Annotated in this window: 94 protein-coding genes, 1 pseudogene and 1 riboswitch (1 of these 96 running past the window's edge); of the genes and pseudogenes, 44 read left to right on the top strand and 51 right to left on the bottom strand. The window is 66.1% G+C overall.

All coding sequences use genetic code 11. The features are described 5' to 3' along the window. The 3 genes in view from VGN82_RS01735 to VGN82_RS01725 are tightly spaced (at most 4 nt apart) and all read right to left on the bottom strand, a layout consistent with a single transcriptional unit that may run on beyond the window. A protein-coding gene (locus tag VGN82_RS01735; RefSeq protein ID WP_327525254.1) for a CHASE2 domain-containing protein crosses the window boundary here: on the bottom strand, positions 1-631 show its 5' end (the start). Its footprint begins 1,304 nt before the window's first position; the window shows 631 of its 1,935 coding nt (coding positions 1-631); it begins with the start codon at positions 629-631; the stop codon falls past the left edge of the window. Then, positions 624-1,322 carry a Crp/Fnr family transcriptional regulator gene (locus tag VGN82_RS01730; protein WP_327525253.1) on the bottom strand — a complete coding sequence of 233 codons (699 nt, stop codon included), beginning with the start codon at positions 1,320-1,322 and terminating at the stop codon, positions 624-626. Before VGN82_RS01730 ends, VGN82_RS01735 begins: the two co-directional genes overlap by 8 nt. Positions 1,323-1,326: 4 nt before the next feature. Continuing rightward, the gene (locus VGN82_RS01725; RefSeq protein ID WP_327525252.1) at positions 1,327-1,968 is read right to left on the bottom strand and encodes a FecR family protein; all 642 of its coding nucleotides are present in this window, start codon (positions 1,966-1,968) and stop codon (positions 1,327-1,329) included. A 288-nt stretch (positions 1,969-2,256) separates the two neighbouring features. Here VGN82_RS01725 and VGN82_RS01720 point away from each other — a divergent pair, with 288 nt between their 5' ends. The 8 genes from VGN82_RS01720 to VGN82_RS01685 all read left to right on the top strand — a co-directional run bounded on the left by VGN82_RS01720 (position 2,257) and on the right by VGN82_RS01685 (position 11,266). Then, entirely contained in the window at positions 2,257-3,087 is an 831-nt protein-coding gene (locus VGN82_RS01720; protein WP_327525251.1) for an alpha/beta fold hydrolase, read from the top strand. Between the two features lie 121 nt (positions 3,088-3,208). After that, the gene (locus tag VGN82_RS01715) at positions 3,209-3,622 is read left to right on the top strand and encodes a c-type cytochrome (RefSeq protein ID WP_327525250.1); all 414 of its coding nucleotides are present in this window, start codon (positions 3,209-3,211) and stop codon (positions 3,620-3,622) included. Between the two features lie 378 nt (positions 3,623-4,000). Continuing rightward, positions 4,001-5,590 carry an ABC transporter substrate-binding protein gene (locus VGN82_RS01710; protein ID WP_327525249.1) on the top strand — a complete coding sequence of 530 codons (1,590 nt, stop codon included), beginning with the start codon at positions 4,001-4,003 and terminating at the stop codon, positions 5,588-5,590. Between the two features lie 172 nt (positions 5,591-5,762). Then, a complete protein-coding gene (locus VGN82_RS01705) occupies positions 5,763-6,734 on the top strand; it encodes an ABC transporter permease (RefSeq protein ID WP_327525305.1) in 972 nt (323 codons plus the stop codon). A 10-nt stretch (positions 6,735-6,744) separates the two neighbouring features. Next, entirely contained in the window at positions 6,745-7,581 is an 837-nt protein-coding gene (locus VGN82_RS01700; RefSeq protein ID WP_327525248.1) for an ABC transporter permease, read from the top strand. Next, positions 7,578-9,218, top strand: coding sequence for an ABC transporter ATP-binding protein (locus tag VGN82_RS01695; protein WP_327525247.1), 1,641 nt, complete (start codon positions 7,578-7,580; stop codon positions 9,216-9,218). The genes VGN82_RS01700 and VGN82_RS01695 overlap by 4 nt, the downstream gene beginning before the upstream one ends. Positions 9,219-9,324: 106 nt before the next feature. Further along, positions 9,325-10,614 (top strand): ArgE/DapE family deacylase, encoded by a 1,290-nt coding sequence (locus tag VGN82_RS01690; protein WP_327525246.1) that lies wholly within the window; start codon positions 9,325-9,327, stop codon positions 10,612-10,614. 190 nt (positions 10,615-10,804) lie between these two features. Further along, entirely contained in the window at positions 10,805-11,266 is a 462-nt protein-coding gene (locus VGN82_RS01685) for an NUDIX hydrolase (protein ID WP_327525245.1), read from the top strand. 24 nt (positions 11,267-11,290) lie between these two features. On the opposite strand, the gene VGN82_RS01680 is transcribed toward VGN82_RS01685, so the two are convergent. From VGN82_RS01680 to VGN82_RS01645, 8 genes are all read right to left on the bottom strand, one after another. Continuing rightward, positions 11,291-13,015 carry a Na/Pi cotransporter family protein gene (locus VGN82_RS01680; RefSeq protein WP_327525244.1) on the bottom strand — a complete coding sequence of 575 codons (1,725 nt, stop codon included), beginning with the start codon at positions 13,013-13,015 and terminating at the stop codon, positions 11,291-11,293. 148 nt (positions 13,016-13,163) lie between these two features. Then, positions 13,164-14,231, bottom strand: a complete 1,068-nt coding sequence (locus VGN82_RS01675) for an ABC transporter ATP-binding protein (protein WP_327525243.1) — start codon at positions 14,229-14,231, stop codon at positions 13,164-13,166. After that, on the bottom strand, positions 14,228-16,444 hold the full coding sequence (locus tag VGN82_RS01670; RefSeq protein ID WP_327525242.1) for an ABC transporter permease: 2,217 nt from the start codon (positions 16,442-16,444) through the stop codon (positions 14,228-14,230). Before VGN82_RS01670 ends, VGN82_RS01675 begins: the two co-directional genes overlap by 4 nt. Positions 16,445-16,661: 217 nt before the next feature. Continuing rightward, positions 16,662-17,699, bottom strand: coding sequence for an ABC transporter substrate-binding protein (locus tag VGN82_RS01665; protein ID WP_414644174.1), 1,038 nt, complete (start codon positions 17,697-17,699; stop codon positions 16,662-16,664). A 103-nt stretch (positions 17,700-17,802) separates the two neighbouring features. Further along, on the bottom strand, positions 17,803-18,603 hold the full coding sequence (locus VGN82_RS01660) for an inositol monophosphatase family protein (RefSeq protein ID WP_327525241.1): 801 nt from the start codon (positions 18,601-18,603) through the stop codon (positions 17,803-17,805). Next, positions 18,603-19,625 (bottom strand): inositol 2-dehydrogenase, encoded by a 1,023-nt coding sequence (gene iolG / locus VGN82_RS01655; RefSeq protein ID WP_327525240.1) that lies wholly within the window; start codon positions 19,623-19,625, stop codon positions 18,603-18,605. The genes VGN82_RS01660 and iolG overlap by 1 nt, the downstream gene beginning before the upstream one ends. A gap of 42 nt (positions 19,626-19,667) precedes the next feature. Next, on the bottom strand, positions 19,668-20,468 hold the full coding sequence (locus tag VGN82_RS01650; RefSeq protein WP_327525239.1) for an SDR family oxidoreductase: 801 nt from the start codon (positions 20,466-20,468) through the stop codon (positions 19,668-19,670). 106 nt (positions 20,469-20,574) lie between these two features. Continuing rightward, complete coding sequence (locus VGN82_RS01645; RefSeq protein WP_327525238.1) at positions 20,575-21,585, bottom strand: GlxA family transcriptional regulator; 1,011 nt, start codon at positions 21,583-21,585, stop codon at positions 20,575-20,577. Between the two features lie 76 nt (positions 21,586-21,661). On the opposite strand from VGN82_RS01645, the gene VGN82_RS01640 reads away from it, so the two are divergent. The 9 genes from VGN82_RS01640 (at position 21,662) to VGN82_RS01600 (ending at position 33,670) form a co-directional block, all read left to right on the top strand. Further along, positions 21,662-22,912, top strand: a complete 1,251-nt coding sequence (locus tag VGN82_RS01640; protein WP_327525237.1) for a sarcosine oxidase subunit beta family protein — start codon at positions 21,662-21,664, stop codon at positions 22,910-22,912. 20 nt (positions 22,913-22,932) lie between these two features. Beyond that, entirely contained in the window at positions 22,933-23,208 is a 276-nt protein-coding gene (locus VGN82_RS01635) for a sarcosine oxidase subunit delta (protein ID WP_327525236.1), read from the top strand. After that, a complete protein-coding gene (locus tag VGN82_RS01630) occupies positions 23,205-26,186 on the top strand; it encodes a sarcosine oxidase subunit alpha family protein (protein WP_327525235.1) in 2,982 nt (993 codons plus the stop codon). The genes VGN82_RS01635 and VGN82_RS01630 overlap by 4 nt, the downstream gene beginning before the upstream one ends. Next, positions 26,179-26,820 (top strand): sarcosine oxidase subunit gamma, encoded by a 642-nt coding sequence (locus VGN82_RS01625; protein ID WP_327525234.1) that lies wholly within the window; start codon positions 26,179-26,181, stop codon positions 26,818-26,820. The genes VGN82_RS01630 and VGN82_RS01625 overlap by 8 nt, the downstream gene beginning before the upstream one ends. Positions 26,821-26,906: 86 nt before the next feature. Continuing rightward, positions 26,907-27,770: a formyltetrahydrofolate deformylase gene (gene purU / locus VGN82_RS01620; RefSeq protein WP_327525233.1), complete on the top strand. Its 864-nt coding sequence runs from the start codon at positions 26,907-26,909 to the stop codon at positions 27,768-27,770. Positions 27,771-27,975: 205 nt separating this feature from the next. Further along, positions 27,976-29,763, top strand: coding sequence for a peptide ABC transporter substrate-binding protein (locus tag VGN82_RS01615; RefSeq protein WP_327525232.1), 1,788 nt, complete (start codon positions 27,976-27,978; stop codon positions 29,761-29,763). Positions 29,764-29,928: 165 nt separating this feature from the next. After that, positions 29,929-30,888, top strand: a complete 960-nt coding sequence (locus VGN82_RS01610; RefSeq protein ID WP_327525231.1) for an ABC transporter permease — start codon at positions 29,929-29,931, stop codon at positions 30,886-30,888. Beyond that, positions 30,854-31,795 (top strand): ABC transporter permease, encoded by a 942-nt coding sequence (locus tag VGN82_RS01605; protein WP_327525230.1) that lies wholly within the window; start codon positions 30,854-30,856, stop codon positions 31,793-31,795. The genes VGN82_RS01610 and VGN82_RS01605 overlap by 35 nt, the downstream gene beginning before the upstream one ends. 24 nt (positions 31,796-31,819) lie before the next feature. Beyond that, the gene (locus VGN82_RS01600) at positions 31,820-33,670 is read left to right on the top strand and encodes an ABC transporter ATP-binding protein (RefSeq protein WP_327525229.1); all 1,851 of its coding nucleotides are present in this window, start codon (positions 31,820-31,822) and stop codon (positions 33,668-33,670) included. A 260-nt stretch (positions 33,671-33,930) separates the two neighbouring features. Here the strand turns inward: VGN82_RS01600 and VGN82_RS01595 are convergent, their stop codons facing one another. Then, positions 33,931-34,398 carry an Lrp/AsnC family transcriptional regulator gene (locus tag VGN82_RS01595; RefSeq protein ID WP_327525228.1) on the bottom strand — a complete coding sequence of 156 codons (468 nt, stop codon included), beginning with the start codon at positions 34,396-34,398 and terminating at the stop codon, positions 33,931-33,933. 160 nt (positions 34,399-34,558) lie between these two features. Between VGN82_RS01595 and VGN82_RS01590 the strand changes: the two genes are divergently transcribed. The 3 genes from VGN82_RS01590 to VGN82_RS01580 all read left to right on the top strand — a co-directional run bounded on the left by VGN82_RS01590 (position 34,559) and on the right by VGN82_RS01580 (position 37,241). Beyond that, entirely contained in the window at positions 34,559-35,587 is a 1,029-nt protein-coding gene (locus tag VGN82_RS01590) for an ABC transporter substrate-binding protein (RefSeq protein ID WP_327525227.1), read from the top strand. Between the two features lie 134 nt (positions 35,588-35,721). Then, positions 35,722-36,474 (top strand): ABC transporter permease, encoded by a 753-nt coding sequence (locus VGN82_RS01585; protein ID WP_327525226.1) that lies wholly within the window; start codon positions 35,722-35,724, stop codon positions 36,472-36,474. After that, positions 36,450-37,241 carry an ABC transporter ATP-binding protein gene (locus VGN82_RS01580; RefSeq protein WP_414644173.1) on the top strand — a complete coding sequence of 264 codons (792 nt, stop codon included), beginning with the start codon at positions 36,450-36,452 and terminating at the stop codon, positions 37,239-37,241. The genes VGN82_RS01585 and VGN82_RS01580 overlap by 25 nt, the downstream gene beginning before the upstream one ends. A gap of 177 nt (positions 37,242-37,418) precedes the next feature. Here VGN82_RS01580 and VGN82_RS01575 read toward each other — a convergent pair whose 3' ends face one another. The 3 genes from VGN82_RS01575 to VGN82_RS01565 all read right to left on the bottom strand — a co-directional run bounded on the left by VGN82_RS01575 (position 37,419) and on the right by VGN82_RS01565 (position 41,137). Further along, positions 37,419-38,426 carry an Lnb N-terminal periplasmic domain-containing protein gene (locus VGN82_RS01575; protein WP_327525225.1) on the bottom strand — a complete coding sequence of 336 codons (1,008 nt, stop codon included), beginning with the start codon at positions 38,424-38,426 and terminating at the stop codon, positions 37,419-37,421. Between the two features lie 93 nt (positions 38,427-38,519). Beyond that, the gene (locus tag VGN82_RS01570; RefSeq protein ID WP_327525224.1) at positions 38,520-40,130 is read right to left on the bottom strand and encodes a phosphoenolpyruvate carboxykinase; all 1,611 of its coding nucleotides are present in this window, start codon (positions 40,128-40,130) and stop codon (positions 38,520-38,522) included. A gap of 203 nt (positions 40,131-40,333) precedes the next feature. After that, positions 40,334-41,137 carry a HugZ family pyridoxamine 5'-phosphate oxidase gene (locus VGN82_RS01565; protein WP_327525223.1) on the bottom strand — a complete coding sequence of 268 codons (804 nt, stop codon included), beginning with the start codon at positions 41,135-41,137 and terminating at the stop codon, positions 40,334-40,336. Positions 41,138-41,278: 141 nt separating this feature from the next. On the opposite strand from VGN82_RS01565, the gene VGN82_RS01560 reads away from it, so the two are divergent. The 5 genes from VGN82_RS01560 (at position 41,279) to VGN82_RS01540 (ending at position 45,201) form a co-directional block, all read left to right on the top strand. After that, positions 41,279-41,980 (top strand): response regulator transcription factor, encoded by a 702-nt coding sequence (locus VGN82_RS01560; RefSeq protein WP_327525222.1) that lies wholly within the window; start codon positions 41,279-41,281, stop codon positions 41,978-41,980. Positions 41,981-42,091: 111 nt separating this feature from the next. Then, positions 42,092-43,891: a sensor histidine kinase gene (locus VGN82_RS01555; protein ID WP_327525221.1), complete on the top strand. Its 1,800-nt coding sequence runs from the start codon at positions 42,092-42,094 to the stop codon at positions 43,889-43,891. A 9-nt stretch (positions 43,892-43,900) separates the two neighbouring features. Further along, entirely contained in the window at positions 43,901-44,347 is a 447-nt protein-coding gene (locus VGN82_RS01550) for an HPr kinase/phosphorylase (protein WP_327525220.1), read from the top strand. A 113-nt stretch (positions 44,348-44,460) separates the two neighbouring features. Beyond that, complete coding sequence (locus VGN82_RS01545; RefSeq protein ID WP_327525219.1) at positions 44,461-44,862, top strand: PTS sugar transporter subunit IIA; 402 nt, start codon at positions 44,461-44,463, stop codon at positions 44,860-44,862. Positions 44,863-44,871: 9 nt separating this feature from the next. Further along, positions 44,872-45,201 (top strand): HPr family phosphocarrier protein, encoded by a 330-nt coding sequence (locus tag VGN82_RS01540; RefSeq protein ID WP_414644172.1) that lies wholly within the window; start codon positions 44,872-44,874, stop codon positions 45,199-45,201. Between the two features lie 21 nt (positions 45,202-45,222). On the opposite strand, the gene VGN82_RS01535 is transcribed toward VGN82_RS01540, so the two are convergent. Then, a complete protein-coding gene (locus tag VGN82_RS01535; protein WP_327525218.1) occupies positions 45,223-46,542 on the bottom strand; it encodes a hydantoinase/carbamoylase family amidase in 1,320 nt (439 codons plus the stop codon). Between the two features lie 224 nt (positions 46,543-46,766). On the opposite strand from VGN82_RS01535, the gene ahcY reads away from it, so the two are divergent. From ahcY to trxA, 8 genes are all read left to right on the top strand, one after another. Continuing rightward, entirely contained in the window at positions 46,767-48,167 is a 1,401-nt protein-coding gene (gene ahcY / locus VGN82_RS01530) for an adenosylhomocysteinase (RefSeq protein ID WP_327525217.1), read from the top strand. 399 nt (positions 48,168-48,566) lie between these two features. Then, entirely contained in the window at positions 48,567-51,047 is a 2,481-nt protein-coding gene (locus VGN82_RS01525) for a sensor histidine kinase (RefSeq protein WP_327525216.1), read from the top strand. Next, the gene (gene tsaE / locus VGN82_RS01520) at positions 51,044-52,588 is read left to right on the top strand and encodes a tRNA (adenosine(37)-N6)-threonylcarbamoyltransferase complex ATPase subunit type 1 TsaE (protein ID WP_327525215.1); all 1,545 of its coding nucleotides are present in this window, start codon (positions 51,044-51,046) and stop codon (positions 52,586-52,588) included. The genes VGN82_RS01525 and tsaE overlap by 4 nt, the downstream gene beginning before the upstream one ends. A 178-nt stretch (positions 52,589-52,766) precedes the next feature. Then, complete coding sequence (locus VGN82_RS01515; RefSeq protein WP_327525301.1) at positions 52,767-53,474, top strand: nucleotidyltransferase family protein; 708 nt, start codon at positions 52,767-52,769, stop codon at positions 53,472-53,474. Then, complete coding sequence (gene addB / locus VGN82_RS01510) at positions 53,467-56,574, top strand: double-strand break repair protein AddB (RefSeq protein ID WP_327525214.1); 3,108 nt, start codon at positions 53,467-53,469, stop codon at positions 56,572-56,574. The genes VGN82_RS01515 and addB overlap by 8 nt, the downstream gene beginning before the upstream one ends. Further along, the gene (gene addA / locus VGN82_RS01505; protein ID WP_327525213.1) at positions 56,571-60,083 is read left to right on the top strand and encodes a double-strand break repair helicase AddA; all 3,513 of its coding nucleotides are present in this window, start codon (positions 56,571-56,573) and stop codon (positions 60,081-60,083) included. The genes addB and addA overlap by 4 nt, the downstream gene beginning before the upstream one ends. Continuing rightward, positions 60,080-60,739: a DUF1345 domain-containing protein gene (locus tag VGN82_RS01500; RefSeq protein WP_327525212.1), complete on the top strand. Its 660-nt coding sequence runs from the start codon at positions 60,080-60,082 to the stop codon at positions 60,737-60,739. The genes addA and VGN82_RS01500 overlap by 4 nt, the downstream gene beginning before the upstream one ends. A 130-nt stretch (positions 60,740-60,869) precedes the next feature. After that, positions 60,870-61,190, top strand: coding sequence for a thioredoxin (gene trxA / locus VGN82_RS01495; protein ID WP_327525211.1), 321 nt, complete (start codon positions 60,870-60,872; stop codon positions 61,188-61,190). A gap of 83 nt (positions 61,191-61,273) precedes the next feature. On the opposite strand, the gene VGN82_RS01490 is transcribed toward trxA, so the two are convergent. After that, positions 61,274-61,675 (bottom strand): DoxX family protein, encoded by a 402-nt coding sequence (locus VGN82_RS01490; protein WP_327525210.1) that lies wholly within the window; start codon positions 61,673-61,675, stop codon positions 61,274-61,276. A gap of 301 nt (positions 61,676-61,976) precedes the next feature. On the opposite strand from VGN82_RS01490, the gene VGN82_RS01485 reads away from it, so the two are divergent. Continuing rightward, positions 61,977-64,118 carry a transglycosylase domain-containing protein gene (locus VGN82_RS01485; RefSeq protein WP_414644171.1) on the top strand — a complete coding sequence of 714 codons (2,142 nt, stop codon included), beginning with the start codon at positions 61,977-61,979 and terminating at the stop codon, positions 64,116-64,118. Positions 64,119-64,271: 153 nt separating this feature from the next. Here the strand turns inward: VGN82_RS01485 and VGN82_RS01480 are convergent, their stop codons facing one another. From VGN82_RS01480 to VGN82_RS01450, 7 genes are all read right to left on the bottom strand, one after another. Continuing rightward, a complete protein-coding gene (locus tag VGN82_RS01480) occupies positions 64,272-65,468 on the bottom strand; it encodes a multidrug effflux MFS transporter (RefSeq protein ID WP_327525209.1) in 1,197 nt (398 codons plus the stop codon). 62 nt (positions 65,469-65,530) lie between these two features. Beyond that, entirely contained in the window at positions 65,531-66,271 is a 741-nt protein-coding gene (locus tag VGN82_RS01475; RefSeq protein ID WP_327525208.1) for a M48 family metallopeptidase, read from the bottom strand. Between the two features lie 65 nt (positions 66,272-66,336). Continuing rightward, positions 66,337-67,077 (bottom strand): hydroxyethylthiazole kinase, encoded by a 741-nt coding sequence (locus tag VGN82_RS01470; protein ID WP_327525207.1) that lies wholly within the window; start codon positions 67,075-67,077, stop codon positions 66,337-66,339. After that, positions 67,074-68,966, bottom strand: coding sequence for a phosphomethylpyrimidine synthase ThiC (gene thiC / locus VGN82_RS01465; protein ID WP_327525206.1), 1,893 nt, complete (start codon positions 68,964-68,966; stop codon positions 67,074-67,076). Before thiC ends, VGN82_RS01470 begins: the two co-directional genes overlap by 4 nt. A gap of 77 nt (positions 68,967-69,043) precedes the next feature. Continuing rightward, a riboswitch (TPP riboswitch) is annotated at positions 69,044-69,147 on the bottom strand. Between the two features lie 37 nt (positions 69,148-69,184). Then, on the bottom strand, positions 69,185-69,382 hold the full coding sequence (locus VGN82_RS01460; protein WP_327525205.1) for a hypothetical protein: 198 nt from the start codon (positions 69,380-69,382) through the stop codon (positions 69,185-69,187). A 75-nt stretch (positions 69,383-69,457) separates the two neighbouring features. Beyond that, positions 69,458-69,844: a hypothetical protein gene (locus VGN82_RS01455; RefSeq protein WP_327525204.1), complete on the bottom strand. Its 387-nt coding sequence runs from the start codon at positions 69,842-69,844 to the stop codon at positions 69,458-69,460. A 52-nt stretch (positions 69,845-69,896) separates the two neighbouring features. Continuing rightward, positions 69,897-70,940, bottom strand: coding sequence for an OmpA family protein (locus VGN82_RS01450; protein ID WP_327525203.1), 1,044 nt, complete (start codon positions 70,938-70,940; stop codon positions 69,897-69,899). A 1,224-nt stretch (positions 70,941-72,164) separates the two neighbouring features. On the opposite strand from VGN82_RS01450, the gene VGN82_RS01445 reads away from it, so the two are divergent. Then, positions 72,165-72,539: a DUF1127 domain-containing protein gene (locus VGN82_RS01445; protein ID WP_327525202.1), complete on the top strand. Its 375-nt coding sequence runs from the start codon at positions 72,165-72,167 to the stop codon at positions 72,537-72,539. 62 nt (positions 72,540-72,601) lie between these two features. Here VGN82_RS01445 and VGN82_RS01440 read toward each other — a convergent pair whose 3' ends face one another. From VGN82_RS01440 to VGN82_RS01420, 5 genes are all read right to left on the bottom strand, one after another. Then, a complete protein-coding gene (locus VGN82_RS01440) occupies positions 72,602-73,528 on the bottom strand; it encodes a polysaccharide deacetylase family protein (RefSeq protein WP_327525201.1) in 927 nt (308 codons plus the stop codon). Positions 73,529-73,604: 76 nt separating this feature from the next. Next, entirely contained in the window at positions 73,605-75,314 is a 1,710-nt protein-coding gene (locus VGN82_RS01435; protein ID WP_327525200.1) for an ABC transporter ATP-binding protein, read from the bottom strand. Continuing rightward, complete coding sequence (locus VGN82_RS01430; RefSeq protein ID WP_327525199.1) at positions 75,311-76,237, bottom strand: ABC transporter permease; 927 nt, start codon at positions 76,235-76,237, stop codon at positions 75,311-75,313. Before VGN82_RS01430 ends, VGN82_RS01435 begins: the two co-directional genes overlap by 4 nt. Next, positions 76,234-77,208, bottom strand: a complete 975-nt coding sequence (locus VGN82_RS01425) for an ABC transporter permease (RefSeq protein ID WP_327525198.1) — start codon at positions 77,206-77,208, stop codon at positions 76,234-76,236. The genes VGN82_RS01430 and VGN82_RS01425 overlap by 4 nt, the downstream gene beginning before the upstream one ends. 28 nt (positions 77,209-77,236) lie before the next feature. Beyond that, entirely contained in the window at positions 77,237-77,938 is a 702-nt protein-coding gene (locus VGN82_RS01420) for a creatininase family protein (protein ID WP_327525197.1), read from the bottom strand. 183 nt (positions 77,939-78,121) lie between these two features. On the opposite strand from VGN82_RS01420, the gene VGN82_RS01415 reads away from it, so the two are divergent. The 5 genes from VGN82_RS01415 to VGN82_RS01395 all read left to right on the top strand — a co-directional run bounded on the left by VGN82_RS01415 (position 78,122) and on the right by VGN82_RS01395 (position 83,113). Then, on the top strand, positions 78,122-78,673 hold the full coding sequence (locus tag VGN82_RS01415; protein ID WP_327525196.1) for a MarR family winged helix-turn-helix transcriptional regulator: 552 nt from the start codon (positions 78,122-78,124) through the stop codon (positions 78,671-78,673). Then, positions 78,670-80,262, top strand: a complete 1,593-nt coding sequence (locus VGN82_RS01410) for an ABC transporter substrate-binding protein (RefSeq protein ID WP_327525195.1) — start codon at positions 78,670-78,672, stop codon at positions 80,260-80,262. Before VGN82_RS01415 ends, VGN82_RS01410 begins: the two co-directional genes overlap by 4 nt. 132 nt (positions 80,263-80,394) lie before the next feature. Then, positions 80,395-81,345 (top strand): isoaspartyl peptidase/L-asparaginase family protein, encoded by a 951-nt coding sequence (locus VGN82_RS01405; RefSeq protein ID WP_327525299.1) that lies wholly within the window; start codon positions 80,395-80,397, stop codon positions 81,343-81,345. After that, positions 81,342-82,385 carry a ketopantoate reductase family protein gene (locus VGN82_RS01400; protein WP_327525194.1) on the top strand — a complete coding sequence of 348 codons (1,044 nt, stop codon included), beginning with the start codon at positions 81,342-81,344 and terminating at the stop codon, positions 82,383-82,385. Before VGN82_RS01405 ends, VGN82_RS01400 begins: the two co-directional genes overlap by 4 nt. Next, a complete protein-coding gene (locus tag VGN82_RS01395) occupies positions 82,358-83,113 on the top strand; it encodes an SDR family NAD(P)-dependent oxidoreductase (RefSeq protein WP_327525193.1) in 756 nt (251 codons plus the stop codon). The genes VGN82_RS01400 and VGN82_RS01395 overlap by 28 nt, the downstream gene beginning before the upstream one ends. Before the next feature lie 14 nt (positions 83,114-83,127). Here the strand turns inward: VGN82_RS01395 and VGN82_RS01390 are convergent, their stop codons facing one another. The 12 genes from VGN82_RS01390 to VGN82_RS01335 form a co-directional block, all read right to left on the bottom strand. Next, entirely contained in the window at positions 83,128-83,502 is a 375-nt protein-coding gene (locus tag VGN82_RS01390; protein WP_327525192.1) for a hypothetical protein, read from the bottom strand. A 1,128-nt stretch (positions 83,503-84,630) separates the two neighbouring features. Then, positions 84,631-86,670: an NAD(+) synthase gene (locus VGN82_RS01385; protein WP_327525191.1), complete on the bottom strand. Its 2,040-nt coding sequence runs from the start codon at positions 86,668-86,670 to the stop codon at positions 84,631-84,633. Between the two features lie 98 nt (positions 86,671-86,768). After that, positions 86,769-87,416, bottom strand: coding sequence for a class I SAM-dependent methyltransferase (locus VGN82_RS01380; protein WP_327525190.1), 648 nt, complete (start codon positions 87,414-87,416; stop codon positions 86,769-86,771). Positions 87,417-87,481: 65 nt separating this feature from the next. Then, complete coding sequence (rfbF, locus tag VGN82_RS01375; protein WP_327525189.1) at positions 87,482-88,252, bottom strand: glucose-1-phosphate cytidylyltransferase; 771 nt, start codon at positions 88,250-88,252, stop codon at positions 87,482-87,484. Then, positions 88,249-89,217 carry an NAD-dependent epimerase/dehydratase family protein gene (locus VGN82_RS01370; RefSeq protein WP_327525188.1) on the bottom strand — a complete coding sequence of 323 codons (969 nt, stop codon included), beginning with the start codon at positions 89,215-89,217 and terminating at the stop codon, positions 88,249-88,251. Before VGN82_RS01370 ends, rfbF begins: the two co-directional genes overlap by 4 nt. 5 nt (positions 89,218-89,222) lie before the next feature. Beyond that, positions 89,223-90,308 (bottom strand): CDP-glucose 4,6-dehydratase, encoded by a 1,086-nt coding sequence (gene rfbG, locus VGN82_RS01365; RefSeq protein WP_327525187.1) that lies wholly within the window; start codon positions 90,306-90,308, stop codon positions 89,223-89,225. A 55-nt stretch (positions 90,309-90,363) separates the two neighbouring features. After that, complete coding sequence (locus tag VGN82_RS01360; protein ID WP_327525186.1) at positions 90,364-91,401, bottom strand: DUF268 domain-containing protein; 1,038 nt, start codon at positions 91,399-91,401, stop codon at positions 90,364-90,366. Beyond that, on the bottom strand, positions 91,398-92,927 hold the full coding sequence (locus VGN82_RS01355) for a glycosyltransferase family 4 protein (RefSeq protein ID WP_327525185.1): 1,530 nt from the start codon (positions 92,925-92,927) through the stop codon (positions 91,398-91,400). The genes VGN82_RS01360 and VGN82_RS01355 overlap by 4 nt, the downstream gene beginning before the upstream one ends. A gap of 20 nt (positions 92,928-92,947) precedes the next feature. Then, positions 92,948-93,979 carry a glycosyltransferase family 2 protein gene (locus VGN82_RS01350; protein ID WP_327525184.1) on the bottom strand — a complete coding sequence of 344 codons (1,032 nt, stop codon included), beginning with the start codon at positions 93,977-93,979 and terminating at the stop codon, positions 92,948-92,950. Further along, entirely contained in the window at positions 93,976-94,851 is an 876-nt protein-coding gene (locus VGN82_RS01345) for an alpha-1,2-fucosyltransferase (RefSeq protein ID WP_327525183.1), read from the bottom strand. Before VGN82_RS01345 ends, VGN82_RS01350 begins: the two co-directional genes overlap by 4 nt. 9 nt (positions 94,852-94,860) lie before the next feature. Beyond that, positions 94,861-95,805 (bottom strand): class I SAM-dependent methyltransferase, encoded by a 945-nt coding sequence (locus VGN82_RS01340; protein ID WP_327525182.1) that lies wholly within the window; start codon positions 95,803-95,805, stop codon positions 94,861-94,863. A gap of 78 nt (positions 95,806-95,883) precedes the next feature. After that, complete coding sequence (locus tag VGN82_RS01335; RefSeq protein ID WP_327525181.1) at positions 95,884-96,771, bottom strand: hypothetical protein; 888 nt, start codon at positions 96,769-96,771, stop codon at positions 95,884-95,886. Between the two features lie 177 nt (positions 96,772-96,948). Here VGN82_RS01335 and VGN82_RS01330 point away from each other — a divergent pair, with 177 nt between their 5' ends. Then, the gene (locus VGN82_RS01330; protein ID WP_327525180.1) at positions 96,949-97,821 is read left to right on the top strand and encodes a hypothetical protein; all 873 of its coding nucleotides are present in this window, start codon (positions 96,949-96,951) and stop codon (positions 97,819-97,821) included. Positions 97,822-97,852: 31 nt separating this feature from the next. Here the strand turns inward: VGN82_RS01330 and VGN82_RS01325 are convergent, their stop codons facing one another. The 4 genes from VGN82_RS01325 to VGN82_RS01310 all read right to left on the bottom strand — a co-directional run bounded on the left by VGN82_RS01325 (position 97,853) and on the right by VGN82_RS01310 (position 103,518). Further along, positions 97,853-99,265, bottom strand: coding sequence for an ABC transporter ATP-binding protein (locus VGN82_RS01325; RefSeq protein ID WP_327525179.1), 1,413 nt, complete (start codon positions 99,263-99,265; stop codon positions 97,853-97,855). A 3-nt stretch (positions 99,266-99,268) separates the two neighbouring features. Beyond that, positions 99,269-100,093, bottom strand: a complete 825-nt coding sequence (locus tag VGN82_RS01320; protein WP_327525178.1) for an ABC transporter permease — start codon at positions 100,091-100,093, stop codon at positions 99,269-99,271. Positions 100,094-100,238: 145 nt separating this feature from the next. Beyond that, on the bottom strand, positions 100,239-101,216 hold the full coding sequence (gene galE, locus VGN82_RS01315; RefSeq protein WP_327525177.1) for a UDP-glucose 4-epimerase GalE: 978 nt from the start codon (positions 101,214-101,216) through the stop codon (positions 100,239-100,241). A gap of 91 nt (positions 101,217-101,307) precedes the next feature. Beyond that, positions 101,308-103,518, bottom strand: a complete 2,211-nt coding sequence (locus VGN82_RS01310; protein WP_327525176.1) for a glycosyltransferase — start codon at positions 103,516-103,518, stop codon at positions 101,308-101,310. Positions 103,519-103,751: 233 nt separating this feature from the next. Here VGN82_RS01310 and VGN82_RS01305 point away from each other — a divergent pair, with 233 nt between their 5' ends. From VGN82_RS01305 to VGN82_RS01295, 3 genes are all read left to right on the top strand, one after another. Beyond that, positions 103,752-104,930, top strand: a complete 1,179-nt coding sequence (locus tag VGN82_RS01305; RefSeq protein ID WP_327525175.1) for a glycosyltransferase family 4 protein — start codon at positions 103,752-103,754, stop codon at positions 104,928-104,930. 388 nt (positions 104,931-105,318) lie between these two features. Further along, positions 105,319-106,281, top strand: a complete 963-nt coding sequence (locus tag VGN82_RS01300; protein WP_327525174.1) for a class I SAM-dependent methyltransferase — start codon at positions 105,319-105,321, stop codon at positions 106,279-106,281. A gap of 422 nt (positions 106,282-106,703) precedes the next feature. Further along, on the top strand, positions 106,704-107,732 hold the full coding sequence (locus tag VGN82_RS01295; protein WP_327525173.1) for an acyltransferase: 1,029 nt from the start codon (positions 106,704-106,706) through the stop codon (positions 107,730-107,732). Positions 107,733-107,970: 238 nt separating this feature from the next. Here the strand turns inward: VGN82_RS01295 and fcl are convergent, their stop codons facing one another. The 6 genes and pseudogenes from fcl to VGN82_RS01265 all read right to left on the bottom strand — a co-directional run. Continuing rightward, positions 107,971-108,918 (bottom strand): GDP-L-fucose synthase, encoded by a 948-nt coding sequence (gene fcl, locus VGN82_RS01290; RefSeq protein ID WP_327525172.1) that lies wholly within the window; start codon positions 108,916-108,918, stop codon positions 107,971-107,973. After that, positions 108,908-109,984: a GDP-mannose 4,6-dehydratase gene (gmd, locus tag VGN82_RS01285; protein WP_327525171.1), complete on the bottom strand. Its 1,077-nt coding sequence runs from the start codon at positions 109,982-109,984 to the stop codon at positions 108,908-108,910. The genes fcl and gmd overlap by 11 nt, the downstream gene beginning before the upstream one ends. A gap of 312 nt (positions 109,985-110,296) precedes the next feature. Further along, complete coding sequence (locus VGN82_RS01280; RefSeq protein WP_327525170.1) at positions 110,297-111,646, bottom strand: nucleotide sugar dehydrogenase; 1,350 nt, start codon at positions 111,644-111,646, stop codon at positions 110,297-110,299. A 105-nt stretch (positions 111,647-111,751) separates the two neighbouring features. Next, positions 111,752-113,194 (bottom strand): phosphomannomutase, encoded by a 1,443-nt coding sequence (locus VGN82_RS01275; protein ID WP_327525169.1) that lies wholly within the window; start codon positions 113,192-113,194, stop codon positions 111,752-111,754. Position 113,195: 1 nt separating this feature from the next. After that, entirely contained in the window at positions 113,196-114,608 is a 1,413-nt protein-coding gene (locus tag VGN82_RS01270) for a mannose-1-phosphate guanylyltransferase/mannose-6-phosphate isomerase (protein ID WP_327525168.1), read from the bottom strand. 353 nt (positions 114,609-114,961) lie between these two features. Continuing rightward, a pseudogene (locus tag VGN82_RS01265) lies at positions 114,962-115,343 on the bottom strand (HlyD family type I secretion periplasmic adaptor subunit); the annotation flags it as partial.

Genomic DNA, 115,343 nt, shown 5'->3' with positions numbered 1-115,343 from the left:
CGTCGCCCGGCAGCGACAAGGCGCCCGCCCCCGCGGCTTCGGAGGCCAGCGCCGGCGGCGGACCTGTCGCGCCGTTCTCGCCCCAAAGCGGGCCGAGCTTCGCGCCGTCGCGCGTCAGCACCGGCACATCGGCGATCGCGTCGCGCCCGCGCGGATCAAGGACCCAGCCGAGTGCGACGGGGCCGGCTGCGACGGCCTCCGCCAGCGCCTTGTCGCCGTCGACGAGCGTCTGCGCCAGCGCTCCGAGATCGGCACGCCCAGTCTCCGTGGCGAGTTGACGGGCGAGCGCCGCCGGCGAGCGCGTATCCTCGCCGGCCAGCAGGATGTCGAGCGCGATGGCCGCCGGCTTGGCGCCGTTCACCGCGGTGATCAGCCGCGCGAGCGTCTCGCGCGGCCAGGGCCAGGGGCCGACCGCCTCGAGGCTGGCGGTGTCGATCGCAACGATCGCGAGCTTCGTCTCAGGCGCCGTTGCCCGCCAACCGGCGACACTGCGGAGCAGCAGATCGAAGACGCGCTCCCGCTGGGTTTCTCGCCAGGCCGAGGGCGCGGCGAGCCCCAGCATCAGCACGCCAAGCCCGGCCAGCAGACCGGCCAGGACGGGCGGGGAAAGCCGGCGCCGCCGTTCAGCCATCGCCGATCCCGGCGCATGTCGCCAACAGATCGGGATCGCAGAAGATGCGGTCCGCAGTACGGCGGATGGCGCCGGCCTGTTCGAGCGAGCCCAGCGCGGCATTGACCTTCGGCCGGCTGGCCCCGAGCAGTTGCGCCAGTTCACCCTGCGAGAACGCCATGTCGAGCGGCACGCGCTTGCCCGGCTGCGCCCTGCGCCCGCCCAGCCCGACCAGCAGGAAGCGCGCCAGCCTGACCTCGATCGAATAGAGCGCGATGCCTTCGAGCTGGTCGGTGGTCTGGCGCAGGCGCCGGCACAGGAAGGCGATGATCCCGGTCGACAATTCGGGATAGCGCGAGATGAGCTGCTCGAGCGCCGCCCGCCGGAGGCCATAGGCGACGACCGGCGTCAGCGCGACCGCGTCGGCGCTGCGCTCGCCGCCGTCGAGCACCGCGATCTCGCCGAGAAGTTCGCCGCGCACGGCATGGCGAACGCTGAGCTCACGCCCGTCCTCGGTGGTCACGGCCAGCCGGATGCGCCCGTCGCCGACGAGGATGAGCTGATCGCCATGGTCTCCGCGCGAGAACAGCATCTGGCCCTGCTCGAAGCGCTGCTCGCGGAACTCGCCGGCGCAGGCCAGCAAGGCCTCAGGCGAGAGCCCTGCGAACAACGGCGCTTCGCCCAGCATGGCGGCGACGGCGGCATGGCCCATCGGCTTATGACACCAGCGCCATGGCCGCGCGGATACGGGCGTCGCCCCAGCCGCGAGCCGGCGTCGGCGGGGCACCGGGGCGCGCGATGTCGGTGCCTTCGCCGGCCGCAAGCGACACCTCCTGGCCCGCGGCCGAGACTGAAACCTCGCCGCGCAGGACGAAAACGCCGAAGACGCCGTTGCTCGGCCCGGCGAAGAAGCGCGTGCCGCGCACCGCGATCAGCCCGTAGGAGGAGCGCACGCGAAGCCCGCCAGCTTCGCTGCCCGGTGCCTTGTCGAACAGCAGCGCACCGGCGCCCAGCGTGATGGTGCCGCCGGCATCGACGATGAATCGGTCAATGGTGATGCGGGATTTCTCGCCGAGACGAAGCTCGGTCGCGCGTCCGAGCCGAAAACCGGCCCGCGCGCCATCGCCAGTCTCGACACGGTCTCCGACAAAGACCGGCCCGTTGGTCGAAAGCGCACGTCTGGCTTCCCTGAGTTCGGCAACGGCATCGCCGCGCAGATCCGTCACAAGGCCCGCCGGAGCGGGTCCAGCTGCCGGGGCCTGTGCATGGCCAGCGGCGGGCAAAGCCGCCACACCGAACAGCGACATAGCCCCCAACAGGTCGCGCCGATCGATCATCCAGCCATCATCGTCAATCATCGAGGCCTCCGCCCTCTTGCCTCCGCTTCGAAGCGCATCTTCCCCATGATCGGTACCGTAAGGTCAAGGCATGCTAACGTAGCCGGGCCATGCGATTTGTACCCGCGGGAACAGGCCGAGACGGGCTCCGCTCGGCCGCTGCATGACGCTCCGGCAGCGGCGCAACCGCCCTGCACCGACTGCGTCTCGCCCCCGCCATTGCGGGCATGGCGGGCGCTCACGGCCTGCGCCATCCTCCCCTCGTCAGCGGTCGAATGTGTCGTCTGCGCTGCAACGGGAGGATAGCCCATGAACGAAACCCAGAGCGACCTCCCCGGTCCGGCCAGTTTCGAGATCACCACCGCCGACGGCGCGACCCTGCAGGCCTTCATCGAAGGGCGGGGGCGGACCCTGCTGCTGGTCAGCGGGCTCAGCGGCACCGCCGGCTTCTGGAAAAACATCGCCACGACTCTGGCGCGTTCCTTTCGCGTGATCCGCTTCGACCAGCGCGGCATCGAAGCCAGCACGCGCGGCAAGGCCGCCTGCAGCATCGACGAACTCGCTCGCGACTGCCTCGGCGTGCTCGACGGGGCAGGCGCCGACAGCGCCGTGGTGCTCGGCCATTCGACCGGCGGCTGCATCGCGCAGTCGCTGGCGCGGCAGGCCCCACAACGCGTCGAGGGGCTGATCCTGAGCGGGAGCTGGCTGAAACCAAGCCGCTACATGGCCGGATATTTCGGTGCGCGCCGCGATATCCTCGACAGTCATCCTCAGGCCTTTGCGGCCAGTACCGTGCTGGGGGCCTATCCGCCAGCCTGGATCGAGGCGAACTGGCATGTTTTCGAAGGGGCCCTGGCGGCGGCGCCGACCACCGCATCGGCGAAGGCGGTGATGCGCGAGCGCATCGACGCGCTGCTCTCCTTCGACGGTTCGGCGCAGGCGGCGGCGCTCGCCATGCCGATCCTGGTGCTGGGCGCGCGCGACGACATGGTGGTGCCGGCCTTCCTGCAGGAAGAGCTGGCCGCGGCCCTGCCCGGCTGCAGCAAGACGCTGCTCGACACGGGCGGCCATCTCATTCCGGTGTCGCGGCCGGACGCCTTCACCTCCACGGTGGCTGACTGGATCGGCCGGCTCGACTGATCGTGAACGCCGCGGAGGCTGCCGCGTCGAATTGGCTCATGGGCATAGCCTCAAGTTGCATTATTCCAGTTCGAGGCCTTGACGCTGCGGCGCCAAGGCCCAGCCGCAGCAAGGACATCCCATGCCCGCCAAGACACCGCACGCCATTGCCCGTATCGTGCTCCTGACCGCCCTGGTCGCCCCCGTGTTCGTTCCGCTGCCCGCGCTGGCCCAGGACATCGCCGCCGGCGAGCGCTCCTGGAACAAGTGCCGCGCCTGCCACCAGATCGGCGAAGGCGCCAGGAACCTCGTCGGCCCGCAGCTGAACGGTTTGTTCGGGCGTCATTCCGGCGCGGTCGAGGGCTACAGCTTCTCGGCCGCCAACAAGAATTCCGGCATCACCTGGGACGAGGCCGTCTTCGCCGAGTACATCAAGGATCCGAAGGCCAAGATCCCAGGCACCAAGATGATCTTCGCCGGCATCAAGAACGACAAGGAAATCCAGGACCTCACCGCCTTCCTCAAGCAGTACGACAAGGACGGCAAGAAGCTCTGAAGTCCGGCAAGAATCCGCAACTCTCATCCCGACGAGCCGCCGGACGGCGCCTTGAGGGGTGAGAGCACGGGACGCCTCGAGCTCCCCTGAGGTTCGCCGCCGCGGCCGATGCCGCGGCGTCATCTATCTCTCGCATAGCCACAGCCTATTGGACCGGCGACGCGCTTCCTTCCTATCCTTCGGTCAGGCAGGCTCGCCGGCCGGCTCGGCGCCACCGCCCTGACGACAACGCGGCCGAATGGCCCGAAACTTGCCGGCAAGTGCCCGCGCCGCGTGGCAGCCTAGGCCTGTGCGCCGGCGCAAGGCTGTGATCTATTCGCAGGGCGGCCGTGCCTGAGGGGGCACGCCGGCCCAGACGACTACCGAGGGAGAATGACGATGACTACAGCGATCCGCCGCCGCCTCGCCCAGACGACAGCCCTTTGCGCGCTCGGCCTGGCCGCTCTCGGCCTTTCGGCGCTGCCCGCATCGGCACAGGCCCCCAAGAGCGGGGGCACGGTCCATGTCGTCGTCCAGCCCGAGCCGCCCATGCTGATGCAGGGCCTCAACCAGAACGGCCCGACCAACATGGTCGCCGGCAACATCTATGAATCGCTGCTGCGCTACGACGAGAAGCTCAACCCGCAGCCTTCGCTCGCCAAGAGCTGGGAGGTCTCGCCCGACGCCAAGGTCTACACCTTCAAGCTCCAGGAGGGCGTGAAGTGGCATGACGGCAAGCCCTTCACCGCCGACGACGTCGTCTTCAGCCTCGACAAGTTCCATCGCGAGGTCCATCCGCGCTGGCGGCCGATCGTCAACGCCCAGGTCGAGAAGATCGAGAAGGTCGACGACCTGACGGTCAAGATCACGCTGAAGCAGCCCTTCGGCCCGATGATCACGACGCAGGAGGTCGCCTCCGCGCCAATGATTCCGAAGCACATCTATGACGGCACGGATTATCGCGCCAACCCGGCCAACAACACGCCGATCGGCACCGGCCCCTTCAAGCTCAAGGAGTGGAAGAAGGGCTCCTATATCCATCTCGTGAAGAACGCGGACTACTGGGCCAAGGGCAAGCCCGCGCTGGACGAGATCTACTGGCAGATCATTCCCGATGCCGCCGCGCGTGCCGTCGCCTACGAGACCGGCAAGGTCGATGTCCTGACCGGCGGTTCGGTCGACGTCTATGACGTGCAGCGCCTGTCCAAGCTGCCGAACAGCTGCATGACGACAAAAGGCTGGGAGATGTTCGCCCCCCATGCCTGGCTGACCGTCAACATCGCCAAGGGCGGCCCGATGGCGAACAAGCAGTTCCGCCAGGGCATGATGTACGCGATCGACCGCGACTTCGGGAAAGACGTGGTCTGGGACGGGCTCGGCAAGCTGCCGACGGGCCCGATCTCGTCGAAGACGAAGTTCTATTCGGCCGATGTGCCGAAATACAGCTATGACGTCGCCAAGGCGAAGGAGCTGATCAAGGCCTCCGGCTACAAGGGCGAACCGCTCAAGATCCTCGCCCTGCCCTATGGCGAGGTCTGGAGCCGCTGGGCCGAGGCGATCAAGCAGAACTTCGCTGATGCCGGCATCAACGTCTCGATCGAGACCACGGACGTGCCGGGCTGGACGCAGAAGGCCTCGAACGGCGATTTCGACCTGACCTTCAACTTCCTCTACCAGCTCGGCGACCCCGCGATCGGCGTGGCGCGCAACTACATCTCGACCAACATCGTCAAGGGCAACCCCTTCGGCAACCAGGGCGCCTATGTGAACCCAGAGGTCGACAAGCTCTTCGCCGATGCGGCGATCGCGCCGACCGACGCCGCCCGGCAGGAGCTCTACACCAAGGTCCAGAAGGTCCTGGTCGAGGATCTGCCGGTGCTCTGGCTGCTGGAGATGGAGTTCCCGACCATCTACCGCTGCAACGTCAAGAACCTCGTCACGACGGCGATCGGCGTGAATGACGGTTTCCGGGACGCCTGGAAGGATTGATAGCGCGGCCCCGGCCGGACAGAGGCGCGGGCGAGCTTTCGCCGTCATGGTCGGGCCTGTCCCGACCATCCGCGCCTTCTGCCGGCGAGCGCAAGCTGAAGACGTGGGTGCTCGCCACAAGGGCGAGCATGACGGCGGGAATCCCGTCCTTTCGGATCATGGTTGAATGAACCTGCTGCAATTTCTCTCCGGCCGGCTGGCGAAGGGCGTGCTCACGCTCATCGCCATCGCCGTGCTCAACTTCTTTCTGATCCGGGCCGCGCCAGGCGATCCGGCGCAGGTGCTCGCCGGCGAGGCAGGGGCTGCGGACGCGCAGCTCCTCGAGCAGCTGCGCGAGCGCTTCGGCCTGAACGAGCCGCTGCTGACGCAGCTCTGGATCTATCTGAAGGGCTACCTGACCTTCGATCTCGGCTTCAGCTATCGCCAGCAGCAGCCGGTGCTGACGCTGGTGCTGGACCGGCTGCCCGCGACCCTGCTGCTGACCGGCGCCGCCTTCGTGATCTCGCTGGTGCTGGGCACGGCGATGGGCGCGCTCGCCGCGCGTCGGGCCGGCAAATGGTCCGACAGCCTGATCACCGCGCTGGCTCTCGTCTTCTACGCGACGCCGCTGTTCTGGGTGGCGCTGATGAGCCAGATCGTCTTCGCGCTGAAGCTCGGGATCGTGCCGAATGTCGGCTACGAGACCATCGGCGCCGGCTATACCGGGTTTGCCCGTGCGCTCGACATCGGCCGGCATCTCGTGCTGCCGGCGCTGACGCTCGGCCTGTTCTTCACCGCGCTCTATGCCCGGATGATGCGGGCCTCGATGCTGGAGGTCGCGGGCGCCGATTTCGTCAAGACCGCGCGCGCCAAGGGGGTTTCCCCGCCCCGCGTCTGGCGCCGCCACGTCGCGCGCAACGCCATCCTGCCGGTGGTGACGCTGGCCGGCCTGCAGGCAGGCCAGCTCGTCGGCGGCGCCGTGTTGACCGAGACCGTCTTCGCCTGGCCCGGCATCGGCCGCCTGATGTTCGATGCCCTGGTGCAGCGCGACTATTCCGTGCTGCTCGGCGTCTTCTTCATCTCCTCCGCCATGGTGGTGGGCTTCAACATCCTGACCGACCTCGTCTACCGGATCGCCGATCCGCGCATCGAGGCCGGGGCATGAGTGTCCGGGCATGAACTTCCTCAAACGCTTCTGCCGCAACCGCGGCGCCGTGCTCGGCCTCGTGATCCTGCTCGCGGTCGTCGTCTTCGCGCTGCTGGCGCCGACGCTCTACCCGCAGTCGCCCTGGCGGCCGGTCGGGCGGCCCTTCATCGCGCCCTTCGTGATGGAGCGCTTCCCGCTCGGCACCGACACGCTCGGCCGCAACCTGGCGGCGGGCCTCGTCCATGGCGCACGCGTCTCGCTGATGATCGGCGTGGTCTCGACGCTGGTCGCGCTCCTGATCGGCGTGCCGCTCGGAGCCATCGCCGGCTACGCCGGCGGCTTCGTCGACGATGCGCTGATGCGCTTCACCGAGTTCTTCCAGACCATCCCCTCCTTCGCGCTGGCGATCGTGCTGGTCGCGATCCTGCAGCCCCAGCTCGGCTCGATCGTGCTCGCGATCGGCGTCGTGTCCTGGCCGCCGGTCGCAAGGCTGGTGCGCGGCGAGGTGCTCTCGCTGCGAACGCGCGAGTATGTCCAGGCGGCGGTAACGATCGGCCAGTCGACGCCGCGCATCATCTTCAGCCAGGTCCTGCCGAACACCATCGCGCCGATCATCGTGATGGGTTCGCTGATGATCGGCTCGGCGATCCTGCTCGAATCCTCGTTGTCCTTCCTCGGGCTCGGTGACCCGAACCTGATGAGCTGGGGCTACATGGTCGGCGCCGGGCGCACGCGCCTGCTCGACGCCTGGTGGATCTCGTTCTTTCCGGGGCTCGCCATCTTCCTGACCGTGCTCGCCCTCAACCTGGCTGGCGAAGGCCTGAACGACGCGCTGAACCCGCGCCTGGCAAGGGGGCGCGAATGAGCGAAGCACCTTCCCGCAGCGTGCCGGCCCTCTCCATCGAGGGCCTGACGCTCGCCCTGCCGGCGATGGCCGACCGCGCCCATGCGGTCGAGCAGATCACGCTGGCCATTGCGCCGGGCGAAACGCTCTGCGTCGTCGGGGAATCCGGCTCGGGCAAGTCGATGATCGCGCATTCCGTGATGGGCCTGCTGCCCAAGGCGGTGAAGCCTGTCGCGGGAGCGATCCGTCTCGCCGGCCGCGACCTGCTCGCCCTCGACGAGGCTGCCTGGCAGGATGTGCGCGGTCGCGAAGTCGGCATGATCTTCCAGGAGCCGATGACCTCGCTCAACCCGGTCATGCGCGTCGCCGACCAGATCGTCGAGACCTTCGAGGCGCATGGGCTCTTCGGCAAATCCGAGCGCTACAAGCGCGCCGTCGATCTCCTGACCGAGGTCGGCCTGCCCGATCCGCCGCGGCTCGCCAAGGCCTACCCGCACGAACTCTCCGGCGGCCAGCGCCAGCGCGTGATGATCGCGATGGCGCTCGCGCTCGAGCCGAAGCTCCTGATCGCCGACGAGCCGACGACGGCACTCGACGTGACGACGCAGGCGCAGATTCTCAAGCTGATCGACAATCTGCGCCACAAGCACGGCACGGCGGTGCTGTTCATCACCCATGACATGGGCGTCGTCGCCGAGATCGCCGACCGGATCGCCGTTCTCGAAAAGGGCGTGCTGGTCGAGGAAGGCACCGCCGACCAGGTGCTCGGCGCGCCCCGCCATCCCTATACGCAGAAACTGCTCGCGGCCGTCCCCTCGCTGACGCCGCCGGACCGGCCTGCCCTTCCGGCCTCCGCGCCCGTGCTCAGGGTCGAGCAGCTCGGCAAGGTCTATCGCAAGCGGACGCTCTTCGGCACGGCGCGCGAGGTCAAGGCAGCGGACGACGTCTCGTTCTCGCTGGTCCGGGGCGAAACGCTCGGCCTCGTCGGCGAAAGCGGCTCTGGCAAGTCGACCGTCGGGCGCTGCTGCCTGCGCCTGATCGAGCCCGACAGCGGGCAGGTCATCCTGAACAGCCCGCACGCAGGGGAACTCTTCCTCTGCGACCTCAAGCCGACCGCGCTGCGCGAGCAGCGCAAGCGGATCCAGATGGTCTTCCAGGACCCTTTCGCGTCGCTCAACCCACGCCAGACCGTCGGCCGGATCATTTCGGACGGGCCGGTGGCGCACGGCACGCCGCGCAAGGAGGCGTTGGCCAGGGCGCGCGAACTGCTCGAACTGGTCGGCCTCTCCGGCAATGCGATCGACCGGTACCCGCATGAATTTTCGGGCGGCCAGCGCCAGCGTGTCGGCATCGCGAGGGCGCTCGCGCTCGAGCCCGACGTGCTGGTCGCGGACGAGGCGGTCTCGGCCCTCGACGTCTCGGTCCAGGCTCAGATCCTGAAGCTGATCAAGGACATCCAGCAGCGGCTCGGCCTCGCCATCCTGTTCGTCACGCATGACCTGCGCGTCGCCGCGCAGATCTGCGACCGGATCGCGGTGATGCAGCGCGGCAGGATCGTCGAGACGGGGCCGACGGCGGCGCTCTTCGCCAATCCCCAGCACGCCTACACGCAGCAGCTGCTTGCGGCGGTTCCGGGTGGCGGGCGGTTCGGACATTGATGCCGCCACGGTTTCACAACCGTACGTCACCTCGGACGCTGCGGATTTGATGGACGTTTCGCGAAACCACGAAGCCAACTGACGCCATTCTGACGGAGCCTCGCCCATGCCTCTCGATCCCGCTCTCCGCGACAAGATCCTCGCCTCCGTCGAGGCAGGCTTCGCCGAACAGGTCGCGTTCACGCAGGAACTGATCCGCTTTCCCTCGCTGCGTGGCGACGAGCATGCCTGCCAGGACTTCATCTTCCGCGCCATGAAGGAGCGCGGCTTCACGGTCGATCGCTTCAAGATGGACGAGGCCGCGATCAAGGCCCATCCCGGCGGCGCACCCTTCTCCGAATTCCATAGCGACGCGCCGATCGTGGTCGGCATCCATCATCCGCGCGAGGAGAAAGGCCGGTCGCTCATCCTGCAGGCGCATGTCGACGTGGTACCGGAGGGGCCGGCAGACCAGTGGACGCATGCGCCCTTCGACCCGGTGATCGAAGGCGACTGGCTGTATGGTCGCGGCAGCGCCGACATGAAGGCAGGCGCCGCGGCCAACTTCTATTGCATCGACGCATTGAGGCGCATCGGGTTACAGCCCGCTGCCACGGTCTATCATGAATCCGTGGTTGAGGAGGAATCGACCGGAAATGGCGCGCTGATGACGCATCTGCGCGGCTATCGCGCCGAGGCCGCGCTGATTCCCGAGCCCGAATACGAGATGCTGGCGCGGGCCAATGCCGGCGTGATCTGGTTCCAGTTCGAGGTGCGCGGCGTGCCCGCTCATGTCCGCGAGATGGGGACCGGCGCCAATGCGATCGACGCCGCCTATCGCGTGATCTCGGCCTTGCGCAAGCTCGAGGAGGAGTTCAACGCCGAGAAGGTCGGCCGCGAGCATTTCGAGAACGACCCGCATCCCATCAACCTGAACATCGGCAAGATCGAGGGCGGCGACTGGGCCTCCTCGGTGCCGTGCTGGTGCAAGGTCGATTGCCGCGTCGGTCTGTATCCGGGCGTCACCGCAGAGGAGATCGCCAAGCGCATCGAGGATTGCATCCGAACGGCGTCGCGCAACGACTCATTCCTCGCCAACAACCCGCCGAAAGTGACGTTCAACGGCTTCTGGGCCGAGGGCTACGTCCTTGAGCCCGGCAGCGAGGCGGAAGCCGTGCTCGCCCGCGCGCATGAGGCTGCGCTCGGCAAGCCGCTGAAATCCTTCATGACGGCGGCCTATCTCGATACCCGCGTCCACGCCCTCTACGACAAGATTCCGGCGCTCTGCTACGGGCCGATGGGTGAGCGCATCCATGCCTTCGACGAACGCGTCAGCCTTGCCTCGGTCAAGCGGATCACCGGCGCGATGGCGGTGTTCGTCGCGGAGTGGTGCGGCGTGGAGCCCTTGAAGGCGTAACGCCAAAGCCGGCGCGGCCTGCGCATGTCGCAGCCGTGCCGCCCACAATTGCGCCACCTCCAGACGACGGAACATCAGATTCCAGGCAGCGCCATCTGGAATTTTCTGGCCGCCACCCCCATTTTCTGCAATATTTGTTCCGTTCGCGTGATCCGAATCATGCGACGAGAGGGGGTGGGTTCGAGCGGAGATGAAAAAGGCCGGGAAGAAGGGGGGACGGACGCGGGCGCAGATCGCTGCGATGCCCGTTCGCCTTGGTCTGGACGGCTCTCCCGAGATCCTGCTCATCACCTCGCGCACGACTCGGCGCTGGATCGTCCCCAAGGGCTGGCGGATGAAGGACCGCAACGACGCCGAAGCCGCCGCCATCGAAGCCTATGAAGAGGCCGGTGTGATCGGCCGGGTCAGCGAGACGCCAGCCGGACGCTATAGCTACTGGAAGCGCATGGCCGACCACTTCGCCCTGTGCGAGGTCACGCTCTACCTGCTCGAGGTCGAGCGCCAGCTCGACAGCTGGGCGGAGAAGGACGAGCGCCACAGCCAGTGGTTCAAGCTCGAGGATGCGGCCGATCTCGTCGACGAGCCCGAACTCGCGACCGCCATCCGCAATCTGCCGCCCATTCACTTGGCGACGGCCGCCTGCGCCGTCTGATTCCGGCTGTCGGCTGAGGCCGGCTCAGCGTCCGGGCTGCGGCGTCGGCACGAGCATCTCGCGCTCCTGGCGGGCCCGCGCCTCCTTGGTCTCCATCAGCCGGCTCTCGCGCAGCGCATTGGCGCTTTCCAGGATCGGATAGCCGATCGAGGCGATGTGGCCGTGGATGCGCTTGAGATCGCGGATGATGTCGAGATGGATGGCGCTGGTTTCGATCGATTCCGGCCGGCCGCTGCGCAAGCGCTGAAAATGGCTCTCGGTGGCGCGCCGCTCGGCATCGCGCATGGCCGACTTTTCGGCGAAGAGCTGTCGTGCCAGGGCAAGGTCGCGCGTCGCGAAGACGTTGAGCGCCAAAGCGAGCGCAGACGCGACCTTGTGGTGGAAGTCGCGGATCTCTGCCAGCCCTTCCGGCGAGAAGCTGTAGCGCTTGCGGATCTTCTTCTCGGCCAGCTCGCGCAGATTCTTGTCGATGATATCGCCGATATGCTCGAGATTGGTGATCAGGGTGATGATCTCGAACAGCCTGCGGCTCTCCTCCTCGGTCAGCTCGTTGCGCGAGACCTTGACCAGATAGAGCTTGATCGACTCGTGGATGGTGTCGACGCCGTCATCCGCCTCGGCAATCGCACGGGAGAGCTTGAGTTCGTCCTTCTCCAGCAATGTCATGGTGTCGCGCAGCATCACCTCGACGCGGTCGCCGAGGCGCAGCGCCTCGCGCATGGCGCCGGCCAGCGCCTCGGTCGGGCTGTCCAAGGCGTTGGGGTCGAGATAGCGCGGCGCGACCGCCTCCGCGGCGGCATCCTTGCCAGGCATGAAGCGCCCGACGAGCTTCGACACGGGGCCGACAAAGGGAAGGAAGACCAGCGCGCCGACGAGGTTCAAGACGACGTGGAACTCGATGGCGAGGCGGCTGTCGGCCGAGGGCAGCGAGATCAGCCAGGCGGAGAGCGGGCCGACGAAGGGCAGGACCGCCAGGGCGAGCAGCAGCCGCGTCAGCAGGTTGCCGACGGCGGCGCGGCGCTGCCCGGCCGGCGCCCCGAGCTGGTCCAAAACCGGGATCAGGGCATTGCCCAGATTCGCACCAATCACCAGCGTGAGCGCCGTGGCGGGCGGGAACAGGCCGGACGCAGCGAAGGTCGTGATCAGCAGGATCACGGCGATGCTGGAATGGGTCAGCCAGGTCGCGGCGACCGCGACCAGTACGGCGAGCAGAGGTTCGCTGCCAATGGCGCCGAGCAGGACCCGGAAGGTCTGCGACTGGGCCAACGGAGCCGCGGCCGTGTTGAGCTCGATCAGCGACAGCAGGATGAGTCCAATGCCGACCAGTACGCGGCCAATATTGCGGGCCCGGTCCATCGCCTCGTTCGAGAGATAGAGCCCGACACCGACGGCCAGGCACAGCCCCCAGAGCCAGCCCAGATCCATCGAGATGACAAAGGCCGCGAGCGACGTGCCGAAATTGGCGCCGAGCAGCACAGCCAGCGCCATGGCGGGAACGATCAGGTTCTGCCCGGCGAAGGAGGAGACCAGCAGCGTCGTCGCGGTCGAACTCTGCAGCACCATGGTCACGGCCGCTCCACTGCCAAAGGCGGCGAAGCGATTCTTTGTGAAGGTCTGCAGGGCCTGGCGCAGCGACGAGCCGAAGGCGCGCATGGCGCCGGTGCGGACCAACCTGACCGACCAGATCAGCAGCGCGACGCCGCCGGCAAGGTGGATCAGGATCGTGGTCGCGCTCTCGCTCGTGGTCATCGCCGCCGAATCTTTCTCCGCTCAAGGGTGCCAGGTTACTGGAAAAACGTCGCTTTTTCGTTAGCCAACTTATCGTTTATGCGAGCAAAACGTGCTGATTTTGCGGCAGGATCGTTGGCTTTTTAGGCAAAAGGCGCCGAGCGCGGGTTCAGGCCGGTGGAATCAGCGTCACGCCCGAGCCGGCGAAGGCCAGCCGGACCGGCGTGCCCGGCTCCAGCATGGCGTGATGGCCGTACTGGACGACGAAAAGCTCACCGACCGGCGTCTCGACCATGATGTCGAGATGATTGCCGAGATAGGCGCATTTGGCGACCTTGCCGGGAAGCGATGCCGGCCCGTTCTCCTCCGAGAGCAGCAGGCTTTCCGGCCGGATGGCGACCTTTGCGGGGCCGGCATCGAGACCACGCGCCGGCAGGGTGATCGTCGCCGGCCCGAGCGCGACCTGGGCCCGGCCATCGGCCACTGACTTGACGGTCACCTCGATCAGGTTCGCGTCGCCGATGAAGTCGGCGACGAAGGCGTTGGCGGGCTCCTCATAGAGCGCGCGCGGGGCGCCCTGCTGGGCGATCTTCGCATTGGACATCACGATGATCTTGTCGGAGACGGCGAGCGCCTCCTCCTGGTCATGCGTGACATAGGCGACGGTCAGATTCAGCTCCTGCTGCAGCTCACGGATTTCCTCGCGGACGCGGCGGCGCAGCTTGGCGTCGAGGTTCGAGAGGGGTTCGTCGAAAAGCAGCACCTGCGGCTCCAGCACGAGCGCACGGGCCACGGCGACGCGTTGCTGCTGCCCCCCGGACAGTTCCGAAGGATAGCGGTTCTCGAAGCCCTTCAGGCCTACGAGGGCGAGCTTGGCCAGCGCCATCTCACGGGACTTCTCCTTGCCCAGGCCCTTGACCGTCGGGCCATAGGCGGCGTTCTCCAATACGCTCATATGCGGAAACAGCGCGTATGACTGGAACACCATGCTGACGTCGCGATCGGCGGCCGAGAGCTTCGTCACATCCTCGCCGCCGATCAGGATCTGGCCCTCGCTGGCGATTTCGAGACCCGCGATCATGCGCAGGGTCGTGGTCTTGCCGCAGCCGGAAGGACCGAGCAGCGTCACCAGCTTGCCCGCCTCGACGGTGAAGCTGACATTGTCGACGGCCGTCACCGCGCCGTAGCGCATGGAAACATTGCGGAATTCGACGGATGCAGGCCCGGCCTTGGTCAACTTGCTGCTCCCTGGCTGATAGGGTCGGACACCGAGCTGGAAAGCGCGACGACCTTGCGCCGGCCGAGCTTGCGCTCGCCGACACCGAGCTGGATCAAACCGATGCCCATCGCCATGAAGACGATCAGCACCGAGGAATAGGCGATGGCGAGGCCGAATTCGCCGGCCTCGACACGCCCGACGATGTAGGCAGTGGCGAGGTTGTACTCGGCTGAGACCAGGAAGATCACCGCGCTGACCGCCGTCATCGAGCGGACGAAGGAATAGACCAGCGCCGAGACCAGCGCGGGCCGCAGCAGCGGCAGCACGACACGCCAGAGCGTGGTGAAGCTGCGGGCGCGCAGCGTCGTCGAGGCCTCGTCCAGGCTCTTGTCGATCTGCGACAGGCCGGCGATGCCGGAGCGGACGCCGACCGGCATGTTGCGGAAGACGAAGGCGATGATGAGGATCAGCCCGGTGCCGGTGATCTCGATCGGCGGCACGTTGAAGGCGAGGATATAGGCGACGCCGAGCACCGTGCCGGGGATGGCGAAGGAGAGCATCGTCGCGAATTCGAGCGTGGCGCGTCCGGCGAATTTCTGTCGGGTCAGCAGATAGGCCGTCAGCAGGCCGATCACCGCCGTCAACGGCGCCGAGATCGCCGCAACCTTGATCGTCGTGAAGAACGAGTTCCAGGCCGAGCCCTGGAAATAGATGCCGTTGCTGAAGTCGATCGCGAAACCGGTGAGGTAGTGCTCCAGCGTCGGAGTGTGGTTGCGGCCCATATTCTTGACGAAGCCGCCGACCAGGATGACGAGGTAGATCACGAAGGTCAGCGCGACCCAGGGAACGATCGCGGCGGCGGCGAGCCAGGTAATGCGGCGCGGCAGCGGCGTCGGCAGGCCGGCGTCGCCCTTGCCGGTGACGGTGGTGTAGGACTTGCCGCCGAGCCAGCGCTGCTGCACCCAGAAGGCGCCGAGCGTGAAGGCGAGCAGGATGATGGCGAGCACCGCCGCCTGACCCTGATTGTAGGCGGCGCCGACCACGGCGAAGAAGATCTTCGTTGAGAGCACCTCGAAATTGCCGCCGAGCACCAGCGGATTGCCGAAATCGGCCATGCTTTCGACGAAGCCGAGCAGGAAGGCGTTGGCGATGCCGGGCTTGAGCAGCGGCCAGGTCACGGTGCGGAAGGTCTGCCAGCGCTTGGCGCCGAGCGTCTGCGAGGCTTCCTCCAGGCTCGGGCTGATGCCCTGCACCACGCCGATCAGGACGAGGAAGGCGATCGGCGCGAAGGCGAGAACCTGCGCCAGCAACACGCCGGGCAGGCCGTAAAGCCAGCGCGAGCGCGGCACGTCGAACCATTCGTAGAGGAAGGTCGAGACCACGCCGGCGCGGCCGAAGAGCAGGATCAGGGCAAGGCCGATGACGAAGGGCGGGGTGATGATCGGCAGCACCGTCAGCGCCCGCATGACGCGCTTGCCGGGCATGCCCGTGCGCAGGATCAGAAGCGCGCAGGCGAGACCGAGGAGCGTCGTGATCACGCCGCAGAGCACGGCGAGGACGAGGGTGTTCCAGGCCACGCCGCAATTGACGTTGGCAGTGAGGCAGCCGAGCCCCCAGATCGAGGAATCGAAGAAGCGGGCGACGAAGGCGGAGGGCGCGAAGGCGCCGCTCTGGTCGACCAGCGCGCTCTTCAGGATCATCCACACCGGATAGAAGATGAACAGCCCGATCAGCAGGATGACGATGCCGATCGAGGACGTCGTGAACAGGTCGCCCCGGCAGATGCCGCGATAGGCGAGGCCGTGGCAGAGCAGCAGCAGCAGCGCGACGATGACGAGGAAGGCCCCGCCGCCCATGCCGCGCTGGACGCCGCCGCCGCCGCCCAGCAGCGCCGCCAGCCAGGGAATGCCCTGGCCCTCCAGCGCGATGGCGAATCCCTGCGCAAAGAGCAGGACGAGGCCGAGCGCCCCCGCCGCGACCAGCGCTGTCGCGGTCCGGGCGGCATCGCGGCTGCCGATGAACGCCGTCGCCGCAGCCAGCGCCGCGCCGATCGGGAGCAGCCAGGGTGCCTGGCCGGAGAGGCCGAGCGCCAGCGCGCTGCCGGCCTTGCCGAAGGGATAGCCGGCGAGCCAGCCGAACCGCGTCAGGCTCATCCCCTCGACGAAGTACCAGGGCAGCACGGCATAGCCGAGCCAGCCGAGCAGCAGCACGAGCTTCGTGGCGGAGCGCATCCTTGCCTGTCCCCTCACCTCATTTGCGGCCTGGCCGGTTGAACCGGCTCTTGCGGCATTGTCGAACGTCCTGCGCGGAAACTCGCCGTCATCCCGGGCTTGCCCCGGGATCCATCGGAGGGCGGTTCCTTGTCCAGAACTTGGCTCTACGATGGCTCCCGGAGCTCGGCTTCGCTGCGTCCGGGATGACGGCGGTGGTTCGGCAGGCTGATTGCCCCTACTTCGGCAGCGCCTTCACTTCCTTGTCCCATTTGGCGAGCAGGCGAGTGCGCTCGGCCGAGGAGCCGTACTTCACGAAGTCGTAGTTGATCAGCTTCATCTGATCCATCTTCGGCGACTGCGCCGGCACCGGCGAGGCCTTGTTCGAGGGCACCTGATAGGACTTCGCCGGGGCGGCCAGCGCCTGTGCCGCGGGGGTCAGGGCCCAATCGTAGAACTTCTTGGCGTTCTCCAGATTGCGCGCGCCCTTGACGATCGACATCGAGCCGATCTCGTAGCCCGTGCCCTCGCAGGGCGCGACCGGCTTGATCGGATCGCCCTGCACGGCGAAGACGACGGCGTCGTGAATGAAGACGATGCCGACGGCGGTCTCACCCAGGCTCGCAGCCTTGGCCGGGGCCGCGCCCGACTTGGTGTACTGGCTGACGTTCTTGTGGAGCTGCTTCAGATAGTCGAAGCCCTTCTCCTCGCCCATCAGCTGCACGACGGTGGCGAGCAGGTTGTAGGCGGTGCCCGACGAGTTCGGGTCGGCGACCTGGACGTCGTCCTTGAGCTTGGCGTTGAGCAGGTCGGCCCAGCATTTCGGCTCGGGAATGCCCTTCGACTTGATCTGCTCGGTGTTGAAGCCGAAGCCGAGCGCACCGGCATAGATGCCGACGGAGCGCTGCTTGGCGGCCTTCCATTGGTCGATGGCCCAGCTATGCAGCTCGGCGTTCTTCGGCGATTCATATTCCTGGGTCAGACCCTCTTCGGCCGCCTGGAGATGAGGATCGCCGGTCCCACCCCACCAGATGTCGCCGCGCGGATTGGAGGATTCCGCCTTGAGCTGGGCATAGATCTCGCCGGCCGACTTGCGGGTCATCGCGACCTTGATGCCGGTGTCCTTCTCGAAGGCGGTGGACATGGCGCGGCACCATTCCTCCTGGACGCCGCAATACATGACGAGCGACCCCTGAGCACGGGCCGGAGTGGCAGCAAGGGCCGCAGTGGCGAGACCGGCGAAGAGACCGGCTTTGAGCCAGGATTTCGATGACATGGTAACCTCCCTGATCGAAGAGACCGGCTTCTATGTCCGGTTCTTGTGACTGCCGTGAAACTGAGACGAAACAACGTGAAAGATCAATGGAATACGGCGCCGGCTAAGCGATTCCCGTGATTTCCTTGAGGACCGGGGCCAAATCCGGACTGCTGCACAGGATGGGGTTTCCTTTGGCGATCCCTTCGCCGGCGAAAAAATCATTGATCGAAGCGCCTGCCTCGCTTGCGATGACGATGCCGGCGGCAACGTCCCAGGCGTTGATGTGGAGTTCGGCATAGGCATCCGAGCTGCCGTTGGCGACGTGACACAGCCCCAGCGTGCCCGAGCCGCCGCGTTTCATCTCTGCTCCGGCTGCATAGCCGCGCTCGATGACCTTGAGATAGTTCGCAGCAGGCACGCGCGTCGACCAGCCGAGCTCGACCGAGGCGCGGCCGATGTCAGCTGCGCCGGAAACCTTGATCGGTTCACCATTCAGGGTCGCGCCGGCACCGCGCCGGGCGGCATAGACCTCGCCCAGGGCCGGCGCCGCCACGACGCCGATCTCCGGCCTGCGGTTCGCCAGGAAGCCGATGGAGATGCACCAGTTGCGGTCGCCATGGGCGAAGTTGGCGGTGCCGTCGATCGGATCGAGGATCCAGACGGCATCCGAGGCTTGGCCGCCGCCCTCCTCACCGATGACGGAATCATTCGGGAAGAGCTGTGACAGGCGCTGGCGCAGGAAATCCTCGACCTTGCCGTCGGCGACCGTCAGCCAGTCCTGCGCGCCCTTCATCGTGACGCCGAGCGACTCGCGCCGATTGAAGTAGCCCAGCGCCAGATGGCTCGCCTCGGCCGCCAGCCCGAGCGCTGCATAATAGCGCAGGTCGCGTTCCGCCGGCGTCATAGCTTTGCCACCAGCCATTACTTGGCTCCCAGGTCGACGCTGACCGGCTTGCCGGACTTCGCCGATTCCGTCGCGGCATCGGCCAGGATTTGCGCCTTGAGCCCGTCGAGGCCCGATGGCGTCGGCGCCTTGCCGCCCTTGCAGGCAACGAAGAAAGCGTCGAGCTCGGCGCGATAGGCAGCCGCATAGCGCTCCAGGAAGAAGTTCTGGACCGGATCAGCCCGGAAACCCGCGCCGGTGGCGCTCTCGACCGTGGTCTCGTGGATGTTGCCGGCGCGCAGCATGCCCTTCGAGCCATGGACCTCGATGCGCTGGTCGTAACCATAGGTGGCGCGGCGGGAGTTCGATATCTGCGCGATCTTGCCCGAGGCCGTCTTCATCAGCACCGCGGCGGTGTCGACATCGCCGGCCTGCCCGATCGCCGGATCGACCAGCGCCGAGCCGAGCGCGAAGACCTCGACCGGCTCCTCCGCCAGGAGGAAACGCGCCATGTCGAAGTCATGGATCATCATGTCGCGGAAGAGCCCACCGGAGCGCTTCACATAGTCGACCGGCGGCGGCGAGGGATCGCGCGAGATCACGCTGACGATCTCGATCGCGCCGGCCTCGCCTGCGCGCAGGCGGCTTTCGAGCGCCGCGAAGTTCGGATCGAAGCGACGGTTGAAGCCGATCATCAGCGGCTTGCCGGACTTTTCGACCGTCGCGAGGCAGCGGCGGATGCGGGCGGCGTCGAGGTCGACCGGCTTCTCGCAGAAGACGGCCTTTCCGGCCGAGACGGCCGCCTCGATCAGGTCGGCATGGGTATCGGTCGGCGTGCAGATCAGCACGGCGTCGATGCCGGCATCCGACAGGATCGCGTCGGCCGTCGTCGCCTTGGCGCCGCTGGCGGCGGCAAGCGAGGCGGCAGCCTCCGGCATGGCGTCGGTGAGCGCGACGAGTTCGGCATCGGGACGCGCCACGACATTCAATCCATGGATTCGGCCGATCCGGCCCGCGCCCAGCAATCCCACCCGCATCTTCGCCTGTCCCGTCGTCATCATCGTCATCGTCCTTTGGGCCGCGGCGTCGCAGCCCTCCTCGTGTCAATCGTGCGCGCCCAGAATCGTCTGGTCGAAATCGATGTTCGATCCCGTCATTAGCCCGGAATCGGCCGAGGCCAGATAGGCCACGGCGCGGGCGACTTCGCGCGGGTCGAGCAGGCGCCCGAAGGGCTGGCCGGCGGCGGCCTCGTCGAGCCAGCCATCCTGCGCGCCATGGCGCTTGCGCATGATCGCGTCCTCGCCCGGCGTCGCCATCCAGCCGATGTTCAGGCCATTGACCCGGATCTTGTGGGCGAGCAGGCCGAAGGCTGCGTTCTTCGTCAGCGTCGCCAGGGCGCCCTTCGAGACGCTGTAGGCGGAGAGGAAGGGCTGGCCGCCATGGGCCGACATCGACTGGATGTTGACGATGGCGCCGGCGATCGCCTTGCGGCGCATCAGCTCGGCCGCGTCCTGGATCAGGAAGAAGGGCGCACGCAGATTGACCGCCATGATCCGCTCATAGAGATCCGGCGTGGTGTCGAAGACCGTGCCGCGATCCGTGTCGCCGGCCGCGTTGACGAGGATGTCGACCCGGCCGAAGGCGCGCTCCGCAGCCGGCACGATCGTGCGGACGGCAGCAAGATCGGACAGGTCGACCGCATTGAAGCGGGCGTCGCAGCCGACCTCCTTGAGGCTCGCGGCCACGGCTTCGCCGCGCTCGCGGCTGCGCCCGGTCAGCAGCAGCCCCTTCGCCCCGCGCGCAGCGAGCTCGCGCGCCACGGCCTCTCCCAGCCCCTGGCTGGCGCCCGTGACGATGGCAACCTGGCCGGCGAGATTCCGGCTGACCGAAGCAACTTCTGACACTTGAGATACGTCTCCCTGACGGACGGCACATTTTTTTGATTTTTGTACCTTATGGAATAATTATTCCATTCTTCGAGTCCGCAAGTCAAGGCTGCCCCGGGCCGTTTCAGCGTCCGGGACGACCGGTCGGCGGCTCCCGTTCCGCCCGCGGCGGATGGCCGAAGCGCTGGCGATAGCCACGCGAGAAATGGCTGGCGCTGACGAAGCCGCAGGCGAGCGCGATTTCCAGCACCGAGAGCGAGGTCTGGCGCAGCAGGTCGCGGGCGCGGTCGAGGCGCAGGGCCAGATAGTGCTCGCCGAGCGAGCGGCCGAGATGGTGGCGAAACAGGCGCTCCAGCTGGCGCAAAGAGACATTCGCCGTGCGCGCCAGCTCCTCGCGCGAGAGCGGGTTTTCGAGGCTCTGCTCCATGCGGCCGACGACGCGCAGCAGCGGGGCATGGCTGATGCCGAGCCGCTCTCGCAGCGGCATGCGCTGCGGCCCGGCGCCCTCGCGGACATGGGTCTGGAGGAACCACTCGCTGACGGCGAGCGCGAGCTCGCTGCCATGCTCGCGGGCGATGACGGCATGCATCATGTCGAGCGGGGCGGTGCCGCCGCTGGAGGTGAGCCGGTCGCGGTCGATCTCGTAAAGCGACCGGCGCAAGTCGAGATCGGGATAATCCTCGATGAAGGCCGGGGCATGCTCCCAATGGATGGTGAAGCGATAGCCGTCGAGGACATTGGCGTGGGCGAGGATGTAGGGACCACCCGAGACCCCGCCGAGCCTGACCCTGTGGCGCGCCAACTGCCGGAGCCAGGCGAAAGTCGGCGGATGATGGAAGACGGCCGGATTGCCGCCGGCACAGACCACGACATAGTCGAAGCGCATCTCGGCACCGACCGAATGGTCGGCGTGGATGCTGACCCCGTTCGAGGCGGTTGCCGGGTTCCCGTCGATCGAGACATGGCTCCAGCGATAGAGATCGCGGCCGGACAGGCGGTTGGCGGCGCGCAGGGGCTCGACGGCGGAGGCATAGGCGAGCAGCGCGAAGTCGGGAATCAGCAGGAAGCCGACATGGGTCGGCCTGCGCTCACCGTCCTTGTCGCCATGAGATAAGTTCGTGTCGCCCAGAGTCATGTCCGGCAGCCTATGTCGGCCAATCTCCGGGTGACAAGACCGTTGCTGCTTTCTCTCACCCCGAACCGGACCGCCGATGCGCTATTCCGTCTTCTCGCTGCTCGCCCAGACGCTCAAGGGCCATAAGGGCTGGCAGCCGACCTGGCGCGACGCCGCGCCCAAGCCCGAATACGACGTGCTGGTGATCGGCGGCGGCGGGCATGGTCTGGCGACCGCCTATTACCTCGCCAGCCGGCACGGCATCCGCAATGTCGCGGTGATCGAGAAGGGCTATATCGGCTCCGGTAACGTCGGACGGAACACCACGATCATCCGCTCGAACTACCTGCTGCCGGGCAATACGCCGTTCTACGAGCTGTCGATGAAGCTCTGGGAAGGGCTGGAGCAGGACCTCAACTACAATGCGATGGTCAGCCAGCGCGGCGTGCTGAACCTCTACCACTCCGATGCGCAGCGCGATGCCTATGCGCGGCGCGGCAACGCGATGCGGCTGGCCGGCGTCGACGCCGAACTGCTCGACCGCGAGCAGGTCCGCGCAATGGTGCCGTTCCTTGACTATGAGAACGGCCGCTTCCCGATCCAGGGCGGGCTGCTGCAGAAGCGCGGCGGCACGGCGCGGCACGATGCCGTCGCCTGGGGCTATGCCCATGCCGGAGACCGCAACGGCGTCGACATCGTCCAGAACTGCGAGGTCACCGGGCTCAAGCTGGAGAACGGCCGCGTCACCGGCGTCGAGACGACTCGCGGGCCGATCCGGGCGAAGAAGGTTGCGGTCGCGGTCGCCGGCAACTCCTCGCGGGTCGCGGCGATGGCGGGCCTCAGGCTTCCGATCGAGAGCCATGTGCTGCAGGCCTTCGTCTCGGAAGGCATCAAGCCGCTGATCGACAATGTCGTCACCTACGGCGCCGGCCACTTCTACGTCAGCCAGTCGGACAAGGGCGGGCTCGTCTTCGGCGGCGACATCGACGGCTACAACTCCTACGCCCAGCGCGGCAACCTGCCGGTGATCGAGGACGTGATGGAATCGGCGATGGCGCTGTGGCCGGGCGTCGGCCGCATCCGGATGCTCAGGCACTGGGGCGGCATCATGGACATGTCGATGGACGGTTCGCCGATCATCGACCACACGCCGGTACAGGGCCTCTATCTCAATGCGGGCTGGTGCTATGGCGGCTTCAAGGCGACGCCGGCCTCGGGCTTCTGCTTCGCGCATCTGATCGCGAAGGACGAGCCGCATCCGGTGGCCGCCGCCTATAGGCTCGACCGCTTCGCGACTGGCCGCGTGATCGACGAAAAGGGCGTCGGCGCCCAGCCGAACCTGCACTGACGGGGCCTGAGGATTCTGCCATGCGCATCACCTGCCCCCATTGCGGCGCCCGCGACGCCCAGGAATTCACCTATCTCGGCGACGCCAATCCGAAGCGTCCGGACGGGATGGAAGCGACGGAAGCCGCCATGTTCGAATACGTCCATCAGCGCGACAATCCGGCCGGCCGGCATCGCGAGCTCTGGTATCACGGCGCCGGCTGCCATGCCTGGCTCGTCGTGACGCGCGACACCCGCACCCATGCGATCGAGGCGGTCGAGACCGCGAAGCCGGCCAAGGCGGGAGCAACGGCATGAGCGCTCAACCCTTCCGCATGGCTTCCGGCGGCCTGATCGACCGGACGCAGGCGCAATCCTTCCGCTTCGACGGCAAGCGCTACGAGGGCTTCGCCGGCGACACGCTCGCCTCGGCACTCCTCGCCAATGGCGTTCGCCTCGTCGGACGCTCGTTCAAATACCACCGCCCGCGCGGCATCCTTTCGGCCGGGCCGGAGGAGCCCAATGCGCTGGTCGAGCTCAGGGCCGGCGCCCGGCGCGAGCCCAACACCCGCGCGACCGTCACCGAACTCTATCACGGGCTCGAAGCCTCCAGTCAGAACCGCTGGCCCTCGCTCGCCTTCGACCTGCTCTCCGTCAATGGCCTGGTCTCTCCTGCGCTGGTGGCGGGCTTCTACTACAAGACCTTCATGTGGCCGGCGGCGTTCTGGGAGAAGCTCTACGAGCCGCTGATCCGCCGCGCCGCGGGCCTCGGCCGCGGGGCCGGGCATGAGGACCCCGATCATTACGAGAAGGCCTTCGCCTTCTGCGACCTGCTGGTGATCGGCGGTGGGCCGGCCGGCATCTCGGCGGCACTTGCGGCCGGGCGCGCAGGCGCCCGCGTCATCCTCTGCGACGAGGATTTCCGGCTCGGCGGCAAGCTCCTGACAGAGAAGCGCGAGATCGATGCGCGCGCGGCCAGCGAATGGATCGCCGACGCGCTGGCCGAGCTTGCGAGCCTGCCGGACGTGACGATCATGCCGCGCAGCACCGTCTTCGGCGTCTACGACCATGGCATCTATGGCGTGGTCGAGCGCGTCGCCGATCATCTGCCGGTGCCGCCCGCGCATCAGCCGCGCCAGCGTGCCTGGCGGATCAACGCCAAGCGCGCGATCCTTGCCGCCGGCGCGATCGAGCGGCCGGTCGTCTTCGCCGGCAACGATATGCCGGGCGTGATGCTGGCCGGCGCGGTGCGCGCCTATCTCAACCGCTATGGGGTGACGCCGGGGCGCGAGGCCGTCGTGTTCACGACCGGCGACGATGGCTGGACGACGGCGCGCGACCTCGCCGATGCCGGCGTGAGCGTCGCCGCGATCGTCGACCCGCGCCCGACCGTCGACAGCGCCCTGAGCCTGCTCGCAAGCAAGATCGGTGCGAAGCACATCACCGGCGTCGTCGCCAGCGCCTCGGGCGGCCGCGCGCTGCGCTCGGTCACGTTGCGCGAGGCCTCGGGCCGCGAGCAGGTGATCGCCTGCGACCTGCTCGCCGTCTCGAACGGCTGGAACCCGACGCTGCACCTGACTTCGCATCACAATACGCGGCCGGTCTGGGATGCGGGGATCCACGCCTTCGTGCCGGGCGCCATGCCGGCGGGGCTTTCCGTCGCCGGCAGCGCCGCGGGGCGCGTCTCGCTCGCGCAGGCACTGGAGGACGGTGCGCGGCTGGGTGCGGAGGCGGCGGCCGATTGCGGCTTTGCGCCGAAGGCTGCGATGCAGCCGCCCAAGACCGACCCGGAGGGCGTTGCGCTCAAGCCCGTCTGGCGCGTGTCCGGCGGCAAGGGCAAGGCCTTCGTCGACTTCCAGAACGACGTCACCGACACCGATGTCGAGCTGGCGGCGCGCGAGGGTTTCAAGCCGGTCGAGCATCTCAAGCGCTACACCACGCTCGGCATGGCGACCGACCAGGGCAAAACCTCCAACATCGCCGGCCTCGCGATCATGGCCGAGCAGACCGGCAAGACCATCCCCGAGACCGGCACGACGATCTTCCGGCCGCCTTACACGCCGGTCGCCATCGGTGCGCTGGCGGGCCACCATCGCGGCAAGGACTTCCGGCCGACGCGGCTCAGCCCCACGCATGAATGGTCGAAGCAGCAGGGCGCCGTCTTCGTCGAGGCCGGGCCATGGCTCAGGGCGCAATACTATCCGAAGCCCGGCGAGCCCGATTGGCTGACGACGGTCAACCGCGAGGTCAAGGCCGTGCGCAGCGGCGTCGGCATCTGCGACGTCTCGACGCTCGGCAAGATCGACATCCAGGGCAAGGACGCGGCCGAATTCCTCGAGCGCGTCTACATCAATGGCTGGAAGGCACTCCCCGTCGGCAAGGCCCGTTATGGGCTGATGCTGCGCGAGGACGGTTTCGTCATGGATGACGGGACGACCTCGCGGCTCTCCGAGACGCATTTCCTGATGACCACCACCACGGCCAATGCCGGCAAGGTGATGCAGCATCTCGAATTCTGCCATCAGGTGCTCTGGCCCGATCTCGACGTCGCGATGGTCTCGGTCTCCGAGCAATGGGCGCAGGCCTCGATCGCCGGGCCCAAGGCGCGTGCCGTGCTGCAGGGTGTGGTCGATCCGCAGCACGATCTCTCGAACGAAGCCTTTCCCTATCTCGCGGCACGCGCCGTCACCGTCGGCGGCGGCTTTCCGGCCCGGCTGTTCCGGATCTCGTTCTCGGGCGAGCTCGCCTATGAACTCGCCGTCCCGGCCGACCATGGCGATGCGATGATGCGAGCCCTGATGGCGGCGGGCGCGGAGCACGGCATCACGCCCTATGGCACAGAGGCGCTCGGCGTCATGCGCATCGAGAAGGGCCATGTCGCCGGCAACGAGCTCAGCGGCCAGACCACGGCGCGCGATCTCGGCCTCGGCAAGATGGCCTCGTCGAAGAAGGACTATGTCGGGCGGCTGATGGCGAAGCGCGCGGCGCTGGTCGAGGCCGAGCGGCCGATCTTCGTCGGCTTCCGCCCGGTCAACCGCAGCGAGAGGCTGCGCGCCGGCGCGCATTTCATCGGGATCGGCAAGGCGGCCACGATGGAGAACGACGAGGGCTACATGACCTCGGTCGCCTATTCGCCCCATCTCGAGCACTGGATGGGGCTTGGGCTCCTCAAGAACGGGCAGGCCCGCATCGGCGAGCGCGTCCGCGCCGTCGATCCGGTCCGCAATGGCGATATCGAGGTCGAGATCTGCCATCCGGTCTTCCTCGATCCGGAAGGAGCGCGCCTCCATGGCTGATGTGATGACGACCACGACCTGGGCGCCGCGCGGGGCCTGGGCCGGCATCCTCCAGAGCGGCCATCGCGGGACGGCGGGCAAGAGCGGCGTGCGCGTCGAGGCCCGCGACGGGCTCGGCATCGCCAGCCTGATTGCCCCGGCCTCCGGCGACGCGCCCCTGGCCGCGGCCATGAAGGCCCGGCTCGGACTCGACCTGCCCTCGACGCCCGCCGTCGCCAGTTCGAGGACGCATGCAGCCGTCTGGGCCGGACCCGGCCAATGGCTTCTGGTCGCCAACGACAGAACAGGCTTCGCGGATGCGTTGCAGGCTCTGTCGGACGTCGCCGCGGTCGCCGATCAGAGTTCGGGCCGCGCCGCGCTGCGGGTTTCAGGAGCCGCCGTCCGCAATGCACTGGCCAAGGGCTGCATGCTCGACCTGCACCCGGCCGCCTTCCCCATCGGCATGGCCGCCTTGACAAGCATCGCCCATATCGGCGTGCATCTCTGGCGGGCCGAGGACGGTCCGGAAGGAGCGGTCTTCGAGATCATGGTGGCGCGCAGCTTTGCCGGCAGTTTCTGGTCCTGGCTCTCCGCTTCGGTGGCGGAATTCGGTTGCGACATCATTGCGAATGAGGCGTCGACCGGACGAGGTTGAAGGCAGCGCGTCGCGCGCACGCCTCCACCCCATCCCCCGTTCAGCCTCATTCCAGCGAAGGGCCGCCCCCAGCGGCGGCGCAAGCCATGTCCGACCGCATTGCCATCCTGACCCTGTCCTGCCCCGACCGTCCGGGCATCGTCTCCGCCGTCTCGACGCTGCTGTTCGAGGCCGGCTGCAACATCCTCGACGCCCAGCAGTTCGACGACATCGAAACCGGCCGCTTCTTCATGCGCGTCGTGTTCCAGCGCCTCGACGAGAGCACGACGCAGGAGGCCATCGCGGCCTCGGTCGGCGACCTCGCCCAGCGCTTCGGCATGAGCTTCACCCTGCGCGCACGCACTGCGAAGAAGCGCGTCATGCTGCTCGTCTCAAAGTTCGACCATTGCCTGGCCGACCTGCTCTATCGCTGGCGTATCGGCGAGCTGCCGATGGAAGTGACCGGAATCGTCTCCAACCATGGCCGCGAGCATCTGTCCTCGACCGATCTGGGCGACCTGCCCTTCCATCACATGCCGGTGACGCGGCAGACCAAGATGGAACAGGAGGCGGAGCTCTGGCGGCTGGTGCAGGAGACCAGGACCGATCTGGTCGTGCTGGCGCGCTACATGCAGATCCTGTCGGACGGTTTTTCGGCCAAGCTACTCGGGCGCTGCATCAATATTCATCACTCCTTCCTGCCGGGCTTCAAGGGCGCCAAGCCCTACCACCAGGCCCATGAGCGCGGCGTGAAGCTGATCGGCGCGACGGCGCACTACGTCACGCCCGACCTCGACGAAGGTCCGATCATCGAGCAGGACGTCGAGCGCATCTCGCATCGCGACACGCCCGACGATCTCGTGCGCAAGGGCCGCGACATCGAGCGACGGGTCCTGGCGCGCGCCGTGCTGCACCATCTCGAAGATCGCGTTATTCTCAACGGAAAGAAAACAGTCGTCTTCCTCGACTAGTCGGCATAAAATTGCGACCGATCAACGATGGGAGACACAATCATTCATTTTCATGAACATCGACTCTCCCGCCCTGCAATCTGCGCGCATTTGCTCTGCGCTGCACAGTTGACGCTTTCGTTGGCACATGCCTTGCTGGGCCCCTCAAGAAACACGGCGCGCAAGCGCCGAGGGGCGACGTTTGGTTGAAGGTGGAGGCAATTCGATGAAAGAGCAGGAAATCCGCGGACTGGTCGCGGATGTGAAGGAAGGCACGCTGTCGCGACGCTCCTTCATGCAGAAGATGGCAGCGGTGGGTATCGCCGCGCCGATCGCCAGCCAGATCCTGGCCTGGAACGATGTCGCGATGGCAAACGCCACGCTGCAGTACAAGCCGACCAAGGCCGGCGGCGGCGGCCCGCTGAAGATGCTGCTCTGGCAGGCCCCGACGCTGCTGAACCCGCATTTCGCCTCGGGCACCAAGGACCAGATCGCCTCGCGCATCTTCTACGAGCCGCTCGCCGGCTGGGACAAGGAAGGCAACCTGATCCCCTGCCTCGCGGCCGAAGTTCCCACCAAGGCCAATGGCGGCCTCTCGGCCGACGGCCTGAGCGTCACCTGGAAGCTGAAGCAGGACGTCAAGTGGCATGACGGCAAGCCGTTCACGGCCGACGACGTCGTCTTCACCTGGGAATACGCCAAGGAGCCGGCGACCGCCGCCTACACCACGGGCTCCTACACCAACATCAAGGTCGAGAAGGTCGACACCCACACCGTCAAGGTGATCTTCCAGCAGCCGACGCCGTTCTGGGCCGACCCCTTCGTCGGCACCGTCGGCCAGATCCTGCCGAAGCACCGGTTCGGCGAGTATGTCGGCGCCAAGTCCCGCGAGGCCCCGGACAACCTCAAGCCGATCGGCACCGGCCCCTACAAGTTCGTCGACTTCAAGCCGGGTGACGTCCTCACCGGCGAGCGCTTCGCCGACTACCACATCAAGAACCAGCCGCATTTCGACACGATCGAGGTCAAGGGCGGCGGCGACGCGGTCTCGGCGGCCCGCGCTGTGCTGCAGACCGGCGAATACGACTATGCCTGGAACCTCCAGGTCGAGGACGAGGTCCTCAAGCGCATGGAGACCGGCGGGCGCGGCAAGATCAGCGCCGTGGCTTCGGGCGACATCGAGTTCATCATCCTGAACACGACCGATCCGTGGACCGAGGTCGATGGCGAGCGCTCCAGCGTCAAGACCAAGCATCCGTCCCTGTCGGACCCCAAGGTCCGCGAGGCGATCAACCTGCTGATCGACCGCGATTCGGTCCAGAAGTTCATCTATGGCCGCGGCGGCACCGCGACCGCGAGCTTCGTCAACGAGCCGAAGCAGTTCAAGTCGACCAAGCTCAAATACGAGTTCAACATCGACAAGGCCAACAAGATCCTCGACGACGCCGGCTGGAAGAAGGGCGCCGACGGCATCCGCGAGAAGGACGGCAAGAAGCTCAAATACGTCTATCAGACCTCGATCAACGCACCGCGCCAGAAGACACAGGCCATCATCAAGCAGGCCTGCCAGCGCGCCGGCATCGATCTTGAGCTGAAGTCGGTCACCGCTTCGGTGTTCTTCTCGTCGGACGTCGCCAACCCCGACACCTACACCAAGCTGTACGTGGACATGGAAATGTACACGACGACGCAGCCTCAGCCCGATCCGGAGCGCTTCCTCAACCAGTTCGTCTCCTGGGAGATCGCGAACAAGGAGAACAAGTGGCTGGGCCGCAACGTCTCGCGCTACTCGGACCCGGCTGCCGACGAGGCCTACAAGGCCGCCCAGAAGGAACTCGACCCGGCCAAGCGCGCTGCGCTGCTGATCAAGGTCAACGAGATCTTCTGCGAGGCCAACGTCATCCTGCCGCTGCTGTCGCGTACTCGCGTCGCCGCCTCGATGAACAACCTGTCGCACGATCACAGCGGCTGGGACGTCGACAGCTGGAACATCGCGGCCTGGTATCGCAGCTAAGCTAGCCTCAGCGGCTCCGCGCGGCCTGCCGGCCGTGCGGAGCCGTTTCCCCATTTAAGTCGGGACCGCAAGCGAAGCGCCGTTGCCACTGCGGCCATTCTCTGCCAACCCGACGCGATCCCGTACCCCACGGCCTGTGGCCGTGCGCTCAAAGAGATATTGTTCATGGCCAGCTACCTGCTGCGGCGACTGTTGATCGCTATCCCGAGCCTGCTCGGCATCAGCCTGATCCTGTTCACCGTGCTCGCGATGGCGCCTGGCGATCCGTTCTCGGAAATGGCGACCAATCCCAACGTTCCCCCAGAGGTGCGCGAGGCGCTGCGCGCCAGCTTCGGCCTCAACGACCCGATCATGGTGCGCTATCTGCGCTGGCTTGCCGCCATGGTGCAGGGTGACTGGGGCTTCTCCTTCGCCAGCCGCATCGATGTCGACAAGCTGATCCTGCAGCGCGTGCCGACCACGCTGTTCGTCGTCGGCTCATCGCAGATCCTGGCGCTGTGCATCGCCCTGCCCGTCGGCATCTATGCCGCGACGCGGCCCTATTCGATCTTCGACCAGATCGCCAACACGCTCGCCTTCGTCGGCTTCTCGCTGCCGACCTTCTTCACCGGCCTGCTGCTGATCCTGATCTTCTCGGTCACGCTGGGCTGGTTCCCCTTCGTCTACCGCTCCGACATCGCGGCGACGGGCTGGCGCTGGTACTGGGAGATGTTCCGCCAGGCGATCATGCCGATCACCGTGCTCGGGCTGTTTCAGGCGGCGTCCTACACGCGCTATGTGCGCTCGGCGGTGCTCGACGTGATCCGGCTCGACTACGTCACCACGGCCCGCGCCAAGGGTCTCAACGAGAAGACCGTGACGTTGCGCCACATCACCCGCAACGCGCTGATCCCTGTGGTCACGCTCGTGGCGCTGCAGATGCCCGCCGTGTTCGGAGGCGCCATCGTCACCGAGCAGATCTTCCGGATCCCCGGGATCGGCTCCCTCCTCATCGACGCGATCCTCGCCAACGATACCCCGGTCATCATGGCCGTGACCTTCGTCTTCGCGTGCCTCGTCGTCCTGTTCAACCTCATCGCGGATCTGCTTTATGGCTGGCTCGACCCTCGCATCTCCTTCGGCTGAGCCGGTGTCCGGCCCCGCCCAGACAGGCGCTGCGGTCTCGCCCGGACGCGAGACCTGGAAGCGCTTCCGCCGCCACAAGCTCGCGATGGCGAGCACCGTGGTTCTCGCCATGCTGATCCTCGGCGTGATCGTCGGCCCATGGCTCTGGCCGGTCGCGATCAACGACATCGACTTTTCGGCGACGCTGCAGGGGCCCTCGCTCGCCCATCCCTTCGGGACCGACGATCTCGGCCAGGATATCCTGGCGCGGATGATGTATGGCGGGCGGATCTCGCTCGCCGTCGGGCTCGCGGCGATGGTGGTGGCGACGATCGTCGGCGTCCTCATCGGCGCGGTCGCCGGCATGTCGCGCAAATATGCCGACCCCGCCCTGATGTGGGTGACGGATCTGTTCCTGTCGCTGCCGCAGCTGCCGCTGCTGCTGCTGGTGATCTACTTCTTCCGTGAACAGCTCAAAGCCCTGTTCGGCGTCGAGGGCGGCGTCTTCGTGCTGATCGTCGTGGTCATCGGCGGCCTGCGCTGGATGCCGGTGGCGCGGCTCGTCCGTGCGCAGTTCTTCTCGTTGCGCGAGAAGGAGTTCGTCGAGGCGGCCCGAGCCTCAGGCGCGACGAAGTTCCGGCAGATGGTGCATCACATCCTGCCGAACGCGCTCGGCCCGGTCATCGTCGCGTCGACGATCGAGGTCTCCTCGGCGATCATCGCCGAGTCGACGTTGTCCTTCCTCGGCCTCGGCTTCCCGCCGGACATCCCGACCTGGGGGCGCCTGCTGTTCGACGCCAAGGATCATCTCGACTCGGCCCCGCATTGGGCGCTCTTCCCGGGTACGGCGATCTTCCTCACCGTGCTCTCGATCAACTTCATCGGCGACGGCCTGCGCGACGCGCTCGACCCGCGCCGCGTCATCTGACCCAGAACCTCGGAAGGCATCGGCATGACTTCTCCCATTCTCACCGTCAGCAACCTGACCACTTCGTTCCGCGTGGAAGGGGCCTGGCGGTCCGTGGTCCGCAACGTCTCGTTCGACATCAAGCCGAAGGAGACGGTGGCGGTCGTGGGCGAGTCCGGCTCGGGCAAGAGCGTGACCGCGCTCTCGATCATGCGCCTGACGCCTCCGGGCTCGAGCAAGATCGAGGGCTCGATCAAGCTCAACGGCAAGGAACTCCTGACCCTGCCGGAGCCGCAGATGCGGCACATCCGCGGCAACGAGGTCGCGATGATCTTCCAGGAGCCGATGACCTCGCTGAACCCGGTGCTGACGATCGGCTTCCAGATCGCCGAGGCGTTGATCCTGCACCGCGGCATGTCGCGCTCGGAGGCTGAAGCCGAGACGGTCCGCCTGCTGGAGAAGGTCCGTATCCCCGCGGCCAAGTCGCGCTTCCATGAATATCCGCACCGCTTTTCGGGCGGAATGCGTCAGCGCGTGATGATCGCGATGGCGCTGGCCTGCAAGCCCAAGCTCCTGATCGCCGACGAGCCGACGACCGCGCTCGACGTGACGATCCAGGCGCAGATCCTGCAGCTGATCAAGCTGCTGCAGGAGGAAGAAGGCATGTCGGTGCTGTTCATCACGCACGACATGGGCGTCGTCGCCGAGATCGCCGACCGCACGGTCGTCATGTACAATGGCGAGCAGGTCGAGACCGGCGGCACCGAGGACATCTTCGCCAATCCGCAGAAGCCCTACACCAAGGCGCTGCTCTCGGCGGTGCCGAAGCTGGGCTCGATGGAGGGCAAGACCCGGCCGATGCGCTTCCCGGTCGTCGACCGCACGACGGGCACCTCCGACGTGCCGACCGAGGTGCCGGACACCGTCAAGGTGGCCGAGCGGCCGGTGCTCGAGGTCGCGAACCTGACCACCCGCTTCGAGATCCGCTCCGGCCTGCTCGGCTCGGTCCAGGGCCGTGTCCATGCGGTCGAGAACGTCTCCTTCAGCCTCCAGGCCGGCGAGACGCTGGCGCTGGTCGGCGAGTCCGGCTGCGGCAAGTCGACCACCGGCCGCTCGGTCATGCGCCTGATCGAGCCGCTCTCCGGCTCGGTGCTGCTCGACGGCACCGACGTGCTGAAGCTCAGCCAGCATGACCTGCGCGAGCAGCGCAAGCGCATGCAGATGATCTTCCAGGACCCCTTCGCGTCCCTCAACCCGCGCATGAATGTCGGCGCAGCCATCGCCGAGCCGCTGCTGATCAACAAGCTTGCCACCCGCTCGGAGGCACGCGACAAGATCGCCGAGCTGCTGCGCAGGGTCGGCCTGCAGCCGGACATGGCCAGCCGCTTCCCGCACGAGTTCTCGGGCGGCCAGCGCCAGCGCATCTGCATCGCGCGCGCGCTCGCGGTCGAGCCCCGGTTGATCGTGGCGGACGAGGCGGTCTCGGCGCTCGACGTTTCGGTGAAGGCGCAGGTCGTCAACCTGATGCTCGAGCTGCAGGCCCGCATGGGGCTGGGTTATCTCTTCATCTCGCACGACATGGCGGTGGTGGAGCGCGTCAGCCATCGCGTCGCGGTGATGTATCTCGGCGAGATTGTCGAAATCGGCCCGCGCGAGGCGATCTTCGGCAATCCTCAGCACCCCTACACCAAGCGCCTGCTGGCGGCGGTTCCGATCGCCGACCCGACGCGCCGCCACGAGCGTACTCCGCCCTCCAACGACGAGATCAAGAGCCCGGTGCGCGCGCCGGACTATGTCCCGCCGATCCGCCAGTACCGCGAAGTCTCGCCCGGCCACGCCGTGATGATCTGGGGCGAGGAGTGGGAGAAGAAGGTGATCGAGGCCGTCGCGGCCTGAAGCGTTACCGATACGATCTGACGGAAGGGGCGGGCGCCAGGGCACCCGCCCCTTTTTCGTGCATCGGGCCGCCGAACCGGCCTTGAACCGCGCCGTCATGCCGAAGCTGGCCGCAGGCCTGAGCCGGGATCCCATGACCACAGCAAGCTCAGCGCAAGGCGTGACGCCGAGCGGCCTCTTCGCCCAGAGCAGCGGCTATGGATCCCGGCCTCTTCGCTGCGCGAAGCCCCGGAAGGTCGAAGGCGTTTCGTCCCGAAGCCTCAGGGCTTCGGCAGATCCGGGACGCGATACGCTGTCGTCGACTTGATCCGCTCCATGGCGAAGCGCGAGGTCACGTTCTTGAGCGGGATCGTCTCGATCAGCTTCTTGTAGAAGCCGTCATAGGCCGCCATGTCGGCGACGACCACGCGCAGCATGTAGTCCACATCGCCGGCCATCCGGTAGAATTCCATCACCTCCGGCATCGCCGAAACCATCTGCGCGAATTTCTCGAGCCAGGGTCCGGAATGGTCCGCCGTCTCGATCTGGACGAAGACCGTCAGCCCCAGCCCGATCTTCTCAGGCGCCACCAGCGCGACGCGCTTCAGGATGACGCCGGACTGCTCCAGCTTCTGGATGCGCTTCCAGCACGGCGTCTGGGAGAGCCCGACCCGATCGGCCAGCTCGGCAATCGAGATGTTGGCGTCCCCCTGCAGCACCGTCAGGATTTTCCGGTCGATCGCATCCATTCCATGGCACCCATTCAAAAGAGAACATTCATATCGCCAAATCAGCCATAGAAAGATTTTTGATCTTTTTGACCGTCACGACTTGTATTCAGATAGAAAATCCTTTTCTCAATCTGTCAATAGGCGCCTCCCGGCGCCCTTGCCACGGAGGATTTGCCCTATGGATCGCCGCCAGTTCCTGATCGCGGGCTCCGCGCTCGCCGCGACGACGTCACTCACCGGCGTCGCCCGGGCGCAGCAGGCGGTGGCCGCCCGCATCGGCTTCATCCCCGTGGTCGGGACGGCCCCCTTCTTCGTCGCCAATGGCGAGGGCTGGCTGAAGCAGGGCGGCGTCGACGTGGCGGTGACCGTGTTCGAGTCCGGCCCGAACATGATCCAGGCTCTCGCCTCGGGCACGATCGACGTCTATGTCGCCGGGGTGGCGCCGCTCGCCGTGGCGCGCTCGCGCGGTGTCGATGTCCGCGTCGTCGCCTCGACCGCGATCGGCGAGAACGTCGTCGTCGCGGCCCCGCAGCTCGCCAAGTACTTCACGCCGGGGACGAGCCCGGCCGCCGCCTTCAAGGCCTTCCGCGCCGCTTCCGGCAAGCCCGCACGCCTCGCCACCCAGCCGGCCGGCTCGGTGCCCAACACCACGTTGCAGCACTGGCTCTGGGAGGTCGCCAAGGCCGACAAGGCCGATATCGAGATCGTGCCGATGGGTATCGACGCGACGCAGCAGGCGATCCTTGCCGGCGCGGTCGAAGGCGGCAGCGTGCGCGAGCCGGCGCTGACGATCATTCAGGACCGCAATCCACAGATCAAGCTGATCGCCGAGGGCGAGGAGGTCTTCCCAGGCCAGCCCGGCACTGTGGTTGCCGTGTCCGGCGCCTTCGCCACCAAGAACCCGGCCGCGGTACAGACCATCGTCGCGGGCCTGATCAAGGCGTCCGACCTTTTGACCAAGACGCCGGAGAAGGCCGTCCCCCATGTCGGCGCGGCGCTGGGCAAGGGCATCGTCGACCCCGCCCTGATCAAGAAGGCGCTGACCTCGCCGGCCAGCAAGTTCCAGATCGACCCGGCCAAGATCATCGAGCCGTCGCGCGCCATGCAGGCCTATCAGGTCAAGCTCGGCTCGCTGGAAAAGGAACTGCCTTTCGACGGGCTGTTCGAGACGAGCTTCTACGAGAAGGCCGTGAAGGCGGCGGGCTAAGCTCCGCACGCTAAACCATCAAGCCTTCCGGGCCTGGCCCGGGACTGGCTTGACCGGTTCCCTCCGGTTGCAGAGATGGTCGGGCCGAACCCGACCACGCCGCCGCCTTCGCGACCACCGACGAGTATCGCCCCTTGCGCTCCCTCCGGGCCCCCGCCCTCGCCTTTCTCGGCCTCGCCGCGTTCCTGCTGCTGTGGGAGGCGGTTCCGTTCTTCGGGCTGGTCAACCCGGCCTTCCTGCCGCCGCCGAGCGCGTTGCCCAAGGCATTCTGGCGGGAGGTTGTGACCGGCTCCTGGCTCGCGGCAATCCTGGGCTCGCTCGGGCACTACTTCACCGGGCTGATCGTTGGCTCGCTGCTAGGCGTGGCGCTCGGGGTGCTGGTGGGCATGTCGCGCATCGCCGAGGAGACGACGGCCTGGATCGTGCGCGTGCTGCGGCCGATCCCCGGCCTCGCCTGGGTCCCCTTCGCGATCATCTGGTTCGGCGTGAACCCATCGGCCGCCGTCTTCATCATCGCCATCGGCGTGTTCTGGATCGTGTTCTTTGCGGCGCAGGGCGCGATCCGCGGCGTCGACCGCGATCTCGTCGAGGTCGCGGATGCCTTCGGCTTTCGCTCGCCCTGGCAGCGCCTGAGCAAGATCCTGCTGCCGGCGGCGATGCCCGGCATCCTCGTCGGCGTGCGCACGGCGCTCGGCCAGGCTTGGATGGCAGTGGTGGCGGCCGAAATCTTCGGCGTCGCCGGCGTCGGCCAGCGCATGATGCAGGCGTCGAGCCTGCTCGCGACCGACATCGTGGTGATCTACATGCTCACCATGGCCGGGCTCTACGGGTTCCTCGATACCCTGTTCGTCGCCTTCCAGAGATGGGTGCTGCGTTGGAAAGCGTGATCGACAAGACAGTGATCGAGATCCGGGGCCTGTCGCTGACCTTCACTCGCGACGGCGAGGCCACCGAGGTGCTGCACAAGCTCGATCTCTCGGTCGCGCGCGGCGAGTTCCTCGCCATCGTCGGCCCGTCTGGCGTCGGCAAATCGACGCTGCTGCGCGTCATCGCCGGGCTCGCCAGCCCGAGTGCCGGCGAGGTCACGATCCATGCCGCCGATGCGACGCGACGGCCGGTCGCGCTGGTCTTCCAGGATTCGCGGCTGCTGCCCTGGCGCAAGGTCGTCTCGAATGTCGGCTTCGGGCTCGAGGGCCAGACGCCGCGCGCCACCCGGCAGGCGAAGGCGCAGGAGATGCTCGATCTCGTCGGGCTGGGCTCGCTGGCGCAGCGCTGGCCGCATCAGCTTTCCGGCGGGCAGCGGCAGCGCGTCTCGCTGGCGCGGGCTCTCGCGGTCGAGCCGGAGATCCTGCTGATGGACGAGCCGTTCTCGGCACTGGACGCGCTGACGCGCGAGAACCTGCAGGACGAGCTGATCCGGGTCTGGCAGCGCACGGGCAAGACCGTGCTCTTCGTCACCCACGACATCGACGAGGCGGCCTATCTCGCCGACCGGGTGGTGATCCTGTCCGGCGCACCCGGCCAGATCATCGCGGAGCACCGCATTTCAGCAGCGCATCCGCGCAAGCGCGGCGGGGCGGCGGAGACGGACATCGTGCGCGCGATCCGGCTGGGTCTCGGCGCGGAGACGGTCAGCGACGGCGCCGCGATCTGAGCCTGCTCTAGCGCGTGTTTTGAACTGGCGTTGAAACGCGCCGTCATCCTGGGCGACCGAAGGTCGTCCCGGGATCCATCGCAAAGCGCCGGCATTGCCCCACGATAAATCCCGGAGCTGCGCCGCTTCGCGGCTTGTCCAGGATGACGCCGCGGCGCCAACCCCACTCACACGGCTCTATGGCCGCGCCGTCGGCACGCCTTCGCGGATCTTCTTCGAGAAGTCGGGATCGTCGAGCGAGACGGCCCGCGCCTTCTCGCCGATGCGGCCCTGCCGGACGAGTTCCTCCAGCGGCATGTCGGTCCTGACCGCGCCGATGCGCTGGAGGTAGCCGGGCAGGAAGCCCGAAAGCAGGACGCGCGGATCGAGCGGCAGTGAGAGCTTCCAGCCCGGCGCGACGGAATCGACCAGCCTGAACACGACCGTGGTGCAGTTCGTCGTCAGGGTGTTGTACCAGCGCGGCTCGGCCGCCAGCCGGTTGACGTCGGCGACATAGGCCAGCAGCACGTCGCGCGCCCGCTCCGGCGTCGCCCCGAGGCGGAAGAGCCGGACATCCTCCTTGCGCGCATGGCTGCGCAGGCCGATCAGGTCGCGCTCGGGGGCGGCGACATAGGCCATCTCGTAGCTGCGGAAGAAGCCGGCGAGAGCCGACCACTCCTCGCCCTTTTCGCGCCTCACCTCGATCGAGAAGGTCAGCGGCGGCTGGTCCGCAAAGGGAAAGCTGACGAGGAGATGGGCGATCGCCTCGCCCGACCAATAGGACAGAAACAGGTCGATGCCCTCGACCTTGCTCAGGTCGTAGCGGCGGGTCTCCCAATGCTGGTCGTAGTCGGCCTCGGTGCGCCAGTTGAAATTGCGCAGGTTCGAGACGGTCAGCGTATCGCCCTCGCGTGCGATCGACGGCAGGCGGGCGAGCTCGGGAATCCAGTCGCGATCATGCGACGGCGTGAAGCTGCTCCACCAGCCGAGCAGGCCGACGAACAGTACAGCGAAGGACAGCGGCAGCCGCACCGCGCCGGTCCAAAGGCCGATGGCACCGGCGAGCCCCGCGATGCCGAAGCCGATCGCGGCGACCTGCGCTGTCATGCCGGTCAGGCGGAACAGCAGGAGGCCCGAGCCCCAGGCGGTCGCGCCGAGAACGACGAGCGTCACGAGCAGGCGAAAGAGGATGATCAGGGCTGCCACGCTGTCATCCGCCTGCCGCTAGCAAGGTTGGGTGCGGGAACCGCACTCCCAAGGGAGAGGATTCCCGCGCGTTCATGGGACGGGGGAAGCTACCTAAGCCGCCAGCGAGTTGACCGGCGCCGCCGCCTTCACCGCGTCGTCGACATGGTCCTCGAACTTCTTGAAGTTCTTGGCGAACATGCCGACCAGGTTCTTGGCGGTCTCGGCGAACGCCGCCTTATCCTGCCAGGTCTTGACCGGGTAGAGGATGTGCGGCTCGACGCCTGGCACCGAGGTGGGAACGGCGAAACCGAAATAGGGGTCGCGGCGGAAATCGGCGCGGTTGAGCGACCCGTCGAGGGCGGCCGTCAGCAGGCGCCGGGTGACGCGGATCGGCATGCGCCGGCCGGTGCCGTACTGCCCGCCGGTCCAGCCGGTGTTCACCAGCCAGCAATCGACATGGTGCTTGGCGATGAAATCGCGCAGCAGATTGGCGTATTCCGACGGGTGGCGCGGCAGGAAGGGCGAACCGAAGCAGGTCGAGAATTCGGGCTCGACTCCGGTGAGGCCGCGCTCGGTGCCGGCGACCTTGGCGGTGTAGCCGGAGAGGAAGTGATACATCGCCTCGGCCGGGGTGAGCTTGGCGATCGGCGGCATCACGCCGAAGGCGTCGGCCGTGAGCATGACGATGTTCTTCGGCGTGCCCGCCCGGCCGGTGCGCGAGGCGTTCGGGATGAAGTCGAGCGGATAGGCCGAGCGCGTGTTCTCGGTCTTGCTGCCGTCGTCGAAATCGACCTCGCGCGTGACCTCATCCATCACGACGTTCTCGAGCACCGTGCCGAAGCGCAGCGAGGCGGCATGGATCTGCGGCTCGGCCTCGGCCGAGAGCTTGATCGTCTTGGCGTAGCAGCCGCCCTCGAAGTTGAAGATGCCGTCCTTCGACCAGCCATGCTCGTCGTCGCCGATCAGGGTGCGATCGGGATCAGCCGAGAGCGTCGTCTTGCCGGTGCCGGAGAGGCCGAAGAAGATCGCGGAATCGTCCTTCGAGCCGACATTGGCCGAGCAGTGCATCGGCACGACGCCCTTCGTCGGCAGGACGAAGTTGAGATAGGTGAAGACCGACTTCTTCATCTCGCCGGCATAGGCCGAGCCGCCGATCAGCACGATCTTGCGGGTGAAATCGATCGCGATCACGGTCTCGCTGCGGCAGCCATGGCGCGCCGGATCGGCCTTGAAGCTCGGCAGGTCGACGATCGTCATCTCGGGCGTGTAACCCGCGATCTCCTCGCGGGCCGGACGGATCAGCAGGTTGCGGATGAAGAGCGAATGCCAGGCCAGCTCGGTGAAGACGCGCGCCTTGACGCGGTGAGCCGGATCGGCGCCGCCATAGAGGTCCTGCGCGAAGAGCTCCTTGCCCTCGGCATGGCTGATGAAATCGGCCAGCAGCGTCTCGAACTGCGCGGGCGTGATCGCGTTGTTGTTGTCCCACCAGACCGTGTTCTCGGTCAGCGCATCGCGGACGGTGAACTTGTCCTTGGGCGAACGGCCCGTGTGGGTGCCGGTGTCGGCCGTGATCGCACCGCCGCGCGAGATCTGCGACTCGCCGCGTCCCAGCGATTCCTCGTAGAGCCGCGCGGCCTCGAGGTTCCAGTAGACGGTCTTCAGGTTGCGAAAGCCGAAAGTCTCCGCCCCGTGGGCGGCGTTGAACTGACCGATGGTTTTCACAGGAACCTCCCGAGGCGGGGCCGTGGGACGGCCCGCCTGATCTGCTAGATATGCGCTCAGCCGAAGCTGAGCCGATGAACCAGGTAGCGTTAAAGAACGTCCCTTAAGGCCATGATGCCCCCGGCTCAAGGCGTCAGAAAGACGCCGACCCGAACAATCTAGCCTAAATCGATTGAAACGAATCAACTTGGTAAATCATGGCGCTAGCTGACCTTGCGTGCGGCGATCGCCAGTTCGACCAGTACCTTCTGAACCTCGGACGAGGTTGTCGCAGGCCTGGGAAACGCCAGCCGCAGCACCTTGTCGCCGAGCATCAGATCCGCCCCGTCGGGATCGATCCCGGTCATCCGCCAGGCACCCGGCTCGGCCTTGAGAAGGACGGTTGCATAATCAAGGATCGCATCGGCGTGGTCCTCGTTCATATGCTCGACACCGCCCTCCTCCATCGCCGCCACCGCAGCCGCAGCGCCGGCATCGCTGAGCAGATCGGAGCGGGTCAGTTCATAGGCCTTGCCGAAGCCGCCGTTCAGGCTCGCGCTCTCCAGTTCGAGCACGAAGAACGAGAAGTCTCCGAAATCGGCATAGAGCGCGGCCTTGGGCTGCCGCGCCAGGAAACGCCGGCGGATGCGCGCCGCCTCCTCCCCTTCGCGGCCGATCTTGCGGGCGCGCAGCTTCAGGGTGATGCGCGCATGGGCGAGCGGATCGCCCTTGCCGCCCGGCGAAAGCAGCAGCGAACAGCGCGGATCGGCCTCCAGATTGCCGGTATGGGAGGAGAGCGCCGAGACGAGGATCAGCGGGCTGCCGTCGACGTCGGTGGCGAGGCTGACAAGGCTGGCCGAGGGATGCCCATCCGGCCCCAGCGTCGCGAGCGAGCCGGAGCGGGCGCTGCGCAGAAGCCGCCGGCCCAGTTCGCGCGCCTGATCGTCGGTCGGACGGATCGGGTCCTGACGTTTCGTGTCCTCGCGCGGCTCGGCGGGCGTCGATGTCTCGATTTGCGACTCAGTCATGGAACCTGCCGGCCTTTCGGGTCTTTCTGTGACGGGGACATAGGCAAACCGCCATGGCGCCGTTAGATTGCGGCCACGGTTTAGCCGCTCTCTCGCGAGAGTGACCCAGCTACTGCAACGCGGCCAAGAGACAAAGAGCTGATGCCAACCATTGCGCTGGTCGACGACGACCGCAACATCCTGACTTCGGTTTCCATTGCACTCGAAGCCGAGGGCTACCGCATCATGACCTATACCGACGGCGCCTCGGCGCTGGACGGGCTGAAGCAGAATCCGCCGGACCTGGCGATCTTCGACATCAAGATGCCGCGCATGGACGGCATGGAGCTGCTGCGGCGGCTGCGCCAGAAGTCCGACCTGCCGGTGATCTTCCTGACCTCGAAGGACGAGGAGATCGACGAACTCTTCGGCCTGAAGATGGGTGCCGACGACTTCATCCGGAAGCCGTTCTCGCAGCGCCTACTGGTCGAGCGCGTCAAGGCGATCCTGCGCCGCGCCGGCGCCAAGGACCCGGCCGCCGCCCCGCGAGCCGAGGACGCCAAGGCGCTGGAGCGCGGGCTGCTGCGCATGGATCCGGAGCGCCACACCTGCACCTGGAAGGGCGAGCCGGTGACGCTGACCGTCACCGAATTCCTGATCCTGCAATCGCTGGCGCAGCGGCCGGGCGTGGTAAAGAGCCGCAACGCCCTGATGGATGCGGCCTATGACGACGAGGTCTATGTCGACGACCGGACCATCGACAGCCACATCAAGCGGCTGCGCAAGAAGTTCAACCAGGTCGATGTCGATTTCGACATGATCGAAACCCTGTACGGCGTCGGCTACCGCTTCAAGGAAAGCTGACGAGCTGCCGTCATCGCGAGCGAGGGAGACGATCCAGCGGAGCAGAACCGCTTCGGGATGGCGTCGCCGTTGCACTGTTCGCGATGACGGGCTCAGAACACGACGGACCCGATGGCGACGATCGACGAGGAACGCGGGAAGGAGATCCGCAGGAGCGCGCGCTGGCCGGCGCTGCGGCAGCGCGTCCGCGCCCTCGGCCGCCGCAGCTGGCGCGCGATCTCGTCCGGCGCAGCCTCCAGCCTGACGCGGCGCATCGTCGTCCTCAATCTGGGCGGGCTCGTCGCGCTGCTGGTCGGCTTCCTCTACCTCAACCAGTTCCGCGAGGGGCTGATCGAATCCCGAGTCCAGAGCCTATTGACGCAGGGCGAGATCATCGCCGGCGCGATCGCGGCCTCGGCGACCGTCGAGACCGATGCGATCACCATCGATCCCGACAAGCTGCTCCAGCTCCAGGCCGGCGAAAGCGCCGGCTTCGTCGATGACCCGCTCGACTTCTCGATCAATCCGGAAAAGGTCGCGCCGCTGCTCCGCCGGCTGGTGACACCGACCAAGACACGGGCGCGCATCTATGATCGCGACGGGCTGCTGACGCTGGATTCCCGCAGCCTCTATTCTCGCGGCGACGTGCTGCGGCTCGACCTGCCGCGTGTCGGCGAGCCGGACGAGGCGCCGCTGCTGGAGCGGACCTGGAACCTGCTGCGCAACCGGCTCGGCCGGGCCGACATGCCGGTCTACGACGATTTCGAGAACGCCAACGGCAAGTCCTATCTCGAGGTCGCACGCGCACTGAACGGCCTGCCCGCCAGCGTCGTGCGGGTGAATGCGCGCGGCCAGACCATCGTTTCGGTTGCCGTCCCGGTGCAGCGTTTCCGCGCCGTGAAAGGAGCGCTGCTGCTCTCGACGCAGGGCGGCGACATCGACGCGGTCATTGCCTCCGAGCGCTATGCGATCTTCCAGGTCTTCGCGGTCGCGGCCGCCGTGATGATCGTGCTCTCGGTCCTCCTCGCCGGCACCATCGCGGAACCGATCCGCAAGCTCGCCGACGCCGCCCAGCGCGTGCGCAGGGGCGTGAAGTCGCGCGAGCAGATCCCCGACTTCGCCAGCCGCCATGACGAGATCGGCCACCTCTCCGGCTCGCTGCGCGACATGACCAAGGCCCTCTACAGCCGCATCGAGGCGATCGAGAGCTTCGCCGCCGATGTCGCCCACGAACTGAAGAACCCCTTGACCTCGCTGCGCAGCGCGGTCGAGACGCTGCCGCGGGCCAAGTCCGACGAGTCGCGCGGGCGGCTGCTCGCCGTGATCCAGCACGATGTGCGACGCCTCGATCGGCTGATCTCCGACATCTCCGACGCCTCGCGGCTGGACGCCGAGCTCGCTCGCAACGATGCCGGGCCGGTCGACCTGGCACAGGTGCTCGAGGCCGTGGTCTCCGTGCAGAACGAGACCCGCCGCGAAGGCCGCCCCAAGATCGAGCTCGACATCGAGCGACGCGGCCAGCGGCCCGGCGGGCGCGACGGCTTCCTGGTGATCGGCCATGATTCCAGGCTCGGGCAGGTCCTCGTCAACCTGATCGACAATGCCCGCTCCTTCTCCCCGGCCGACAAGCCGGTCCGCGTCAAGCTGTCGCGTGTGGCCAACGACGTGCTGATCACCGTCGAGGATGACGGGCCGGGGATCGAGCCGCACGCGCTGGAGCGGATCTTCGAACGCTTCTACACGGACCGCCCGGACGAAGGCTTCGGCCAGAACTCCGGACTCGGGCTATCGATTTCGCGCCAGATCATCGAGGCGCATCGCGGTACGATTCGCGCTGAGAACCGGCTCGGCCCGGCTGGCCCCGACGGCGAGCAGCCGCGCCTGGGCGCGCGCTTCATCGTCTGCCTGCCCGCCGTGCCACGGATGGCCTGAGCGGACAGCATGAGCGACAGCACCATTCATGCGACGACCGTCGCGATCGGCGAGGCCGGCGTGCTCATTCGCGGGCCGTCCGGGGCGGGCAAGTCGGTTCTGGCGCTCGCCCTGATTGCCCAGACGCAAGTCGCCGGCCAGTTCGCGCGGCTCGTCGCCGATGACAGGACCGCGCTCAGCGCGCGCGGAGGGCGCTTGCTGGCGCGGCCTGTACCGCCGCTGGAGGGCCTGATCGAACGGCGCGGGCTCGGGCTGACGCCGGAGGCGCATCTGCCCGCCGTAGTGGTTCGCATGGTCGTCGATCTCAGCGGAAGCGAGCCGACGCGCATGCCCGAGCCCGAGGATCTGGTCGAGAACCTCGTGGGGATCGACCTGCCGCGCCTGACCGTGATGGGCCGGGTCGGCGACGAACGGCTGATCTCGGCGGCCCTGCGATTGTTCATAGATCGCATTTGATGTCGATAATTCTACAACTTTCGGCCAGCCCCGCTTGCCTATCCTTCGCAGCTGCCGCATAAACCGCGACCTTGTCCGGGCGCTTTCACGCGCTCGCCGGTGCCAGAGTTGGAATGATCGGACTGGTCCTCGTGACGCATGGGCATCTGGCCACGGAATTCCGTGCCGCGCTCGAACACGTCGTCGGCCCTCAGCAGAGCCTCGCCACCATCGCCATCGCCCCCGATGACGATATGGAAAGCCGTCGCCGCGATATCATCGCCGCCGTCGAGCAGGTCGAGAACGGCAGCGGCGTCATCGTCCTGACCGACATGTTCGGCGGCACGCCCTCGAATCTCGCCATTTCGGTGATGGAGCCTGGCCGCATCGACGTCGTCGCGGGTATCAACCTGCCGATGCTGATCAAGCTCGCCAGCGTGCGCGAGGAGAAGACCCTCGACGAGGCCGTCACCAGCGCGCAGGATGCCGGCCGCAAGTACATCACCGTCGCCAGCCGGGTGCTGGCCGGCAAATAGGGGTTCTCCGTGGACGTCAGGCCCGAAGCCGAGGATTGCGACTGCCCGGAGGTCGAGATTCCGGCCGGCGCGCTCTATGGCCAGTTCCAGATCATCAACAAGAAGGGCCTGCACGCCCGCGCCACGGCGAAATTCGTGCAGTGTGCCTCCAACTTCGACGCCGACGTGACGGTCACCCGTTGCGGCGAGACGGTCGGCGCGACCTCGATCATGGGCATCCTGACGCTGGGCGCCGGTATCGGCTCGACCATCACGGTCGTGGCCAAGGGGCGCGAAGCCGAGGATGCGCTCAAGGCGCTGGAGGCGCTGGTCGCCGATCGGTTCGGCGAAGGCGAGTAAAGCGAACTCGGTCCAGAGGCCCTACGCCTTCCCCGCCTGCGCCCACAGCACGTTCGCCAGAACCCGTGTCGCCTGCATAAAGTCAGCGATCTCCATCGCCTCATCCGGGTTGTGGCTGCCCTTGTCGTTGCGCACGAAGATCATCGCCGCGGGAATGCCGGCATCAGCGAAATCCTGGGCGTCGTGACCACCGCCGCTCGCCATCGTCAGCCGAGCAATACCCAAGCCGTCCGCGCCCGCTTCCAGTGCCGCGACCAGCGCGGGCGCCATCGGCGAGGGCGATGAACGGTCGAAGGGCTCGAGCGTGAAGGCGACGCCGCGCTCGGCCTCGATGCGCGCGGCCTGCCCGCGCAGGAAGGCTTCCATGCCGTCGAGGGTGTCGCGGCTCTGGCTGCGGATGTCGATGGTGAAATCGACCTGCCCGGGCACCTTGGTCAGCGCGGCACGATCGGCCTCGGTCGCGAAGCGACCGACGGTGACGACGAGGTCCTCGCCGGCGGCGCGACGGCGGGCCCATTCGCCATCCAGGGCCATGACGAGATCGGACATGGCGAAGACGGCATCCTGCCGATATTCGTGCGGCACCGCACCCGAATGCGAATAGGCGCCGCGCACCCTGCCATTGCGTACGCGATAGGCGCCGCGGATTCCGGTGACGATGCCGACCGGGACGTCTCGGTTCTCCAGGATCGGCCCCTGCTCGATATGAAGCTCGACATAGCCGGCATAGTCGACCGGCCGGAGGATCGGCGGTCCGGCCTCGATGCGGGCGGGATCGAAGCCGGCCTCGGTCATCATGGCGCGCAGCGAACGGCCGGTCGCGACATGAATGGCGCTGTCGAGTTCTCCCTCCCAGAGCAGGCCGAGCGCGGCGCGGCTGCCGAGATGGCCGCCATGACGGCCGACGAACCAGCTGCTGCTCTCTTCGGCGCGAAAGGCCATCAGGACGATGTCGCGCTCCGGCTGCAGGCCGGCGTCGATCATCGCTGCGATCGCCGTGAGACCTGCGATGACGCCGGCGGCCCCATCGAAATTGCCGCCGATATGGACGGAATCGAGATGCGAGCCGGTGATCCAGGCCGGGAGATCGCGGCGGCGGCCGGAGAAGCGTGCCGCGAGGTTGCCGGCCGCATCGACCGAAACGGCGAGACCGAGACCGCGCGCGAGTTCAGCGATCCTGTCGTGGGCGCGCTGCTCGCCGGCCATGTAGGAGGTGCGTGTGACGCCGGGCCCGTCGGCGCTCTCGGCTCGCAGGGCCTCGAAGACCGAAGCGACGAAAGCTTCCCGGGCGATGACGGCCGCGTCGAGCGCCGGCGAGGGGCGGAATGCGAGGTCTGGCAAGAGAGGTCTCCAAGGCAGGCTTGCCACAGCGGCGGCTTCCTCCTCTGCCACCGGGCGGGATTGCGGCCAAGCGGCGGCCGGGAGCAAGACGCGCGCCGCAAAGGATATAAAGACATCTTTATATCTTTGATTGCGCTTCGCCGCCGGCGCTGCTAAAGACCCGCCCGTCATTCAAGCACCCTCTGCAAGAGCCCCTTGCAGGAACGAGCAGTGGAGCACGCCCCGTGTCGAAGACCGATTACATCGTCAAGGACATCAGCCTCGCGGATTACGGCCGCAAGGAAATCAACATGGCCCAGGACGAGATGCCGGGCCTGATGGCGATCCGCGCCGAGCATGCGGGCAAGGCCCCGCTCAAGGGCGCGCGCATCGCCGGCTGCCTGCACATGACCATCCAGACCGCCGTGCTGATCGAGACGCTGAAAGAACTCGGCGCCGATGTGCGCTGGTCGTCCTGCAACATCTTCTCGACCCAGGACCACGCTGCCGCCGCGATCGCCGCGACCGGCACCCCGGTCTTCGCGATCAAGGGCGAGACGCTGGAGGAGTACTGGGAGTACGTCCTCAAGACCGCGACCTGGGGCGACGGCGGCACGCCGAACATGATCCTCGACGATGGCGGCGACCTGACCATGCTGATCATCCTCGGCGCCGAGGCCGAGGCCGGCAATGCCGCCTTCCTCGACAAGCCCGGCAATGAGGAAGAGACGATCTTCTTCGCCCTGATCAAGCGCGAGCTCAAGGCCAATCCGGGCTGGTTCACCAAGACCCGCGCCGCGATCAAGGGCGTCTCGGAAGAGACCACGACGGGCGTGCACCGCCTGTACGAGCTGGCCAAGGCCGCCCGCCTGCCCTTCCCGGCGATCAACGTCAACGACTCCGTCACCAAGTCGAAGTTCGACAACCTCTATGGCTGCCGCGAGTCGCTGGTCGACGCCATCCGCCGCGGCACCGACGTCATGATGTCGGGCAAGGTTGCGGTCGTCGCCGGCTACGGCGACGTCGGCAAGGGCTCGGCCGCCTCGCTGCGCCAGGCCGGCTGCCGCGTCCTCGTCACCGAGATCGACCCGATCTGCGCCCTGCAGGCGGCGATGGAAGGCTATGAGGTCGTGACGATGGAAGACGCCGCCCCGCGCGCCGACATCTTCGTGACCGCCACCGGCAATCTCGACGTCATCACCGTCGAGCACATGCGCTCGATGAAGCACCGCGCCATCGTCTGCAACATCGGCCACTTCGACTCGGAGATTCAGGTCGCCGGCCTGAAGAACTTCAAGTGGGACAACGTCAAGCCGCAGGTCGACGAGGTCGAGTTCCCCGATGGCAAGCGCATCATCCTGCTCTCGGAAGGCCGCCTGGTGAACCTCGGCAACGCGACCGGCCACCCGTCCTTCGTGATGTCCTGCTCGTTCTCGAACCAGACGCTGGCCCAGGTCGAGCTCTGGAACCACCACGCCAAGTACGAGAACAAGGTCTATACGCTGCCGAAGCACCTCGACGAGAAGGTCGCGGCGCTCCACCTCGCCAAGGTCGGCGCCAAGCTGACCAAGCTCAACGACGCGCAGGCCAAGTACATCGGCGTGGCGCAGAGCGGCCCCTTCAAGCCCGAGCTCTACCGCTACTGACATCCGGCAACTCCGGATTTCGAAAGGCCCGGCGTTCGCGCCGGGCCTTTTTTCGTGGCGTCGGCGTCACCGATCCAGCCCAAACCACTACTAATAGATCGCCCGGCGGCAACGGCATCTACTTCTTGATTTCTGGCAGCGATCCATAAAATTCGCCCGATTTACGCGCGATTAACCACTTCCTGCCGGAGTCGGCGGGTGAGTAGAGTGGAACTGATTCGGCCCCTCAGCGCCTCTTGCGCGAGCCGGATCGACACGCAGTGATCAGTGTCGTGGCAGGCGTGCGTCGGATGCCCCCGAGGCGGCGTCTCTGGGCGGCGTAGCGCCGTGCGGCCCTGGTTTCGAGTGTACCGGCATACCCGGCGGCCCTGAGCCGCCCTCGAGGAAGACGGACGCGGGATGAGACGGTCGAGCCGACAGGAACGCAGCAGCGGTGGCTGGCGCCGACATGCGCTTCTGCCCGGCCTCGTCGCCAGCCAATCCCCCGGGGTCGCGCTGGCCCAGGGCGAATGGGTCGCACCGCTGCGCGCCGACCTTTTCAGCACCGGCGCCCTGTCCATGATCCTCGCCGGCCTCACCGTCTTCGCCGCGACCACGTCGCTGGTCTACGTCCGCGAGCGGTCGCGCTGGCAGCGCCGTGAGAACGAACTGGCGCGCGAACTCGAAACCGCGCGGGGGCAGCAGGAGCGGCTTTCCGCCCTGCTCGCCGCCGATCCGCAGGTCGTCGTCAGCTGGGACGGACGCAATGCCGAGCCGCTCTTCGAGGGCGACAGCGGCTTTCTCGGCGCTCCCGGTTCGACGCTCGCGCTCGCCTATGGCGCCTGGGCGCCGCCGGCTGACGCCAAGAAGCTCGAACTGGCGACCGATGCGCTGAAGGAACGCGGCACGTCCTTCGGCTTCACGCTACGCAGCAAGAGTGGCCCCTTCATCGATGTCGAGGGGCGGCCTGTCGCCGGCCGTGCCGTCATCCGCTTCCGCGAAGTCACGGGCGAGCGCGCCCAGGTGCTGGCGGTCCGTGCGGAACTGGAGCGCGTCAGCGGCGACCACAAGGCGCTTTCCGGACTGCTCGCCGGCCTGCCCCAGCCTGCCTGGACCCGGACGCAAGAGGGGCACCTGAACTGGTGCAACGCCGCCTATGCGCGCGCCGTCGAGGCCGCGGACGGCGACGAAGCCGTCAAGAACGGTCTTGAACTGCTCGACCGCAGCGAGCGCGAGGGCGCCGCCCGGGCGCGGCGCGAGGGCCGCTCCTTCTCGGTGCGGGCCCCGGCTGTCGTCGCCGGGCAGCGCCGCACGCTCGATATCCTGGAACTGCCGACACAGACGGGCTTCGCCGGTATCGCGACCGACATGAGCGAGCTCGAGGCGGTCCGGGCCGACCTGCAGCGCCAGATGGACGCTCATATCCGCACGCTCGACCGGCTCAAGACGGCGGTCGCCGTGTTCGACGCCTCGCAGCGGCTGGTCTATCGCAATCCCGGCTTCGAGGTCTTGTGGTCGCTCGATGCCGGCTTCCTCGACGGCCAGCCAAGCGACAGCGAGATCCTCGACCGCCTGCGCTCGGAACGACGCCTGCCCGAGCTCGGCGACTACCGCAGCTGGAAGGCCGGCGTCCAGGCCGCCTATACCTCGACGCGCGCCAACGAGGACTGGTGGTACCTGCCCGACGGGCGCACCATCCACGTCGTCGCAAGCCCGAATCCGCAGGGCGGCGTGACCTATCTGCTCGACGACGTGACGGAGCGATTCACGCTGGAATCGCGCTTCAACGCGCTGTCCAGGACGCAGCGCGAGACACTCGACTCGCTGCGCGAGGGTGTGGCCGTGTTCGGCTCGGACGGGCGGCTCAAACTCTCCAACCCCGCCTTCGCGCAGTCCTGGAAGATCCATGCCGACCTCACGAGCGCGGCCCCGCATATCGAAGAGGTGGTCAGGCTCTGCCGGCCGCTCTTCCCGCAGGACGAGATCTGGAGCGAGCTGCACAGCGTCGTGACCGGCGTGCGCGACGCGCGCGAGGACTATGGCTGCCGGATGGAGCGGCGGGACGGCACGGTGCTCGATTGCGCGGCGGCGCCGCTGCCGGACGGCGCGACGCTGATCACCTTCGCCGATGTGACGGCCTCGGTGAATGTCGAGCGCGCCCTGACCGAGAAGAACGAGGCGCTGGAGAAGGTCTCGCGGCTGCGCGAGGACTTCGTCCACCACGTCTCCTACGAGCTGCGCTCGCCGCTGACCAACATCATCGGCTTCGCCCAGCTGCTCGGCACGGAGGCGATCGGCGCACTGAACGAGAAGCAGCGCGACTATACCTCGCATATCGTACGCTCCTCGGGCGCCCTGCTCGCCATCATCAACGACATCCTCGACCTCGCCACGATCGACAACGGCGCGCTGACGCTGGAGCTGGAGGAGGTCGATGTCGCCGAGACCATCGCCCAGGCAACCGCCGGGCTGCATGACCGCCTGACCGACAGCAAGCTCGACCTCAAGGTCGAGATCGCCGCGCAGACCGGCCCCTTGCGCGCCGATGGCAAGCGACTGCGCCAGGTCCTGTTCAATCTGATTTCCAACGCGATCGGCTTCTCCTCGCCGGGCCAGACCATCACGGTCAGCGCGGCGCGCAGCGGCAATGATGTCCGCATCACGGTCGCGGACCAGGGCCGGGGCATCCCGGCCGAGGTCAGGGAGAAGGTGTTCGACCGCTTCGAAAGCCACTCGCTCGGCTCCAGCCATCGCGGCGTCGGCCTTGGCCTCTCGATCGTCCGCTCGATCGTCGAGTTGCATGGCGGCCATGTCGAGCTCGACTCGGCGCCGGGGCGCGGCACCCGCGTGACGGCAGTGTTCCCCTCCGAAGGCGTGCGGATGTCGGACGCGGCGGAATGACCGACGAAGCCCGTAAGTCCGGCAGCCACCGGCTCGTTCTGGCCGACGAGGCGGCCACGCTCAGGCTCGCCGCCGATCTCGCCGCGATCCTCAAGCCCGGCGACATCGTTGCGCTATCCGGCCATCTCGGCGCCGGCAAGTCGCTGCTGGCGCGCGCGATCCTGCGCGAGCTCTCCGACGATCCGGCCCTGGAGGCACCGAGCCCGACCTTCACCCTTGTCCAGAGCTACGAGACGCCGCGCGGCCCCGTCCTGCATGCCGATCTCTACCGCGTCCGCTCCCCCGAGGAGCTCGACGATATCGGCCTGGTCGAGGATCTTGACCGCCTGATCACGCTGGTCGAATGGCCCGACCGGGCCGGGGGACGCCTGCCAGGCGGCCGCAGGCTCGACATCGTGCTCGACGTCGATCCGCACAACCCCGAGACCGGCCGCATTGCCGACCTCTCCGGCGGCGTGCTCTGGCGCCAGCGGCTCGCGATCGCGATCGCGACTCGGCGTCTGATCGACGACGCGGGTTGGGGCGAGGCCCGGCGCGACTACATGCAGGGCGACGCGTCCAGCCGTGCCTATGAGCGCCTGACGCAGGCCGACGGCACGAGCGCCGTGCTGATGATTTCGCCGCCGCGACCGGACGGGCCGGCGATCCGGCTCGGCAAGCCCTACAGTGCCATCGCGCATCTGGCCGAGAACGTCGACGCCTTCGTCGCGATGGATCGCGGTCTGCATTCGCTGGGCTATTCAGCGCCGGAGATCTACGCGCAGGATCTGTCGACCGGGCTCCTGCTGATCGAGGATCTCGGCAGCGAAGGCGTCATCGATGCGGACGGGCCGATCGCGGAGCGCTACGAGGCGGCGGCGCGCCTGCTCGCCGACCTGCACCGCCACACATTGCCGACGATCCTGCCGGTGACGGAAGGCCGCGACCATGTCGTGCCCGAATACGACCGCGGCGCTTTGGCGATCGAGACCGAGCTGATCCTCGAATGGTACGCGCCCCATATCGCGGGCGTGACCCTGCCGGCGGTGACGCAGGCCGAATTCTCGCGGATCTGGAACCGCCTTTTCGACGAGATCCTGGAGACGCCCGGTACCTGGACGCTGCGCGACTTCCACTCGCCCAACCTGATCTGGCTGCCCAAGCGCGACGGCCATGCCAAGCTCGGGCTGATCGACTTCCAGGATGCGGTGATCGGCCACCCGGCCTACGACCTCGCCTCGCTCGGGCAGGATGCGCGCATCGACGTGCCGGCCGCGCTGGAGCTGCGCCTGCTCGCGGCTTACGGCGCCGCGCGGCGCAATGACGATCCAGGCTTCGATCTCGCCGGCTTCGCCCGCGCCTATGCGATCATGGGCACGCAGCGCAACACCAAGATCGCCGGCATTTTCGCGCGGCTCGACAAGCGTGACGGCAAGCCGGCCTATCTCAAGCATCTGCCGCGCATCGAGACCTATCTGCGCCGCAATCTAGAACACCCGGCGCTCGCGGATTTGAAGGGCTGGTATCAGGCGCATCTGCCGAAGCTGTTCGAGGTCGAGTGAGTTCGGCACCCCGTCATGCTCGCTATTGTGGCAAGCGTCCACGCCTTGGACACAGGTCTCGCCGAAGGAAGACGTGGATGGTCGGGACAAGCCCGACCATGACGCGCTATGAAACAGGCTCGCTCGCAGCCGGGAGATTCGCGTGACGCAGGCCAGCTTTCGACCGATCCGCCGTGCCATGGTTCTGGCGGCGGGACTCGGCCAGCGCATGCGCCCGATCACCGACACGCTGCCCAAGCCGCTCGTCGCGATCGGCGGCAAGGCGATGCTCGACCATGCGCTCGACCGGCTCGCCGAAGCCGGGGTCGAGCAGGCAGTCGTCAATGTCCACCACCTCGCCGCGCAGATCGAGAACCACCTCGCGGAGCGGCAATCGCCGCGCGTGACGATCTCCGACGAGCGGGCGCAGCTTCTGGAAACGGGCGGCGGCGTGAAGAAGGCGTTGCCCCTGCTGGGCCAGGAGCCCTTCTTCCACGTCAATTCCGATTCGCTCTGGAGCGAGACCGAACGCTCAAACATGAGTGCAATGGCGCAGGCCTGGGACGCCGGTCGGATGGACATGCTGCTGCTGCTGGCCCGCCGCGAGGACAGCGTCGGCTTCGATGGCCGTGGCGACTTCTTCCGCGACGACGAGGGACTGCTGACGCGCCGTGGCAGCGCCGAAAGCGCACCTTACGTCTATGCCGGCGTTGCCATCATGAAGCCCACGCTGTTTTCCGACACGCCCGAGGGCCCGTTCTCGCTCAATTTGCTGTTCGACCGCGCGATCGCGGCGGACCGGCTGCACGGCCTCGTCCTCGAAGGCCAGTGGCTGCATGTCGGCACGCCCGAGGCGATCGCGCCGGCAGAGGCCGCCTTCGCTGCGGCCAATCGGGTCCATGCCTGAGCTGAACCTCTTCACCATCCCGGCCGGCGCTCCCTTCCTGGACGTCTTGGCGCAGGCGATGCTCGAGGGCCGTTTCGGGCCGGTTCATGATCCCGCCGACCCCGCCGCGATGGCGCGGGCAACGCTCTACCTGCCGACGCGACGGGCGGCCCGCGCCTTCGCCGCCTGCCTCTCGGACAAGCTCGACGGAAAGCCGCTGCTGCTGCCGCGCATCATGCCGCTCGGCGATGTCGACGAGGCCGAGACCGCCCTGATCGGCGCCGGCGCCTGGACGCAGGAGCGACTTGGACCGATCGATCCGCTGGCGCGGCGCATGCTGCTGACCCGGCTCGTCGATGCCTGGGGCCGCAACGCCAATCGCAGCCATCTCAGACTCGATCCGTCGGAGCCGTCGCTGGTGCCGGCGACCTTGGCCGAGGCGTATGGGTTGGCAGGCGACCTCGCCACGCTGCTCGACCAGATGCAGACCGAGGGCGTCGCCATCGAGCGCCTGACGAAGCTGGACGCTGCGCGCTTCGACCGGATCTGGCAGCTCAACGCCAGCTTCCTCGCCATTCTCGGCGAGGCCTGGCCGGAGATCCTCAAAGAACGTGGCGCCTGCGATCCCGCCGATTTCCGCAACCGCATGCTCGCGGCCGAGCGCGAGCGGCTGCTGTCGGGCGCCGTCACGGGGCCGATCATTGCCGCGGGCTCGACCGGCACGGTGCCGGCCACGGCTAGGCTGCTGGCGGCGATCGCACGCCTGCCGAACGGCGCCGTCGTGCTGCCGGGTATCGCTCTCGATTTGCCCGAAGCCCCCTGGAACGCGATCGCCGACGAACCCGCTCCCTCGCATCCGCAGGCGGCGCTGCACCAGCTGCTGGAGACGCTGCAGGCGACGCGCGACGACATTCGCAGCCTGGCGGCCCCCGATGCGGCGCGCACCGCCCGCTCGCGGATCCTGCGCGAAGCCCTGTTGCCAGCCTCCGCTACCCAGAGCTGGGCCGATCTGAGCGAAAGGCTCGCACATGACGAGGCCGCGCAGGCCTTCGCCGATCTGCGGCTGGTGGAAGCCGCCGACGAGCGGCAGGAGGCCCTGGCGGTGGCGATCGCGCTGCGCGAGACGCTGGAGGAACCCGGCCGGCAGGCGGCGCTGATCACGCCGGATCGGGGGCTCGCCGAACGCGTCACCGTCGAGCTCAAGCGCTGGGGCGTCGAGGTCGACGATTCCGCCGGGCTGCCTCTGGCGCGCTGGCCGGCCGGATCGCTGCTGCGGCTCGTCCTCGAGGCTGCCCTGGCGCAAATGACGCCGGCCGCGCTGGTGCCGTTGCTGGCGCATCCACTCTGCCGGCTCGGCCTGGCGCGGCCTCTGGTCGAGCGTGGTGCCTCGGCGCTGGAGATCGGGCTCTGGCGCGGCGTCGCCGTCGGCAAGGGGCTGGCGGGGCTGCATCAAAGCCTCGCTCAATGGAGCGAGCAGCGCGACGCCCGCCATGCCCCGGGCCCGCGTCGACGGCTGAACGAAAGCGACCAGGCGGCTGCGACCGCCGTGCTGGATGGCCTCGCTGGCGCGCTGTCGCCGTTGCTGGAGGCACTCTTCCTGCAGGAGCCCTCGCTGGCGGGGGTGACGCGTGCGGCCAGGGCGGCCCTGGACGCCGTCAGCCGCGACGAGGATGGCCATGCCCGTGCCTTCACCGGGCCTGACGGCGAGGCGCTGGCGGGCTTGTTCGACGATCTCGGCGCGGCGCAGGTGGACATGCCGCCGGGCGGCCGGCCGGCCGACTTCATCGCCATCCTCGACGGGCTGCTCGCCGAACGCGTGGTGCAGCGAGCCGGCGGCGGCCATCCCCGCGTCAAGATCTGGGGCCTGCTCGAAGCACGCCTGCTCGAAGCCGACCATGTCGTGCTCGGCGGGCTCAACGAGACCGTCTGGCCACCCGAGACGAAGACCGACTCCTTCCTGAACCGGCCGATGCGGGCCGAGCTCGGCCTGTCGCCGCCGGAACGGCGCATCGGCCAGACGGCGCATGACTTCGTGCAGGCGCTCGGCGCGCAGCGCGTGACACTGACCCGCGCCCGCAAGGCCGGCGAGGCCGAGACCATCGCCTCACGCTTCTGGCAGAGGCTGAAGGCGGTGACGCCCGATGCGGTGTGGGCGCAGGCGATCGCACGTGGCGAGCGGCTGACGCAGTTCGCCGCAGCGCTCTCCGCCCCTGCATCGGTCCGCCCCGTGGCGCGGCCGGCACCCAAGCCGCCGCGCGCGCTGCAGCCGCTCTCGCTCAGCGTCACCGATGTCGAGACGCTCTATCGCGACCCCTACCAGATCCACGCCCGCAAGATCCTGAAGCTCGATGCGCTCGACGCGCTGATCGAGGATCCGAGCGCGCAGGATCGCGGCAACCTGCTGCACGACATCGTCGCGGATTTCGCCCTGACCTATCCCGAGCAATTGCCGGCCGATGCGCTAGCGCGCCTGATCGAGATCGCCGCGGCGAAGTTCCGCCAGTTCGACGACGCGCCGGAGGTCCGCGCCTTCTGGTGGCCGCGCTTCCTGATCACGGCTGGGCATTTCATCGGCTGGGAGGAGCGGCGGCGGGACGAGTTGGCACGGATCGGCGTCGAGCTCGGTACGGGGACTGATTTCGCTCTCGGCGACGGAGCCCGCTTCCGGCTCAGCGGCCGGGCCGACAGGATCGAGCTGACGCGCGAACCGCGCTTGCGCATCATCGACTTCAAGACCGGCGCGCCGCCGAGCAAGGCGCAGGTCGAGAAGGGCTTTGCGCCGCAATTGACGCTGGAGGCGGAACTCGCGGCACGGGCGGGCTTCCCGCCCCTGGCGGGCCCGACCCCGGTCGGGGCACTGCTCTATCTCAAGCTGCATCATGATCCGAAGGGCTGGGCCAAGGACAAGCCGCTCGATTTCGACGGCGAGCCGCTGGCCGATGTCGCCGCGCGGCATCTCGACCGCCTGCTCGCGCATCTCGATGCGCTGCGCAGCGGCCGGGAAGCCTTCGTCTCGCGGCGGGCGCCGGACTACATCCGCTACGCCAGCCCTTACGACCATCTCGCACGGGTCAAGGAATGGGCCGCCGCCTCCGAGAGCGACGAGGGAGGCGAGGCGTGAAGGCAGGCTGGATCGTCCCGCCATTGACGAACCAGCGCCAGGCGCTGGCGGCCCATCCGCGCCTCAGCGCCTGGGTCTCGGCCAATGCCGGCTCGGGCAAGACGCATGTGCTGGTCAACCGCGTGCTGCGGCTGCTGCTCGACGGCGTCGCGCCGAGCCGGCTGCTCTGCATCACCTACACCAAGGCCGCCGCCGCCAACATGGCGAACCGCGTCTTCGCGGCGCTGAGCGCCTGGGCGACATTGCCCGAACCGGCGCTGATCGAGGCGCTGGCGAAACTGACCGGCGAGGCGCCATCGGCCGATCAGCGAGCTGCCGCACGGCGGCTGTTCGCGCAGGCACTAGAGACGCCGGGCGGGCTCAAGATCGAGACGATCCACGCCTTCTGCACGCGCGTGCTGCAATCGGCCCCCTTCGAGGCAAATGTGCCGCCGCGCTTCGAGGTCGCCGACGACCTTGCCCAGGCGGAGATGCTGCGCGAGGCGCGGCGCGAACTGCTGATGGCGGTCGCCGCCGATCCGCATGGGGCTGAAGCCACGGCGCTCGACCTGCTTGCCCGCCAGGCCGCGCAGGACACCTTCGATGCGATGATGCAGGAGGCGCTGCGCCAGCGCGCCCTGTTCAATGACGGCGACGGGCGCGCCCGCGACGCGAGCGAGATGCGCGACGGCATCGCGGCAGTGCTGGGGATTGCGCCCGACCTGACCGCGGCTGCGGTCGAGGCCGGCTTCCGGCGCGACCTGATGGATCTGGCCGGGCTCGGCGCGCTGATCGAGGCGCTCCAGGGCGGCAGCCAGACCCGGCAGAACTTCGCCGCAACGCTACGCACCCTGCTGGCCGGACAGGACGACGGCGCGCCGGTCGCCTTCTGCCGGCGCGGCTTCATCACCGATGCCGGGACGATCAACGTCAACATCCGGGGCAAGGGCAAGTCGGAGTTCGAAGCGGGCCTGCTGGCGGTGCTCGACGACCTCGCGGACCTCCTGCTCGCGGCGGCCGACCAGCTCAATGCCATCGCGATCCGCGACCGCAGCCACGCGCTGGCGCTGCTGGTGACGCGGATGCTCGCCTCCTATCAGCGCCAGAAGAGCGAGCGCTCGCTGCTCGACTATGACGACCTGATCGCGAAGACGCGCTCGCTGCTGACGCGGGTCGAGTCCGCCTGGGTGCTCTACAAGCTCGATGCCGGGATCGACCACATCCTGCTCGACGAGGCGCAGGATACCAGCGAGGCGCAATGGGCTATCCTGCGCAAGCTGGCCGAGGAATTCAGCGCGGGCGAAAGCGGGCGCAAGGACAGCCCGAAGCCCCGAACCGTCTTCGTCGTCGGAGACGAAAAGCAGTCGATCTACGGCTTCCAAGGGGCAGCACCCGCGGCCTTCAACGAGCAGAAGCGGCAGCTCGGACAGCGCATCACGGAGGCAGACCAACGCTTCGAGCCGATCAGCCTCAACACCTCCTTCCGCTCGGCGCCCGACATCATGCAGGCGGTGGATGCGGTCTTCGCCCTGCCGGAGCATGCGCGCGGGCTGGTCTTCGACGGTTCGGACAGGCCGGAGACGCACGACACGGTACGTCGCGGCGCTGCGGGCAGCGTCGATCTCTGGCCGCTCTGCGCCAATGATACCGGCGAGCCGCCCGATGCCTGGACGACGCCGGTCGATGCACCGGGACGGCGCAGCGGCACCGCCAAGCTCGCCCAACGCATCGCGACGACACTAAGCGAGTGGAAGCGCGGGGGATTGGACGACCTCGGCAACCCCTTCTCACCCGGCGATGTCATGATCCTTCTGCGTCAGCGCGGCGCGCTGTTCGAGAACATCGTCAAGGCGCTGAAGGATGCGGACGTTCCGGTAACGGGCCGGGATCGGCTGACACTCGCGGAGCATCCCGCGGTTGAAGACCTCGTCGTGCTCGGCCGGGCCCTGCTGCTGCCCGAGGACGACCTGACGCTGGCGACCGCGCTGAAGACGCCGCTGATCGGGCTCGACGACGACGACCTGCTGCGGCTGGCGCCGGGGCGGCCGGGATCATTGCGTGCAGCGCTTCGGGACGCTGCGGCGTCGGTGCCGCGCTATGCGGCCGTCGAAAGGCAACTCACGGAACTCGCGGCGGAGGCCGGCCGCAGCGGGCCATTCCGCTTCTTCGCCGGGCTGCTCGGGCCGGGTGGCGGGCGCAACCTCGCCTTGGCCCGTCTCGGCGCCGAGGCCGGAGACGCGCTCGACGCCTTCCTCTCCGCCGCGCTCGATCATGAACGCCGCTACGGCCCCTCGCTCGCCGGTTTCCTGCAGCATATCGGCGACAGTGCCACCGATGTGAAACGCGACCTGTCGTCGAGTGCCGGCGAGGTCCGCGTCATGACGGTGCATGGCTCGAAGGGGCTGGAGGCGAAGGTCGTCATCCTCGCCGACCTCGCGCCGGCGCCGGGCGCCAAGCGCCTGCCCAAGATCATGGCGATCGAGCCGCCACGCCGCCAGGCGGTGCCGATCTGGCCGCCGGCGAGTGCGGAGGATGCCAATGCGACCGCAGCCGCGAAGGCGCGGATCGTCGCCCAGATGGTCGAGGAGCATCACCGGCTGCTGTATGTGGCAATGACGCGGGCCGAGGACCGGCTGATCGTCTGCGGCACGCAGGCCAAGGGCGAGGCGCCCGCGGGAAGCTGGTACGCGATGGTCGAGGCCGGGCTTGCCGCCTCAGCGACCGGCCTTGCGGAGCTCGGTGAGGGCGAGAGTGCGACCCGGCGCTTCATGGTGTCGCCGCCGCAGCCCCAGGCGGTCGAGGCGCGGACTGCGGCAGCAGCTGCCTCACCGATCCCCGGTTGGTTGCGGACACCGCCGCCGCGCGAGGCCGAGCCGGCCCCGCCGCTGAAGCCGTCCAGCGCTCTCTCCGCGGCTGATGCGCCGGACCGGCCGGTCGATGGCCCGTTCCTCGCGGAGGCCGCCGCCGCAGGTCGCTTCGCCCATCTGCTCCTGCAGATGCTGCCGGTCATCGCGGCCGCCCAGCGCCTGCCCGTGGCGCAGGCACTGGGTCAGGCGCGCGCCGGCGCGGTCGCGGCGGCGAAGCGCGAAGCGATCATCGCCGATGCCCTGGCTCTGCTCGCCGACCCCGCCCTTGCCGGGCTGTTCGGACGGGGCTCGCTCGCGGAAGTGCCGATCGCCGGGACGGTCGAGCTGGGCGACGGCGAAAGGCGCCCCGTCTCCGGCCAGATCGACCGGCTGGCAGTCACGGCGGACGAGGTCGTGATCGCCGATTTCAAGACGACGGCGCGTCCGCCGCGCGACGTCGAGGCGATCCCGGACACCACGCTGGCGCAGCTTGCGGTCTACCGTGCGCTGATCGCGCGGATCTATCCCGGCCGGTCCGTGCGTGCGCTCCTGGTCTATACGGCGACGCTGACCCGGCTGGAGCCGGCTCCCGACCGACTTGACGCCGTCATGGCCCGGCTCGGCGCGGCCGGTACGCCGCCCCCCGAAACAGGGAGGAGCGCGATGCTCAGCGACGCGCCATGAGACTGCTGCCGCGCTCGCTACTGCTGCGGCCGCGCCTGATGTGGACCCTCGTCGCCGCCACCGTGCTTGTGCTGGCGCTGCCGGGGGACTGGCGCTGGACGACACGGCTGATGATCGCCTGGGATGCCGGGGCGGTGCTGTATCTCGCCATGCTGTCGACGACGATGCTGCAGGAATCCGTCGCGCAGATCAGGGCTCGCGCCGAGCGCCAGGACGAGGGCGCCGCCGCGATCCTGGTGATCGCCTGCCTCGCGGCCATGGCCAGCATCGCGGCGATCGGCCTCCAGCTCGCAGACATCGGAAATGTGCCGGCAGACCAGCGAGGCCTGCACCTGGCGCTTGGCGGCTTGACGATCCTGTGCTCATGGACGCTGTTGCACGCCTTCTTCACGCTGCATTACGCCGGGGTGTATTACGCCCGGACGGCGAAGGAGCCCTGCCTGGACTTTCCCGGCCAGCACGACCCGGACTATGTCGATTTCCTCTATTTCGCCTACACGATCGGCTGCACTTCGCAGACCTCGGATGTGGGAGTCACCACCCGGCAGGCCCGCAGACTCGTGCTGATCCACTCGATCCTTGCCTTCATCTTCAACACCAGCATCCTCGCGCTGGCGATCAATGTCGGTGCGAGCCTGGTCTCCGGCGGCCCGTGACGCCCTCCCACGCATGTGATGGGGACAGAGCCGCCCCCACATCGGACGCGCCTTGACCCGGACCCGACGCATTCATAGCTTTCCCGGCGAAGGCGGCGCTGCCGCCACACATCATGAAAGGCGAGATGCCATGGCGACGAGCAAGGTGACCGATGCGAGCTTCGAGGCCGATGTCCTCAAGTCGAGCGAACCGGTCGTGGTCGATTTCTGGGCCGAATGGTGCGGCCCCTGCCGCATGATCGGACCGGCGCTCGAGGAGATCGCCGGCGAGATGAACGGCAAGGTCAAGATCGTGAAGATGAATGTCGACGAGAACCAGGCGATTCCCGCCCAGTTCGGCATCCGCTCGATCCCGACCCTGATGCTGTTCAAGGACGGCAAGCTGGCCTCGCAGAAGGTCGGCGCCGCGCCGAAGAGCGACCTGTCGCGCTGGATCTCGGCCTCGGTCTGAAGTCGGCAATAGCGCTGCAATGAAAAGGCCCGCCATCCCCAGGGATGGCGGGCCTTTCTCTTTTCGGTCGCTGCGGCCTGGCGTCAGGCGCGGCGCCGGAGACCGTCCACGCTGAAGGCGCCCGGGCCCGCTGCGAAGATGTAGAGGAAGATGAAGCAGAACAGCATCGCGGCCTCGCCGCCGTTCAGCAGGGGATAGAAGCCCTTCGAGCCATGCGCCATCCAGTAGGCGACGGCCATCAGGCCGGAGAGGATGAAGGCGGCCGGGCGCGTCATGAAGCCGACCAGCACGAGCGCGCCGCCGATGATCTCGATCCAGCCGGCCGTCCAGGGCAGCGAGAAGGCGGCGGGCATGCCCCAGGAGGGCGCCGCCGGGAAGGCGAAGATCTTCTGCGTGCCATGCGAGATGAAGCTGAGGGCCGAGAATATCCGCAGCAGTGCCAGGAAGTAGGGATCGAAGCGCTTGACGGAATCGAGGGCGGACATGGGTCTCTCTTTCGGATGCAGATTGCGGGTTGGAACGATTCTACGGTGTCGGGCCGGGATTTCCTGGCGTTTCCACTTGCTCTGGCTTTTCAAGCCTGATGGCGGATTGTCGCAGGCTTCGCAATACGAGGACGCGACAGAAGAGCGCTTGCAGGAATGCAACATCTTCACGTTGCCGCGACCATTTCCATCTGATCGGCCGCGCCAGGCTTAACCACCCCTTAAAAGCGCCATGTTTCACTCATGTGTGGAGCTTTGCCGCACCGACCGGAAACAGCGGCGTGTGGCGTGACGAATCAGGATGAGCGACCGGATGGGACGGGGCGAGTGGCGCGAGCCCTCATTCGAACAGGGACGGGGCAACAGCCGCGACGATTTCGACATGCGCCTCTCGGACGATGATCGCACCCTGCGCGGACAGCGCGCGGCGCCGCGCAAGGAACCGCGCACCCCACCCCGCCGCGACAAGCGCAGCGGTGGCGGCCGCAGGCGCGGACGCAAGGGCCGTTCGTTCCTCGGTGGGTTGTTCTACTGGACGCTGGTGCTCGGGCTGTGGTGCGCCATCGGCGTCGGCGGGCTCGTCGCCTATCACGCCGCGCAATTGCCGCCGATCAACCAGCTCACCGTGCCGAAGCGGCCGCCGAACATCGCGATCCTGGCGGCAGACGGCTCGCTTCTGGCCAATCGCGGCGAAACCGGCGGGCGCACCATCACCATCGGTGAGATCCCGCCCTATCTGCCCAAGGCCTTCGTCGCGATCGAGGACCGGCGCTTCTACGAGCATTTCGGCATCGACCCGATCGGCCTGACCCGCGCCGTGGTCAACAACCTGCGCCGCAGCGGCGGCGTCCAGGGCGGCTCGACGCTGACCCAGCAGCTCGCCAAGAACCTGTTCCTGACGCAGGAGCGCACCGCCGCGCGCAAGATCCAGGAAGCCATCCTGGCGCTCTGGCTGGAGCGGACCTATTCCAAGGACCAGATCCTCGAGCTCTATCTCAACCGGGTCTATTTCGGTTCCGGCGCCTATGGCGTCGAGGCTGCCGCCCAGCGCTACTTCAACAAGTCGGCGCGCTCGGTCACGATCGCCGAGGCGGCGATGCTCGCCGGGCTCGTGCAGGCACCCTCGCGGCTGGCACCGAACCGCAACCCCGAAGCGGCCGAGAAGCGCGCCCAGCTCGTGATCGCGGCGATGGCCGAGCAGGGGCTGATCTCGCAGGCCTCGGCCAAGACGGCGCTGGTCGCCCCCGCCGAAGCGACGGAGCGCATCGGCGCCGGCTCGGTGAACTACGCCGCCGACTATGTGATGGATGTGCTCGACGACTTCATCGGCGCGGTCGAGGGTGATGTGACCGTGCTGACCACGATCGACACCAAGCTGCAGGCCTCCGCCGAGACGATCCTGGTCGAGGCGTTGGCCGCGCAGGGCGCCAAGCTCCACGCCGGCCAGGGCGCGGTGGTCTCGATGGCGCCGGACGGCGCGCTGCGTGCGCTGATCGGCGGCCGCGACTACACCAAGAGCCAGTTCAACCGTGCGACCGCGGCCAGGCGCCAGCCGGGCTCGGCCTTCAAGCCCTTCGTCTATCTCGCCGCGCTCGAGCAGGGCATGACGCCGGACACGATCCGCGAGGATTCCCCCGTCACGATCAAGGGCTGGACGCCGGAGAACAACAGCCGGACCTATCGCGGCCCGGTGACGCTGCAGACCGCCTTCGCCCATTCGCTCAACACCGTCCCGGTGAAGCTGAACCAGGAGGTCACGCCGCGCGAATCCGTGCGGGTCGCGCAGCGGCTCGGCATCTCCTCGGCACTGCAGGCCAATCCCTCGCTGGCGCTCGGAACCTCCGAGGTCACCCCGGTCGAGTTGACCACAGCCTATGCCACCTTCGCCAATGGCGGCCAGGCTGTGCTGCCCTATGTCATCCGCGAGGTGAAGTCGCTGTCGGGCAAGGTCATCTATGCGCGTAAGGGCGCCGGCTTCGGCACGGTGGTTCAGCCGCAGACCCTCTCGATGATGAACGCCATGTTCCACGAGGTCATGACCAGCGGTACCGGCAGCAAGGCCAACATTGCCGGCTGGGAGGTCGGCGGGAAATCCGGCACCACGCAGGATTTCCGTGATGCCTGGTTCGTCGGCTTCACGGCGCGACTGGTGACGGCCGTCTGGGTCGGCAATGACGACAACAGCACGATGAAGCGTGTCTTCGGCAGTGGCTTGCCCGCCGAGATCTGGGCCAAGTACATGCGCGCCGCCCATGCCGGCATGCAGCCGGCACCGTTGCCTGGCGGCCTCTGGCACGGCGCACCGAAGTCTATCTTCGATGGTGGCGCACCCGTCGCCGGCATGCGACCGCCCGCCAATACGCAGACCGCGGAGGGCGACCGTGCCTGGGTGCAGCCGGCGCCGCAGCAGAAGAACCTCCTGGAGCGCCTGTTCGGCGGGTAGAGCAGGCTTCGGCACGCATCTCCTCAGCCCTCATCCCGAGGAGCCGCGCAGCGGCGTCTCGAAGGATGTTTCAGGCGGTTCCGGAGCTTTCTGGAGCATCCTTCGAGACGGCCTGCGGACCGTTTCAGGGTGAAGGCTGGGGGAGTACTGGTCTCAGACCTTCGCCGCCCTGATCCGCACCGTCGCGTGAAACAGCACGAGCGCCGTGACCCCGATCGCCGCGACCACCAGAGGCAGCGGCAGCGCCCCGCTTTTCAGCGCATGGCCGACCAGAAGCCCGACGCAGGCCGAGAACAGCATCTGGCAAAGCCCGGTGAAGGAGGAGGCCGCGCCGGCGCGGTCCGGGAAGGGCATCATCGCCGAGGCCTGGGATTGCGGCATGGTCAGGCCGACACCGCAAATATAGATCGCCATCGGCACGACGACGCCAAAGGGACCGCCGAAGCCCGTCAACACGCAGATCAGCATGGCCAGCCCGCCCGCGGCCAGGCAGCGCACGCCGAGCGCGATGACAGCGTCCATGCCGCGCCGTGCGACGAGACGCTGCGCAATGATCGTGCCGAGGATGAAGCCGAGCACGCAGAAGGCGAAGGACAGGCCGTACTGCACCGGCGTGAGGCCATGGATGCCGATCAGGACGAAGGACGAGCCTGAGATGAAGGCGAAGAGCCCACCATAGGCGAGCGCGGTCAGCGCGACATAGACGCGGAACGCCCGGTTCGCGAGCAGCGTGCCGAAGCCGCGGAGGATGGCGAGGAAGGACAGCGGTTCGCGCGAGCGGCTCCGCACCGTTTCCGGCAAAAGGAAGATCACCACCGCGGCCAGCCCCGCGGCAAAGACGAGCGAAGCGATGAAGGTCGAGCGCCAGCCGAAGGCCTGCTGCAGCACGCCGCCGAGGACCGGCGCAACCGCTGGCACCAGCCCCATGATCATGCCCATGCGGGCGAGTTCCTGGCCGGCGCGCGGCCCCTCGTAGAGGTCGCGCACCATGGCGCGGCCGAGCACGATCGGCCCGGAGGCGCCGAGCGCCTGTACGGCGCGGGCGGCGGTGAGCGCGCCGATCGAAGGCGCGAAGGCGCAGGCGAGCGTCGCCAAGACGAAGATGCCGAGGCCGGTCAGCAGCACCGGCTTGCGGCCGAGCCTGTCCGAGAGCGGCCCCCACAGGATCTGGCCGCCTGCGAAGCCGAACAGGAAGGCCGAGAGCGTTGCCTGCGCACCGGCGATATCGGTCTGCATCACCCGCACGATGTCGGGCAGGGAAGGCAGGTAGAAATCGGTCGAGAGCGGCCCGAGCGCCGTCAGCATGGCGAGGACGGCGGTCATCGCCAGGGTATCGGGGCGCAGCTTCATGGACGGGCGGCCTTGCGTGAACGGCAGCGCTGTCTAGGCCTGAGCAAGCAAGCTGTCGAGGCTCAGCCGTAGGCGTGCAGCCCCGCGCCATGGCGCTTGAGCCAGGCCTCGGCCTCGTCGGTACGCGGGCAAAGCCTGTGCGTCAGTGCCCAGAAACGATGGGAATGGTTCATCTCCTTGAGGTGGGCGACCTCATGGGCGGCGAGATAATCGAGGACCAGCGGCGGAGCGAGGATCAGCCGCCAGGAGAAATTCAGATGCCCCTGCGAGGAGCAGGAGCCCCAGCGGCTTGTGGTGTCGCGGATCGTGATCTTGCGGGCGGGGATGCCGAGCGCGGCCGTATGCCGGCGCACCGCTTCCTCGAGGTCCTGCAGCGCGGCCCGGCGCAGGAAATCCTTGATCCGGCGCGAGACATGGGCGCCCTCGCCCGCCACCGCGAGGATCGGCGCGCCGTCGGGATCGACCGTAGCATGGGTCACGCCACGGGCCTTCGACCAGTGCACGATGCGGTGCGGCGTGCCCCGGAAAGGCACCATCTCACCGGGTTCGAACGGCACGGAGAGCGGGCGCTTGGCGACCCGCGCCGCGATCCAGCCGCCATGGTTCTCGGCGAAGATCCGCCCGGCGGCAAAATCGGCGCGCTCCGGCAAGGTCAGGGTGATTTCGCCGGTCGCCTGCGAAACGCGCAAGGTCATCCGGCGCGCGCTCGAACGCCGCTTCACCGTCACCGGGTAGAGCATGCCGCCATGACGAACCTCGATCCGGTCGGGATCGGGCGTGCGCTTGAACAGGGAGACCCGCATCGAGCTTGGAGTGTGATGGATTCGGGCCCGATGCGGAAGAGCCGCTGGGCCAGAGCACTACGATTTCAGCCCATGCGTGCCCGAAGCGCCACGTCGCCGAGCCCCGCCAGCGAATCGACGAGATGCATCGCGAAGCTGCCGGGTCCAGCGGAGCGCTCGGCAGCGATCTCGCCCGCTATACCATAGGCCGTCAGCGCCGCGCCCGCAGCAAGCACGAGGTCATCCTCGACGGCGCAGCAGGCCGCCACCAGAGCGCTGGAGGCGCAACCGAGCCCCGTGACCTTCGTCATCAACGGGTCGCCATGCGCGATGTCCATCCACCCGCCAGGCCCCTCGATCCGGTCGATCCGCCCGGTGGTCACGCGGGTGGCGCTGGGCGCCAATGCCAACCTTGGTTCAAGTGCCTGCATCTCCGCCGCATTGCCGCGCACGACGATGCCGGGCAGGCGCAGCGCCTCCTCGGCCAGGCGCATGCGCAAGGGCGAAAGCTCCACGAAGACAGGATCGAGCACCAGCGGCTTGCGGTGCTCGCGCGCGACCTCCAGCAGCCTCGGCACGGCGCGCTCGCCCTCCAGGCTGAGCGTGCCGAGATTGATCAGGATCGCGCCGGCGCCGGCCGCCACGGCCGCGACCTCGTCGGGATGGCTTGCCATCGAGGGAACCGCGCCGAAGGCGAGCAGCATGTTGGCGGTGATGTTCTGCGCCACCGTGTTCGTCAGGCAATGGATGCGCGGGCGGCGCTCGGCCACCCGCGCGATGACGCCTGCGACCGTCGCGGCGTCGAGGCTGTGCTGAAGGGCGTTCATTCCGCCGCAGGTAGATAGATGCTGCCGCCCTTGTCGAGGAATTCCTGCGACTTCGCCGCCATACCTTCGGCAGCCATGGCTTCGAGACTGGCGCGCTCGTTGTCGCTCATCGCCAGAACCTCGGCCCGCAGGTCCTGCGTGATCTTCATCGAGCAGAATTTCGGCCCGCACATCGAGCAGAAATGCGCGACCTTGTGGGCGTCCTTCGGCAGCGTTTCGTCATGGAACTCGCGCGCCGTGTCGGGGTCGAGCGCCAGGTTGAACTGGTCCTCCCAGCGGAAGTCGAAACGGGCGCGGGAGAGCGCATCGTCCCGGATCTTCGCGGCCGGATGGCCCTTGGCGAGATCGGCGGCATGGGCGGCGATGCGATAGGTGATGACGCCGGTCTTGACGTCGTCGCGGTCGGGCAGACCCAGATGCTCCTTCGGCGTGACGTAGCAGAGCATGGCGCAGCCATACCAGCCGATCATCGCCGCGCCGATGCCCGAGGTGATGTGGTCGTAGCCCGGCGCGATGTCGGTCGTAAGCGGTCCGAGGGTGTAGAACGGCGCCTCGCCGCATTCGCGCAGCTGCTTGTCCATGTTCTCCTTGATCTTGTGCATCGGCACATGGCCGGGGCCCTCGATCATGACCTGGCAGCCCTTGTCCCAGGCGATCTTGGTGAGTTCGCCCAGCGTCTCCAGCTCGGCGAACTGGGCGCGGTCATTGGCATCGGCGATCGAGCCCGGACGCAGGCCGTCGCCCAGCGAGAACGAAACGTCGTAGCGGCGCATGATCTCGCAGATCTCGTCGAAACGCTCGTAGAGGAAGCTTTCGCGGTGATGGGCGAGGCACCAGCGCGCCATGATCGAGCCGCCGCGCGAGACGATGCCGGTGACGCGATTGGCCGTCAGCGGGACGTAAGGCAGGCGCACGCCGGCATGGATGGTGAAATAGTCGACGCCCTGCTCGGCCTGCTCGATCAGCGTGTCCTTGAACACCTCCCAGTCGAGCTTGATCGGATCGCCGCCGACCTTCTCCAGCGCCTGATAGATCGGCACGGTGCCGATCGGCACAGGCGAGTTTCTGAGTATCCAGGAACGGATGTTGTGGATGTTGCGGCCGGTGGAGAGGTCCATCACCGTGTCGGCGCCCCAGCGGATCGCCCAGACCAGCTTCTCGACCTCCTCGGCCGCGCCGGAGGTGACGGCCGAATTGCCGATATTGGCGTTGATCTTGACCAGGAAGTTGCGGCCGATCGCCATCGGCTCCAGTTCCGGGTGGTTGATGTTGGCGGGGATGATGGCGCGCCCGCGTGCAATCTCATCGCGGACGAATTCCGGCGTCACGAACTCCGGCACGCTCGCGCCGAAACTCTCGCCGTCGGCATGGCGCTCCCTGGCGCCCTCCAGCAGGGCGGCGCGGCCGAGATTCTCCCGATGCGCGACATAGATCATCTCGGGCGTGACGATGCCGGCGCGGGCGAACTCGTACTGCGTCGTCATCTGGCCGGGCTGCGCCTGCAACACCGGGCGCTCGGCCGGGCAGGCCGGCACGAGATGATCCGGCGAGATGTTGCCATTGTCGGCCGCCGTCACCGCACGGCCCGGCACGCTGTCGAAGCCGCGGGCAGCGAGCCAGTCGCGCCGGAGCTGCGGCAGGCCGGCATTCAGATCGACCTTCGCGTCGCTCTCGGTATAGGGGCCGGAAGGGTCGTAGATGCGCACCGGCGGCTCGGCATCGGTCGAGAGCCGGACCTCGCGGAACGGCACCCGGATCGAGGCGTCCTGGGGCGTCGGGACATAGATCTTGCGCGAGCCGATGATCGGCCCGGTGGTGACGCCGGTCGGCGCGCCGAAATTGCGCGCGGTGTCGCTATTGCGTTTGGGGGGCTTGGCGTGGGTGTTCATAGGGATCTCCGCCTTGGTTCAAGGTTCAGGAGATCCGGCGTCGAAGCGGTTCAAGCGCTGTGATGCGGACGCAGCCGGGCTGCGTCGCGTTCCAGTCCCTCCGCCGGTATGACCCGGATCAGGTTCGATGGGTTCGGCCTTACGGCCATCTCAGCTCTTGCGAGCACCCCTCGGAACGATCGCGAGGTTAGGCGGATGGACGGCGATGCGCAACCGCCTCAGACGGTGACGTCGACCGACTGGCCCTGCCCTGGCGGCAGGGTCGCCTGCATCTGGTCGGCGCTCTGCTGCAGCAGGGTGACGACGGCCTGATCGGAGGCCGCCTGCTGCCGCAGCATCTCGGTCTGCAGGGCCTGCTGCGTGGCGCTGGCCTGCATGGCTGCGAAGCTCTGCGCGATGGCGAGGGTGTCACTCATGAAGGCGCCTCCTGCCGCAGCCATAGGCGCAGAAGCTTGACCGATCGTGAACCGCCGCCGGCGAAGGCTAAGCTGTCAGGGGCGCGCGGGGGCCATGATCGACGGGACGGCGCGCGGCATCGGCACCTCGCGATCCAGACGATGAGCCACCGCCATGGGCTGGCGCCGCTCGACGCCGTCGCGCGCGGCGACACTGCTGCGCAAGGCAGCTTCGGGATTGAGCGTGGGCGCGGCGCTGGCGAGCTTGAGATCGAAGGGGCGCGGCGGCGGCAGCGGCGCAAGCATCATGGTCTGGGCGTTTGCGGCGATCGGGGCGATGGTCGTTCCGGCGAGGATCAGGCCGGCCGAGACGCTGGTTCGAATCTGCATCGATGGACTCCCTGCATTCCGTTGCACGGCCTCGAACGGGCCTTTGCAGGAGAAACGACGCGAACCGCGCGCAAGTTCCAGCAGGGCATACAAGAAGGCCGCCTCGCGGCGGCCTTCGTCGGTTTCGAATGGCGAGCGCCTCCGATCAGCCGCCCTGCCCCGCCAGCAGCGGCGTGATGCGCCGGAGCGTCACGCGCCGGTTTTGGCGCTCTGCGTCCTGGGTCGCGACCTTGAGGTACTGCTCGCCATAACCCTGCGTCGTCAGGTTTTCCGGCGGCACGCCGAAATCCTTGGTCAGGATCTCCGCGACCGACTGGGCCCGCCGGTCCGAGAGCGACAGGTTGTCGATGTCGGAGCCGACGGCATCGGTGTGGCCCTCGACGAGGAAGACCTCGTTGGGCGAGCGCTGCAGCGCCCTGCGCATCGACTCCGCGATGACCGAGAGCCGCTGCGCCTGGCCGGGTGCGACATCCCAGGAGCCGGTCTCGAAGGTGACCGTGTCGATGTCGACACTGCGCATCCGGGCCCGCAGGTCCGGCGAGTAGCGGACCTCGTCCAGCGTGTAGCGGCGCGGCAGCGGTGCGATCGGCGGGGCGATGATCGTCTCGTAGATCAGGTTCTCATCGGCCCGGTCGGCATCGACGATGTAGCGCTCGCGCGGGATGCGCAGGTCCGGCCGCTCCAGCACGACGACCTCGTCGGCGAAGCGACCCGGGCGGTCGCGCAGCGTGTTGTCGATGATGACGACCTCGCGCCCGTCGCGATCGAACCGGGTACGCCGGATCAGGCGGCCCTGCTCGTCCGTGACGGTCACGACCCGCGTGCCGTCGGGGCGGTCGTAGACCGTTCGCGTTTCGCCGTTTCCGCGTTCGGTCCGGCCCTGCCAGCCGAGGTCGCGGAAGCGCTCTGTCTCGTCGCGACGGATGATCGCCCTGCCGTCATCGTCCCGCAGGATGGTGCGGCCGGGCTCGCGGATGATGGTGACATCGCCTTCGCGGCGCTCCTCGCGCCGGCCCCGGACATCGTCTAGCCGGTCCGCGCCCTGCGTCGCCATGATGCCGCCGATGACGCCGGCACCGATGCCGATCGCCGCGGCACCGCCGAGCCCGATCCCGCCGCGACGCCCCTGACGCTGGTCGACAGCCGGAGGCTGGCCGGGTGTGGGCGGCTGGCCCGGAGCCGGAGCCACGCCGGCCGCAGGCGGCTGCGCGGGCGCGGCACCCGGCGCTGCCGGCGGTGCGACCTGGGTCTGGCCGGGGCGCGGCTGGCCATCACGCGGCGGAGGTGGTGTGCCGGGCGCCCTTCCGGACGGCGGGGCGGCGGGCGCGGCCTGGGGAGCCGGCGGCGCGGCTGAGGGCTGCGCCGGTGCAGCGGGCGCGGCCGGCGGGGCGGCCTGCGACGGTGCCGTGGGCGCCGGAGCCGACTGTGTCTGTGGCGGCGTCCGCGGCGCGGCCGGAGCGCCCGGCTGAGCCGGGGCCTGCTGCGGAGCCGCAGCGGGTGGCGTCGGCGCGGCTGGCGCGGGCGCCGGCAGCGGCGCACGCTGGGCCGGCGCGGCGGCCGGAGGCGTAGGCCGGGCCGGTTCGGCAGCCGGGGAACGCGGCGGGGTCGGGCGGGTTGCAGGCACATCGGCCGCCGGCGGCACGGGCACAGGGCGCGCCGAGGGCTGGCCAGGCGCGGGAGCGGCCGGAGCGGTGATCGGCGGCGCCGCGCGCGGCATCGGCGGCTCCCGCCGCGGCTCGGGCGCAGCTTGTGGCGGCGCGGCCCGAGGCGGTGCTGCCTGGGACGGAGTGGCTTGCGGCGGAGCTACCTGCGCCGGCGCAGGCGGCCTCGGCGCGGCGGGTGGAGCCGCCGAGGGAGCGGGAGGAGCGGCCGGGCGCTGCACCGCTGGCGGGGGGCTGGCGGGTGCCGGGCCGCGCGGACCGCCGCGCTCCGGCGCCTCGGGAGCCCCCGGCGCGCGCGGTTGACCGGGTGGCCGCTCGCGGCGCTGGCCCGGCTGGCGGGGATCGTCATCGGCCGCAGGCGGCGCCTGGGCAATCTCGAAAGAGGGGGGAAGCGTGGTCGCAGGAGCCGCGAAACCGCCCTGCGACAGGGCCACGGCGGGAAGGATGGTACCGACCAGAAGCCAGCTCTTGGTACGCGTCATGAGTTCCGTTTTCCAGTTCAACTGCGGACGAGAACACGCCGGATGCGCTGAACCCGTCCTGAACCAAAAACGGCGAAAATCGGACCTTGTTCCGGCCAAAATGCCGTCGGCACCACTGCTTTCCGTATCGTCGGGCCACCGCGTGCAACGTCCCGCACCGCTCTTTTCGTCTGTCCCGCGGGGAACAGCCGTGCCATCGGCGAGACCCTAAACCGTCCTCCGACCGCGACGCCTCATCCCGGGGCGCGGGTCGTTCCGAGGACCACAATCATGTACGCATTCAGACAAGAGAGCTTCACGGGCTGCACCGGGCCGGGGCGGCAGATGTGCGAAGTCCGGCCCGCTAGCCGAACCCTCTTCCCCACCCTCCCGACAACGGCCGCACCAGCTCCTGCCCAACCCGGCGGCCAGCCTCGCATCGAGGCCTCTCGACCGTCCGGCGCCGACGATGCCGGATCTGGGCGCTCCTGGCTCGCCAGGATCAACGTAGCCATCGCCGGCTTCCGCGAACGGGCCGCCGAACGGCGGCGCAACCGCCAGATCGACCTCGAACTGTCTCGGCTCGACAACCGCACACTCAGGGACATCGGTCTCAGCCGGACCGAGATCGAGGCCGCCGCCAGCGAGCAGCGCGGCGGACGCTGAGGCGGCAGCCCCGATCAGCATGCCGCGTCGACTTGCTCCCGATCTCGACGCGGCATCGCCGTTCAGATCCCCGCCTGATCCTTCACATAACCCGCGATCTCGGCATGGCTGGCGAACCAGACATCCGGCATCTCCTTGATGTGCGCGATCAGCTTCTCGAGGATCCAGATGCGCGAGCGGTAGGTGATGACATGCGGGTGCATGGTGAGCAGGAACAGCCCGCCCTCGGCATAGGCGCGGTCGAACTCGCGCCGGAAGATGTCGAACACGGCCTCGGGCGGCGTGTAGGGTCGCAGCGCCTGGAAGCGGTTCATGTTGAAATAGACCGCGTCGTCGCGGATCCACTCGACCGGCAATTCGACCATGCCGGTCGCCTCGCCCTTCTCGACGATCTCATAGGGGTCATCGTCGGCGAAGAGCGAGGAATCGTAGAGCAGGCCGAGCTCGCGCTCGACCGAGAGCGTCACCTCCGAGAAATCCCAGGACGGCGTGCGCATGCCGACGGGGCGGACGCCCGTGACCTTCTCCAGCGTGTCGGCGGAACGCAGATGCAGCTCGCGCTCGGCATCCGGCGGGACGGCGGTGTTGACCTCGTGGATCCAGCCATGGAGGCCGATCTCATGCCCTTCCGCGATGACCCGGCGCTGTTCGTCGGGATAGAGCAGAGCGGTCACGGCCGGCACGAAGAAGGTCGCCTGGATGTCCTCCTTCTTCATGAGATCGAGGATGCGCGGCATGCCGACGCGGTTGCCATACTGCCCCCAGGAGAGCCGCCCGACCGACGTGCCGCCATCGCGCAATTCGTTGGTCTCGTGGTCGACGTCGAAGGACAGCGCGACAGCGCAGCGGGCGCCGTTCTTCCACTTGGCCGGCTTGAGGTTGCGGCCGGCGCGGACGCGATCGACCTTGGCGCGCCAGGTCTCTTCCGGCCACTGCCAGGGAAGGAGTTCGGGTTCGGACATGATGGTCTCCTTGGTCAAGCTCGTCATGCCCGGGCTCGACCCGGGCATCTGTGGCAGGAGATTCCCGGGTCTGCGCTCCGCTTCTCCCGAGAATGACGACGCGCTACGGCGAAGCCACTGGCAACACTGGCACCGCTGCCAGCAGCCGCTTCGTATAGGCGTCGCGGGGGTTTTCGTAGACCTCGCCGGCCGGGCCGCTCTCGACGATCTTGCCGCGATGCATGATCGCGACGCGGTCGCAGAGATGGCGCACCACCGAGAGATCGTGGGAAATAAACAGCAGCGTCAGGCCGAGCTCCTGCCGCAGCCGGATCAGCAGATTGATGATCTGGGCCTGGATCGAAACGTCGAGAGACGCAACCGGCTCATCGCAGACCACGACGTCGGGCTGCATCGCGAGCGCGCGGGCGATCGCGACACGCTGGCGCTGGCCGCCGGAGAACTGGTGCGGGTAGCGGCCGGCAAAGGCGGGGTCTAGCCCGACCGCGGCGAGCCATTGGGCGACATAGGGCCCGGCTTCTGCCCGGCTGACGAGGTCATGGGCGAGCGGGCCCTCCGCGATGCTGTCGCCGATCCGCATGCGCGGATTCAGCGAGGCGAAGGGGTCCTGGAAGATCGTCTGGATGCGCGTCGTGATCTTGTGGGCGCGCTCGCCCTCGCTCATCACGCGTTCGCCATCGAGCAGGACATGGCCGCTGTCAGGCGCATAGATGCCGGCGACCATCCGCCCGAGCGTCGACTTGCCACTGCCGGATTCGCCGACCAACCCAAGCGCCTCGCCGCGCGACAGCGACAGGCTGACGGCATCCACCGCCTGCACCACCGGCAGCGGCCGGGCAATGCCGAGCCTCTGCCCCAACAGGCGCAGGACGCCCGACTTGCGCTGGAAGCGCTTGCCGACAGCGTCGACCACCACATAGGGGACGCCCGCAGCGGACTTCCGCGCCTCTTCCTCCCTCGCAGCACGCGGAGGCGGCGCCGCATCCGTGCCGGCACCACGAGCGAGCAAGGCGCCCGGCTTCGCCCGTGACGGCAGCGCGTCGAGCAGCCCTTGCGTATAGGGATGCTGCGGCCGGGTCAGCACATCGAGCACCGGCCCGGCCTCGACGATCTTGCCGTAGCGCATGACGCAGACATGGTCTGCGATCGAGGCGACCGTCGCGAGATCGTGGCTGATCCAGATCAGGGCGGTGCCGAGCTCGGCGACCAGCTCCTTCATCTCGGCCAGGATCTCGGCCTGAATCGAGACGTCGAGCGCGGTGGTCGGCTCGTCGCAAATGATCAGCTTCGGCCGGTGCAGCAGCGCAATCGCGATCGCGACGCGCTGGCGCATGCCGCCGGAGAACTGGTGCGGGTAGAAATCGACCTTGGTCTCCGGCTCGGGGATGCGAACCTGGGCCAGCGCTGCGATCGCGCGGCTGCGGCGTTCGGCTGCCGAGACGGTCTCATGCGCCTCCAGCGCCAGCCCGATCTGGGCACCGATGGTCAGCATCGGGTTCAGCGTCATCATCGGGTCCTGGAAGACCATCGAGATGCTCTTGCCGCGAATGGCGCGCAGCTCAGCCGGCGGCAGGCCGACGAGCTCGCGCCCTTCCAGCTTGATCGAGCCGTGCTCGACGCGGCCGGGCGGATCGATCAGGCCGATAATCGAAAAGCCGGTGATGCTCTTGCCCGAGCCGGACTCGCCGACCAGGCCCATCACCTCGCCACGAGCGAGGCTGAACGAAACACCATCGACCGCCTTCACCACGCCGGCGCGGGCATGGAAATGCGTCGCGAGGTCGATGACCTCCAGGAGAGGCGCCCCGCTCATCGCTTCAGCCTCGGATTGACCTGGTCGCGGATGCGATCGCCGACGAGGTTGATCGCGACGATCAGCATGATCAGCGCGATGCCGGGATAGATCGAGATCCAGTAGCGACCGGAGAGCATGTACTGGAAGCCGTTCGAGATCAGCATGCCGAGAGAGGGCTCGGTGACAGGCAGGCCGACGCCAAGGAAGGAGAGCGTCGCCTCGAGCGCGATGGCGTTCGCCACCTGCACCGTCGCGACCACGATCAGCGGCGGCAGGCAGTTCGGGAAGATGTGCTTCAGCACTACGCGCCAGGCCGGCAAGGGCGTCGAGAGCACGGCCTCGACATAGTCCTTGCCACGTTCGGCCGATGCAGCGCCATGGGCGGTGCGGGCGAAATAGGCATATTGCGCCGCTGCCAGCGCCGCGATGAGTTGGGCCTTGCCCTGCCCCAGCAGCGCGGAAAGGACGAGCGCGAGCAGGATCGCCGGGAAGGCGAGCTGGAGATCGATCACCCGCATGATGAAGGCTTCCCAACGGCCGCCGATATAGGCCGCGCCGACGCCGAGCGTCGCCCCGACGACGAAGGCGAGCGAACCAGCGATCAGCCCCATCTGGAGCGAGATCCGCAGGCCGTAAAGGATGGCCGAGAACAGGTCGCGGCCCTGCGCATCGGTGCCGAGGATGTGGGTGTAGCCCCCCGAGCCGACATAACCCGGTGGGCGGCGGGCGTCGGTCAGGACGAGGTTGGCAAGGTCGTAGGGGTTCTGCGGCGCGACCAGCGGCGCAAAGATCGCGACGCCGAGCATCAGTACGACCACGGCAAGAGCCGCGACCGCGACCTTGCTCTCGCGGAACTCGGCCCAGAAGCGGGCGGCGGGCGAGACCTGCCTCGTCGAAGCGGGCGTCGCAGGAGCGGGCTTGGCTGAGGAGATCTGGCTCATCGCGAACCCGCCCGGCGCAACCGCGGATCGAGCCCGACATAGGCGAGATCGACGAGGAAGTTGATCATGATGAAGACGAAGGAGACGAGCATCAGATAGGCGACCATCACCGGCCGATCGAGCGAGGTGATCGAGTCGATGATCAGCTTGCCGATGCCGGGCCAGGAGAAGATCGTCTCGGTGACCACGGCGAAGGCGAGCGTCGAGGCGAATTCGAGCCCGAAGACGGTGACCAGCGGGATCGCGATCAGCCGCAGCACGTGCCGGCGCAGCACGGTCCATTCGGAGAGGCCAGCGGCGCGGGCGAATTTGACGGTATCCGACAGCATCGCCTCGCGGGTGCCGGCCCGGGCCAGGCGCGTCATCAAGGCGAGCTTGAAGAAGGCGAGGTTGGCGGCCGGCAGCAGCAGATGGCTGAGGCCGTTGGCGGTCAGGAAGCTCCATTCGACGCCGAAGATCGCGATAGTGGCGCCGCGCCCGCCGGCCGGCAGCCATTGCAGCTCGACGGCGAAGGTCAGGATCAGCACCAGCCCGATCCAGAAGGTCGGCACCGAGAAGCCGAGGATCGAGATCGTCATGATCGCCTTGGCGACGAAGCTGTCCGGCCGGTAGCCGGCATAGATGCCGGCGGGAATGCCGATCAGCGCCGCACCGAAGACCGCCGCCAGCGTCAGTTCCAGCGTCGCCGGCAGCCGCGACAGGATCAGGTCGAGCACCGGCATGCCGAAGACGAAGGAACGGCCGAAGTCGCCGTGCAGGATGCGGCCGAGGAAGGTGAAGTACTGGCGCCAGAGCGGCTGGTCGAGCCCGTAGCGCGCGATCGTCTCGAGCCGGATATCCTGGCTGACATCCGGGCCGATCAGCACGTCGATCGGGTTGCCGATGGCGTAGACGCCGACGAAGACCAGCGCCGACATGACGAGCATGACGACGAGAGCCTGTCCCAGCCTGCCGAGGACGTGACCTAACATGGCGTCCCCGGGATGAGCCGCCCCGCCCTCACGGCCAGTTCTCCGTCATGGCGGCGCGCGTCTCCTCGACGCCAACCTGCCAAAGGCTGAGCATCTCGTTGTCGGATCGCTGGTAGCGGCCGTGGAAATTGCCGTCGCCGAGGAGCTCGCGCTTCTTTGACGGGCCGGCAGCCTGATAGGCGGGGGCGTTGAAGGGGGGCTTGAAAGCATCCGGCATCGCGACGCCTTCCAGCCGCGTCCAGGGGAAATTCTCCATCCAGGAGGCATGCGACGCCGCCGGATCGACCGCCTGCACCGCCGCCTGGAAGCGGGGGCCGGCCCACCAGTTGTGCAGCCTGACGCTGGCATCGGGGCGCTTGCCCATCCACTCCGTCGCGAGGGTCATGACCGGGGAATTGCCGCCATGGCCGTTGACCAGGACGATGCGACGAAATCCCGAGCGATAGAACGCCTCGAGCATGTCCTCCATGACGGCGGCATAGGTGCTCATGCGCAGCGAGACGGTGCCTGGATAGGCGGCGAAGCCCGGCGTCATGCCGTAGGCCAGCACGGGGAAGACCGGCAGGCCGAGCGGTTCGGCTGCGTCATTCGCCACCTTCTCGGCCAGGATCGCGTCGGTGGCGAGGCTGAGATAGGCGTGCTGCTCGACACAGCCCAACGGTAGGACACAGCGATCGTCGCGCTTCGCCTGCGCTTCAATCTGCATCCAGTTCATCTCGGCGACGCGCACGGCCTGATCCTTGCTTGGGCATTCTGGCTCGGAGCCATTTTGGCAAATCGCGAGCGACGGCCGGAAAATCGGTTTGCGGGACCGCCGACGCTCGATCATGTTTCTTCCCGGTATCCTTGACTCTGGCATTCCACAGCGTCAAGTTCCATTTGGAACTAAACTGGAAGCAGGGAGGGCCTGGGTATGCGGCATGCGCCGACAGCCCTTTCGCGTGTCGGTCCGGAGCGCGAACAGGCACTGCACGAGCTCGACCCGCTGACCGTCACCAAGCTGTGGGACAATCCCTGCTGGCTGTCCTTCCGACTGAACTTCGTCGCCTTCCGCTTCAACGACCCGGTCTATCGCTGGATCGAGACGCGCTACGGCCTCGTGCGGCCCGAATTCGTCGCGCTCTATGCGGTGGGCCTGCGCGACGGCGTCGCGGCCAAGAACATTGTCGCCTCGTCGGGCCTGCCGAAGAACACGCTCAGCCGCTCGATCCAGCGCCTGCTGCAACGCCGCCTGCTGCGGCGCGAGACCGATCGCGAAGACCTGCGCAGTTTCGTGCTCTACCTGACCGCGCAAGGCCGGGCGATCTTCGAGGAAACCATGCCCCTGATGGTGCAGCAGCAGACAGCCATGCTGTCGGCGCTGACCGAAGCCGAGCAACGCCAGCTTTGCGAGCTGATGGACAAGCTCGTCATCGCCTCCCCGACCTGGCCGACCGATCTCGAAAAAGAGGGAACAGCATCATGACAACGACCCGCATCACAAGCATCGCAGCCTTCGCCCTCTTGCTCGGAGCCTCCGTCTCGACGGCCGCGCTGGCGCAGAACCTGACAATCGGCGTGCGCGCCGGCCCGGATTCGATCGACCCGCATTTCACCGCCACCGGCACCCATGCCGAGGCGCTGAAGCACGTCTTCGACACGCTGACCTGGTCCGGCGACAAGCTGCAGATCGAGCCGCGGCTCGCCACCAGCTGGAAGGCGATCGCCCCCGACGTCTGGGAGTTCAAGCTGCGTCCCGGCGTCAAGTTCCATGACGGATCCGACTTCACCGCCGAGGACGTGAAGTTCTCGATCGAGCGCGTTCCGGTGGTCTCCGGGCCCAATCCGACGACGATCTATGTCCGCCGCGTCAAGGAGGTGAAGATCATCGATCCGCTGACGGTCCACATCGTCACCGACGGCCCGGCGCCGAACCTGCCCAACGACTTCATCCGCCTGTTCATCGTTTCGGCCAAGGCCGCGGCCGGCCTGACCAAGGACAATGCCAACGAGACCTTCAATTCGGGCAAGGCCGCGATCGGCACCGGCCCCTACAAATATGTCTCCTGGACGCCGAAGGACCAGCTCGTGCTCGATCGCTTCGACGGCTACTGGGGCCCGAAGGAGCCCTGGGCCCGGGTGGTGCGCAAGGAGCTGCCGAACGACGCCGCGCGCGTCGCCCAGCTGAAGGCCGGCCAGGTCGACATCATCGTGCGCGCGCCGGCCTCCGACGTCGCGACGCTGAAGCGCGACCCGAAGCTCTCGGTCGCGACGATGGATACCGTCTACGTCTTCAACATGGAGATCGACCTGCGCGACAAGTCCCCGCAGGTCAGCGCCAAGGACGGCTCGCCCCTGCCGAAGAACCCGCTGCAGGATCCACGGGTGCGCGAGGCGATCGATCTCGCCATCGACCGTCCGGCGCTGGTCGAGATCGCGATGGAAGGCCTCGGTGCGCCGGTCAACCAGCTGGTCACCTCGAGCATCGCCGGCTTCAACTCCAGCCTCCCGCCGCTGAAGGTCGACATCGCCAAAGCCAAGAAGCTGCTCGAGGAGGCCGGTTACCCCAACGGCTTCAAGACGACCTTCTCCTTCACCAATGACCGCCTGCCGGGCGACCGTCAGGTCGGCACTTCTGTGGCGCAGATGCTGGCCCGTATCGGCCTCGACGTGACCGCCAACGCCCAGACGGCGGCCGTGTTCTTCCCGGCCCGCACCCGCGCCGAGTACTCGCTCGCCATGTCCGGCTGGGGCACATTGACCGGCGAGGCCAACTACACGCTGTCCTCGGTCGTCCATTCCAACGACCCGGCCAAGAAGCTCGGCGCCTTCAACGTGCTCGGCTACAAGAACGCCGAGCTCGACAAGCTGATCGAGGACGCCGCGGTCGAGCTCGACGAAACCAAGCGCAACAAGCTGCTCTCCGACGCCAATGCCATCGTCGCCAAGGATCGCCCGCGCCTGCCGATCGTCGCTGTGGGCTCGGCCTGGGCCATGCAGAAGGACAAGGTCACGATTGCCCCGCGCGTAGACGAGGACACGCTGGCGATGGACATCAAGCCCGCCAAGAAGTGAGGCTCCGCTAACGCATGGGTGGTCGCGTTCGTTCCGACCACCCATGCCTTCGCTCGTTGCGCGCCATGGCGCAGGCTTGAATGCCCGCCACAAGGGTGGGCATGACGGGCTCGAACAGATCCGGGACTTTCCATCATGACCATCGCTCTCGCCATCCATGGTGGCTGCGGCACGCTGCCCAAATCCGAAATGACCGCGGCCGAATGGGCCGAGGCCCGGGCCGATCTCGCGGCCTCCCTGCGCGCCGGCTGGGCGATCCTGGCCAAGGGCGGCAGTGCCGTCGACGCGGTCGAGGCGGCCGTGCGGGTGATGGAGGATTCCCCGCATTTCAACGCAGGCCACGGCGCGGCCTTCAACAGCGACGGCGAGCATGAGCTCGACGCCTCGATCATGGACGGGGCGACGCTGGCGGCGGGCGCGCTCGCCGGCGTCAAGCGCATCCGCAATCCCATCAGCGCCGCGAAGGCCCTGATGCTGCGCGGCGACCCGCTGCTGCTGGCGGGCGCGGCCGGCGACACCTTCGCCGCGCATGAAGGGCTCGACACGGTCGAGAACTCGTATTTCTCGACCGAGCGCCGCCGCAAGAACCTCTCCGCGATGAAGATCCGCGAGTTGGTCGGCACCGCGTCCCAGGCGAGCGAGGCGGAAAAGCACGGCACGGTCGGCGCCGTCGCCCTCGACAGCCAAGGCCATCTCGCGGCCGCGACCTCGACCGGCGGCTACACCAACAAACCGGTCGGACGCGTCGGCGATTCACCGATCATCGGCGCCGGCACCTATGCCCGCGACGGACGCTGCGCCGTCTCCGGCACCGGCAAGGGCGAGTACTTCATCCGCTACTGCGTCGGGCACGAACTGGCCTCGCTCATCGCCTACAAGGGCTTGCCGCTCGAGGAGGCGAGCAACGCGGTCCTGGCCGAGCTCACCGCCCATGAGATCGGCGCGGGGCTCGTTGCGATCGACGCCGGCGGTGCGATCGTCGCCCCCTACAACACGGACGGCATGTATCGCGGCTGGGTGACGCCGGACGGGCTCGTCCATGTCGCGACCCATGGCGAGGTCGAGATCGCGGGGCAGGCATGAGCACGGAAGAACCCATCCTGATCTGGGGCGCCGGCGCGATCGGCGGCACGCTCGGCGCCTATTGGGCCCGCGCCGGCGTTCCGGTGCTGCTCGTCGACATCGTGCCCGAGCATGTCGAGGCCTGCCGCACGACCGGGGTCTCGATCACCGGCCCGATCGAGGAATTCAGGCAGGTCATTCCGGCAGTGACGCCGGCCGAGCTGACCGGCACCTACAAGCGCATCGTGCTGGCGGTGAAGGCCGGCGCGACCGAAGCGGCGACCGCCGCGCTCGCGCCCCATCTCGCAGACGACGGCTTCGTGCTCTCGGCGCAGAACGGGCTCAACGAGATCGCCATTTCCGCGCAGGTCGGTGCGGAGCGGACCATGGGCTGCTTCGTCAATTTCGGGGCCGACTGGCACGGGCCGGGCGAGATCCTCTACGGCAATGCCGGCGCCGTCGTCGTCGGCGAGATCGACGGGCAGATCACGCCGCGCGCGATCGAGATGCACAAGCTGATGCTCGCCTTCGAGCCGGCCTCGATCCTGACGACCAATATCTGGGGCTATCTCTGGGGCAAGCTCTCCTATGGCGCGATGCTGTTCGGCACGGCGCTCACCGGAGATTCGATGTCGGCGAACTTCGCCGATCCGCAGCGCCTCGTCGTCTGGCTGGCGCTCGGGCAGGAAGTCGCGGCGGTCGCCGCCGCGCGCGGCGTCAAGACGCTCGGCTTCGGCGAGTTCGACCCGATGGTGTTCGCGCCGGGCCAGCCGGAATATCCGCAGATCGAGACCATCGCCTGGCTCGCCGACTACACCGCGAAGACGGCCAAGACCCATTCCGGCATCTGGCGCGATCTTGCCGTGCGCAAGCGCAAGACCGAGGTCGATCCGCAGATCGGCATCATCGCCGCGCTCGGGCGCGAGGCGGGCGTGCCGACACCGGCGACCGAGACGCTCGTTGCCCTGATCCATGACGTCGAGGGCGGCCGGCGGCCGCAATCCTTCGAGACACTGAAAGTGCTGATCGACAGATGCAGATCCGTTTTGACAACCGCATAGCGCTCGTCACCGGCGCAGCGCAGGGCATCGGCCGCGCCATCGCAGCCGCACTGGTCGAGGCCGGTGCCACCGTCCATCTCGCCGATATCGACGCCGAAGGCGTCGCCGCCACCGCGGCCGCGATCGGTGCCATCCCGCATGCCGTTGATCTCGGCTCGGCCGAAGGCGCTGCCGCCCTGATCGACGGCATCGTCGCGCAGAGCGGCCGGCTCGAGCTTCTCGTCCATGCCGCCGGCGGGGTGCGCGGGCAGGTCGGCCGGCCGATCGAGGAGATTTCGGAAGCCGACTGGCGGGTGATCTTCGCCGCCAATGTCGATGCCGCCTTCTTCCTGGCGCAGGCGGCCGCGCCGGCGATGAAAGCCACCGGCCATGGCCGTATCGTGACGATCTCGTCGGGCGCCGGCCTGCGCCCGAGCCTGACGGGCATCCAGGCCTATTCCTCGGCCAAGCATGCGCTGGTCGGCCTGACCAAGCAGCTCGCATGGGAATTCGGGCCGCACGGCATCACCGTGAATTCGGTGGCGCCCGGATTCGTGCGCTCCAACCCGGCGACCGAGCGGCAATGGGAGAGCTATGGACCCGAGGGGCAGAAGCGCCTGGTCGAGGGCATCCACACCCGCCGGCTCGGCACACCAGCGGACATCGCGGCGGCGACCCTGTTCTTCCTGAGCGAACAAGCGGGCTGGATCACCGGGCAGGTCCTATCGGTGGATGGCGGGCGGTCCTGACGCCTGCCGGAGCGTCAGTCGACTCCGATCAGCACCCGCTCCGGCCAGCGCGGATGGCTGAACCAGATTCGCAGACGCGTGATGTCGGGGACGTTCGACTGCTGCGCTATGACCTGATTGTTCACGTCGTGAATGATCAATCGCCGCGTCGGAGTTGCAATCGCCCCGACGAATCCCGGTGGCCAGCCGGGATCGACTTCGCTGCTGCGGCCGAAAGTCAGTTCAGTTTCGCCCTCGACCTCGGCCAGAACGCACACGATCAGCATCGTGCGGGACGCTGCGACGAGCGATGTTTTGGGATCGATCTGATCATAGGGCACCTCAACGTCTCCATCACCGCAAACGAAGATGATTCCATTGTTCGGTTGAATTCTTTGAATATTCATCATCGCCTACCTTTGAATGAATTAACGAACCCACCTTGCTTCGCACTGCAGGATTTGCAGTGGGGCAGTATTCGTTGACCGGCCCCTGCAGGGCTCATCGAGCTAGGTAGTTGGTGATCTCCGATAAATCGCCCGTTTGCTGTCCCGGACTCAGTGGTGCCGCAAGTGTGGCAACCGAACAAGCGGCCGATGAACTCGATCTCCCTCTGCTCACTTTCGCGCATCCTTCCTGGTCCTCGTGCTGGAATCGACTCCCGCGCAAACGGCCCTTCGCCGATCCCTCTGCCGCTCAGTTCGCGCAGGCGCGCTGCCGCCTGTCGGAGTGCGGCCTGATTACTCAGGATCGCGCCCTCGATCCCTTCCGACATGCTCGCCGGCGGTTGCCAGCGCGGATCGATCTCCTGGACTCGCCGAATCGCGGATTGGGCCTGGCTTTCGCTTGCGGCGAGCCGCGCCTGCTGGCCGGGAGAAGCTTCGGGCCAGCGGCCCCCACCGCCGCGCGGGCCGCTTCAGCAGAATGTGCGGGGACCCCCTCTCCCAAATGGGAGAGGGGCAGGGGTGAGGGACCGCCGCTGATCGTTGAAGTGGAACGGAGCCGTGGCACCCTTTTGCTGCACCGGCAGACCCTCATCCGGCGCTCCGCGCCACCTTCTCCCATCCGGGAGAAGGGAAGAGGCGTCGCGGCTCCCGCGAAAACTTATCCCCGCAGCCCGAACCCATGCCTATCCTCCTCTCACTCCGCCCGACCAAGGGGGCTGTCGCGAGGCATCGTGCGGCCGGGCGGGGTTGCGGGTTTCGCCATTCGAGGCCGTTGCGGGCCGAGGCGGCGGAGGCGCAGATCGTCATCGCGCGGGTGAGTCAGGCCGCGCGACCCGTGGCACGGATAACCAGAAGGCGATCTGGCGGCATCAAAGACCTGCGCGCGGGACGAGGCGGCGGCCGACGACGCTGCCTCGACACGACGTTCGACATCGACATCGGCACGCAGCCGTCGACTGCGACGCCACCTCGTCCCACGCATCCCCTCGGATACGCTTCAAGCTCGAGAATCCCGCGGCCTCAAGGCCGGTCGGGGCTTTCGGTGCTTGTGCAAGCAGGTGGTGCAAAGCAGCGTTCCGGAATGCCCCGGCGCTAATCCGGGATGCGCTCCAGATCGGCCAGCCATGCGGCGGCGGAGGCGTCGCTCGGCGCGCGCCAGTCGCCGCGCGGCGAGAGCGAGCCGCCTGAGGAGACCTTCGGGCCGTTGGGCACCGCCGAACGCTTGAACTGGCTCGTCTCGAAGAAGCGCCGGACGAAGACGCGCAGCCATTTCTTGATCGTCGCGAGATCGTAGGCGAGCTTCTTCGAGGCTTCCATATGCGGCGGCCAGTCGCCACGCGCCGCATCCGCCCAGGCATGCTGCGAGAGGAAGGCGACCTTGCTCGGCCTGAAACCGTAGCGCGTCGTGTAGAACAGGTTGAAATCCTGCAAGGCGTAGGGGCCGACGAAATCCTCGGTCCTCTGCGCCGGCTTGTCTCCGTCGCCCGGGACGAGCTCCGGCGAGATTTCGGTCGCCAGGATGTCCTCCATCACCGCCGAAGCATCCGGCCCGAAGCGATCCGACTGCGCGACCCAACGGATCAGATGCTGAATCAGCGTCTTCGAGACCGAGCCGTTGACGTTGTAATGCGACATGTGATCGCCGACGCCATAGGTGCACCAGCCGAGCGCCAGCTCCGAGAGGTCGCCCGTGCCGAGGACGAGGCCATTGTTCTGGTTGGCGAGGCGGAACAGCAGCGAGGTCCGCGCGCCCGCCTGCACATTCTCGAAGGTGATGTCGTAGACGGGCTCGCCCTCGGCGAAGGGGTGACCGATGTCGACCAGCATCTGCCGGCAGGCCGGCGTCATGTCGATCTCGGCCGCGGTGACGCCGAGCGCCTTCATCAGCCGCCAGGCATTGGTCTTGGTGCCAGCGCTGGTGGCGAAGGCGGGCAGCGTATAGGCGAGGATGTTCGCCCGTGGCAGGCCCAGCGCATCCATGGTGTCGGCGGCGACCAGCAGCGCCTGCGTCGAATCGAGGCCGCCGGAAACACCGATGACGAGCTTCTCGACATGCGCGCTCTGCAGCCGCTTGCGCAGGCCGTGCGACTGGATGTTGTAGGCCTCGAAGCAGAGCTCGTTCAGCCTTGCGTCGTCGCTCGGGACGAAGGGGAAGCGCTCGACCTCGCGCATCAGGCCGAGATCCGTCTCGCGATCCGGCTCGAGCGCGAAGGAGACGCGGCGGAACGCCAGGCGATCGCGCAAGGCATCGGCATTGTCGCCGAAGGTGTTCATGCGGATGCGGTCGAGCGCCAGCCGCTCCAGGTCGATATCGGCAAAGATCAGTTGCGGCTCAGCGGCGAAGCGCTGCGCTTCCGCCAGCAGCGCGCCATTCTCATAGACCATCGCCTGCCCGTCCCAGGCGAGATCGGTGGTGGATTCGCCGGGCCCCGCCGCCGAATAGGCATAGGCCGCGATGCAACGGCCGGAATGGGCTTTGCAGAGCGTGTGGCGCCAGTCCGACTTGCCGATGGTGACGTTGGAGGCCGAGAGGTTGAGCAGCACCGTCGCGCCGGCGAGCGCCGCAAACGAGCTCGGCGGCACCGGCATCCAGACATCCTCGCAGATCTCCATATGGATCGCGAGGTCGGGAACGTCGGAAGCAGTCAGCAGGATATCGGTGCCGAAGGGCACATCCTGCTCGCAAAGCTGGATCGAGGTGACGCCGGCGCGCTCCCCCGAGGCGAACTGGCGGCGTTCGTAGAATTCGCGGTAGTTCGGCAGATAGGTCTTCGGGACGACGGCGAGGATGCGGCCGCGATGGATCGCCACGGCGCAATTGAATAGCCGCCCGTCAACCCGCAGCGGCGCGCCGACAACGGCGACCGCGCGCAGGCTGCGGCTCTCCTCGACCAAACCCGCGAGGGAAGCCAGCACCGCATCGAGCAGTGCGCTCTGCAGCAAAAGATCGTCGATCGCGTAGGCGCTGAGTCCGAGCTCGGGAAAGAGTACGACCGAAGCCCCACCCTCATCCGCCCGGCGCAGCAGCGGCACCGTCTCGGCGAGGTTGAAGGCGGGATCGGCAACCTTCAGCCGTGGCGCGGCACAGGCGAGGCGGATGAAGCCGTGGTTGTGAAGGTTGGAGAAGGTCATCGCCGATCCGTGTCGTCGCAGGATCCACCGCCGAGCTTAGAGCAGAACGGCGCTCTCAGATCCTACGATCGCCATGCTCGCATCCGGCAAGATCGCAATCAGCCATCCGCCTTCGGCTTTCTAGCCAGCAAGTTCAACGACAGGAATTCACCGAACGGCTCATGAGCCAGCGAATTGTCCCAGAAGCCAGGGGCGATGAAATGTGGCTCATGCGCGTACTCCTGCATATCGACGAAGCCGATGCCGCGCATGATGTGAGACATCCAGCAGAAGTTCCAGCCTGTCTTATGGAAATCGTACTGGTCCGTCTGGCCGCCGTACAGAAGACCAATCCAAGGCGAATGGCCGTCCTTCTGGAAGTGCTCCCAATTCTTGACGTAGATTTTGACGATCCGGTCAATATCGGGAACCGATATCCGGATCGTTCCACCCGGTGCCAGCACCCGAAACCATGTCTTCAGAACCTCGGGCGCCTCGGCGTGGGAGAAGTGCTCCAGCACATGGCAAGCATAGATCGAGTTGGCATAATTGTCGGGAAACCGCTGAAGTGTAACCACGTTGTCGCAGATATCGACAGAGTCCTGCGGCGTGATGTCGACATTACAAAAACCCGGCGCTCGACGCCCTCCGCAGCCAAGATGCAGATCTCGCGGAAATTCATCGATCTTTGCCGTCAGAGACGCGTGCGGAGGCGGCTCCGGCGGCTGCGATGTTCCGCGAAACATCTGCGCAATCTTGCTAAGCATCGAACTTGAACTCTTTCCAAAAGCGTTGATCAACGACGAGCGAAATGCCCTCGGATGGCGGAAGTCTACGACCAGAGTTTCCAGGGTGCCTTGCCGCTCGCCCACATGCCCTCGAGGTCCCGCTTGTCGCGCAGAGTATCCATGGGCCGCCAGAAGCCCGTATGGCGGTACGCCGAAAGCTGGCCCGTCTTGGCCAAGGCTTCCAGCGGCTCTCGTTCCCATACCGTCGCATCGGATGTTACGAGATCGAGAACAGACGGCTCCAGAACAAAGAACCCGCCATTGATCCAGCCCATTTCGTTGGCCGGCTTCTCGCGAAAATTCGCTACTGCGGAGCCTTCGAGCTCCAAAATGCCAAAGCGTCCTGGCGACGGCACCGCAGTAATCGTTGCCGCCCGGCCATTCTCGCGGTGGTGCGCTATGACCTTGGCGAGATCGACATCGGAAACACCGTCGCCGTAGGTCAGGCAAAAGGTCTCGTTATTGAGCAAGTGCGCAACACGCTTGACCCGGCCACCGGTCATGCTGTCGGCGCCGGTATCGACCATCGTCACTTTCCAGCGCTCGCTCGGATGCCCGAGGAACTTTAGTTTGTTTGCACCGAGGTCAACCTCGATGTCGTAGTTCTCCATAAAGTAATTTACAAAATAATGTTTGATCATCTGCCCCCTATAACCGCAACAGATAATAAAATCTGTCAGGCCGGCAGCTTCATACATCTTCATGATATGCCAGAGGATCGGCTTCCCGCCGATTTCGACGAGCGGCTTGGGCCTTACGTCCGTTTCCTCCGAGAGGCGCGTGCCGAAACCGCCTGCGAGAATGACAACCTTCACTGACCTACCCCTGCTCGCCTTGCCCGCGGTTCCCTTCGAAGGGCCGCATAGTCGCCGATCACCGCCCGGATTCCGGTGGCGGGAACATAAATCGGGGCCCAGCCGAGATCAAATTTCATTCGGTCGGGATTGCCGACGAGGCGAGCGATCTCGTCCGGGCGCATGGGAAGATCGCCGAAGCCGAGGCGCTCCGGGGCGATTCCCAGAGACTGCGCAGCCAGCGTCACGAATTCACGGATGCTGATGCCAACACCCGTGCAGAGATTGAGCACGTCGGTCCCGGCGAGAGCCCCGCTTCGAAGTCGGTCCGCCGTTACAAGAAGCCCCGCCGCGACATCCTCGACGTGCAGGTAATCTCGAACTTGCCGCCCCTCCGACAGCGAAATCCTGCCCGTACCGTCGCGTTGCGCAATCAGGCTCGGCAGGAGGCGGTGCGGCGCTTCGTCAGGACCATATATGTTGAAAACACGCATATGGCGGATCGGCACGCGCAGGGCAGATGCCGTCGCCAACGCAAGCAGACCTCCTGCCGCCTTCGACGATCCGTAGAGATTGCGGGTGTCCAGCGAGGCGCGTTCGTCAAGACGCAGGACATCAACGGCCTCGGCATACTCCGAATTGCTTCCCGCGGAGACGACTACGGCGCCGCATTCCGCCGCGCTCCGAACCAGGGCGGCCCCGAGGTCGACATTGACCCGCTGCATCATAAGCGGGTCACGATCGCGCGGCGCGACCCCATAAGCGGCGAGATGTATGATGATGGTGGGGTTTGCTGCGCGAACGATGCCGGCGATGACCGCATCGTCATAGAGTTCGGCCTCAACCGCGCGAGCGCCGGCCTGCACGGCGGCTGCGCGGCCGGGACGGACGACCGCGATCGTCTCGTAACCGCGCGAGAGGCAAAGCCGGGTAAGGTGGCCGCCGACGAAGCCGGATGCACCGGTGATAAGAACTGTTTCTGACATTGGATCTATGCACGAAGCCCGGCGCGATAACCTGAAATCTGCTCAAGCGTGATCTCGCGCGTTTTGGAGGGCGCCTCCGACTGCCTACGATACCAATCCACCGTCAAGGCAACCGTATCCGCGAACTCGACCGGTGGCTTCCACCCCAATACGCGGCGGGCCTTGGTGCTGTCGAGATGCAGGAAATGCGTCTCGGGGAAGGCTCCTGGGGTGATCGTAATCGGGATCGCCTTCCACCGGCCCTGCAAGGCTTCGAGCAACTCGGAGACCGGCTTCATCTCGTCGCTGCGAGGACCGAAATTCCAGTTCGCGTCCGTATCCGGGACCGTCAACAAATTATGCGCCAGAACCATGTAGCCGTGCACCAGAGCCAGCACGTGCTGCCATGGGCGGATTGCTTCGGGATTCCGGATGGTCAGGCCCTGGCCGGCCAGGGTGGCGCGAACGAAATCCGGGACGATCCGGTTGTCGGACCAGTCCCCGCCTCCAATGATGTTACCACCGCGCGCCGTCGCGATCCGCACCCCGTTGCCGCGAGCGGCCAAGGTGGCACGATAGGATGCCGCCACGATCTCCGTGCAAGCCTTTGATGCGCTGTAAGGGTCCTTGCCTCCAAGGGCATCGGTCTCGCGGTATCCCCAGTGCCAGCCCTGATCCGCATAGACCTTGTCCGTCGTGATACAGACGACTGCTTTCACGGACGGTGTCATGCGGGCTGCTTCGAGGACATGGGCCGTGCCCAGCACGTTCGTAGCGAAGCTTTCGAGAGGATCTTCAAACGCGCGCGAGACCAGCGGCTGTGCCGCCAAATGGAAGATCACCTCCGGAGCCGCTCGTGCGACCGCGTCCCTCACCGTCTCGGCATCGCGGATATCACCGATGACCGATGAGATGCCGTCGGCCACGGAAGCCGCCGAGAACAGATTCGGCGTGGTATAGGGATCGAGCGCCAAACCGGTGACGTCGGCGCCGATCAGCTTTAGCCAAAGCGTGAGCCAGCCGCCCGTGAATCCGGTGTGGCCCGTGACCAAATGCCTACGTCCGGCGAGCGTCTTCTCGAAAGGAAACAGCGGCTGTCGGCTGGCTGTCATGAAGAGAGCTTTCGTTGGTTTTCGGATGTGCGGCAGGCAAGGCTACGGGCCGCTGTCATGCCTTTCGCCGCAGCCAGAAGCAACCGCATCCGTAGGATTGAGCGCGCGCCAGTTCCGCCGGCGGGTTCGTGATCGGGCCGCGCTCTCCGAACTCCTCGATCAATGCGAACTCGACGAGCTCCAGCGGCGCGAAGTAGGAGGCGAATTCTTCGTGGTCATAGATGCGGTGCGCATTGAACTGGATGCGCTTGCGACCGACAGGCGTCACGACCAGAAGATTCCCTCCCGGTGCCAGCACACGAACGAGCTCGCGAATGGCCTTCAGGTCGCCATCGGGATCGATCGGGTCGCCATAGCGGCCGAGGCCGATATGTTCGAGCACGTGCATGCATGAGAGCGAGGAGATCGAACCGTCGGGGAACGGCAAGGCGGTGAGATCTGCCGCGCTGGATGAAAGGCCTGTCAGTTCGAGCGGGGCAGGCCGGAAGTCGAAGAACGTCGTCGGTATGAAGGCCGAGGTTATCGTCGCGAACTGAAGGATGGAGCCGATATCGACATGCTCCTTCGGTCTTGTCGTCTCGAGAATGCGCGCTGCCCAGGCGGGGTGGTACAGATAATGCCGGTCAAAGGGAGTGCTCTCCGTCCGGTCGGCAAGTTGGGGCAGCAGGTCTTCGTCGCTGATATGAAAGCGCTTGCCGGCAGTCTGGTCCTTGGCCCGGAACTCGGCGAGGTCAGCATCGAACTGCCCAGTGGCACGCGCTTCGCCGCGCCGCTGGTCAAGCGCCCGAGTGACAAAGTCCTTCTCTCGAAGAGCATCTTCGAGCCAGTATCGTTCAGTCAATACGTTGTCGACATAGGCCGGCAGGTGCATGATTTCGGAAATGCGATTCCGATTGGCGAGGCACCGCTCGACGAAATCGCGCTCGGCCAGAGCGCTTTCGACATACTGCTTTTCTGCTAAAGTCCGCTCAATATATTGCCTTTCTCCCGACGCCTGCAGAGCGTACCTGAGAACGGCTCCTTTGAAACGCGCAAGTGCCGTCCGCAGCGGACCTTGAGGGGCCGGATCGGGCGCCGTTGGCGGAACTGTCATGACGTGCCTTTCGCGAGGGAGGAGCCAGAAAGGCCCTCTACGCCCTGCCCGCTGTCGCCTCGCAGGATCGCTTCATATCTGGGCGCGATCGCGGCCCAGTTGTAAGTGTCGCGCCAGGAGGCGCGCCCCGCCTCGCCAAGTTGCCGCCGCCGCTCCGGATCATCGAGCAGGACCTGGATGCGTTCCGCGAGGACGATGGGATCGACGCGCGTATAACCGCGCTCGTCCTTGTCCGCAGGGCACAGCTCGCCACCGCCGGTCCAACGAATGATCTCGTCAGAATTGCCGACCGGAACCGTCAGATAGGGCAGACCGGCCGCACCAGCCTCGAAGAGTACTAGCGGCGAGTATTCGATGTTCGAGGCGAACACGAAGAGATCAGCCGCGAAGAAGGTCTCGATCAACTCGGCCCTGGGGAGATTCGTTTTGATGACCATTTTGTCGGGCTGCGCCGAGGCTTCCGCAATGTAATCTTCGATCGTTTTGGGCAGCGGCGGCAGCGGGCGATCAGGGGTGACGACCTCGCGAACCTTCCGATGCAAGGCGTGAGAGAGACGCAAGAATGGGCTGGCAAGTCCACGCAGGACCCACATCGTGCGGTAGAAAATCCATTGTCCGGTCCGGATCGCGAACGCCTTGAGGCCGTACTTCTGGAGCATGCGCAGGGCGCGCGAGACGATGGCGGACAGCCCGCTGGCTGGATCACGATGCGCCTCAGGCGAATTCGCAATCACCAACGGGGGCGTGGAATCGGCGCCGTCCGAGTTGTCGTCGCCGCCGAGTTCCTGCTCGCAGCTTGTCTCCGGCGGTGCAGGAGGCAGCGGCCACTGGCCATTCAGGATCAGGGCAAGGGTCCGTCCCTTTGGATCGAGGCGTGCGAAGGCTTGTGCCAGCTCGCTGTGACCCTTCGCATTGATCGGCGTGCCAACAGTGGCGACGACGAGTGCGTCGTCAGGGATGCCGAGCCTGGCGCGAATGCCGGGTTTGGGCGGCATGGCGAACTCGATGTCGCTGGCGCCGTTGGGCAGGAACGACAGTTGTTCCAGCCCGTGAGCCCGTGCGAAATCAACGTCGCGATAGCGCTCGGCATAGAAGATCAGGCGGTCAAACTTGGCCAGGATGGCCGGAAGCTCCTCGAAATACGTCTTGTAATCAGGCACATAGAGGCCTGAAAACCCGCAAGGGATAAAAACTTTGCGCGCCTTGATCTCATCAAGTGCCGGCCATGCCGCATCGAAAGTCCATTGTTGAGCGGCCTTGATGAGGATCGCGTCGCCGTCAAAAGCCTTGAGATACTTCACATAGCGCTCGGTCTCGCCTCTGAGACCATTGGCACGGTTCCCGGCAATGTCGAACTCTTCGATCTTCACGCCATTGTGGATTTTGGAATCGCGCTCGATCAGGCGTGACGTGCAGACGGTCACGTCGTGTCCCGCCGCCACGAAGCGCTCAGCGAGCTGACGCATGACCTCCTGCACGCCGCCGCGGCTCGGATAGTAGAACTCACAGGCGAGCAAGAGGCGCATGGTGGCTCGACTCTTCGAAATTATCGTGAAAGGCGGGCTTTCGCCCAGTTCTTCAAGGCAGCCGGTACGGGGAGATTTCGGCTGAGGGATATCAGCGACTTCGTCCAGTCGGGCAACTTGCGAGCGTGCATGAAGTGATGGCGCAGATTGGCCAGAACCTGCTCGCGGCGTGGATCGACATCCGCCGAGCCGAACTTGGTGGCGATAGCGGCGCAGGCCCCGTCCACACGTGCACAGATCGCTGCGATGTCCGCCGTCAACGACACGTGCTCGTATGCAGCGTGAAGCAGGGCGGCCGCGTCACGGCAGGATTGGTCGGGCCTCTCCAGCCCATTCCACCAGGCGATGTTCTCCGCGCAAAGCAGCAGCAGCTTCTCGAGAAACGGGTTGGCACCGTCGCGCGACATGCTCGCGGGCATCTCTCGATAAGCCAGGAGCCGCTCCGGAAGGTTGGCAACCTCGAAAGCCCGCGCGATGCGCGACCACAGTTCGAAATCTTCGGGCGGCTGACGCCGCGGGTCCATCGTGTAGAGCCCGACCTCGTCCAGCGCGCTGCGGCGCAGCATGACGGATGAGTGCACGAACGGGTTGTTGACCAAGAGATCGACCTGGAGTGTGCCGTTGTCGAGGGGATGGTCATGATAGCGGCCGGTCGGTTCATCTCCGACCCAGATCTCGGCGCGCGTGCCCAGAAGACCGCAGCCTGGATTTGCATCGAGAAAGCGGACCTGTTTCTCCAGCCGGGTCGGCGCGGACAGGTCGTCATGGTCCTGGCGCGCGATATAACGCCCTCGAGCCAGGCCGATGCCGTGATTGAGTGCGCCGGCGAGGCCGATGTTCTGGTCGAGTTCGACGACCCGCAGCCGCCGGTCACCCGTTTCGTTGACAATCCGGTTCAGGACGGCGCGCGTATCGTCCTTGAACGAGCCGTTGTCGATCGCGATCAGTTCGAAATCGGCGAAGCTCTGATCGAGAATGCACCGGACCGCAGCCGGCGCCAGCTCGGCCCCATTATAGACCGACATGATGACGCTGACGGTCGGCAGGCTCACAGACGCACCCAACTTGCAGGCAGCAGGTCGCGCGTATCGTTTTCGCCACCGGCAAACCAGCGAGAGGGCGCGACAACGATCTTGTCTGCCGATGGATTGAGCCAGGCGCCCCACCAGCTGAAGGAGGAGTTCGCGATGACGTGATGCTTGCACAGCGACATCAATTGCAGGTCGCGGAAACCTCTGTCGGCGGTATTGGCCGTGACATAGGTCATGGGGAGATCGAATTTCAGGTTTTCGCGCGTCCAGTCATGGTCGTCCGAGAAGACGAAGAGATGGGCGCCTGCGACTCTCGCCTGGATATGCGCAATGGCGGCACGATAATAATCGAGCGAGCACACCCCATGATAGGAGTTCGTATGGGCGTTGCTGACGTAGTCGCCGCGACGAACGTGAAGCGAGACGGCGTTACTCCGACCAATCTTGTCAGCGACTTCGGCATTGGAGGGCTCGAGCGGATCGCTCGGGGTCAGCTCCAGCCGCAGCACGCCGGCAATATCGGCGAAATACAGCTCGCTCTGCCAGTAGCCGTCCATCAACATCGGCAGGGGCTGCTGGGCCAGTTGCGGATCATAGCGGTAATGTGGTTCGCGATAGTGATGCGCGGATCGGGGCTTCAGACGACCGATCACGCGCCCGAGAAGTCGCGGCGCAGGCTTGTCCGCCCCGACGGCCGCCAATTCGCTCGCCGTCGCCACGGCTGCGGCGATCGGATAGGCTCCGAGTTCGTAGCGGCGCAGGCCATAGCTCTCGAAACCGGACAGGTCGAGTTTCACCTGCGCTGAGCGGCGCAAGCCAAGCGCGCGCGCCGCCGCATATTGGAACAGCTGGTTGCCGAGCCCGCCGATCAGGCGAACGGTGATTGTGGACATGGCAGTGCTTCAACCATTCCTGCGCTTAACGGCGCGGACCTGAAGGTCATGGTTCAGCATGGCGTCGCTGCCGTTATCGAGCGCGGCGAGCCTTTGCACGAGCGCCAGCACCATCTGAACCGCATAGACCTCATACCCGTCGAGCTTTGTATCGGCAAATTTCTGCGCCATTTCATTGAGACGCCTCACTTCCTGGCCGACGCTCTCGAAGTAGTTGCCGTTGGGTGTCAACTCGACGATGTCGAGCCCCAAGCGCTCGTAGTGATGCTCATAGAAGAACCGGTTGAAACCGGTCGCGAAATGGAAGGGCGCCTGATGCGTCATGCTCCAGAATGGAGCCGTCGTCACCAGCACTCCGCCTGGCTTGAGCAGACGCACGAGCTCGTCGAGGGCGCGAACAGGATCGGGCAGATGTTCGAGAACCTCGGTGCAGAGGACAGCATCGAAAGAGGCGTCTGGCTCAGGTATATCGACAATATCGCAGACAATGTCGATTTGCGAGAAGCTCCAACCGGGGTTTTGGAAACCGACTGAATTTGTCGCATCATAGACTGCGACGTCCTGCGCGACATAGTCGAGGTGGCCACAGTGCTTCTTGTACTGGCATTCGCCTGCACCCGCGTCGAGCAGCCGCCAGCCTGCCGGCATGCCCGCCAGCACCTGCGCGACCCATCGGTCGCGAATCTGCGAGTTCTGAGTACCGACGTCGTATTGCCCTCGATCCGTCGACAGGATTTTCTGGCGCTCGGACGCCGACAACTCCAGCAACGGCTTCACGATGGACTCAAGCTCGCGCCAGCGGTTAAATTCCGCTTCGACGAGGCTGAGCCGTTGGACCTCTTCACTCAAGGCCGATAGCCTGCCCTCGAGTTCTGCATTCTTGCCTGCAAGCTGACGCGTCGAACTGAACAGCGCAGGTACACGCCTCACGAGGCGACCGAAACGCCCGGCCATGGATGGATTATCCTGTCTGAACTAAGGGGCAGGCCTGTAAAGCCTCGATGCCGTCAAGCCAAGTCGTTTCGCGCCGCATCAGGTCGGTTTTGTGATCCTGCGCTCGCTCGGCACGACGGCGCACTGTGCGGCAAAGTCGAAGTCGGCTGCGGCGCCTGCCAAATCCGCTTCGGTCTCGCGCAACAGCCCTCGCCAGTAATAGTAGTGACCGCCGAGCCCATAGTCGCGCTGGGATTCGATGAGAGCAGCGACGTTGGCGAGAGCAGCGCGTTCAGCAGAAGCGGCCGAACTGATCGCCGATTCGATCTGCCGATCCACGGGCCCTGCCGGAGGGGCGAGCCGGCTGCGCGTGCAGGCCAGCAGCACTTCGCTAGGCTCAAGTCGGCCTTTTGGAAATGCGGCCAACGCATCGCCAAAGAAAAAGACGTCATACTGCGATAGCGAGGGCTCGAACTTGTCAGCCACCTCGCTGAGCATTGGGTAACCCGACAAGGTGTCATGAGCGAGGAAGCCTTCAGGATGCGGCCAGAACAGGCGCGCGTCATCGATGAGGACGATGTCGCGGCCATGCCGTCTACCGATGATCTGATCGATCTCGGCCAGGATCGGCGTATTGCCGTCACCTCTTGCGGTCGGACCACCGCTGTAGTGGGCATCCAGCCAGATCAGCGCCGGGGCATCGCCGACGACATCGAATGCGAGCTGAAGCCCGTGAGCCGAGTCTGCCTCAATGACGCTGATTGCGGCATCATCCGCAAAGCGGAGTTGCGCTGCCCTGGCGAAGTCTTGCGACAACTCAACCGAAACAAGCCGAGAAAAAGCATTGCGCATCGCCGCGAGTGTGTCCCCGCGGTAGGTGCCTGTCTCGATGAAGGTCTCGATTCCGAAATGTCGAGCCAGCGGCCTAACAAAGTCGATGTCCAATGCGCCGGTGGCGTCCTTTATCCAGCGATAGTTGAGAAGCATTATGTTATCCGATAACCCTCGATGGCTCGCCGCATGTCATCATCGCCAGATCGTCACAGGGCGATCGCGGCAGCCTGCCCGCTTGCCACGAGGCCGCTCCGTGTAGCAAATGCGGCTTTGGGGAGCAACGCTGCGCAGGCGCGATTGTGCCCTTTCGACAGCCTGAGGACATCACCTTTGAAGCCCTACCTTCTGGACCGCGAAGATCTGCGTCCCCGTCCCCATTTCCTGGACTGGGCTCGCGACGTGCATTCACAGTGCGGCGAGGATGGGATTCTCGAGCACCTGCTCAAGGCGCTCGAACTTCCGACCGGCTACTTCGTCGAATTCGGTGCCTGGGACGGGCGCCATCTTTCGAACTGTGCCGCGCTTGCCGATCGTGGCTATTCCGGCTGCTTCATCGAAGGCGAGAAGGACCGGCACGGCGACCTGGTGCGAGGGTATGCTGCCCGCCCCGACATCGCATGCGTCAACGCCTTCGTGCGTAGTCGAGGGGCTGACGGTCTGGATGCCATCCTCGATCGCGCAGGGGCGCCGAGCGAGATTGTGGTGTTGTCGATCGACATCGACGGCACCGATTACCATGTGTGGGCGGGTTTCGAGAGCCGTCGTCCAGCGATCGTCGTCGTCGAATACAATCCGACGATCCCCGCCGAGATCCTGTTCGCCCAGGCCGACGATGCGTCCGTTCACCACGGTTGCTCGCTCGCGGCTCTACACAAGCTGGGCCTCGAGAAGGGCTACGTGCTGGCGGCGGCCACCGAGCTGAACGGCATTTTCGTCCGGTCAGATCTGAGTCAGAAGGCCGGGCTTGCGAGCTATCTCCCCCATGAGGTCAAGCCGCTGACCTATCAGACGGCGCTGTTCCACGGCTTCGACGGCACGATGCTTGTCGCCGGGCACCGAACCCTGCTCTGGCACGGCGTGCGCTTCGACGCCGAGGATCTGCAGATCCTGCCTGCGGAGCTGCGGCGGTTTCCGGTCGGACAATCGGCGAGCTATTTCGAAGCGCTGACGCCGCTGATCGAACGCTCGCGCGCCAAAGCCTGACCTAGCTCAATCCGCTGCTGTCTGTGGTCTCTCAGGCTCGCGAAGCCCGGAGACCGGCCTTGGGGACCACCTGCGATCCAGGCCTCTCCGCTGGCGCTATACGCAGCCTCGGACGAAAACTGCCGGGTAGCGGCGCGCGGAAGCCGTGGCGTCGCATATCGACGTCATCGGATGGCTCGTCGATCTCGATACGAAATGCGGAAACGACGCCGAAATAAGTGGTTCGGTCGTCGCGGAAATCGCTGAGATTGGCGTTGACCGTGAAGCGCCCCGTGTTCAGCAGGAACGCGGGCAACTCGCAGGTGACCGCATAGTCGCCGGCAGCGCCGGGCATCGTTGTCTCAGGGAGAGCGACGAATATGATCGTTCCAACTTCATCATAGAAATTGAAGGTCGGGATTAGTGGGCGTTCCAGGTCACGCGTCACCCGATAACGCACCGTGAAGTGAGTAGGCCGATCAATCGGGATCAGTTCCGTGACCTCGCCGCTTGGGGAGGCTGCTTCACCGCCCAGGCATTCCACGGCGCCGGGATGCTCGCTCAGGACCTCGATTCTGTTGTCCGGCAGATCGAAGCACGCACGGTGCCAGCGCCATTCCGAGCCGAATTTCTCGGCCTGTGCGGTCTCGATCTGTTCGATGACGTCGCGATTGTAGTCCCGGGTCATATCGACCACGGGCCCGTAGGAAACGACGCGCCCATTCTCCAGATAGAGCGCCTTCTGGCACATCTGGTTCACCGTCGCCATGGAATGGCTGACGAACAGAACGGTCCGCCCGTCCTTTGTCAGCTCCCGCATCCGCTCTTCGCACTTCTTTTGGAAGCCCTGGTCACCGACGGCCAGGACCTCGTCGAGGATGAGGATGTCGGGATCGAGCCAGGCCGACACCGAGAAGGCGAGCCGGACATACATGCCGCTCGAATAATGCTTCACAGGCGTGTCGATGAACTTTTCGACGCCCGAGAAATCGACGATCTGGTCGAACTTCCGGCGGATCTCCGTCCTCGGCATGCCGAGGATCGCGCCGTTGAGGAAGATGTTCTCCCGCCCCGTCAGTTCGGGATGGAATCCGGTTCCCACTTCGAGCAAGCTGGCCACCTTGCCGCGAATCTCGACGCGCCCTTCGGTGGGCGAGGTGACCCGACTCAGAATTTTGAGCAGCGTCGATTTCCCAGCGCCGTTGGCGCCGATGATGCCGATGCGCTCGCCCGCCGGGACGTCGAAGCTGACATCCTTCAGCGCCCAAAACTCCTTCTGCCGGGCCGCAGCCGCGTCGGCCTCCGCCTCGGTGATCGGATAGGCGATTTCGGCTTCGCGCTTGCGGCCGAGCAGGCGGTCGACGCCTCGTGCCAATTGCTCGCGAACGGAACCCGCCGACGGCGAGCCACCGCGGTTGATGGCGTAGAGCTTGCCGAGATTCTCGACTCTGAGCGCGTATTCCATGGCTCACATCATGTCCGGGAACGAGTCTTCCATCTTGCGGAAGACCTTGATGCCGATCACGACCGACACGACTGCAAAGACGATCGAAACCAGAATGCTCGGGGGGTAGATGATGTCCGTGCGTCCAAGGATGCACCAGCGGAAGGCGTCGATGATGCCGACCATCGGGTTCAGCGCGTAGATCATCTGCCATTTCGGGGAGACGAGGCTGGTGAGATAGGCCACCGGGCAGATAAAGACGCCGACCTGAAGCAGAATCGGGATCAGTTGCCTCAGGTCGCGATAGCGGGTGTTCAGCGCAGCAGCGATCAGGCCTACCCCAAGCGCGCAGGCCACAGCGAGCAGGGTGACGAAGGGCAACAGAAGGAATTGTGGCTTCGGCCACACGCCGAACCAGAGCATCAGCCCGAAGACCAGCAGGAAGGAAATAAGGTGGTCCACCACACAGACGACGACCGAGCTCAGGGGAATGACCAGCCGCGGGAAATAGACCTTCTGGACCAGATGCGAGTTTGACAGCAGGCTGTCGCTCGAGACGATCAGGACGAGGGAGAACAGTTGCCAGGGCAAGAGGCCCGTCAGCACCACGAGCGTATAAGGCACGCCCTCTGACGGGAGTTGCGCCAGGATGCCGAAGACGAAGGTGTAGACCAGAATCGAGGCAAGCGGACGAAGCACCGTCCAGGCCACACCGATAATCGTCTGCTTGTAGCGTACGAGCAGGTCACGCCAGGCGAGGAAATAGAACAGCTCCCTCTCGCGCCAGAGATCGCGCCAATAATCCTCGTCCCGGCGATCGGGCGAGATGACCGTCATCTCCTTGGGCAAAACAGTGTTGCTCCGAATTCGCTCAATGAACCGATGGCTCGGCGTCTCGTCGCCGCCATCCCCACAAATCGGGAAGGCAGCCTCTCAATACCGCTCAAGGGTTGATGTCAACCGCGACGGCTGGGAGGCCGCCTTTGGCTCCCTGCTAGTACGGGCGTCGACGCTCCCAGTCATAAGCGTGGCGAATGATAGTGTCGAGATCGTCGTGCCTGGGTTCCCAGCCCACGTCGCGTCGCAACAGAGACGAATCGGCCACGACCGAAGGCGGGTCACCTGGGCGGCGAGGATTTTGGCGAACCTCGAAATCGACGCCTGTTACCGATTTCACCGAACGGATGACGTCCCTCACGGAGTAGCCACGGCCATAACCGGCATTCACCAGCAGATTTTCGGAGCGGTCGCGCAGTTTGTCGAGAACGGCAGCATGGGCGCTGGCAAGATCCGAGACATGGATATAGTCGCGCACGCCGGTACCGTCCGGCGTCGGATAGTCCTGCCCGAACACTTCCATATGAGGGCGCTCGCCCAGGGCCGCCTGCAAGGCGACCTTGATCAAATGCGTGGCATTGGGGTTCGATTGCCCAGCCCGCCCAGCCGGATCGGCGCCGGCCACGTTGAAATACCGGAGGATCGCATAGCGAAGCCCATGCGCTCGGGCGGTGTCGCGCAAGATCCATTCGCTCATCAGCTTCGACGAGCCGTAGGGCGAGAGAGGGTTGGTCGGCTCCGTTTCGTCGAGGGGTCTCGGCGGAGCATCGCCGTAGACCGCTGCGGTCGACGAAAAGATGAACTCGCGCACATCGGCGGCAACGGCTGCTGCAATCAGCGCGCGGGTCTTCATCGTATTCTCAAGGTAATAACCCAGAGGATCGGCAACCGATTCCGGTACGATGATCCGGGCGGCGAAATGGATGATCGAACGGACCCGATGATCCCGCAGCAGTCTCAGAACGCTTTCGAAATCGCCCACGTCGCCAATCACGAGAGGCACGTCGGAAGGAACCGCTGCGCGCCGCCCGGTCGACAGGTTATCCAGGACCAGGACCTGTTCGCCCCGATCGCGCAGTTCAAGCACCATGTGGCTGCCGATGTAGCCAGCCCCGCCGGTCACTAGAATGGTCATTCCGTCATCCCGTATGATGTCTGCGGGCAAGCATCACGAAACAACCCGATGATCAAGGTCCACGCGCCCGCCCTGTCGCATGCCGCGGGTGTCAAAGCGCCTTCAGCATTTGAACATAGAGCGCCTGCATCGTCGCGAGCGTATGGGGCCCTTTGACGAACTGCTCCCGGATCCGAGCGCGCCTATCATCCCCCTCGAACCCAGACATGAACGATGCGACGGCCCCGGCCAGGGCCGAAGGTTGAGCGGGGTCGACCAGAACGCCGTTGATACCCGCCTGCACGACGCTGGAGATGTCGCCGACGTCGGTCGCGGCGACGGGACAGCCAACCGCCAGTGCCTCGAGCACGACCAGCGGCATCCCCTCGAAGGCCGAGGTGAGGACCAGCATGTCCGCAGCGGCGACGAGCGCCCCGACCTCATCGCGAGCCCGATGACCCAGCCGTTCGACATGCGCGGCAAGCCCGCGTTTGGCGATGGCGGAATCGACAGATTTCTCCAGAGGGCCCTCGCCGATCATGAGGCCACGGTAGCCGCCGTTCTCACGCAATGCGGCCACAACATCGACAAAGGCCTCCGGCCTCTTCTCGGGTGCAAAACGCCCGATCCATATGAGAAGCTTGTCGGCGTCGCAGATTCCAAGACCCTTTCTGGTCATGGCACGCTGGGCGACTGCCCCTTGCCAAGCGTCGGGGTCGATGCCGTTTTCGATCTCGCTGATCCGTTGCGAGGGGACATCGGCTGCGAGCAAGGCCTGTGCTGTCCGGCGCGACACCGCAATGTGCCGATCGAGCGTCGAGCCAGCCGCGACAGCGGCTCGGAACACCGAATCCGGGACCTCATTGTGCAGAATGTTTGCAACCCGGACATGTGCCATCTCGCCGTCCTTGAAACGAGACAAGCTCGACAGGAACCAGGCCGAACTGCTGGCGAGTACATGGGTGACACCACGCGACACGGCGAGATGTCGAAGGAATGTTAGCCGATCTTTCGGATCGATCGTCCCGTGGAGGTGAAAAATCTCCCCGGTGACGGTTTTGAACTCGTCCGTCATCAGATGAGGATCGTCTTCTGTCGTGACGATGGTGACGTGCCAGTCCGGCAGACAACCGCGAAGGACGGAGTGCATGAGCAATTCGGCTCCGCCTCGCCGCAGCCAAGGCAACACCACGAGCAATCCCGGCTTGTTCGGCTCGGCAATCGCAGAGGTCAGTTGCGCAAAAGGATAGGCATCGTCGATCGGCTTTCCGACGACCTGGCCGATGCGCCGGCGCAGGGCGGTACTCTCGAAAATCTGCGGGTTGAGTGTTCGGATTCGCGCCTGCAACTCCTCCTGCCGATCCTTGGCATCGTGTGTCATCGTCCTTCCATGGCGTCGGTGCAGGAAAAGAGGATGGTGAACAACGCGGCCACGGCGCCCGAGCGTGCTCAGGCGAATCCAGAATTCCCAGTCTTCAAACCCACCGCGCATGACGGGGGAATACCCACCGACTTCCCGCCAGTCGTCGCGGCGAAACACTGCGCTGACCGAAGTGAAATTCCCGAACAGCGCCTGCTGAATGTCGAACTCGCCCGTCTCCCAGACATCGGAAACATCGCCGAACATGCGGACATGAGAATATACAAATCCGGCGGAGGTATCCGCGCAAAAAATGCTGATTGCACACTCAAGATAGGTCGGCTCAATGAGATCGTCGGCATCAAGGCAACAGATGTATTCACCGCGGGCGATCGCGATGCCGTTGTTGCGCGCCGAAGGCAAACCCTGATTGTCCTGTCGAACGAGCCGCAAGGCGGGATCACTCGATAGCCGATCCAGGACGGCGTGGGTGGCAGGATCTGTCGAGCCGTCATCCACGATGATGATTTCACATGAACTGATCGTCTGGGCGCGGACGGAGGCAATCGCCTCTTCGAGATACGCACCATAGTTGAAGCAGGGGATGATCACGCTGACCAACCGCGCTGCATCGTCGCTCGGATAGGTCCACGCCTCCTTGCCAACGATGTCGCCGGCTGCGTCGAACCGTTCGGTAGCGGCGTCGATCACTACCGCTTTGCCGGAGGCGGTCCGTCGGCGGCCAGACGTCGAACGAATTCGGCGAGACAACTTTCTCAGCACGTGTCCGAACAGGGCATCGACCTCTGCGTATCGCTTCTGATCGATCAAGCCAGCGAGATAAGCGCAACTTCCTTTCACGCGCGGAGAAAGCACGCCCGCGAAGGAAGCCGCGATGCGCAATCCGCAAGCCAGCCCGCGATAGAGAACCTGGCGAGTCGAGGCGAGCAAAGCTTGAGTCATTTACGCCCTGTTACGCGGCATGAAACCGACCAACCCCATGATCACCGACCCCGCCCTCAAAATTCTAATGGCAAGCTATGCGCGACTCGGCGAGGCAATGCCAGCTTCGAAGCTTTCAAAGGACAAGAAGGCGGCGCCATCCTCGCCAACGGCGCGCCAGCCTCAGGGGGATGTCGCTTCCGGCCTTCGTTAATCCCGCGAAATACGTTATCGGGCGCCGGTGAGCTACCGGAATGTGCGACGATGCGCGAACGCCGCGTCACAAAGATTGCAATGAGGTCGTGGAAGAAATCGGCATGCCTGCTCAACGACGGGTTCTCTTCACATTCTGGGGGCGCCGAGGCGCCATATCCCAGTTCGCGCTCGATGCCGCGCGCACATTGATCGATCGGCCAGACATCGCCGCAACCTTCAGCATCTCACGTCAAAACGAAGCTTTCCGCGATTTCGAAGCCATGGGAATCCGGCTTCTTCCGATCGACACCTTTTCGCGCGGACCAGGAGCCCTGCTCGACCTCTGGCGCGTTCCGCGCCTGCGGCGGCAACTGGCCGAATATGTTCGACGCGAGCGCATCGTGGCCGCGATCGAGCTCATGCCACATGTTTGGTCGCCGCTGCTGACTCCCGCTATCCAAGCGCAGGGGGCCAAGTACGCCACGATCATCCACGATGCCTCGATGCACCCTGGCGATATGACCGGGCTGGTGAAGCCTCTTCTCGATGTTCCGCTGCGCACGGCCGATCGCGTTTTCACATTGAGCGAATCCGTCGCGCAGCAGCTCCTGAAAACGAAACGCGTACCGCAAGAACGGCTCACTACTTTGTTTCACCCTGACTTTGCGTATGGAGCCCCCTCGCGGACGCGCGCACTCCCAAAGCAACAAGAGCCGTTCAAAGCGCTCTTCCTAGGACGCATCATGCCCTACAAGGGCCTGTCGCTCTTTGTTGACGCGGTCGAGCGCCTCCAGAAGCAAGGCCTCCTCATCGAGCCACACATTTACGGCGAGGGCTCGCTGGATGTGACCAGCAGCAGGCTCGCTGCCTTGGGAGCAAAGGTCGTCAATCGCTGGCTGGCAGCGGACGAAATCGCGGCGGCGCTCGCGGAAGCGCATGCCGTAATCTTGTCGCATGTGGAGGCAAGCCAGTCAGGGGTCGCTGCCGCGGCTTTCGGGGCGGGGGTCCCTGTGGTGTCCACGCCTGTGGGCGGCCTGATCGAGCAAGTCCGCGACGGTGAGACGGGGCTTTTGGCCCGCCGAGTGGACGCAGACTCGCTCGCGGACGCCATTTCAAGGTTGATCAACGACCCGGCCCTCTATCAACGCATTGCGGCTCGATTGCAGGTGGACAGCGGAGAGCGATCAATGGCGCGCTTTTTGGATCGCGCCATTGCTTCTACTTTGAACGATGGATGATCAACCTGGTGCAACGGCCTCAACCAGAGCGTGCCATGGATAATTTTACTTACAGTAATACGACTACTTTTCTATATTTTAAGTTGAATAGGCTGACAATATTTGGAATTAACATATTACATATTGCTTCATTGATTACTTTTATAATTTTAATTTAACCTACATTACGAATTGACCTACTATTAAAATTTACAACATTCGAAGATTGGCAATATATTTCTACTAATCAAATTTAACTACCCGTAATGTCAATCAAGTTAAGTTTATATCTAACATAAATCCCCACCTTAACGCCGCCGCTCGAGATTTAATCTTAAAGATGGCGCGTTGACATTTCAGTCATGAGCGTATTCTATCTAACGATAGATCCTTTTTGGAAAATGAGTTCATGATTAGTACTTTTATCCGCACCAGGTTTCTGGAGTACAAGTTTCAGCGCATATGCCGCTCAATCAACGAAAAGCCCCGCGACATTGACCGTTGGATTGATCTAATCTCAGCACTTAAAGTCGGGGGGCACTTGTCGGCCCAATCTCGCGCGCTGGTCGATGCTCATGATATCAATAAGGGCGGCCATGCGGTTCACGCCTTTTCTGCCCCAATCATGGATAGGGCAGGCCCCGAATTTGACCGCATCGCAAAATCGCCCTGTAGCGAGATCGACACGGCAATACAACAAATCGTGAAATGGAAGACCGCTCTGCAATGCGGCTACTCACACGATGTGAGCAAGGGCTATTTCATAGATGCTGAACCGGCGATGCAATTGCAATGGAATCAGATCATATATCCTCTCATAAAAGACTTTGATTTTTCTTCTGTCGTTGATCTCGCATGCGGTCATGGCAGAAATTCAGAGATGCTATCTCATCATGCAGACGAGATCCATTTGATTGATATCAATCAGTCATGCATTGAAGCCTGCCGCGACAGATTTGGAACCAAGAAGAATAAGGCTAAATTCTTCTACTACGTAACAAAAGGCAACAATATAAGCATGATCCAAGACGCCTCGATATCGCTCGTTTATTCGTGGGACTCGATGGTTCATTTTGATAAGTTGATCGTCAATGACTACGTCAGCGATATCGCCCGCGCGCTGAAAGAGGGCGGCATGGCATTTCTCCATCACTCAAACTTCGGAGAAGTGGCGCCCGACAGCGATTGGGCGACGAATACCGGAACGCGATCTGATATGTCCGCGCGCCTGATGCAACAATACGCGCAGAAAGCTGGACTGGAGGTCGTAGATCAGAAGATTCAGGGCAGAGCCGAGGGGTGGGGCGTTGACGGTCTCGACTGCGCATCAATCCTTCGCAAACCGCTACGCTCCGCGACAGCATTGCGATAGGCTTGATCGCACGCACCAAGACAAGTCGAGCGCCCTCTGCGCTCTGGTCAATGTTACGCGTTCCGGCCGATCTTGCGTAAGCTTGTGCCGCGTCCGAATGGGGCCTCTTACAGAGCGAATTGCTCATCGGCGATGCCACACATAGCCGTGCGCGTTGGCGCCTGCCCGGACGGCGCCAACGTTGCTTGGCTCAACGCCTTGAGGCGGAGCGGTGCTGGACTGTCCGCGATCGAGTACGAGGTTGCATTCGACCGCGAACGTAACGGTCAGTGGAGGCAACGCTGCCCACTTCCTTAAACCCGACATAACGGCTACGCCGCTACAGGTGGAATACAGTGGCAAGCGGAATTGGACTGCCACCCGCCCCTGGAACCCCTACCGACTTGATACACCCGACCGGCAATCTAATAGCAGGCTATAATTTGCAGTATAGGCGCGATATTTTCCTTGATTTCCTGAAAGGAATGGCAATTCTGACAGTCGCGGCGGGACACACGCTGCAATCTGTTGGGCCGAATTTCGACGAAAACTTGCCGTTTCGCGTAATCTACGCCTTTCACATGCCTATGTTCATATTCGTTTCAGGCATGGTTGCGGCGATCACGTTCTCGAAACGCCTGACAGCCGGCGCCAACCCTTCGGTCTTCATCGACTCCCTCGGCCGATCGGCCTCCCGCCTGCTGATACCTTTTTTTGCTTGGGCGGTGGTGTCATTCTACTTTCAACAGACGACCACGAACGATCTCGGCAGATGGCTGCTGCTCGTCGTTTCGCAGCCGGACAACGCGCTCTGGTTTCTGTGGATATTGTTCCAATGTCATAGCGTGCTGGCCTTGGCAGCGGCCGGCTTGCTCGCTTGGCATATGGGACGTTCGACGAAGGTTAGTCCTCTGCGCCTGGTTCCCTTGGCTTTCGGCGCAGTCCTGCTCCTCTCCTTCTGGCCAGGCTCGAAACTATCGAGCATATCGGGCATCTACCTGACGCGGCTCTTGCTTCCATATTTTCTCGCAGGCGTGCTTTTTGCCATGTGGCGCCCGGCCGGGATCAGTAATGCGGCTCGCCTCTTAGCATTCGCCCTATTCGTTGTGCTGGTGCCGTTCTGGCATCGCACCGAAGCCTCGCCGCTCGTTGGCTATTTGCCCCAGGTGCTTCACCCACGCGTCTACAATGCCGCTTTCCACTATCTGGTCGGCTTCGCCGGAACCCTGGCATTTGTCGAGATGGCGCGCCTGATCGTGCAGCATGCTCCGGCTCGAATCGTTTCGGCAGGCGCGTTCCTCGGCAGGCGCTCGCTCGACATCTATGCCCTCCATTTCTATGCACTTGGCTGGTTCCCTCCGGTTGCCGCCGCGGTTGCATTCAGTATCGTTGGCTCGGCCATTCTCCGCACGAACCCTCTGACGTCGCGCCTGTTCTTTGGCGAATGGGCTGCGCCGCCCAAGGCGGCGTAGTCGTTTCCAAGCGCAGCCGCCGACGAGGCCGCAACTTCAGCACAACGACGCCGTGAACTTGGTCATGATGCCGCGCCATCGCGCAGCATGATCGCAGTTGGTCTGCTGCCTCGCGCGCGTCGGCAAAAGAGAGGCGCCCCATATGGCGTCTCCACCCCGGCAATTTTCCGGGGTCGGGCGGCAAAGAGCGGACAAGCGTGTGGCGGCCTGCTCTCCGTCAAGTCGCCTCGGAGTCGCGCTACGCCCGATTGGCCAAGAACCACTGGTAGGTCTGGGCGATGCCGTCCTTCAGCGCGATCTTCGGCGCCCAGCCCATGGCCCGCAGCCGGTCGGCACTCATCAGCTTGCGCGGCGTTCCGTCGGGCTTGGTCGTGTCATTGACGATCTCGCCCTTGAAGCCGACGACCTCACAGACCGCCTCGGTCAGTTCGAGGATCGTAACATCATCACCGGAACCGATGTTGACGTGCTCGAAGCCCGAATAGTGCTTCAGCAGATGGACGAGCCCGTCGGCGCAGTCGTCGACATGGAGGAACTCGCGCCGCGGCGTGCCTGTGCCCCAGATCGCGATCTGCTTGTCGCCACGCTGCTTGGCCTCATGCGCCTTACGCAACAGCGCCGGCATGACATGGCTCGACTGGAGGTCGAAATTGTCCTCCGGGCCGTACAGATTGGTCGGCATCGCCGAGATGTAATCGCAACCATACTGCTTGCGATAGGACTGCGCGAGCTTGATGCCGGCGATCTTGGCGATCGCGTACCACTCGTTGGTCGGCTCGAGTGGTCCGGTCAGCAGCGAATCCTCCTGGATAGGCTGCGGAGCGAGCTTGGGATAGATGCAGCTCGAACCGAGGAAGAGCAGCTTGCCGACGCCGGCCTGGCGCGAGGCCTCGACGATGTTCGCCTCGATCATCAGGTTTTGGTAGAGGAAGTCCGCCGGGAAGGTGTCGTTGGCGAGGATACCGCCGACCTTGGCGGCCGCGACGATCACGACATCCGGCTTGTTCTTCGCGAGCCAGCTTTCAGTCTGGTCCTGGCGCAGCAGGTCGACATCGCTGCGTCCGGCCGTGACGATCTGGCACGCCTCGCCCTGAAGGCGGCGCACCAGTGCCGCCCCCACCATGCCGCGATGGCCGGCGACCCAGACGCGCTTGCCCGTCAGATCGAAAGACGCCTCACTCGCCATTGCGACGACGCTCCTGCTCGACCACCTTCAGATCGGACGCCACCATCTCCTCGCAGAGCTGCTGCCATTTAGTGTCGTGCTTCCAACCGAGCTTGGTGTGCGCCTTGGTCGCATCGCCAATCAGAAGTTCGACCTCGGTCGGCCGGAAATAGCGCGGGTCGATCTCGATCAGAACCTTGCCGGTTCTCGCGTCGATGCCCTTCTCGTCGACGCCCTCGCCCTGCCAGACGACGTCGATCCCAACCTGCTTGAAGCCGTGGCTGACGAAGTCACGCACCATCGTGGTCTCGCCGGTGGCGAGCACATAATCGTCGGGCTCGTCCTGCTGCAGCATCAGCCACATGCCGCGGACATACTCCCGGGCATGGCCCCAGTCGCGCTTGGCGTCGAGATTGCCGAGATAAAGCTTGTCCTGATAGCCGAGATGCATCGCCGCGATGGCGCGCGTGATCTTGCGGGTGACGAAGGTCTCGCCGCGCAGCGGGCTCTCATGGTTGAACAGGATGCCGTTCGAGGCATGCATGCCATAGGCCTCGCGGTAGTTTACCACGATCCAGTAAGCGTACAGCTTCGCAGCCGCATAGGGGCTGCGCGGATAAAACGGCGTCTTCTCGCTCTGCGGGATCTCCTGGACCTTGCCATAGAGCTCAGATGTCGACGCCTGGTAGAAGCGCGTCTTCTTGGTTAGGCCCAGCAGGCGGATGGCTTCAAGCAGGCGCAACGTTCCGGTGGCGTCGGCATTCGACGTGTATTCCGGCGTCTCGAACGAGACTTGGACATGGCTCTGGGCGGCGAGGTTGTAGATCTCGTCGGGCTGAACCTCCTGGATGATGCGGATCAGATTCGTCGAATCCGTCATGTCGCCGTAATGGAGGATGAATCGCGGATCCTTCTCGTGCGGATCCTGATAGAGGTGCTCGATGCGGCCGGAATTGAAGGAGGAGGAGCGGCGCTTGACGCCGTGGACGATGTAACCCTTCTCGAGCAGCAGCTCGGAAAGATATGCGCCGTCCTGCCCTGTCACGCCCGTAATGAGCGCGACCTTGCCAACCCCAGACCTATCCATACCGACCTCCAGTTGCGGCGGGGATCAAAATCGCACCAGCCTGACAATGTTCAGTGGCCATCGCTTGCGCGACTGAACGCCACCTGCAGCAGTTGCGTTGCCAATCACACATCCGGTCGCGGGAGGCAATTGTTCAAACCGCATCACCACGGCGGCAACGGCACCCGGCACATCCTCGCAATCCCGTCCCGACTCAAGCGGAAAACACGAGCTCTCGAGGGCAGGCCGCAACCATACAAACCGGGTCCGCGCCAATTTAAGCCGCCTCATCGCTCCAGAGGCAGACGATACACCTTCGTTCGATCAACGCCCTCATGCCTTGGCGACGTTGTCGGCCAAGGCGCCGCTGCGCGCGCAGGCGTTGCGCGTGTCGACGACGAGTTTCGCTTCCGCGACCAGGGCCTTGTAGTCGACGACGTCATGATCCGTCGCGATGAGCAAGGCATCGTACTCGGCCACGACGCCCGCCGCGATGCCGACGCTGCGACGCCCTGCCAGCGCGGCGTGCTCGCGGGTTGGAGGGATCACCGGGACGTGGGGGTCGTGATAGTCGACGCTCGCGCCGCGCTGCTCGAAGAGCTCGATCAGCCGCAATGACGGGCTCTCCCGCATATCGTCGACGTTCTTCTTGTAGGCGACACCGATGACAAGAATTTTGGCTCCGTTCAGGCCGCGCCCGAAACGCCGGTCGAGTTCCTGCGCCAGCCTGTCGACGACATGGCGCGGCATGGCCGTGTTGATTTCGCCCGCGAGCTCGATGAAGCGCGCCGTGATGTCGAATTCGCGCGCCTTCCAGGACAGGTAGAACGGGTCGATGGGGATGCAGTGCCCGCCCAGGCCGGGACCGGGATAGAACGGCATGTAGCCGAACGGCTTGGTCTTGGCGGCCTCGATCACCTCCCAGACGTCGATGCCCATGGCCGCGTAGATGAGCTTGAGCTCGTTGACGAGCGCGATATTGACCGAGCGGAAGATGTTCTCGGTCAGCTTGACCGCCTCAGCCGTGGCCGTCGACGAGACGGCGACCGTCTTCACGATGAACTTCCCGTAGAAGGCCTGCGCGATCCGCAGCGCCTCCGGATCGTCCCCACCGACGACCTTCGGGATCGAAGCGGTCTCGAAATGAGGATTGCCCGGATCCTCCCGCTCCGGCGAGAAGGCGAGATAGAAGTCCACCCCACTTTTCAGACCGGTCCGCTCGAGGATCGGCTTGATCACCTCCTCGGTCGTCCCCGGATAGGTCGTGGACTCAAGAACTATGATCTGACCCTTGCGCAGCTGTTTAGCGATCGCTTCCGCCGTCCTGACGACAAAGCTCAGATCAGGTTCGCGATTGCGGGTCAGCGGCGTCGGCACGCAGATCACCAAACCATCGGGCTCGTCCAGGCGCGAGAAGTCGTCCGTCGCCGAGAAGCGCCTCGCCTCGATCGCTGAAGCGAGTTCGGCGGCAGCGATATGCTTGATGCCGGGATGCCCCTGGTTGAGTTCGCGCACGCGCGTCGTATTGATGTCAAAGCCGACGACCGCGAAACCGGCGCGCGCGACGGCCAGGGCGAGCGGCAGGCCGACATATCCCAGGCCGATGATGCCAACCTTGAAGCTGCCATCCTCCAGCCGTCGCAACAGCGTGCCGGCGAGCTCATCCCGAATGCTGTCAGTCATGTCGTCGCTTTCGAATAGCCCAGCCGCAAGCGGTTCACAGCCTGTTGGCGCTCAAGATCCGTCGAGCGGCGCCGCGTCGAACCTCTCCCCACTTCCGACCGGTGCCTATTGAGGATTGCCGGCTTCGCGGGAGGTGGCCGTCCGCGCGAACTCCAGCCCTTCCTGCAAGAGTGCCATCGCGGCATCCGGGTCCGGCGCCTCGACATAGACGCGCAGCTCCGGCGCGTTGCCCGATGCCCGGAAATGGATCGTGCTGCCGTCACCGAGCGTGAGGCGCAGGCCATCGCGCCCGTCGCGGGCCGCGACGGCGCCATGGCTGGCAAAGACGGCATCGCGATAGGCCGGGTCTTCATCGTCGAGCCGCGCGATCAGCGCGGCGGTCCGCTCCTGCGGCACCTCCTGCAGCCGGTTCGACAAGGCGACGGCGAAGCCCTGCTCGGCGGCAAGCCGGCCGAGCGGCTTTCGCAGGCTCGCCGAAAGCGCCAACGTGGCCAGGATCGGCAGCATCGCATCGCGCGTCGGCAAGGCGGCGAGGCTGTGCCCGTCCCGATCGACGTCGGAGCCGAGCAGCACGCCGCCATTGGCCTCGAAGCCGACGACGAGCCGCGCACCGGCTGCCGCAGCCTCCGCCATGCCGGCGATGACATAGGGGGAGCCGACCCTGGTGCGCACCACCTGCCGGAACAGCCCCAGGCGCTCTAGCGCCGAATTCGAGGTCACGGGCGTCACGATGGCGTCCGCGTCCAGGAAGGCCGCCGTCAGCACACCGACGAGATCGCCGCGCAGGAAAAGGCCCGTCTCGTCAGCGACAAGCGGCCGATCCGCATCGCCGTCGGTCGAGACGATGGCATCGAGCCGCTGTTCACCGGCCCACTCCCTTGCAAGGACCTCGTCCTCGGGGCGCAGGGCCTCGGTGTCGACCGGGATGAAATGATCGGCACGGCCGAGCGCGACGGGGTTGGCACCGAGAGCGGCCAGCAGGTCGCAGATCACGTCGCGCCCAACCGAGGAATGCTGGTAGACGCCGACAGTGAGGCCCTGCAGGGCCTCGCCACCGAAAAAGTCGACATATCGCGCGCGGTAAGCCGCCAGGGCATCAAATGCGCGCGCCGAGGCCGGCTCGGCAGGGACCACGGACAGAGCGAGCTTCGCGTGCCAGGCGAGGATCCGAGCCTCATCCGTCTTGTCGATCTCGCCCTGGCCGCGGTAAAATTTGAGGCCGTTCCGGTCGTCCGGAATATGGCTGCCCGTGACCATGATCGCGGGCGCCCCCATTCTCGCGGCTGCCAATGCCAGCGCCGGCGTCGGAATCGCGCCGCAATCCACCGGCACGAGGCCGGCGTCAGTGATCGCACGGGCGCATTGGGCCGCGATCAACGGGCTCGACGAGCGCAAATCCTGCCCGATCAGCACCTCGCCGCCGGCCCCGGCCGCACCATCCTCGCCTATCATCGCGCAGAAGGCGCGGACATGGCTGTAGGCCGGCAGGCCGACCAGCTCGGTCACGAGTCCGCGAAGGCCCGAGGTTCCAAATTTGAGGCTCGCCATCTCAGGCTCGCCTGTAGATGTCTTCGATCCGGATGATGTCATCCTCGCCCAGATACGAACCGACCTGGACCTCGATGATTTCGAGCGGGATCTTGCCGGGATTGGCCATGCGGTGGACGCAGCCGATCGGAAGATAGATCGACTCGTTCTCGTGCACGACGATGACCTCCTCGTTGCGCGTCACCTCGGCGGTGCCGCGCACCACGACCCAGTGCTCGGCGCGGTGAAAATGCTTCTGGAGGGAGAGCACGCCGCCGGGCTTCACCGTGATGCGCTTGACCTGATGGCGCACGCCGATGTCGATCGACAGATACTTGCCCCAGGGCCGCTGGACCTCACGATGGGCACCGGCCTCGGATTCACCCTTGGCGGTGATCAGCGCGACCATGTCCTTGACCTTGTCGGCCTCGGCCTTGCGCGTCACCAGCACGGCATCGCGCGTCGAAACCACCGCGATATCGTCGAGGCCGATCACTGCGACCAGGGCTTCCTCCGACCGAATGAGGTTGTTGGCGCCGTTCAGCACATAGCCGCGCCCGTCGATCGCGTTGCCGTTTTCCTGCTTCTGCGAGAGCTCCCATACGGCCGCCCAGCCACCGACATCGGACCAGCCGAAATGCCCGGCGACGACGGCCGCCTTCTGCGTCCGTTCCATCACGGCGTAGTCGATGGAAATCTTCTTGGCCTTGGCAAAGGAATCCGCGTCCAGAAGCAGGAAATCAAGGTCCCGCTTGGCGTTGGCGACGGCATCCGCCACGGGCGCAATGATCTCCGGCTCAAACGCATCGAGTTCGGCTCGCATCGTGACCGCGTCGAAGATGAAGTTGCCGGAATTCCAGAGATAGCCGTCGAGCAGATACTGCGCCGCGCGCGCCGCGTCCGGCTTCTCGACGAAGGCGGCAACCTTCCGGGCCCCGTCTCCGATCTCGGTGCCCGGGCGGATATAGCCATAACCGGTCGCCGGGCCGGTCGGCGGGATGCCGATGGTCACGATCCGCCCCTGCGCCGCGACCACGCCCGCCTGCCGGCATGTCTCGACGAAGAGCGCGCCGTCCTGGACGACGTGATCGGCGGCGAAGACCCCCACGACCGCGCGCTCGTCGCGAGCGAGCGCCAATTCGGTAGCCGTGGCCACGGCGGCCGCAGAATCCCGGCGAACGGGCTCGAGCACGATCTGGGCCTTGACCCCGATCATCTGGAGCTGGTCGAGCACCGTGAAACGATACTCCGCATTGGTCACGACGATGGCCTGGTCGAAGACGGACGCGTCCGACAGGAGCCGCATCGTCCGCTGGAATGTCGACTCCTGGCCGAGCAGCGGGATGAATTGCTTGGGCATCGTGTCGCGCGACACTGGCCATAGACGCGTTCCGGCGCCGCCGCACATCACGACAGGGATGATCTTGGATGACATCGACAGCAACTCCTGGAATCAGGGTGCATTAGACTGCCGATCCGGGGGAAAGCAACGCCCGGCGCAAAAAGCCGTGGCCAACGGTGCCTGCGACGCCGGCGGCCGAGCCGTCGGACCGCCGGCGATCATCCCATCCATCGCCATCGAGAGCGCGCCTATCCCGATCGTTCAAGAGGGCGCTGGTGCCGGACGCCGTCACCAAGGCGAATTTCCGGCAGAGTGACGCCATCGGCAAGAGCGGGAGGACACGCACCATCGCGGCGCGTGTCCCAGCAGTTGTTGAGCTCCGTGTTCTCCGTCTCACCGGCATCGCCGGCGTGCCCGCCCGTCAATCGCCGTTGCGGCGCGCCTCCTCAGCGTTCGTTGAAGACGCGGCTGGCGTGGTCGGTGAATGGCTTCGTCAGGAATGAGAGGGCTGTCCTTTCCTCGGTCGTGATCATGACCTCGACGGGCATCCCGGGCAGGAGCTTGCGGTCCCCGAGCACGGCGAGATCGCCCTCGATCTGGACTTCGCTGGTGTAGAAGCTCGCGCCCGTGGCGGGGTCCTTGGTCGTGGCCGGCGAGACATGGACGACCTTGCCGGGGATCTCGGGCGTGGTGTTGCGGTTGAAGGCGGAGAAGCGCAGCCTCGCCGGCTGGCCGGCCCTGACCTGGTCGATGTCGGCGGGCGAGATGCGCACCTCGATGGTGAGCTTGGCGCCCTGGGGCACGATGGTCGCGAGCCTGGCCGCCGGT

It is taken from the genome of Allobosea sp. (genome assembly GCF_035999205.1).
GTDB lineage: Bacteria > Pseudomonadota > Alphaproteobacteria > Rhizobiales > Beijerinckiaceae > Allobosea.
The sequence above is the reverse complement of the archived record's forward strand: the minus strand, read 5'-3'. Positions and strand labels throughout refer to the sequence as shown.

Bases quoted from the DNA above. Each gene is read 5' to 3' on its own strand.
- VGN82_RS01730 (WP_327525253.1), bottom strand. From the start codon at position 1,322: ATGGGCCATGCCGCCGTCGCCGCCATGCTGGGCGAAGCGCCGTTGTTC.
- VGN82_RS01725 (WP_327525252.1), bottom strand. From the start codon at position 1,968: ATGATTGACGATGATGGCTGGATGATCGATCGGCGCGACCTGTTGGGG.
- VGN82_RS01720 (WP_327525251.1), top strand. From the start codon at position 2,257: ATGAACGAAACCCAGAGCGACCTCCCCGGTCCGGCCAGTTTCGAGATC.
- VGN82_RS01715 (WP_327525250.1), top strand. From the start codon at position 3,209: ATGCCCGCCAAGACACCGCACGCCATTGCCCGTATCGTGCTCCTGACC.
- VGN82_RS01710 (WP_327525249.1), top strand. From the start codon at position 4,001: ATGACTACAGCGATCCGCCGCCGCCTCGCCCAGACGACAGCCCTTTGC.
- VGN82_RS01700 (WP_327525248.1), top strand. From the start codon at position 6,745: ATGAACTTCCTCAAACGCTTCTGCCGCAACCGCGGCGCCGTGCTCGGC.
- VGN82_RS01695 (WP_327525247.1), top strand. From the start codon at position 7,578: ATGAGCGAAGCACCTTCCCGCAGCGTGCCGGCCCTCTCCATCGAGGGC.
- VGN82_RS01690 (WP_327525246.1), top strand. From the start codon at position 9,325: ATGCCTCTCGATCCCGCTCTCCGCGACAAGATCCTCGCCTCCGTCGAG.
- VGN82_RS01685 (WP_327525245.1), top strand. From the start codon at position 10,805: ATGAAAAAGGCCGGGAAGAAGGGGGGACGGACGCGGGCGCAGATCGCT.
- VGN82_RS01680 (WP_327525244.1), bottom strand. From the start codon at position 13,015: ATGACCACGAGCGAGAGCGCGACCACGATCCTGATCCACCTTGCCGGC.
- VGN82_RS01670 (WP_327525242.1), bottom strand. From the start codon at position 16,444: ATGCGCTCCGCCACGAAGCTCGTGCTGCTGCTCGGCTGGCTCGGCTAT.
- VGN82_RS01665 (WP_414644174.1), bottom strand. From the start codon at position 17,699: ATGTCATCGAAATCCTGGCTCAAAGCCGGTCTCTTCGCCGGTCTCGCC.
- VGN82_RS01660 (WP_327525241.1), bottom strand. From the start codon at position 18,603: ATGGCTGGTGGCAAAGCTATGACGCCGGCGGAACGCGACCTGCGCTAT.
- iolG (WP_327525240.1), bottom strand. From the start codon at position 19,625: ATGATGACGACGGGACAGGCGAAGATGCGGGTGGGATTGCTGGGCGCG.
- VGN82_RS01645 (WP_327525238.1), bottom strand. From the start codon at position 21,585: ATGACTCTGGGCGACACGAACTTATCTCATGGCGACAAGGACGGTGAG.
- VGN82_RS01640 (WP_327525237.1), top strand. From the start codon at position 21,662: ATGCGCTATTCCGTCTTCTCGCTGCTCGCCCAGACGCTCAAGGGCCAT.
- VGN82_RS01635 (WP_327525236.1), top strand. From the start codon at position 22,933: ATGCGCATCACCTGCCCCCATTGCGGCGCCCGCGACGCCCAGGAATTC.
- VGN82_RS01630 (WP_327525235.1), top strand. From the start codon at position 23,205: ATGAGCGCTCAACCCTTCCGCATGGCTTCCGGCGGCCTGATCGACCGG.
- VGN82_RS01625 (WP_327525234.1), top strand. From the start codon at position 26,179: ATGGCTGATGTGATGACGACCACGACCTGGGCGCCGCGCGGGGCCTGG.
- purU (WP_327525233.1), top strand. From the start codon at position 26,907: ATGTCCGACCGCATTGCCATCCTGACCCTGTCCTGCCCCGACCGTCCG.
- VGN82_RS01615 (WP_327525232.1), top strand. From the start codon at position 27,976: ATGAAAGAGCAGGAAATCCGCGGACTGGTCGCGGATGTGAAGGAAGGC.
- VGN82_RS01610 (WP_327525231.1), top strand. From the start codon at position 29,929: ATGGCCAGCTACCTGCTGCGGCGACTGTTGATCGCTATCCCGAGCCTG.
- VGN82_RS01605 (WP_327525230.1), top strand. From the start codon at position 30,854: ATGGCTGGCTCGACCCTCGCATCTCCTTCGGCTGAGCCGGTGTCCGGC.
- VGN82_RS01600 (WP_327525229.1), top strand. From the start codon at position 31,820: ATGACTTCTCCCATTCTCACCGTCAGCAACCTGACCACTTCGTTCCGC.
- VGN82_RS01595 (WP_327525228.1), bottom strand. From the start codon at position 34,398: ATGGATGCGATCGACCGGAAAATCCTGACGGTGCTGCAGGGGGACGCC.
- VGN82_RS01590 (WP_327525227.1), top strand. From the start codon at position 34,559: ATGGATCGCCGCCAGTTCCTGATCGCGGGCTCCGCGCTCGCCGCGACG.
- VGN82_RS01580 (WP_414644173.1), top strand. From the start codon at position 36,450: ATGGGTGCTGCGTTGGAAAGCGTGATCGACAAGACAGTGATCGAGATC.
- VGN82_RS01565 (WP_327525223.1), bottom strand. From the start codon at position 41,137: ATGACTGAGTCGCAAATCGAGACATCGACGCCCGCCGAGCCGCGCGAG.
- VGN82_RS01560 (WP_327525222.1), top strand. From the start codon at position 41,279: ATGCCAACCATTGCGCTGGTCGACGACGACCGCAACATCCTGACTTCG.
- VGN82_RS01555 (WP_327525221.1), top strand. From the start codon at position 42,092: ATGGCGACGATCGACGAGGAACGCGGGAAGGAGATCCGCAGGAGCGCG.
- VGN82_RS01550 (WP_327525220.1), top strand. From the start codon at position 43,901: ATGAGCGACAGCACCATTCATGCGACGACCGTCGCGATCGGCGAGGCC.
- VGN82_RS01545 (WP_327525219.1), top strand. From the start codon at position 44,461: ATGATCGGACTGGTCCTCGTGACGCATGGGCATCTGGCCACGGAATTC.
- VGN82_RS01525 (WP_327525216.1), top strand. From the start codon at position 48,567: ATGAGACGGTCGAGCCGACAGGAACGCAGCAGCGGTGGCTGGCGCCGA.
- tsaE (WP_327525215.1), top strand. From the start codon at position 51,044: ATGACCGACGAAGCCCGTAAGTCCGGCAGCCACCGGCTCGTTCTGGCC.
- VGN82_RS01515 (WP_327525301.1), top strand. From the start codon at position 52,767: ATGGTTCTGGCGGCGGGACTCGGCCAGCGCATGCGCCCGATCACCGAC.
- addB (WP_327525214.1), top strand. From the start codon at position 53,467: ATGCCTGAGCTGAACCTCTTCACCATCCCGGCCGGCGCTCCCTTCCTG.
- VGN82_RS01500 (WP_327525212.1), top strand. From the start codon at position 60,080: ATGAGACTGCTGCCGCGCTCGCTACTGCTGCGGCCGCGCCTGATGTGG.
- trxA (WP_327525211.1), top strand. From the start codon at position 60,870: ATGGCGACGAGCAAGGTGACCGATGCGAGCTTCGAGGCCGATGTCCTC.
- VGN82_RS01490 (WP_327525210.1), bottom strand. From the start codon at position 61,675: ATGTCCGCCCTCGATTCCGTCAAGCGCTTCGATCCCTACTTCCTGGCA.
- VGN82_RS01485 (WP_414644171.1), top strand. From the start codon at position 61,977: ATGAGCGACCGGATGGGACGGGGCGAGTGGCGCGAGCCCTCATTCGAA.
- VGN82_RS01480 (WP_327525209.1), bottom strand. From the start codon at position 65,468: ATGAAGCTGCGCCCCGATACCCTGGCGATGACCGCCGTCCTCGCCATG.
- VGN82_RS01475 (WP_327525208.1), bottom strand. From the start codon at position 66,271: ATGCGGGTCTCCCTGTTCAAGCGCACGCCCGATCCCGACCGGATCGAG.
- VGN82_RS01470 (WP_327525207.1), bottom strand. From the start codon at position 67,077: ATGAACGCCCTTCAGCACAGCCTCGACGCCGCGACGGTCGCAGGCGTC.
- thiC (WP_327525206.1), bottom strand. From the start codon at position 68,966: ATGAACACCCACGCCAAGCCCCCCAAACGCAATAGCGACACCGCGCGC.
- VGN82_RS01460 (WP_327525205.1), bottom strand. From the start codon at position 69,382: ATGAGTGACACCCTCGCCATCGCGCAGAGCTTCGCAGCCATGCAGGCC.
- VGN82_RS01445 (WP_327525202.1), top strand. From the start codon at position 72,165: ATGTACGCATTCAGACAAGAGAGCTTCACGGGCTGCACCGGGCCGGGG.
- VGN82_RS01440 (WP_327525201.1), bottom strand. From the start codon at position 73,528: ATGACGAGCTTGACCAAGGAGACCATCATGTCCGAACCCGAACTCCTT.
- VGN82_RS01435 (WP_327525200.1), bottom strand. From the start codon at position 75,314: ATGAGCGGGGCGCCTCTCCTGGAGGTCATCGACCTCGCGACGCATTTC.
- VGN82_RS01430 (WP_327525199.1), bottom strand. From the start codon at position 76,237: ATGAGCCAGATCTCCTCAGCCAAGCCCGCTCCTGCGACGCCCGCTTCG.
- VGN82_RS01425 (WP_327525198.1), bottom strand. From the start codon at position 77,208: ATGTTAGGTCACGTCCTCGGCAGGCTGGGACAGGCTCTCGTCGTCATG.
- VGN82_RS01415 (WP_327525196.1), top strand. From the start codon at position 78,122: ATGCGGCATGCGCCGACAGCCCTTTCGCGTGTCGGTCCGGAGCGCGAA.
- VGN82_RS01410 (WP_327525195.1), top strand. From the start codon at position 78,670: ATGACAACGACCCGCATCACAAGCATCGCAGCCTTCGCCCTCTTGCTC.
- VGN82_RS01400 (WP_327525194.1), top strand. From the start codon at position 81,342: ATGAGCACGGAAGAACCCATCCTGATCTGGGGCGCCGGCGCGATCGGC.
- VGN82_RS01395 (WP_327525193.1), top strand. From the start codon at position 82,358: ATGCAGATCCGTTTTGACAACCGCATAGCGCTCGTCACCGGCGCAGCG.
- VGN82_RS01390 (WP_327525192.1), bottom strand. From the start codon at position 83,502: ATGATGAATATTCAAAGAATTCAACCGAACAATGGAATCATCTTCGTT.
- VGN82_RS01385 (WP_327525191.1), bottom strand. From the start codon at position 86,670: ATGACCTTCTCCAACCTTCACAACCACGGCTTCATCCGCCTCGCCTGT.
- VGN82_RS01380 (WP_327525190.1), bottom strand. From the start codon at position 87,416: ATGCTTAGCAAGATTGCGCAGATGTTTCGCGGAACATCGCAGCCGCCG.
- VGN82_RS01370 (WP_327525188.1), bottom strand. From the start codon at position 89,217: ATGTCAGAAACAGTTCTTATCACCGGTGCATCCGGCTTCGTCGGCGGC.
- rfbG (WP_327525187.1), bottom strand. From the start codon at position 90,308: ATGACAGCCAGCCGACAGCCGCTGTTTCCTTTCGAGAAGACGCTCGCC.
- VGN82_RS01360 (WP_327525186.1), bottom strand. From the start codon at position 91,401: ATGACAGTTCCGCCAACGGCGCCCGATCCGGCCCCTCAAGGTCCGCTG.
- VGN82_RS01355 (WP_327525185.1), bottom strand. From the start codon at position 92,927: ATGCGCCTCTTGCTCGCCTGTGAGTTCTACTATCCGAGCCGCGGCGGC.
- VGN82_RS01345 (WP_327525183.1), bottom strand. From the start codon at position 94,851: ATGTCCACAATCACCGTTCGCCTGATCGGCGGGCTCGGCAACCAGCTG.
- VGN82_RS01340 (WP_327525182.1), bottom strand. From the start codon at position 95,805: ATGGCCGGGCGTTTCGGTCGCCTCGTGAGGCGTGTACCTGCGCTGTTC.
- VGN82_RS01335 (WP_327525181.1), bottom strand. From the start codon at position 96,771: ATGCTTCTCAACTATCGCTGGATAAAGGACGCCACCGGCGCATTGGAC.
- VGN82_RS01325 (WP_327525179.1), bottom strand. From the start codon at position 99,265: ATGGAATACGCGCTCAGAGTCGAGAATCTCGGCAAGCTCTACGCCATC.
- galE (WP_327525177.1), bottom strand. From the start codon at position 101,216: ATGACCATTCTAGTGACCGGCGGGGCTGGCTACATCGGCAGCCACATG.
- VGN82_RS01310 (WP_327525176.1), bottom strand. From the start codon at position 103,518: ATGACTCAAGCTTTGCTCGCCTCGACTCGCCAGGTTCTCTATCGCGGG.
- VGN82_RS01305 (WP_327525175.1), top strand. From the start codon at position 103,752: ATGTGCGACGATGCGCGAACGCCGCGTCACAAAGATTGCAATGAGGTC.
- VGN82_RS01300 (WP_327525174.1), top strand. From the start codon at position 105,319: ATGATTAGTACTTTTATCCGCACCAGGTTTCTGGAGTACAAGTTTCAG.
- fcl (WP_327525172.1), bottom strand. From the start codon at position 108,918: ATGGCGAGTGAGGCGTCTTTCGATCTGACGGGCAAGCGCGTCTGGGTC.
- gmd (WP_327525171.1), bottom strand. From the start codon at position 109,984: ATGGATAGGTCTGGGGTTGGCAAGGTCGCGCTCATTACGGGCGTGACA.
- VGN82_RS01280 (WP_327525170.1), bottom strand. From the start codon at position 111,646: ATGACTGACAGCATTCGGGATGAGCTCGCCGGCACGCTGTTGCGACGG.
- VGN82_RS01275 (WP_327525169.1), bottom strand. From the start codon at position 113,194: ATGGCGAGCCTCAAATTTGGAACCTCGGGCCTTCGCGGACTCGTGACC.
- VGN82_RS01270 (WP_327525168.1), bottom strand. From the start codon at position 114,608: ATGTCATCCAAGATCATCCCTGTCGTGATGTGCGGCGGCGCCGGAACG.